The following is a 95,488-nucleotide window of genomic DNA, read 5'->3' on the forward strand; positions in this document are numbered from 1 at the left end:
CCTCAAAGTTCCCTGAAAAAAGATTGAACCCCTACAAGCCCTTTATTTACAAGGGCTTGTAGGGGTTTTCATCAGCACATTTTGTCCTGATACCATACAAAATGATATCTCCATTTAAAACACAGATATCAATGCGACAGTCAGCTTTTTTGTCTCAGAAAAGAGACAAGCTTCTCAGAGAACAGTCGACCTTCCTGAAAATCATACCGTCAATTACTCGGCATCGCTGTCGGTGTAAGCGGTCTCAACATCCTCATCGTGCGCGAAACGGGAGTTGGAGTCATCAAGAGCCTTCATGGAAAGACTGATCTTGTGATCCGCCTCGCGGAACTCGACGATAACCGCGGTAACCTCCTGACCTACAGAAAGAATGTCAGAGGGCTTGTCGACATGATCCTTGGAGATCTGAGAGACATGGAGCAGGGCGTCAATGCCGGGCGCAAGCTCAATGAAGGCTCCGAAATCAGTCATGCGGGCAACCTTGCCGGCAACAACAGTGCCGACGGCGAACTTCTCAGACGCGCCGTTCCAGGGATTCTCATCAGCGAACTTGCGGGAGAGGGCAATCTTGGTTCCGTTGATCTCCTTGATAAAGACGCGAACCTTGTCATCCACATTGAATACCTTGCGGGGATTCTCAACGCGGCCCCAGCTCATCTCAGAGATGTGCAGAAGTCCGTCGATTCCGCCCAGGTCTACAAAGGCGCCAAAATCCGTGATGTTCTTGATGGTGCCCTCAATGATGTCGCCAACCTTGAGCTTCTCCAGAAGATCCTTCTGGATCTCGCTCTTGCGCTCTACAAGAATCATCTTGCGATTGCCGATGATTCTTCTCCTGCGGGGATTAAACTCCGTGATCTTGAACTCGATTTCCTGGCCCAGATACTTGTTCAGATCGCGCTCATAGCGGTCAGATACAAGACTTGCCGGGATGAAGACTCTGGTTCCCTCGATCTCGACAGAAAGGCCTCCCTTGAGAACCTGTGTCACAGGCGCTTTGAGCACTTCCTCGTTCTCGAAGGCCGCCTCAAGCTTCTGGTTGCCCTTCTCCTGGAGCAGTCTCTTGTATGAAAGACTCACCTGACCCTCTCCGTCGTTCACCTTAGTGACAACGGCCTCCATGGTATCGCCAACCTTATGCAGGGTGGTCAGATCCAGGTTGGAATCATTGGAGTAGTCACTTCTTAAGATGACGCCATCGGACTTGTAGCCGATGTTCAGGATGATCTCGTCCGGCTTAACGGATAAAATCGTGCCTTCCACTACCTCTCCATTTCTGATTGTCTTAAGACTCTCTTCCAGCATTTGTTCAAAACTCATTTCTGACATTAGTTTGAACCTCCTTTATAATTTTTTGTGGGGTGCTGGCCCCTGCTGTTATGCCTACATTTTGAATGGATTGTAGTACCGACACATCAAGATCATCTATGGTCTGGATAAAGTACGTTTGCTTGCATTCACGGCTGCAGATCTCATACAACTTCTGTGTATTGGAACTGTTTTTGCCACCAATAACCAACATGACATCTGTCTTGCGTGCGATCTCGTAAGCGTCTCTCTGACGCTCTTCCGTCGCATTGCAGATCGTATTAACAGCGGTAATATCATATCCTTTTTGCTCAAGTATTTCAACCAATTGGCCAAATTTCTTATAGTTGAATGTAGTCTGAGAGACCACAAGCAGCTTGTCATTTTCGGACAGGGTAAATGCCTCCGCCTCTTTTTCTGTCGTAATCGCGGTATAGGGGCTTCCCGCCGGGATCCAGCCGATGATCCCCTCCACCTCCGGATGTCTCGCATTGCCGATGATAAGAATGTGATAGCCCTCCCTCGCGTATTTCTCCACCAGGCGGTGAATGCGAAGAACATTGGGGCAGGTGGCGTCCACCAGCGTAAATCCATGATCCTCCAGGTCATGATAGACCTTCGCTGTGATCCCGTGAGAGCGCAGGATTACAATGCCGGGCTCATACTCAGACAAATCATGCCCTTCCTCGATGACTGCGACCCCTCTCTTTTCAAAATCCCGGACGACAATCTCATTGTGGATGATGGGACCATAGGTGTAGATCGGCCCCTTTCCCCTGGCAATTTCCTGATCGACCATATCGACGGCCCTCTGTACACCGAAGCAAAAGCCGGCGGAAGGCGCCAAAATCACGTTTTTCATTTTATTTCCTCTTCTGCCAATTGCAGGATCCGCTCCACCACCTGATCGATGGACATTTGAGAAGAGTCGATCCGAACCGCATCCTTGGCCTGCGCTAAGGGAGAGACCTTACGGTGCATATCCCTGTCGTCTCTCTCCTCGATGTCTCTTTGAATCTGCTCCAGATCAAAGGCTTTCCCCTGGGCCTCATATTCTTTTGCCCTGCGCAAAGCGCGGGTCTTTGCCGACGCGGTCAGATAAATCTTGAGGGATGCGTGGGGCAAGACGGTCGTGCCAATATCTCTCCCATCCATGACCAGATTTTCCTGGGCCGCCAGTTCTCTCTGCAGACAGGTCAGCTGGTCTCTGACCTCTGGATAGACACTGCTGGCAGAGGCGGCATTTCCAACCTCTTCCGTGCGGATCAGGCCAGAGACATCCTCCCCATTGAGGAGAACCTCCTGTTGTCCCTCGCGATAGCGAAGGGATACATGGCAGTCTTTGACCTGCTTTGAGACAGCGTCTTCGTCACTTAAATCCACTCCTGACCGAAGCAAAAAGAGGGCAATGGCCCGGTACATGGCCCCGGTGTCGACATAGAGATAGCCGAGTTCCTTTGCCACCCGCCTGGCGATAGTAGACTTTCCTGCCCCCGCGGGGCCGTCAATTGCGATATTCATATACATGATACGCCTCTTTTCTCTTTCAAATCCAAATCAGAGCACTCCATCAAAAAAAACGCTCAAGACCCCGCCGCGGATATCCCGGCCAGATATCCTGTCGACCAGGCCACCTGCAGATTAAAGCCGCCGGTCAGAGCATCCACATCGATGAGCTCCCCGGCCAGATAGAGCCCTTTTACCAGCCTGGACTCCATGGTAGAAGGATTGATTTCTTTGACGCAAATCCCACCCTGGGTGATGATGGCCTCTGAAAATGACCGGGTTCCGGTCAGGCTCAGGGGAAAGTGTTTTAGGCAGCGCAAAATCCGCTCCCGGTCTTTTCTTGTGAGATCATGCATCTTTTTGTCCTGGTCAATCCCGGTTCTCACAATTACAAGCGGTATCAGCTTGGATGGGAGGAGTCCCCCGAAGAGATTCTTATAGGATCTGTTGATCTTATCCCTGATCTCCCTCTGCAGTCTGGCGTCAAGCTCCTGCTCGCTTACAGCGGGCTTTAAATCAATCTCCGCCCGCAGAATTCCCTCTTTTCGAAGACGTCTGCCAAGGATACTGGCCGCAGACAAAATCAGGGGGCCGGAGACCCCGAAATGGGTAAAGAGCATCTCTCCAAATGCCTCGTAAAGTTTTTTCCCCTGCTTGCCGAAAACCTTAAAGCTAACATTGCGCAGGGAGAGTCCCTGCAAGGTAAGGAGGTCAGCTTCTGCCACAGTCACAGGTACCAGACCGGGGATCGGCTCCTTTATGGAATGTCCCAGGCTCTCAGCCATCCGGTAACCGTCCCCGGTCGACCCCGTCGAGGGATAAGACAGGCCTCCGGTCGCAAGGATGACGGCATCCGCCCGCAGTTTTCGCCCGTCTTCAAGAATCAGACCTGCGACAACGCTCGTTTCTCCTGCCTCAAGCACCAGATCCCTGACCCTGCAGGAAAGCCAGATCTTGACTCCCGCTTTCCTACAGAGCCCTGCCAGGGTATTGGTCACATCCGAGGCGTGATCCGACTGCGGAAAGACCCGGTTTCCGCGCTCGACCTTGCAGGGCATTCCCCCCTGAGCAAAGAGCTCCATTACCCTCTGATTGTCAAGGCAATAGAAGGCGGAATACATAAATTTGGGATTTGTGACCAGATGCGAGAAGAATTCCTCCGGATCACAGGCGTTTGTGAAATTACACCTGCCTTTCCCGGTGATGTAGATCTTCTTGCCCAATTTCTCATTTCTCTCCAGGAGAGTGACCTTTGCCCCATGGCTTGCGGCGGCGTAAGCTGCCATAAGTCCGGCAGCGCCGCCGCCGACAACGATGATCTCAGGCATGCTTCACCTCACCCGGATAGTCCATCCCAAGGGAATCGTCCGATGGATTGAGCTCATCGATCCCATCAAATGCATACTCTCTGACAAGCTCCTCCAAAGTCTTCATCTGTCTTGCGACCGCGCTCTTCCTCTTCCTGGCCATGGCGACCAGAAGGGCGTTGATCAGGCTCATGGGAGCGACCAGGGACTGGGCTATTTCGTTGAGCTCTACCTGTGCTGTCAGATTGCAGGAGGAATAGAGGTTCATGGGGGATGTGACCCGGTCTGTCAGAGAGATCACCTTGGCGGAACGGGCATTCGCGAACTCCATCGCCTTTAAGGTCCGCATGGAATAGCGGGGAAAGCTGATCCCAAAGAGGGTGTCTTTGGATCCGATATGGATCATCTGCTCAAAAATCTCAGAGGTGTTCAGACTGGTGATGATATGGATATCGTCTCTGACCAGGCGCAGGTATGAGACCAGATACATGGCCAGGGGCGCGGACGCCCCTAGCCCCACAATATAGACATTTTTAGCTGACAGGATAATGTCGACCGCCTCATCGAAAGCATTCTGGTCCGTCTGCCGGAGAGTCTCCTCCAATTGATGGCGATCAGACTCCAGGATCTGGGCCAGGATCTGAGATTTTCCGGCTCTTTTATTCTGGCTCTTGATCTCCTGTCGCTCCATCAGGCGATTCTTGACATTGTCCTCCAAATCCCTGCGAAAGGCCGGATAACCGGAGTAGCCGAGCGACATGGCGAAGCGGACCGCTGTGGACTCAGAGACGCCGACCGCTCTTCCAAGCTGAGCCGCCGTCATAAAAACCGCCTGATCATAATAATCCGCTATATAATTGGCGATCCACTTCTGTCCCTTGCTCATCCTGCTGTAGTCGGCATTGATGCGGGCCATCAAGTCATTCTTCACTGCCATATCCGCTGCCCCTTTCCTCGCGATACACCCATTCATTATAAAAAAGAGGACCGCCCTTTGTCCAATCGCGTTAACCAAAGGGCAAGCCGAAAATTGTCTGAAGGGTAAAGCGGAACTGACCGAAAGGAAGAGCCGGGAAGACCTGCTCTGTCCTCCCGGCTCCTTCATTTTTCCCCAGGAGAAAGTCATCTCCAGCTCACTGACATCTCTTCGTCTATATTGCGCATATCCATGTACCAGACAAGAAAATGCAAAATCAGATAAACAGCAAATAAAATGAGGGCAATTATCCCAGGAAACGATGTGTCATACACTGCGTTCTTGACAATCAAAAATGCGCTCCAGCTGCAGACCAGCGCAAGGTTCCTTGCTCCGATCAGGGCCCTGCCTGCCCCCTTTCCCTTGTGATCTGATTCTCTGACCGCAGTTCCGTCATCCATCCAGTAAGCGACCATCTGGCATATGAAGATCAGAAGAGCCGCACTGATTTGAATGAAAAAAACATTCCAATCTTCCCTCAGTATACAAATACATTCCACCAGAAAGGCAAAGCCTGAGAGGAAGTAGAACACGCTCCTTAATCCTTGGCTTTTCATCCCGGCATAGAAATCATAGGCAGCCAAAAGGAGTAAGGACACCGAGAGCATTAGGATCCTCATTGGAAAATAAAATGTCAAACAAATCGCAATCATCATCCACGCCAGAAGAAACAGCGCCTCAAGGGTAATTCGCAAGTTCTTATGCTTCATCTTTCCCTCCTGTTAAGTGATTCCTGTCCCCTATCAATCATATATCCGATCTCTATACACAATATATCAGACTTCTATACGCCGCCAGACGCTTCTACTCCATTTCTCCCCTATAACAGCTGTTACTAAATATAATCTAACACGATTGCACACAGTTTGTCCACGAAGTTAAAATCCGGTTTGGAAAAAGCTGGTTTAGCCGGTTTAGACCGGTTTAGACCGGTTTATCTTCGATGGCTCTCAATCCAGGAAACAGAGAAATCTACAATATCGCGTTGCCTCATAAATCTGGAATCGGCCTTGCCCACCTTACCTGCACTTGCAAGTCCTGTTTTCTCAAAGGCACTTCCGATCTCCTCAAAATCTGCTCCGTCAACAAACAAGGTACTGTATGCCTTCCATACGCGCACCCCCTTTTCAAGGATGGCACTGTGTTCGACGCAGTTATGTTTCCCCGGATATGTTGCACGTACATCTGCCAAGTGAATCGATGTATTCTTGTCATATCCGACGCCCAGTAACAATACCTTTGCGTCAAGTTCATAGAGCTTTGCGATCGGTGAACCCTCTCCAAATATATTGGAAAGGCTATGTTCCGCCGTAATATAGGCAGCATGTTTTCCCCATGCGCACAGGGATCTTGCCGGATGATCTGTTCGGATGCTGCCTGGCCATTGTCGAAACATTTCCGCAACAGCTCCCATCGTATTGGTCGGTGCGATCTCTTTGTCATATGCCGGCCAGTTTTCTCTGATTTTATCCCAGTCTGACTCATCCGCGTCCCAATGCACACCTGTTTCGGGATCCAGGTTTTTCCATGACTGTGTCGGCATCACAATGGTGCCCTCCGATGTCACCACTTCAATGAGGGCTTCTATCACAGCCTGTGCCCCGCCGCATACATATCCAATGTTCTTTAAGGATGTATGTACAATAATAATATCCCCTCGCTTCAGACCAATTTTCCTGAGTCCCTGCACGATATCTTCTTTGCGTACCACTTTCATAATCTTTCTCTCGTCTGATTTACAAGTCAATTTCTTCAAAGCTCCTCACAGCCCTTGGGTAGGATAGGCAGGTACTTAATATAAATATCATGATACCAACCGCCAATATGGCCAGCTGCAGGGCAAAAATTCTTGACGGGTCATTCAGGCTTTCCAGATCGGGAATATGATGCAATATTTCCCCTGCCGTTATTATAATGGAGCTAATCAGGCAGAATGTAATGAAGGGCTTTCCGATCTTATACGTCGTCCTGAAAAAGCCTACCAGAAAAATACTGTTAAATATCGCGAATACGATCAATACATATCCAAGGTAGGCGGCATTTGCGTTCATCAGCTGATTTGTCACATAGGGAGCAACATCCCCTAAAAAAGTCATCCGGATCATCGTCAGCACCGCGCATAAGAAAAAGGACGCCCCCTGAATGAGCAGTACAAAGAGATATTTGGCTGTGACCACATCACGCTTTCTCACCGGCAGCATAACCGTGTATGTAATATCATCGTATTCCCGAACCTGTTGATAGGTATAAAAAATTCCAAGACAGATAAAAAAGGAGGAGACGAGAATCGGATACCCCGGAAGCATCGTCATAGCTGAAAAGGCGATGAACCAATAGCTCAAAGGGTTTGCTGACAGCTTCATTTCCTTATACAGAAGTTTTTTCATCACAAGTCCACCTTCTCTCTTTCAATATGCACCATGATATCTTCAAGACTTGGCGCTCGGCCCATTTCTTCTGCATAATGGCGAATAAAATCTTCCTTTCCCGTTGACAAAAGCAACTCTCCGTTTTTGATGTAAGTAATCGTATCCGCGCATTTCTCCAGGTCACTGGTGATGTGGGTGGAAAACAAGATCCCCACTCCTTTTTCAGCGAGTTTCTGAAAGATCTCATTGATCTCGTCTCTAGATACCGGGTCAAGTCCGCTTGTCGGTTCATCTAAAATAAGCAGCCTTGCATGATGAGAAAGGGCCAGAGTCAGGTAGAACTTTACCTTCATGCCCTCGGAGAGCTCCATCATCTTTTTATTCTCGTCGAGCTTAAATGCCGCCAGGTAATGGCGATAGGCCTCATCATCCCAGTTGTCATAGAAAACACGGGTAATGGATACGATCTCCTTTAACCTCTTTCTCTTATAGTAATTGATCCCGCCGACCGCATAGCCGATCTCCTGTTTGATCTCATCCTCATGATTCAGATATTCCTTTTCAAAAACATGAACGCTGCCCGCATCCGGATGCACAAGATTCAGAATTGATTTCAACGTCGTTGTCTTTCCGGCTCCGTTTCTGCCTATGAATCCCATAATCTCTCCCGCCTTCATACGCAAGCTGACAGGCTTTAATTCAAAGGCCGGATATCTTTTCGCGAGACCATTTACTTCCAGGATATATTCCATATGATTTATTCTCCCCCTTCAAAAGCCTCTTCCATCAGGTGTGCAAAAGCGCCCTTCGGCGGGATGGCAATCCCTCTCTTTTCATCGCCGAGAAGCAGAATGGTATCACCGGGTTCGATATGGAATACTTCCCGCGCCTGTTTCGGGATCACAATCTGACCTTTTTCCCCAACGGTAGCTGTCCATGCATATTTCCCTTTTGGTGCTTTCACGATAATCCCTCCTTTGGAATAAAAGTGTGTTATGTATGATTTGTATAACTTATTATACATTATTCTCTTATACAATGGAAGGCAAACGACACGGGCATTTCATAGGCATAAAAAAGGAACCGATTCACATAAAGAACCGGCTCCTTGATTCATGACAGTAAATCTATGCTCTGCGAATATCAATCCTGTTGGCGAAAATATTTATCTCGGAAGAATTTTCGCCAAAAGGCAAAAGCTCATACAGGATAGGCCCCGTTCTCGCTGTCTGCCAGCTTGGCGTCCATCTTGGTCTGCTGAGCCTGACGGTACTTGAAGTACTCGACAGCGACCTGGGGGAAGAGGGCATAGGACAGGGTATCCTCATCCTGCTGTTTGTAAGGAGCAACTGCCTTTTCCATTTCCGGGAGCTGGGGTTCTATCAGATCCGCCGCCCGACAGCTGATCGCCTCAGACTTACGATCGCCCAGAGCTTTCTCGACAACCTCGGGATTAAAGGATTTCTCGGTCTTTCCGTATTTACCCAGGAGCAAATCCTTGGTCTGATCCGTCACGACCTTATAGCGCTCTCCCATGAGGACATTGAAGACGGCCTGTGTTCCCACGATCTGTGAAGAGGGGGTAACCAGAGGGGGCTCACCCAGATCCTTGCGGACGCGGGGTACTTCCTCGAGAACCTCCTGCAGCTTGTCAGACTTTCCCTGCTCCTTGAGCTGACCAATCAGGTTAGAGAGCATGCCACCGGGAACCTGATACATGAGGGTCTTGATATTAACTCCCAGGACCTTGGGATCCAGGCGGCCATTATCGATGTACTTCTGGCGAATGGGAGCAAAGTACTCGGCGATCTCTGCCAGCTTGTCCAGATCCAAGCCTGTATCATAGGGAGTATCCTTGAAGGCTTCAACCATAACCTCTGTTGCAGGCTGGGAAGTTCCAAGGGCAAAGGGGGAAATGGCAGTATCGATGATATCAGCGCCTGCCTCAACCGCCTTCATCAGGGTCATGGAAGCTACGCCGGAGGTGTAGTGAGTATGAATCTCTATCGGCAGATCCGTCGCGGATTTTAAGGCGCTGACAAGCTCGGTCGCAGCCTTGGGAATCAGCAGCCCGGACATGTCCTTAATGCAGATGGAATTGGCTCCCATCTCTTCAATGCCCTTGGCCTTCTTCATCCAGTAATCTAAGGTATAGGCGTCACCCAGGGTATAGGACAGGGCTACCTGGGCGTGTCCCCCCTCCTTAACCGTCGCCTTGACCGCCGTCTCTAAATTGCGCAGGTCATTCAGGCAGTCAAAGATACGTACCACGTCGATTCCATTGGCCACAGACTTCTGTACGAAGTACTCCACAACGTCATCCGCATAGGGCTTATAACCTAAGATATTCTGTCCGCGGAAGAGCATCTGCAGAGGCGTGTTCTTGAAGCCAGCTTTGAGCTTGCGCAGACGGTCCCAGGGGTCTTCCTTCAAGAAACGCAGGCAGGCATCGAAAGTAGCTCCGCCCCAGCACTCCACTGCATTGTAGCCGATCTTGTCCATGGCCGGAACAATGGGAAGCATCTCCTCCGTCGTCATGCGGGTTGCAATCAGAGACTGGTGGGCATCACGCAGAACCGTCTCTGTAATCTTTAATTTCTTATCAGCCATGTATCTCTCCTCTCAACAAGTGATACAAGTGTTTTCCTCCCTGCATTCGCATTCCCGCTCTGCTTCGCATCGCTTCATGCTCATGCAGGGGCGTGTCGTAATTCCTTGATGATCACCGGATTGCTCCGCGCTTCGCGCTCCCGCAATCCTCCCCTGCATTCGCATTCCCGCTCTGCTCCGCATCGCTTCATGCTCATGCAGAGGCGCCTCTCAAAGTTGATGTATCGCGCTTTGGTGAGCGAGCTCCCCACGCGCAATACACCAGCTTTGCTCGGCTGTGATCATCATATCCCAAATATTGCCATGAAGACGCCGGCCGCGACAGCCGTGCCGATAACACCGGCGACATTGGGGCCCATTGCATGCATCAAAAGGAAGTTGGTCGGATCCTCTTCTGCACCCACCTTCTGGGAGACACGGGCGGCCATCGGCACAGCGGATACTCCGGCGGACCCGATCAGAGGATTGATCTTGCCGTGTGTGATATGGGACAGGATTTTTCCCAGGATCACACCTCCGAAAGTACCGAAAGCGAAGGCAATCAGACCCAGAACAACGATTTTGATCGTCGTCACATTGAGGAAGGCCTCCGCGGAAGTAGAAGCTCCTACGGAAGTTCCCAGCAGGATAACGACAATGTACATCATGGCATTGGACGCGGTCTCTGTCAGCTGACGAACCACACCGGACTCACGGAAGAGATTGCCCAGCATCAGCATCCCGACCAGGGGCGCCGTCGTGGGAAGCACAAGGCAGACAATGATCGTCACAATGATAGGAAAGAGAATCTTCTCCAGCTTGGACACCGGACGAAGCTGCGCCATATGTATGGACCGCTCCTCCTTGGTCGTGAACAACCTCATGATCGGAGGCTGAATGATGGGCACCAGGGACATATAAGAATACGCCGCCACGGCGATCGGCCCCATCAGAGCCGACTGTCCCAGCTTGCCCGCCAGGAAAATCGATGTAGGACCGTCCGCTCCTCCGATAATGGAAATGGCCGCTGCGGCCTTGTCGGAAAATCCCATAAAAATCGCCAGAAGATAGGCCAGATAGATTCCCAGCTGAGCAGCCGCCCCCATCAAAAATGAAATGGGATTGGCGATCAGAGGACCGAAGTCAGTCATTGCCCCGACGCCCATAAAGATGAGAGACGGTAAGATGGACCACTCGTCCAGCTGGTAGAAATAGTAGAGCAAACCTCCCACGCCGTTGCTGGTATCCTCCGGACTTGCGATAATATCGGGATAGATATTGACCAAGAGCATGCCGAACGCAATCGGCACCAGCAAGAGGGGCTCAAAGCCCTTCTTGATCGCAAGAAAGAGGAAGACGCAGGCCACGCCGATCATGACATAGTTTCCGGGAGTGAGACTCGCGAAAGCTGTCTGACCGAGGAGGTTTGTTATCGTCTCCAAAACATAACTCATGAATTATTTCCTCCTGGAAAGGCTCGCTTAGTTCATGGTGGCCAGAAGATCACCGGCCTCGACCTGCTGTCCCTCTGTTACTTCGATTGACGCGACGGTACCGTCCTGGGCAGCAACAACCGGGGTCTCCATCTTCATAACCTCAAGGGTTAAAACTGTATCCCCCTTCTTGACCGCGGTTCCCACAGGAACATTGAGCTTAAAGACCTTGCCTGCGGCTCCGGCCTCAATGCGAACAGATCCTGCTCCACTGCCTGCCACAGGGGCTGCAGGGGCTGCTGCGGGAGCTGCGACAGCCTGGCTGCGTGGGGCGGACGCGGATCCGGCTCCCTCTTCTACAGTGACATCATAGCTCTTGCCGTTAACGGTGATCGTATAGTTTTTCATGGTGACTTCCTCCTGATTAATATCTTCTCTTGATGGACCGAACGACGAAATCATCGGTCGAGCTTCCGGTGGACGCAGCAATCGCTGCGGAAACAATGGCGACTAGCTCAAGATCGTCGGCATCTTCTCCTTCATCCTCATCTTCCTCCAGGAACTCATCTATCAATGGTTTCTTGACAGACGCGCCGGAACCGGGAATGAATTTGAAGAGACTGATCAAAATTGAGATCAGGATCAGCATGAAAAATACCGTTCCCATGCCCATGAGGACATTGAGTCCCGCCTTGCCCATGGTCTCGCCTAACCCATAGACTTGCTCAATGTTGATGGATGTGACCTCCATGGTCTTGGCCTTCATCACATAGGTCAGCTTTAAGTCGCGCTTGCTGTACTTAAGGATCTGTGTCGCGGTCAGGGTCTTTCCCGACTTACTCAAAGTGAATTTGCCGTAGTCCTGGAAATCTCCCGCCTGGTCGCGGTTTTCGGCCCAGTTTTTAAACATCTCGGCATAGACCGCAGCATTCTCTTCCTTTGTATTCTTGCTGTAGTAGTTCTGATACTGTCTGGCTTCATCGGCGGACAGAGCCTGCAGCTGACCGGCCGTCTTTTGAATCACAGACTGAATATCCTGCTCAGAGTAGCCATTGTAGTCCGTCCTTGCGCTGCCGCAGGCAGTCAGAAGAAAAATGCTGATCAAGGTCAGAGCGAGAATTCTTACTTTCTTTCTCATAGTCTCACCTTTCTTACTTGGTCCCGTGCTTCTTGAACGTGAAATCCTCTCTCTTTCCAAGGAGCATTTCAAAACCGGCAATCAGGTATTTTCTCAAATCCTCGGGAGCGACAATCCGGTCGACAAAGCCTCGGCCTGCCGCCGCGATGACGCCTGACTGCTTCTCTGCAAATGCCCTGGCCTGCGCCGTCTGCTCTGCCTGATCGGCAGAAGCATACATGACCTGGGCAGCCAGACTGGCGTCCATAATCTCAATCTGCGCATCGGGCAGAGCGAAGGTTAAATCAGCGCCGACAGACTTGGCGTTCATAGCTAAAAATGCCGTTCCGACAGCCTTCTTAGTAATTACATTGATCTTGGGAACCGAGGCGGAGGCCAGAGCGTAAATCAGACGGGCCGCAGCCTGTCCCAGAGCCTTCTCCGCATAGAGACTCGCCTCATAAGAAGTCACGTTGGTCAAACTGAGCAGAGGAATATCAAACGCGTCGCAGAAGCGGACAAAATCAGCCGCCTTATAAGCCCCATTGACTGTCAGCTGATTGCCGTCATCCCGGTCATCGCACTTCTGCGTGTTGCCGAAGATGCCGACCGTAATTCCGCCGAGCCGGATAAAGCCTGTGGTCATCTCTTTGGCATATCCTGCCCTGGTCTCAAAAAATACATGCTGATCGGCGAGCTCCGCTGCGGCGGCCCGGGCATCGTCTCTCTTGACATCCAGCCCTTCGGCGGCGCGATTCAAATCATCAGAGGCCTCAGCAACCTCTCCCTCCTGCAGATTAGAGCCGGGAACAAGAGAGATCATAGAGCGGATCTGAGACAGAATCTCTTCTTCGCTTCCAATCCCATCCGCGTTACCTGCCTCAAACTGAAAGGCGGCGGAGGCAGTATCTAAGGTCTCCTCACTGTTGCCGGGAATTGCGTTGGCGGAGTTGATGAAGAGTCTGGCGCCCTCCTCGATAAAGGTGAAATCTGATATCGATGTCAGAATTCCCAGACCTCCGCCGCAATTGCCAAAGACCGCTGTCAGCTGAGGAATCACACCGGAAGCCGCAACTGCGCTGGCATAAATCCGTCCGACCGCGTCCAGGGCGTCTATAGATTCCTGCAGACGAATCCCGGTCGAATCGAGAAGCCCGATCACTGGCGCTCCGACCTTGACTGCCATTTCGTAGAGCTGGCAGATCTTTCTGGCATGCATCTCGCCGACGGATCCGCCCATCACCCCGGCATCCTGGCTGTAGACAAAGACCAGATTCCCGTCGACGGTTCCATGACCGATCACAACACCGTCAGACGGAGCCTTCTGCTCCTGAGAATTAAAATCCGTACTTCTTGAAGTCACAAGCGCTCCGAGTTCCACGAAGCTGTGCTCATCGAGAAGAGATTCGATTCTTCGGAACGCAGGGCTTGTTGCTACATTACTCATGCTCATTCCTCCATATATTATGATCTCTCTCACGCATTTTTATATGCTCTTTGCAGAAAAAACGCGTTCTACTGGCCCTGTCCCCCGAAAAAGGTCCAAAAGCCGACTAAATAATAGTATCTCTCTTATCTGGATAATTCAACTGAATGAATCGCTAAATAATCAGATATCCACCTCCATCTCTGCGGCCTCCTCGGAGGCCTCCTGACGGAACTCCTCGACCTGGAGAGGGCTCATGGCCGGCAGTTCATCCAGGGAAGAAACCCCGAAGGAACGCAAAAACTGCTCCGTCGTCCCAAAGAGCATGGGTCTTCCCGGAGCGTCCAGCCGTCCCAGCTCCTCAATCAGGTCATACTCCACAAGCCGACTGATGGCATGATCTGAGGATACCCCGCGAATCTTGTCCACCTCCGCCTTCGTGACCGGCTGCTTATAAGCCACAATCGAGAGGGTCTCAAGCATGACGTCCGTCAGGACCTGTTTTTGGGGCTGTCTGGCAATTTTAATCAATGACTCGTAAATATCAGTACTGGTGCACATCTGATAGGCGGACTCCAAAGAGATGATCCGCATTCCCCTGTCCTGAAGCTCATAGTCCCGCTTCATCTGCTCCAGACAGTCGGTCACCTGAGAAAGCGGAATCTGAAGAGCCTGCGCGATACGCGTTGGCTCAACGGCATCTCCCATAGTAAAGAGAATTCCCTCGACTGTCTTATAGAGTTCTTTCTTCTCCATGATTCCCTACTCCTCCGTCAGTCTGGACTCGATCTCGATCTCTCCGAAACTCTCCTCCTGGCTGACCACAATATTTCCTGCCTTCATCATTTCAAGAATGGCCAAAAAGGTCACGACAAGTTCCGTTCGGCTCTTCGCCCCCTGTAAGAGACTTCGGAAGGAGAAACGCTTTCTCGTCCGGGCGAATTTTCTCAAGTCGTCGATCCTGTCATCAACAGAGATCTCTTCCCTCTTGATATTGCCGAATTTGGCCCGGATGGGATCAATCCGCCGCTCCTGTCTGAGCAGTGCCTCCTGAAAGACCTCATAGAGCCGGTTCAAGTCGACGCCGGACTCTTCGATCAGCTGATTTGGATCTACCGGCGGCTCATAGGCCCGGACCTCTTTCGGAATCGAGGCCCTGTGGTAGAAATGCAGCCTGGCCGCCGACTGCTGATCCCTCAGCTGGTCGGCCATATATTTATAGAGCTTGTATTCCAGAAGTTGACGAACCAGGTCTGCCCTGGGGTCCTCTTCCTCCTGAGCTTCCTCTCCGTCAGACCTGGGAAGAAGCATCCGGGACTTGATATCAAGAAGAGTGGCTGCCATGACCAGAAATTCACTGGTCACATCTAAAGACTCCTCCTTCATAGCCTCCATATACTCCATATATTGTCTAGTGATTTCGACAATTGGAATATCGTAGATATCGACCTTATTCTTGTCAAGGAGATGCAGGAGCAGGTCTAAGGGCCCCTCAAATGTCTCCAGTTTCACGTTGAGTTCCATAAAATCTCCGACAGCGACACAGAAGAAAAATCACAAAAAAATCCGCTCGCAGGAAAGATCCGGCGAGCGGGGTCAGGCTTTTAAAGTCACTGAGCCAGGTCAGACGACTTCATCGAGAAGGACATGCGACCCATCTTATCCTTGCCCATGCAGACCACTTCGACGATATCGCCCAGGGTCAGTACATCCTCAACGCGGTCAATTCTCTGGTTGGCAATCCTGGAGATGTGCACCATCCCCTCCTTGCCGGGGGCGAATTCGATGAAAGCGCCGAATTCCTTGATGGAGACCACCTTTCCTGTCAGATGCTGTCCCTTCTCAAAATCCATCGTGATAATCTCTACCAGACGGACCGCCTCGTCGATTGCGGCCTGATCCATCGCCGAAACAGAAACTGCGCCGGACTCGTCAATATCGATCTTGGCTCCAGTGCGATCGATGATCTCGTTGATGGTCTTGCCTCTCTGACCGACCACATCTCCAATCTTGGACGGATCAATCTGGATCTGCACAATCTTGGGAGCGTACTTGGACAACTCGGCGCGCGGCCGGTCGATCGCCTTTGACATGCAGTTGTCCATGATAAAGAGACGGGCCTCATGGGTTCTTCGGATGGCCTCCTCAACGATGGTCCTCGTCAGACCGTGGATCTTGATATCCATCTGGATGGCCGTGATGCCGTCTTTCGTCCCGGTCACCTTGAAATCCATGTCCCCGAAGAAATCTTCCAGACCCTGAATGTCCGTGAGTAGAACATAGTCGTCATCGTCCTCCCCTGTTACCAGTCCGCAGGAAATGCCGGCAACCATCTTCTTGATGGGAACGCCCGCCGCCATCAGCGACATGCAGGAAGCGCAGGTAGAGGCCATGGAAGTAGACCCGTTAGACTCAAAGGTCTCTGAGACAGCGCGAATCGCATAAGGGAAATCCTCCACGGTGGGCAAAACCGGAAGCAGCGCTCTCTCCGCCAAAGCCCCATGGCCGATCTCCCGCCGTCCGGGTCCCCTGGAGGGCTTGGTCTCTCCCACAGAGTAAGAGGGGAAGTTATACTGGTGGATGTAGCGTTTATTTGTCACATTGGCGTCCAGTCCCTCTACCCTCTGCACCTCTGACAGGGGCGCAAGCGTGACAATATTACAGATCTGGGTCTGTCCTCTGGTGAACATGGCGGATCCGTGCACGCGGGGGATCAAGTCCACCTCCGCAGACAGAGGACGGATCTGATCCAAGGCGCGGCCGTCAGGCCGCCTGTGGTCTTTCAGGATCATCTTCCGAACCGTCTTCTTCTGGTACTGATAGACCGCGGAATCCAGGACAGCCAGGTAATCCTCACGGTCAGCGAAAGCCTCGGCCAGGCGCTCTGTCACCCTGCGGATATTCTCCTCCCGAACCTGTTTTTCATCGGAGAACACAGCCTCTTCCATCTGCTCGGGAGTCACAATCTTCTTCATTTCCTCGAACATCTGCCGGTCAATTGCCACATGTTCATAATCGTGCTTGGCCTTGCCGACCTCAGCAACCATCTGATCAATCAGGGCAATAATGGTCTGGTTGACGTCATGCGCCTTGTAGATCGCTTCAATCATCTCCTGATCAGACAGCTCATTGGCCCCGGCCTCGATCATGATGACCTTGTCCCTTGTGGATGCCACCGTCAGACGCAGGTCTCCATTGTCCCAGTCAGACTGGGAAGGATTGATCAGCAGATCCCCATTGATCATCCCCACCTGTGTCATGGCGCAGGGGCCGTCGAAGGGAATATCAGAAATCGCGGTCGCCATTGCCGTGCCGATCATAGCGACCAGTTCCGGTCTGCAGGAAGGATCCACGGAGAGCACCAAATTGTTCAGGGTGACGTCATTGCGGTAATCCTTGGGAAAGAGAGGACGCATCGGACGGTCAATCACGCGGGCGGTCAAAACAGAGTTCTCGCTGGCCTTACCCTCTCTCTTGTTAAAGCCGCCGGGAAACTTGCCGACCGAGTAGTACTTCTCCTCGAATTCGACGGACAGAGGGAAGAAGTCAATCCCCTCTCTGGGCTTTTCGCTGGCAGTCGCCGTACACAGAAGCGTCGTCTCCCCGTAGCGGATCATAACCGCCCCGTTGGCCTGCTTGGCGACCTTGCCCACTTCGATCTGAAGTTCCCTTCCGGCCAGTTCCATCCTAAATGTCTTCATACAAACCTTCTCCACTGATACAAACCCACTATAAAACATCATCTACAATCGCAACCTGCGGCTATGTGATTTTTATAAAAACAATGGAATGTGAGCCTCTCATACATTCCCTTGTCAAAAATAAAGCGGAGTGATGATCACTCCGCCTAAGAAATTCTTATTTACGCAGACCCAGGCGCTCGATTAAGGAACGATATCTCTCAATATCCTTGTCCTTGAGATAGCCCAGGAGATTGCGTCTCTTTCCGACCATCTTCAGAAGACCGCGGTTGGAATGGAAATCCTTGGGGTTCTTCTTCATGTGCTCGGTCAGCTCATTGATGCGAGCCGTCAGAACTGCAATCTGTACCTCGGGTGAACCGGTGTCGTTCGCTCCCTTGGCGTACTCGTTGATAATTGCTGTCTTTTTGTCTTTTGCGATCATTCGAATCCTCCTTATTTCAATCGATTCGCCGCTACCAAGTGCGGGTCGGAGTTTCCGCGCACTGAGTATGGCCTCAATTACTGGTAGATCATACCATACCTGCTCTTAATATAGCAAGCTGTATTTCACTCCGAAAGACTCTCCGGGTGACAGCTCGCATATCTGGCAATCTGCTCTTTATCTCTGCCGATCTGCAGCTTCAGGGCCTTTATATCCTCGAATTTCTTCTCATCTCTCACAAAGTGCAGGAAATCAATTCTGGCCTCCCTTCCATAGATATCTCCCTCAAAGTCCATCAGATAGGTCTCGATCCCAGGCGCGCGTCTGCCCTCAATCGTCGGCTTGACGCCGACATTGGTCATGCCCCAGTAAGACTTTGTCCCCATCACTACTCTGGTCACATAGACCCCATAGCGGGGCAGAAGCTTGTCCTCAGGCGGAGAGAGATTGATGGTCGGAATCCCGATCGTCCGCCCGATTTTTCTGCCGTGAACAATCTCTCCGTAACAAAAGAAATCGTAGCCCAGGAGGGCATTCGCCTCTTCGATCTGTCCCCCTGTAATCAGACGGCGGATGCGGCTGGAAGAGATATCCTCCCCGCCCTCCTTGAGCTTGGGAATAATCAGGGGGCGAAAGCCAAGCTCCGGAGCCAGTTGCTTAAGGGTCTCAACATCTCCCGCCCCGCGATAGCCAAAGTGAAAGTCCTCTCCCACGACCAGCGTTCGCATGGACAGGTCATGAACCAGCTGTCGAAGGAAGGCTTCCGGCTCCATACGCGCAACCTTTTCTTTGAATTCCCATTGGAGCAAACAGGAAATTCCGGTCCTCTCGAAGAGCATGCCTCTCTCCCTGTTATCCACGATGTTAAAGCGATCCTGATCCAGAAATCTGCGAGGGGATGTCTTAAATGTCAGGGCAACTGAGACCAGTCCTCTTGTCTCCTCCTCCCTGGTCTTATCTATCAAAAGGCGGTGTCCCCTGTGAAGGCCGTCAAACTTGCCCACACAGACAGCGCTGTCTTCCATTATCCGATCCTGCGCGGGACCATAGAGATAGATCATAGCCTCTCCTCATAGAAGAAGTTCTTCAGGCGAAGTCCCTCCTCGCATCTCACATAAATTCCAAGAAAAACCCCGTCAGACAGATAGACCCGAAAGGCCAGTCCCAGACCGGCCTTTCGCCAGTCTGACCCTGTCCGCGACTGCTTTCCCCCCTCATAAAGACAGGTTATCCCTTCTGTCTTCTCCGCGATGGGAGCCCCGTTTTTCCCCGCCTTCGTCAGTCCCTCTGGAAGCTTTAATGCCGGAAGATCCGCGAAAACAGCGTCAACCGGATAGAGAATGTCTTCCAGTCTCCCGGCGGCGACTGCTTCCTGGATCTGATCCAGCCGCAGCGCGTTCTTACTGTCAAAATCCCCTACCCGGATTCGCTCCAGGGCGGCCATAGATGCTCCGCATCCGAGGGCGTCCCCGATATCCGAGCAGAGGGTACGGATATAGGTTCCTTTGGAACAGGTCACCTCCATTATGACATGGGGTAATTCCATGGATAGAATCTGAATGTCATAGATCACGATGTGACTGGCCCTGCGTTCCAGCTCAATCCCCTGCCTGGCGTAATGATAGAGTCTCTTTCCTCCCACCTTCCTGGCTGAGTACATGGGCGGAATCTGATCCTGCGGGCCGAAAAAGGAGGCGACCTCTCTTTGAATCTCATCCTCACTGACCGAGACTGGATTTCGTTCGAGAATTTGCCCCGTCATATCCTGGCTGTCCGTTCGTATTCCCAGCTGCATATTGGCGATATAGGTCTTGGTCCAATTCGCCATGAGATTCACCGCCTTGGTCGCCCGACCGATACAGACCGGGAGAACCCCTCTGGCAGCCGGATCCAGAGTCCCGGTATGACCGATTTTTCTAATATGCAGGATCCCCCGCAATTTGGCCACCACGTCAAAGGAAGTGAAGCCGGGCTCTTTGTAGACATTGAGGATTCCGGATCTCATCTTTTCTCCATTGCAATCTATTGAACATATGCTCCGCAAATGCTTCATCCGCATTCCATGTCATGAAAAAATATCCCGCCTGCCGAAACAGGCGGGATCGACTGCATCATGACAGAAGATCTTCCACGCGATCAGCGAAGAGACGGATGGCCTCCTTCGGCTCAAGCGCCGTATTGCAGCCCGCTGCCCTGACATGTCCGCCGCCCCCGTATTCCATGGCTAAAGCTGCCACATCGATCCTGCCGTTGGACCGGAAGCTGACTTTAAAGTCATCCTCACCCACCTGATAGAGGAAGCAGGCCACCTCCACTCCCTTAGTGATGCGCAGCTGACTGACGATCTGATCCAGATCACTGGCCGCGACGCTATAGGCGTCCATCTCCTCTTTTGTGATATAGGACGCGACAAAGCTGCCGTTTGCGTAGAGTCTGGCCTTGTCCAGGGCATGACCAAGGACGCGGTTCTGCGCAAAGCTTCTGGCTGAGAAAGTGGCGTCGATGATCCCGGAGTAGTCGATTCCTGTGCTCATGAGTCTCCCGGCGATCCGCATGGTCTTCTCAGAAGTGCAGGAATACTGGAAAAGTCCGGTGTCATGGGCGATTCCCATATAGAGACATTGGGCGATCTTATCGTCCAGCATCTCCTGATCAATCAGATCAAAGATGAGCTCCGAAGTCGAACTGGCATCTGGAAAAATATAGTTGATCCGGGCAAAATCCCCCATACGGACATGGTGATCGACGCAGACGGTCTCTTTGGCAGCGTAAAAATACCTTGCGGCCGGGCCGATGCGGTCGATGGCGCCGCAGTCCAATGTGATGAAGAGATCAAATTTTCTCTCCTCACCAACCTGCCTCACCTGACTGGCCCCCGGCAAAAAGAGAAACTTGTCCGGCAGGGGATCCAGATAAACCCGGATATCCCGATCCGGATATTTTTTCGTCAGATAGTTCCAGAGACCCAGGCAAGAGCCGATGGCGTCCCCATCGGGACGAATATGGGCCGTAATCCCGATGACCCTGTGGCCTTGAATCACTTCGTCAATCTTTCTCATGATGCTTTGCGTCCTCTTCATTTACCTGATCGATCAGCTTGGACATGCGAACTCCGTAGGCGATGGAATCATCCAGGATAAAGAAGAGCTCCGGCGTATTGCGCAGGTTGACAGAGTGGGCAAGCTTGCCGCGGATAAAACCGGCGGACGACTTGAGTCCCTTGACGGTATTGATCCCCGCCTCTTTGTCTCCAAGCACGGAGACGTATACCTTGGCCGTCTTGAGATCCGGGGCCACCTCAACCAGCGTGACGCTGGTCATAAGGCTGACCCTGGGATCCTTGACGTCTTCCCGGATGATCTTGGAGAGCTCGCGCAGAACCTCTTCATTGATGCGATTGTTTTTGACACTGCGTTTTCTCATGCATCCTCCTTGGAGGCGAAGCTCCTAACGGGGAACCTCCACCATCTTGTAAGCCTCAATCTCATCGTCGACCTGAATGTCCGCAAATCCGTCAAAGACCAGACCGCACTCATAACCGGCCTTGACCTCTTTGACATCATCCTTGAAGCGCTTGAGGGACCCGAGATTCCCCTCCCAGATCATATCCTTGCCGCGATGAATCCGAACCTTGCAGCCGCGCTCCACCTGACCGTCCAGAACATAGGAACCGGCGATATTTCCGACGCCGGAGGCCTTGAAGATCTGGCGAACCTGGGCATGGCCGATCACCTGCTCCTCATAGATGGGCTCAAGCATTCCCTTCATAGCGCCCTCGACATCTTCAATGGCATTGTAGATAACGGAATAGATCTGAATGTCAACCCCCTCGTCCTCTGCCATATTCTTGGCCACGGTATCCGGGCGCACATTAAAGCCGATGATGATCGCGTTCGAGGCAGACGCCAGCACGACATCAGATTCAGAGATAGCTCCGACGCCTCCATGAATCACCTTGACGATCACTTCATCATTTGACAGCTTCTCCAGGGCGCTGGTGACAGCCTCGACAGAGCCCTGTACGTCCGCCTTGACGATCAGATCCAGTTCCTTCATGCTGCCGGCCTTAATCTGGTCAAAGACATTGCCCAGCTTGGTTCTGGCTCTCGTCTCATCCAAAAGCTTGGACTTGGACTCCTCGACAAAGGTCTGGGCATAAGAGCGGGCCTCCTTGTCGGAGTCGAGCACGTTGAAGATCTCCCCGGCATTGGGAACCTCAGAAAGTCCCAAAATTTCAACGGGAACAGATGGACCTGCCTGCTTCACCCTCTTGTGATGGTCGTCAGACATGGCCCGAATCCTTCCGAAGCTTGCGCCGGCGGCCATGTAGTCGCCGACATGCAGGGTTCCCTTCTGTACCAGGGCGGTCGCGACAACGCCGCGTCCTCTGTCCAGCTTCGCCTCAATGATGACGCCACGGGCATTGCGGTTGGGATTGGCCTTGAGCTCCAGAACATCTGCCGTCAAAAGAATCATATCGAGAAGGGTATCGATTCCCTCTCCGGTATGGGCGGATACAGGAACCATGACCGTTGAGCCACCCCAGTCCTCCGGAATCAGTTCATATTCCGAGAGCTCCTGCTTGACGCGGTCTACATTGGCCCCAACCTTATCGATCTTGTTGATGGCGACAATAATCTCCACGCCGGCAGCCTTGGCATGATTGATCGCCTCAACGGTCTGCGGCATGACGCCGTCGTCAGCGGCAACCACTAAGACAGCAATATCCGTAGAATTGGCCCCACGCATCCGCATCGCGGTAAAGGCCTCGTGTCCGGGCGTATCCAGGAAAGTGATTTTCCGATCCTTGGCCTTGACCGTATAGGCTCCGATGGCCTGCGTGATTCCTCCGGCCTCCTTGCCGCTCACATTGGATTGGCGTATTTTATCCAGAAGAGAGGTCTTACCGTGATCGACATGACCCATGACAACGACAACCGGCGGTCTGGGTACCAGGCTCTCGGGATCATCATCCTCATCGGTCAGGAGCTCCTCGATCACGTCTTCTTTTTCCTCAGGCTCGCAGATACAGTTGAATTCCTCAGCGATCTTCTCCGCCTGTTCGTAGTCCAGCTCTGTATTGATAGTGGCCATCGTCCCCTTCATAAAGAGGTTCTTGATCACCTCGGATGGGGTTACCATCATCTTCTCAGCCAGAGACTGAATGGTCAGATGTTCGGGAAGCTGAATCGTGAGCAGTTCCTCCATATTTCTCTCCGGTCCCTTGTTCTTATTTCGGTTGCGCTTGGTTGTGGTCTTCTCGAGAGAAACCATATTCTCGGCATGACGGCTCCTGTCGTCCCTTCTCTTGCGGTTCCCGTAGGCAGACCCTGATCCGTAATTCTTGCGGCCCCCGTTGCCGTTAGCGACAACCGGGCTCTGAACCATTGCGGCTGCGGAACCGCGGCCGCCCTGACCGGCATTTCCCCTGCGGGCTCCACTGTCATTGCCGCCTCGTCCGCGATTGGAGCCTCGATTATCTCCCCCTCTGCCGCGGTTATTTCCATAGCCGGACTTGGAGAGGTCAATATGGCCGAGGATCTTAATTCCGGCTCCCTTGGAGGCTGCCTTCGCGGGCTCCCTCCTGGCAGGGCGCTCGCCCGCGGCAGTCTGTTCTCTCTTTCTGGTCTCTTCCCCTTTGGCCTTCCGGTCAGCCCCCGGAGCCTGCTCTGTCCTGGACGTCTGCTCTCTGGGTGCCTGCTCTCTGGGTGCCTGCTCTCTGGGCGTCTGCTCCCTGGGTGTCTGCTCACGAAGAGTCGCGTCCTCCTGCCCGCTGATCGCTGCGGGAGTCTGCTCTTTTATCTCCTCCTGAGGCTCATTGGAGACAAGCGTTCTCTGAGAGACCAGTCCCTTGGGCCGGATGATTCCCCTTGGCGCGGTCTGACGGCGATCGTCCCGATTCCTGCGGCGATCCCCTTCTCTTCTCCTTGCCCTGCCATCGCCGCCGCCATTGCTCATGTTCTGGTGATTGACGATAAACCTGACATGTTTTTTCTTTGGCTTCTCCTGTCCGGCAGCAGTCCCATCCGCCGTCTTCTCTCTGGCCTTTTCGCCGTCGGCGGTCTCCGGCTTCTTCTCCCGGACCGGCCTATGCGCAGCAGCTTCCTGACGCACCTTCTCTGCCTCCATGTCCTTTTTGACAGGAGCTTCCTTCTTTTTCTCCGGCTTTTTTATAAAATGCCCCCGGATCCCGTCCGCCGTCTCCTGGTCGAGCCCGCTGGAGACGGTCTTTGCATCCGCGCCCATCTTCTGCGCAAGGGCAAGGACATCCTTGGATTCCGCTCCGATCTCTTTTGCTAATTCATATATTCTGGTTTTTGCCATTCCTGGTCCTCCCTTATTCAGTTGTGGACTCCGCGTCAATCTTTTGGCACAAAGCCTCCGCCATCTTCCTATCCGTCACACAGACCACGGCCCGCATCTTTTGACCGATGGCGTGCCCGATGCTGATCTTACTCCCGTAAATACGGAGATCCGTATGGTAGTAACTGCACATATCACGAAAATCCTTTTTCGTGTTCTCCGAGGCATCCTCAGCCACCACCACCAATGCGGCCCGATGTCTCTTCACATTCTTTTCTACGGAAAAAGCCCCGCTCTGTACATGTCTTCCTCTGGCACAAAGGCCAAGAAACTGGAGAACACGGTTCATGAATCACATCTCCTCGCTCAATGCCCGCAGCACACTCTCATCGACTCTCGCGCCCAGGGCCCTGTCTATGGCCTTGCTGCGGATCGCTTTGGCCAGGCAATCCGGGCTCTGACAAAGATAGGCGCCTCTTCCCTGTCCCCTGTGGTCTCGGTCAATGAAGACGGATCCCGACTTGCATCGCAGGCAAATGAGTTCCTTCTTAGATTTCATCTGCCGGCAGGCGACACACATGCGCATGGGAACATGCTTTAAGCTCATGCCTCATCATCCTCATCAAAGTCCGCGTCGTACTCCTCATCGTCTGCATCGCTTTGCTGATCATACGAATCCTCTCCCTCATAGGAAGGATCATCTTCATAGTCCTCCTCATAAGCGTCCTCGTCATAGTCGTCGTCATAGTCCTCATCGTAATCCAGCCAGCCCTCAGCCTCCTGAGCCTGTGTCTCCGACTTGATATCAATCTTATAACCGGTCAGCCGGGCTGCCAGACGGGCGTTCTGCCCCTCCTTTCCAATCGCGAGGGAGAGCTGATAGTCGGGAACAACCACCTTTGCCTCTCTGGCGTCTTCATCCGCAAGCACCGCGATCACCTTGGCTGGAGACAGGGCATTTTCAATCAACATGGCAGGGTTCTCATTCCAGTTGATAATGTCTATCTTCTCGTTGTGGAGCTCGTTGACAATCGCGTTGACACGGCTTCCGTTGACGCCCACACAGGCGCCCAGAGGATCCACATCCGGGTCATTGGACCAGACCGCCATCTTGGTCCGGCTGCCCGCTTCACGCGCAATCGCCTTGATCTCAACGATTCCGTCCTTGACCTCTGTCACTTCCTCCTCAAAGAGCCTCTTCACGAGCTCCGGGTGCGTGCGAGACACCCGAATGCGGGGACCCTTGGCCGCGTCCTTGACCTCAAGCACATAGACGCGGATCCGGTCGGACTGGTGATAATGTTCTCCCTTTACCTGCTCGCTCTCCGGAAGAAAAGCGTCGACCTTACCCAGATTGACCGAGATATTCCTTCCGATGAATCTCTGCACGACGCCGGTAACGATATCGTGTTCAATCTTGATATACTCATCCAGGAGAATTTTCCTCTCCTCCTCCAGGATCATCTGCTTCATGATGTTCTTGGCTGTAGACGCCGCGATACGGCTGAAGTCATGTGACTGCAGCTCCTCTTCCGCCGTGTCTCCCACATTCAGACTCCCGTCAATGTCGTGCGCCTCCTCTAAAGACATCTCACTCTGCGGATTGGTCACTTCATCGACAACCGTCTTTTTGACGAACACGTGGAAGTCCCCTGTCTCGCGATCTACAACCGCCCGCAGATTGGTCGCGTTGTCGGAGAACTTATAAGTCACCTTGCAGGCGGCAACAAGAGATTTTTCAATCGCTTCGAGAATATGCTCCTTGCTGATACCGCGCTCCGTCTCCAAGGCATCAAGCGCTTCCAGTAAATCTGTGTTACTCATGTTTTCCCTCCTGAGATAATTCTAAAACGACGAGAGATCAATGGCCTCTCGGATCAGCGCGATATCCTCCCTGCAGATCTTTCGGATCCCCTCTTCGCTCTCGATTGTGACGTCCGCCTTTGAGTAGTCCCGCAGCAGACCCAAAAATTCCTTTTCACCGTCGATCGCCCGGTAGCTTTTAATTTCCACCTCTTTGTCAAGATTGCGCGCGAAGTCCCGTTCTTTGCGGATGGGACGGCCCAGACCTGGAGAGGACACCTCAAAGGTATAGGTCCCGTCGACGTAATCTTCCCGATCCAGGATCTCGTTCATTTCTCTGCTGACATCGACGCAGTCATCGATGGTAATTCCACCCGGCTTGTCGATATAGGCTCGAAGATAGTACTGTCCCCCCTCCTTGACATACTCCACGTCCACAAGAGAAAAGCCATGTTTCTCCAGGATGGGAAGGAGAAAAGCCTCTGTCTTCTCTTCATAGGTCTCTTTTCGTGACATTCCGTCTCCTGTCCTGCTCTGCACAAGATGGGAGCGGGTCCTCTCGGATCCGCTCCCAACAACAACATACATATGATAGCACCTCTTGACCTGTCTTGCAAGTGCCGGGATTTCCTTTCTTTCAGCCGTCGGCCAGCGGAGCTATTTTATGTCTGCCGACCTGTTTTTTAAATTTTTGCTGAAAGCCATCCACAAATTTAAAGCAACAACAGCCAAAAGAACGATCACCAATGTAAGATATAAAAGAAATGTATACTTAAAAAAATCACCTAAAAAGCCAATAAGCGTCGCCATTGCACAAACAGCATAAAACCGAGCGATCCCTTTATAAAAAACTTTCTTATTGTATTTATCTTGTTCTTGTCGAGATAAGGCATTATAGATCGGTATAAATAGGCCTCCCTTACCTGTGTACAATAAAATACTGATTACCACCAGATAGACCAAAACACACCATTCAATAATATATCGTTCCATCATTCCCCTGATTTCTCCTAACACACATGCTAACTATTCCAATACAATTATTTTTTCGCAATCATTAAAAGGATTTTACGGACTCCATTATTTCTATTCAATACCCACTCAAAATCCGAATAATTGCCGGATAGTTCTCTGCCTCGTGGGGATAGGTGCAGTCTGTGCATACCTTGACCATGCGGCCGCGAATCTCTCTCATCTCGTAGTTCCCCGGGCAGTCATAGCTGTAGAGGGGACAATAACAGAAGAGGCAGTTGATATGCTCCATCTTATGGCAGGGGTAATACTTGCAGTCCCTGTTCTCAAAATATCGAAATGAATTCTTCACGCCATTCTCCTTATCATCAGATACTGCCCTCACCCGCATGTTGTAACCGGCAGCCTGTCTTTGATTTCTACCTCGTTTCAGTCATCATTTCTCTCCTCTGCCATCCTTCTCTTATGGTAGAGGTCAGCCGCATAGAGGAAATTGGCGGCAAACCTGGGGCAGGAAGCGTAATAGAGATGGGGAAAGCCCCACCAGTGATCCGGACCCGAAAAAGCACAGGACCAGCTCCTCCCTGAGAGCGGCTTGGTTGCCAACATGTCGGACCCGTTTTCACTTGTGTCATAGTAGTGAAACTCATGCCCGCGAATCCTCTCCATACCTGGGAAACCGCTTCCCTTCTTCCCCCGCAGTTCAACATAGCCAAAGCGGACCAGCCGGTTGGTCTTCCAGGCTCTTCCGGGCAAAAGCCCGCACATGCGATAGGATTTGCCCTCGGGATCACTCACGACCTCCTTGAGGTAGAGAAAGCCTCCGCACTCTGCAATCGAGGGCAGGCCGCCGGCAATGGCACTTCGGATATCGGCCCGCATGCTCTGATTGTCCTCCAGCTGCTTGAGATAGAGCTCCGGGTATCCTCCGCTTAAGATCAGCCCGTCAATATTCTCAGGCAGGCGCTTGTCATGCAGGGGGGAAAAGGGAACGATCTGCGCCCCCATCTCCTCGAGAACTCTCTGATTCTGCGGATAAATGAAGGAAAATGCCCGGTCCTTTGCCAGAGCAACGCGAAGGCCGAAAAATTTGCCGGCATATTCCCTGCTTTTAGGCTTTTGCCGATCCTGTCCGCCCCGGCCATCGCTGTATTTCTGCTGGTTTGGTCCGTTCCCACTGTCGCCGCGATTTTGCTTGTCCAGTTCTTCCCCGTCATCGCTGTAGCTTTGCCGGTCCCGTCCGCTCCTGTCGTTGCTACAATCCGATCTTTTCTCCCCAACATTCAGGAGAGGAGCCTGTTCTGCAATTTTTTCAATGGCTCCAAGGTCCAGGCTTTCTTTTGCCATCTCCGCCAGCTTTGTCAGCTTTAACTCAAGATCCGAAAGGCTGTCCGGAGCCATCAGACCCAGATGTCTGCTTCCGATTTCAATCTGCCGGTCTTTTGCCAGATAACCGCAGACGGGAAGCTTGAGCTCCTCCTCGATCAGGGCCTTCAATCGGGGATAAAAGGAAGGGGAGACCTGATTTAGAATACAGCCGCGGATCAGTCCCTCCCGGTCGTCATCCATAAAGCCCCGCAAAAGAGAGATCAGGCTGCGCCCAATCCCCCCGGCTCTAACCACAAGAATGATCGGCGTCTTTGTCCAGACCGCAAGCTGGTAGGAGGACGCCTCTTCGCTGACTCCACCCAGTCCGTCATAGAGGCCCATCACTCCCTCAATCAGGGCAAAATCACTCCCGGCTCTTTTGGCATCCTCTGCCAACAGATGGCAAATATCACTTTGCCCCAGAAAGTAGGGATCTAAGTTATCAGACGAAATGCCTAACATACGGCGGTGAAACATGGGGTCGATGTAGTCCGGCCCGCATTTAAAAGAAACGGGATTTCTCCCTCTCTTCTTCAGAGCCGCCAGAAGACCGCAGGTGACTGTGGTCTTGCCCGAACCGCTCATAGGAGCGGCAATCATAATTCTACTGACCATTTCACTCCTCTTTCTGCTGATCCGAAATGCACTTTCTGCTAACCCGTAAGCTATACCTCTCCCAGAACTCCACTGATGATGTAGATCCCATTTTCGGACATCATCATGTGATAGGAGGCAATATTCCTGGCCCTGGAGACCTGCACCAGGCTGATCTTCTCCCTCCTAATCGGCAGACTGACCGCCAGTCTCTGATATTCCGCCAGAGTCTCCAGTGTGATGGCATTTAAGACAAAGCGAACCGGCTTGCCACAGCGCCAGAGTTCCTCAAAAATGGCTCGAAGCGCCCCGGAAGAACCACCGATGAAAACGGCGTTTGGATCCGGCAAATCCTCCAGAGCCGCCGGAGCCCTTCCATGGATCAGCTTGATATTGTTTAAGTCAAGAGCAGCCATATTCCTGCGGATTAAATCGACAGCCTCCGTCTTCTGCTCGATCGCGTAGACTGTGAGATCTGGGCTGATATTGGCCGCCTCCATGGCGACAGATCCGCTGCCGGCGCCGATATCATAGAGAATATCTCCGGGCTTTAATCCAAGAGCAAGGACAGACAGGTGACGGATTTCTTCCCTGGTCATCGGCACCTTATCCCTGAGGAACTGGCGGTCCTCTAAAACCGGTGTCAGAGGGCGGACCACCCGCTTTCCGATGAAAAATGCAGACCAGAGACCTTCCGCGTAGCTGATGTCCGCGGCCTCCTTCAAGTCACAGAAGATCACCTTCTCACCCTTACATCCCAGCTGATAGCCAAGAATCAGATCCATTCTCTGCCTCTGTGCCAACAGAGTCCTGGCCAGGGCCGCAATCTGCCCTCCTCTGCTGAAGATGATAAAGCACTTCTCATGGCTGCTGATCTGACCGAGCGCGTCATCCTCCCTTCCGTGGAGACTGATAAAGAAAGCATCCTGCCAGACAATCCCCGCTTTTGCCGCCAGATACTGGGGAGAGGAAAGACCGCAGTGCCGAAGGATCTCCCAGTCCGCCCACTCTGACCTTTCGGACGGATTCTTAAATAAGTCATAGGGACCGGGATAAGCGGCGGCCCCGCTGAAAAATCCCAGATCTCCCGAGAAGACCACACCGGCGGAGGAGATCTCGGGATGGCGAAGCAGGTACTCCCGCACATAATCCTGGCGGTACTCTCTCTCTGTGTCCAGATCTTCAGGAAGCTGCAGACGATCTAAAAGACTTCCGGCTCCGAAGATGATCTGGCAGTCAGCGAGAGCCTCTTTCGCCTCATCCGTCAGATACCTCTGTCCTCCCGGTCCGATGGCAATCAGGTGCAGGATTTTCTTCCCATCCTCTGTAAGGCGGCCCTGCGCAGGACGGACTGTGCGCCTGATACGCTTTTCTTCCTCCCGATAATGCTCCAGTTCCATCCCGAGTCCCAGTCGGTTTGCCATCATTCGAAGAACCTGAGAAAACGAATAACCCTGTTCCGGCGGACGGGAAATCATCACCGTATTCACTCCGACAAGGGCAGCGGCCGCCAGCTTCTCCTCGACGCCTCCGACACGGCCGGAGGCCTTGGTCATCTGCCATTGAATCCGCAGATCCTCCAGAGTCGCCTGGTGCATCTTCTCAGAGACAGGGCCCTGCATGGCTATGATCTGCCGGCCGAAAAAACCCGCTTCATGACAGAGTCGAATGCTTTCCTCAGAGGGCAGGACCCTGACATAGACCCGTGACAGGTCCCTGAATCGACCGGCGATTTTGGCAAGATCTTTCGAACCGGTCGTGAGAAGAATATTCCCCTCCTGCTGATCAAGGAAGTCCGCCCCCTTCTCAATCTTCGAAAAAATCTTCACATGATCTTGATTCAGGCAAGCCTGCTCATCTCTGAGCAGGCGAAGATAATCCAACTTCAGCTTTGCGGCCGCCTCGCGAATATTGGAAGAAACCTCCTGCGCGAAAGGATGGGTGGCATCCACGACAATGGTTCTCGGCTCCTTCGTCAGGAATGTCTCCATCTCCTTTTCATCCATACGGCCCCTGTGAATTTTAGCCTTCTGAAATCCCGGAAGAATCATTTCTCCGTATTCCGTTGCGACGCAGATATCCAGAGGAACCCCGGCCCGGTCCAGAATACCGGCAAGGGTCCGTCCCTCGGTTGTGCCGGCGAAAATCACGACATGTCTCATAAGTGGTATCCTCGCTTGGTCACCAGGCGCCCGCCCAGAGTAATCGTGGCTGACGCGCCGATGAAAACCGTAGTAAACATATTTACCCTGGTCTCTCTCAGCTGACCCAGGGGAAGAATTTGCATCCTCGCTCCCTCTCTCCCGATTCGCTCGACAATACCGCAGGGTCGATCCTTCGGCATGTACTCCAGGAGAATATCACAGGCCTTTTCCAGATAATCCTCTCTCTTTTTACTGGAGGGATTGTAGAGGACAATGGAGAAGTCTGCCGCAGCCGCTGCGCGCAGCCGCTTTATGATGGTCTCCATGGGAGTCAGAATATCGCTGAGAGAAATCACGCAGTAGTCGTTTCCAAGGGGAGCGCCCAGCATGGCGGCTCCGGAGTTGGCTGCCGTCACGCCTGCTATGATCTCAAGCTCGATCTCCGGATAGTCCACGCCGACTTCATACATGAGTGAGGCCATGCCATAGACTCCGGCATCACCGGAACAGAGCATGGAGACCTGTCTTCCCCTCATGGCCTCCTCAAAGGCCATGACGCACCGTTTTCTCTCCTGCTTCATAGGAGTGGATAGTAGCCGCTTGTCCGCAAATTCCTCAGACAGCTGCTCAAGATAGACCGGATACCCGACAATGGTATCACTCTTTCGCAGGGCACGCCCGGCCTCAATGGTCATATAGACATCCTGCCCCGGCCCCATACCCACAACATAGAGCTTTTTCATTGATTCTCCCTCTCCTTATCTCAGAAACGGTTTTTCCTGTCGATCGGTCGCCCCGCTATCAATCAGTTGCTTCAGCATCGATCAATCGGCTCAGCATTGATCGGTTGCCTCAGTGTCGGTCGTTTACCTCCATGTCGATCGGTTATCTCGGCAGGATTCAGCGCATTTACAATTTCTATCCGCCTCTGACCAGGTTCTCTAGATCCGCAGCAATTTCTTACATCTGGCGACGGCAAAGGTCACCTTTTCTTTTGCCTCTCTTTGAACAAGCAGCTGTGCCGATTCCTCTTCCGAGGACAGATCCTTTGCCAGCAAGAGGGCCGCGCGCTCACAGACATTATCGCAGCCCAGTGTTTGCATGACAAAATCGGAGTGGTGAAAATCCCCTTGGACTGTCATCAGTTCCTCAGGACTTCTGGTAAAGAGCTCGATCCCCTCTCTGCGATGCAGAGCGAGCAGGGCTTTTTCCTTTGCCTTTCGATCAACCGTGGCGAGTGCATAGACCTCGCGCGGGTCGATTTCATGCTTCTGAAGAAAGGCATGATACTGCAAAGAGACCCTGTCCGTATCTACACCGGCTCGACAGCCAATCCCGACAATATAGGGTCTGGCATAGAGGATCAGACAGCCGGACTTTTTTCTCTCTCCCTCCAAACCGGCCATGGTCAGATGGTCTGCAAAGCCTCTGGCTCTGGCATAGCTGTCAAAAACCAAGAGAAAAGCCTTCTCCTCCCCATGACCCACAGCCTGCAGGAGACTTTGTATACGGTCAATTCTCACCAGCTCCCCGGGCAGAGCGCTTCCCTCCTCCCAGCCGATTTCCGACCAGACGCCGACCTTTTCGCCACGCAGGATGCTTGAGGAGACCGCTTGAATCCCCTCGCGGTTCAGAATACCCAGTCCGTTCTTTTTGGCCCATAGATCACAGGCAAAGGCCCTCGCTCCGTCGGTCGACGTCGTCAGCACGGGAGTGGCATGGATCCACCCGGCAAGCGACTTAGCGAGCGCGTTGGCTCCTCCCACATGTCCACTGAGCAAGGGGATGACGAAGCGCCCCCCGTCGTCCATGCAGATAACGGCAGGATCCAGAAATTTGTCCCTGACAAAGGGAGCGATGGCCCTGATAGCAATCCCGGCCGCCCCGATGAACACCAGGGCGTCAAAATAAGAAAAGGCATAGGCAGTCCAGTCAGACAGGCTCTCCTTTCTGCGGCGCATCCAGCGGATCTTTTTTTCTCCTGACTCCTCCCTGAAATCAGTATGGCAGGTCAGGCTCTCCTCCAGTCGTTCTCCCATGGGGGAGAAATGACAAATTCCGATCTCCACAGCTTACTCCTCTCTGCTCGCGCTCATTCCGGCACGGCGGTATTCCGTGGAAAAGTCCGGATCATAGAGCTTGCTCCTGGCATAGGTTCGATGGGCGACTGCGTCCCCCACTAAAACCAGAGCGGTCTTTGTGATCCTGTTTTTTCGCCCCGTCTCGGCCAGATCCTTTAAACTGCACAGCCAGCTCCTCTCATCCGCCCAGCTGGCCTTGTAGACCAGGGCTGTCGGCATGTCCGGCGGATACCCTCCCGCGATCAGGCGATCTGCCAGCTCATCCAGCATGGCCGCGGACAGGTAGATGGCCATGGACGCTTGATGCGCTGCCAGAGATTCCATCTTCTCCTTGTCCGGCACGGATGTCTTTCCGTCCATTCGGGTCAGGATCAGGGTCTGACTGACCTCAGGCAGGGTGTACTCAATGCCCAGGGAAGCTGCCGCCCCGAAGGCGGCAGTGACGCCGGGGGTCACATCGTAGGGAATCTTCGCCTGGTCTAAAAGATCCATCTGTTCCCGAACCGCCCCGTAGAGAGAGGGGTCTCCTGTGTGCAGGCGGACTAGATCCAGACCCTCCTCACTGGCATCCAAAAAGACGTCCATCACCGCTTCCAGAGTCATCTTGGCTGAATTATAGATTTTGCATGGCTCCTTGGCATAATTGAGCAGCTCCGGGTTGACTAAAGATCCCGCATAAATAATAATATCCGCTTTTCCAAGCAGATACATACCCCGGACTGTAATCAAGTCCGGCGCCCCGCATCCGGCTCCGACAAAATGTACCATAGTCACCTTCTTCTCTATCTACGCATGGCCCAAATACAATCAGGACCTGTCTTCCCTCTCTGTCTCCGCATGGCCCAGGATACGATCAGAATCCGTCTTCCTCCTCTATCCCCGCATGATCCTGGACGCGATCAGGATCCGCCCTTCTCTTAAGGAGGGCATCGACCCCCTTTGTCCTGGCCAGACAGCCATAGGCGTCCGCATAGGTCATAACTTCAATCTGGATTTTGCCGTCAGCCCTGCGATTGAGATGATAGGAGATCCTTTCCATCAGGTCATTCATCACAGCCGACAGCTTCCCCTCCTGCTGCAGAAGCTCACAGGCGGCCTCCGTTGTGACGCAGTTCAGAAGCTCGCGCAGGAGTTTTTCTTCCAGTCCCTGGCGAATTCCCGCGGCCGCCATCAATTCCAGGCGGCAGTCAGCCATCCTGGAATGCGTGTTCATGATGCCTCCGGCCAGCTTGACCAGCTTGCCAATGTGCCCGGTTAAAAGCAGTTTCTCAAAGCCCAGATCTACCGCCATATCAACCGACTCACCCACGTAATTGGAGATTTTAACCGAGGCGTCCAGGTCATAGCCATAGCTTGTCCTCAGAAAATCTCTCCCGTAATTGCCCGGAGTCAGACAGATGACTCTCTCCCCCAAGGCGGCATGCTGTTTCATCTCCACATAGATGGTGTCCAGCAGGGCCTTCTCGCTCATGGGCTCAACAATCCCTGTTGTTCCGAGCACAGAGAGGCCTCCCACAATCCCCAGCCGCGGATTAAAGGTCGACCGGGCGATCCGCTCTCCCTCGGGCAGAATGACCTGGGCAAAAAAGGGTCCCTGCTCATCCAAAAGGTCAGCCGCCCGGCAGATCTCCCGCGCGATCATATGTCGGGGAACCCGATTGATCGCGGCCGCTCCAACCGGCTGGTCAAGGCCCGCCCTGGTCACCCGTCCGACTCCCTTGCCCCCGTCGATATAGACCTCATGGGACAGGGCCTGTCCCTCAAGATCATGACTGGTCAAAAAGAGCTCCGGCCTCGCGAGCATCTCATCGGGAATCCTGCGGCTGACCCGGACGCCTACCGGCATATCCCTCGTGGCGTCCGGGTCATCTCCGGACTCCTTGCGGACAAAGCATGTCACTGCCCCCTTCTCCACAAGAACCTTGGTCAGCTTCGGCCGATACTCTCTGCCGGCCGGCGTCACAATGGACAGGTCTTTTAACCTGCGACCTGATAAGAGGGTGTAACAGGCGGCATAGGCACAGGCGGCCGCGCAGGAGCCGGTGGTAAAACCAGACTTCAGTCTCTCTCTCATAGACGGCTTCCCTCAATCTGATAGAGCAGGCTGTTGACGATGGCGGCGGCGACATTGCTCCCGCCCTTGCGTCCTGCGTTGACAATATAGGGAACCGGAGTCGACATGATCCGTTCCTTGGAGGCGACCACATTGACAAATCCCACAGGCACGCCGATCAAAAAGTCAGGAATCCATCTGCCGGACTTAATCATCTCATAGACGGACAGCAGAGCCGTAGGGGCATTCCCGATCGCGAGCATCACCGGCCCGGGAAGTCGGCTGGCCGCCTCCATAGAGACAGCAGCCCTGGTGACGCCGCGCTTTTTCGCCTCGGCGGCAATCCGAGGATCCGCCATATAGCAGATCGCCCTGGACTTACATCTGTCCAGAGCCCTCTTGTTAATTCCGGCCAGGACCATGTTGGTATCCGTCACGATTGTTGCCCCGGCCTTGAGGAGAGTGATTCCCCTCTCAACGGCATTTTCAGAAAAACGAAGGGTCCTGACATAATCGAAATCCGCAGAGCTGTGGATGCAGCGCATGACAGTCGCTGCCTGCACGGGATCTAAGGTCACACCTCTTTCAGACAGCTCCTGGCGGATGATCTCCATGCTCCGCGCCTCAATCTCCATGGGCCTGATATACTCGATTTCTGTAAATGCCCTGTCAGCCATCATCGTTCTCTCTTTCCTGTCTGTTTTGAAGGCGACCGCTTCTCTCGTCCCTCTACAATTCTACCAAGAAGACGAATCAATGTCTGATTTTTCTCGTGATCTAAGACAGCAACGCGGTAAAAGCCCTTCCCTAATCCCCGGTAATTACCGCAGTCGCGAATCAGGACCTTTTCTTTTCGCAGGATCTGACCAAGGCTCTGCTCCTCGGAAAAAATCCCCTCCTGTCTCCATTTCTCCTCCGTCGGGTCCGCGAAAAGGATGAAATTGCCCTCTCCCCCACAGACCCGAAAGCCGAGCCCGCCAAGGGCATTTCGAAGATAGCTGTTCTCCTCCTTCAGCAGCTGACTTGTCTCTTTTAAATAGCCGTCCAGTCGGCCGTTTTCCTCCATCCCAAAGAGCTCGTCAAGTGCGATCTGCGCCGGCAGAGAAAGATTCCACTCGGGAAGTCCCCGTCTGATTTCTGCCAGATGCTCGCTGTCCCCAAGCAGATATCCCAGACGCAGGGAGGGAATGGCGAAGGTCTTGGTAAAGGCTCCCAGAATCAGAAGCCCCCTGTGCCAGGCGAAGTACTTTTGCAAAAGAGCCGCGTAAGCCCGCCGGCTGCTCCATACCGCAGAGTCACTCTCCTTGACAGTCCCTTGACTAGACTGGATCCAGTCTTCCTGATCAGGCCCCTTACTGACATCAGGATTCTCACGGGTATTCTCCCCATGCAACTCTTTTTCGAGTTCAAGGTTGCCTTCGGTTCCGGCGTTCGGATTCTGGCGGGCATTCTCCCCATGTAACAGGAGGCTCAAGGGCATGAAGCAGAGGTCCAACATCACAGGGATCCGACAGGCGGCCGCTCTCCTTAAGATCTTCTCAAGCAATTCCTCCCTGATCCGCCCTCCGTTGGGGTTATTGGGGTTGGCAAGCAAAATCAGATCCGGCTTCTTATCCATCTGCTCCAGAAATCCCTCGTCTAAAAGGAAGTCCTCTTCCTCCTGCAGGGGATAGGATAAAAGCTCCGCCCCAACCGCCAGGGCCGCGCGGCGGTATCCATAGAAGGATGGGTCCGCCAGCAGAACCCTGCGGGGTCTTTTGACGAGAAAATAGGTCATGAGGAGCTCTGAGGCGCCGCTTCCGAGAAGAGAGCCGATTTTCTCCCCTTCTCTCTCCGCTTCTTCTTCCTCTTCTTTCCCCTCTCTCTCTGCTTCTTTCTCTTCTTCTCCATCTACTTTCGGGACAGAATCATCCGGGATATTTTGCCCTTTTCCCCTCTCATATGCCTTTCTTTCTCCTGAAAGTCTGAGAAATCCAAGCAGCCGCTTTTCTTCTTTTCTGTGGTCCAATTGGGGATAGCGATTGAGCCAGACCTCAGGCTTATCCAGAGCCCTTTTGATTTCCTCCGGCGGCCCCAGCGGATTGACATTGACGGAGAAATCCAGGGCGACAGGAGACTGATAGATATTTCCGCCGTGTAAATCCATATATCTCATATCTCCTAAATCATCATTCTCTAACTTTCGCTTAATCCCCTTGCGTTGGCGCTATTCGCTGTGCAAGCGGCCTTCTTCCCAGGAACTCAAAAACAGTTGATGCCTTCTGTCGATGTCTTCTAAAGAAAGACAACTAGCAGGAGCAGGACCATCAGCCCAAGTCCCCAGACGATCCCGGTCGTCAGGTACATAAGATGACAGGCCCTTGGAATATCCTCCGCCTCAATCTCCCTGAGAGGGTCGCCGATGGTAGACTTGTGAACCGATTTGCCGAAGTATGAGGCGTCTCCTCCCAGCTGCAGCCCAAGAGCTCCGGCCATAACAGACTCCGTCTGAGCGGAGTTGGGACTTTTGTGACAGAAGCGGTCTCGTCGAAAAATTCCAAGAGCGCGCGAGCCGACTCCTCGCCCCCGCCAGATAAAGACGGCGGCGATCATGCTTAAGGCCGAAAGACGGGAAAAGGGGAAATTGACCAGGTCATCCAGTCTGGCTGCGGCAGTACCGAAGTCACGGTAGCGGTCATTTCGATAACCAATCATGGAATCCATGGTATTGATGGCCTTGTACACGAAAGCCAGGACGGGACCTCCAAGCCAAAGGCAGCAGAGGGGAGCTATCACACCGTCCGAGCTGTTCTCCGCGACAGTCTCAACTGTCGCCCTGCAGATTCCCGCCTCGTCCAGACTGTCGGTGTCTCGTCCGACAATCATGGATACTGCCCGGCGGGCCGCCAAAATATCATGCTTTTTAAGAGCATCATACACTTTCATACTCTCTGTAGCCAGACTGCGGGCCGCAATCGCCTGCCAGCCCATAATTGACCAGAGGGCGACCCCGAAAAACCAGTGCAGATGAAAAGCCAGCGCCAGAAGTCCTCCCGTAAGAGCGGCCGTGACCAGGACGATAAGGAGGACGAGGATTCCTCCCCGCAGGCGAGCGGATCTCCCCTGCCGGATGAGCCAGTCCCTTTGCTCCGCCTGTGTCTTGCCAGAGGATTCAGATGACCTCTCCTCTTCCCGCGGATAGAGCCGCCCTTCCAGTATCTGAACCAGCTTTCCCATGCCCCGAACGGGATGCCAGAGCCAGTGGGGATCCCCTAAGAGCAGATCCATTGGTAAGACTAAAATCCAGGCAATCATTGCGTAAAGGCATAGGGTTCTCATTCTTTTTCTTCCTCGAGCCTGAGAGGGACAAGGTCTGTCAGGTGCAGGCCATGTCCAGAATCCAGCATGATAAGACAGGCGAAGCCCTCTCCATTGGCGCACTGATAGTCAAAATAGCCTCCGCCGGCATAAGCGGAAAGAATTGTCATGATCACGCCTCCGTGCACAACAGCCGCCACATTTGGAATCTCTCGCTTAGAGCTCTCATCTATGCTCTCAAGGAGGATTCCCCTCTCCCCCGGGGTCCAGGTCTCCATCTCTGTGACCACCCTGTCAAATCCCCTGAGAACCCTTTCTCGAAAGGCAGCCCGACTCTCCCCCTCGGGGAAGTCGCCTTCTCCCCCTCCATGAATCCAGGATTGATAGTCTCTGTCTGTCTTCAGTTCCTCGTAGTTGTGCCCCTCGAACCTGCCAAAATAAATCTCCCTCCAGTCCTCAATACTCTCCTTTAGCACCTCCGGATAGAGCAATCCCGCAGTCTGACGGCAGCGCATCATGGGGCTCATATAGAGCTTGAGCAATTGGGAGGGGGCGGGCAGATAGGGAGCATGCCGCAGGGCCTTCACAGCCAGCATGCCCTCCATGGACAGGTCTTCATCGCTGGCCGAGCCAATGTAACGCCCCTGGGCATTGCCCTTGGTCGCGCCATGGCGAATGAAGAAAATCCGTCCCAGACAGGACCATTTGCGTGCATCCTCAATCTTCCAACGGACCATTGCGCTCTCCATCCTTTAAGACCTGACCCAGGCCGGCCGTCACCATCTCCACATGTCCTGCCCGCGCAGCCATCCTGACCTGCAGGCGACCAAGCATCTCCCGGTAAATGCGCTCTCCCGGATCCAGGGGGACAATGCCGTTTCCCGCGATATCTGAGATCACGACCAATTTGCCGCAGGTCCGATCGGCCTGTCGGATTACTTCCAGGCATTCATCCAGGAAAAGATCCTCCCACTTCTCCTGCTCGCGATAAGAAAGCTTGGACAAATGCTCTGGCAGGCGGTTTTTAAGCATTTCCCTGACAAAAGAGTGAAAGTGGTTCCAGATTCTTAAGGCATCCGTCTGCTCGAAGACGCATGCCAAATCATCGCCCCGGCAAGGCAGATGGGATCCCTCCACAATTTCCGTCCTGGCGGCCGGATATTTTCCCAGGACATATTGCATTTTCCCCTGGGCGTAGCCCCCGAGATATAAGTCCAGACTCATCTGTCACTCCTAACCAACTCTTATCAAAAGACCGCCGCTTTCCGCGGAATCTCACAGCAGAGAACTAAAAAATATCCCAGCAGACGAGGTCTGACCAAAATCCCACAGGAACAAAGACCTGGCCGAAATTTCACCAAAACAGACTGACCAGGCCGGCTGAAAGAGCCATTGTGACCTCGCTGTAAGACACAAACCAGCCTGCCAGATCCCCGTTGATTCCGCCAAACTCCCGCCCGGACTTCCAATGGTAGTAGAGAAAGCTTGCGCCGCCTGCGATCAGGACAAAGAGGCCCGGGACCCCTCCCAGGATCAGAATCCATAGACTGGCCAGGATCAGCTGCAGGATGAGAAGAAGAAGCGCCTTCTTCCGATCGGCCGCCTCTGCGAAAGAGGCTACCGTCCCGCCGCCGGACATGGGCGAAAAGGTCAGCACAGATAGAGCGCTTAGAATCCGACTCAGCCAGAAAATGCCTGCCACGGCCCCAGGAAGAGCTTTCTTGCCGCCCGGATCGAGGATTACCGGGGTGGAAAATTGTCCTGTCTTATCGAAAGACTCCAGAAGGATACAGACAGCCGCCAGGGCAAAAAGCAGGAGGCAGACGAAAGAGATCACCGCGAAGGCTCCCGTATGGGGATCCTTTAGGATCCGAATCTTTTCCTCTCTCTCTCGATAGGAATGAAGGGCGTCGGAAGTATCCATAAAACCGTCCAGGTGGATCGCCCCGGAGATCAGGATCGGCAAGAGAAGCAGAAGCAATGCCAGGGGAAGCCTGGGAAGAGACAAGCGATGCGCCAAAGTCAGCAAGAGCATCTCTCCCAGACCGATCACCAGACCGACCAGGGGAAAGAAAGCCATGACAAAGCGCATGTCTCTCTCCTCCCAGTCAAACTGGGGAACCGGAATTTTTGAGTACATGGAAAAGGCAATCGCCAGCGAACGAAGCATCCCTTATCTCTCCTTCAGCAGCACAGGCAGACCCGCAAAAACTTCTGTGACCCGGTCCGAAGCCCGCCCTAAGCGCCGGTTGATCAGACCTAATTGCGCAATGTAATCCTGCGTGACCTCATCATAGCAGATTCCGTCCTCGTGGACATTGTTGCTGACAATAAGCAGATCTTTGCAGATCTCTCTCAGGCTTAAGATCCCCTCGCAAAATCTGTCCGGATCATAGGCCATGGCATGGCGATCAAAGATCTGATTGGCCAGGAGGTTGGAGACGCAGTCCAGGAGAATGACTCCCTTTACAGAAAAGGTCTGCAGATGAAGCGCCTTTCCTCTTTTCAGGCGGTCTCCCGCCTCTGCCTCTCCCTTGACAGGATCTGATATCAGGCCGGTTAAGAGGCACTCTCTGACCCTGTCACAATCCAGGTTATAGGGAATTTCCAAGCTGACAAAGCCCATTCCCCTCCTGCGCCTGACATGACGATCAATTCTGGCAAGGGTCTCCGGATCATTCCCTTTCATGGTCGCCAGATAGAGCAGGAGCTGATTCGCCGCAAGCCTCAGAGCCTCCTTCTCCGCGTATTCGGATTTGCCGCTGGCGCTTCCGCCCAGGATCAGATGCATCATAAGCTCTCCCTCTGGTAGGCATCCATACCGAGCTTTTCAAAGGTCTTTGTGGAGGTGTAGACCAAAGCGGCTGTCTGCAGCAACTGCAGCGCCAGAAGGGCTCCCGTTCCCTCCCCAAGGGCCAGATCGGCGTGGATGATCGGATTCAGCTTCAGGACCCGCATGGCATGGGACATGCCCGGTTCTCTTCCCAGATGAGAGGCCAGGCAGACCTCTCTTGCTCCGGGACAGAGACGGTCTGCAATCAGAGCCGCGACAGAGCTGATCAGTCCGTCCAAAAGCACCGGAGTCCGGGTCTGGTTGGCTCCAAGAATCAGGCCGACCAGGGCGGCAATATCAAAACCGCCGACCTGACAGAGAATGGCCAGAGGATCCGGATTCTCCCGGCGACATGAAGAATAGAAAATTTCTCTGGCCCGGTCGATGACCTCTCTTTTTTTGGCCAGTCTCCGGTCCGACAAACCTGCCCCCCGCCCAGCCACAGCCTCCGCCGGCAGGTCAAGAAGGGCAGAGAGGCAGGCCGCGGAAGTCGTCGTGTTTCCGATCCCCATCTCTCCGGTCAAAAGCAGTCCAACTCCATCCTCCTTCGCCCGCGCAGACTCCTCAATCCCGACAGAAATCGCGGCAAGCGCCTCTTCCTCCGTCATCGCGCCCCGATGAATCTCAATGCTTCCGTCAGAGCAAAAACCGGACGGGGATATCTCTTTCTCCGTCATCGCTCCCCGGCTGATTTCAGCGATATTTTGCGCGAAAAGACCTCTCTCTTCTTCCGTCCTGCCGGAAGACCAGCTCTGCGCAAAGTTTCTGCTTCCCCGGGCGACCTTGGCGCAGATCACAGAGGGGTCTCTGGCGTCACAGGCCATCCCAACGTCTACAACCCTCAGCTGACAGTCGCAGCGAGCGGCAAAGATGGCGGACGGAGATTCCCCGCAGGCAATGGAGTCGGCGACTAAGGCGGTGACCTCCTGTCCGGTCTGGCTCACCCCCTCCGCAACAATCCCATTGTCGGCGCACATGACAAGAAGTCGGGGCGCTTCCAGAAGATGATCCGCATTTCCCAGAATACCGGCCATGCGAATCAGATCCTCCTGCAGAGTTCCAAGACCATCCAAAGGCATGGCCACCTTATCCCAGCGGTCTCTTGCCTGACACATTGCCCTTTGGTCAGGCACAAGCGCCTTGATTTTTCTAATTTTCTCCCTACTGATCATCATCTCTTCCCTGACCTTAAAGTATACCCAGAGGGCATCCTTCTAAGCACCGATATTTAGGCTACGCTTAAAATAGATATTTCCCCTTATCGTCTCAATTGGATATTTCCTCTTATCGCCTCAAATGGATATTTCCCCTTAACATTTCAAATGGATATTTCCCCCTATCAGCTCAAAAGAACGGATTTCTGCCTTGTCCCATGAACCATAACTTACCTGCTCCATCCCATAAACTGCAGCCTATAAATTTAAGATTTTCTCAATTTGTCTCATATCCATGTGGTCTTGCAGACAGTCAGCCAGGAGGTCATATTGCTTCCCGGCAAAGTCCGCCGCTTCTCTTGGCTCATATCGCTGACTGAGTCCCTTTTTCTCCGCGATGGCATTTAAAAGGGCTTCCGCGTTTCCGGTCCTGTCAAAAATCCCATGGACATAGGTCCCCAGCACTGATCCCAGAACCATTCCCTCCGTCCTTAAATCATCCTTCATTAGATCATCCTTTTCAGTAGATCCATGAATTGACCCTTGTAAAGAAGTGCTTTGGACCTGATCCAAACAGACCCAGTCCTCCCGGTCTTTTCTTCTGTCCTTAGGAGGGAAGTCCACAAGATTCGTCTTTCCCATGTGAATCTCGTAGCCATTTAAGGGCCTTCCACGTAAGCAGGACCAAAAGCCCGGCAGATCGTCAGAAAAATGTCCTTCGACCTGAGTCAGCTCCTTGTTTCTTTCGAGCAGAGTCTCATGGGGAAGCAGACCTAAGCCCTTACAGCTTCCTCCGCCTTCCAGGCCCTGCGGATCTGATACTCTCTGGCCCAGCATCTGATAGCCTCCACAGATGCCCGCCACAAGGCCTCCCCTCTCCGCGAATTTCCGGATTTCCTCCGCCAGACCGACCTCTTTCATCCATTCCAGGTCTGCCGTCGTGTTCTTGCTTCCCGGAAGAATGACCAGGTCTGCCCTGCACAATCGATCCACTGACCTGATATAGCGAAGAGATACCCCCTCTCGCCCCTCAAAAACGGTAAAGTCAGAGAAATTTGACATATGAGGCAGGCGAATCACGGCAATATCAATTGCGTCTGACTGCCCATCCCGCAGCCTGTTCGAGAGCGAATCCTCCTCGTCAATGATCAGATCCATATGAGGTATGACGCCCAGCACCGGAATCCCGACTTTCTCCTCCAACATCGCGATCCCCGGATCCAGGAGGCTCTGATCACCCCGAAACTTATTGATCACAAAGCCGCAGATGCGCCTTCGCTCCTCACGCGGAAGCAGGGCCCAGGTTCCATAGAGCTGGGCGAAGACTCCGCCCGGATTAATATCTCCAACCAAAAGAACCGGAGCGTCGATCATCCGGGCCAGCCCCATGTTGACGATGTCCTCTGCCTTGAGATTGATCTCAGCCGGAGAACCTGCCCCCTCGACGAAAATAATATCATGTCCGGCAGCCAGCCGCCGGTAAGCGTCCATGATCCGCGGAACCAGGGTCTTCTTATATTGGAAGTAGTCTCTGGCCCTCATATTGGCGAGGGGTTTGCCTGAGACAATGACCTGGCTTCCCACATCGCTGGTCGGCTTTAAGAGAATGGGATTCATGTCAACAGAGGGCTCAATTCCACAGGCCTGCGCCTGCATGGCCTGGGCCCGTCCTATCTCCAGGCCCTCCCTCGTCACAAAGGAATTGAGGGCCATATTCTGTGACTTAAAGGGAGCGACCCGATAGCCCCGGCGGGCAAAAAGGCGGCAGAGACCGGCCACCAGAAGACTTTTTCCGACATTTGACATCGTGCCCTGAACCATAAGAACTCTGGCCATGCTCACCTCCCGTCTTCTACCATGATTCTGCCTGTCACTTTCTCTGCTATTGTAGCTTAATCCGAACCATCCATCGAATCAAACAGCCGCCTGTCATTTTACACACCTCAATGGTAGCTTTTGCAAAGACTGCCTGACATCATCCATCGAAGCTTGAGACCCGCAGAGGAAAAGAAAAAAGCACCGGCAGAGCCGATACTTCTTCTGGGTTGGGCTGTTCATTGATTGAACAAACAGTTCCTAGCGGAATCGAACCGCTGTTTTCGCCGTGAGAGGGCGACGTCTTAACCGCTTGACCAAGGAACCCTATGAATTGCAGGTGTTCATGACACCAGCAGTTCCTAGCGGAATCGAACCGCTGTTTTCGCCGTGAGAGGGCGACGTCTTAACCGCTTGACCAAGGAACCGGATTCATTGTTGTCACAAGAGAGACAACAATGAAATGATACATGAGCTGCGCGCTCAATGCAAGTCTTTTTGTTTGAAAACTTATCAATCTTCGTAGCCGTTCGGATTGGACTTCTGCCAGTTCCATGAATCAGCGCACATCTCCCTGATTCCGTACCTGGCCTCCCAGCCCAGCTCTCTTTTGGCCTTTTCCGCAGAGGAGTAGCAGGTGGCAATATCACCGGCACGGCGAGGCTTGATCGAGTAGGGAATATGAATCCCGGTGGCCTCTTCGAAATTGTGGACAATATCGAGAACCGAGTAGCCAATGCCTGTACCCAGGTTATAGATGGACAGGCCGCTCTTCTCCTCCAGCTTCTTAATCGCCGCTACATGTCCGCTTGCCAGATCGCAGACATGGATATAATCCCTCACTCCGGTACCGTCAGGCGTATCGTAGTCATTTCCAAAGACACCCAGCTCCTTGAGCTTGCCGACAGCAACCTGGGTGATATAGGGCATAAGGTTATTGGGAATGCCGTTGGGATTCTCTCCGATACGGCCGGACTTGTGAGCCCCGATGGGGTTGAAATAGCGGAGCAGAACCACATTCCATTCCGGGTCCGCCGTGTGCAGGTCGGTCAGAATCTGTTCCAGCATCCACTTGGTCCAGCCATAGGGATTGGTGCATGTTCCCTTTGGGCAGTCCTCTGTAATGGGAATCTGTGCCGGATTTCCGTAGACCGTTGCCGACGAGGAGAAAATGATGCTCTTGCAGCCGTGCTGGCGCATGACGTCAAAGAGAACCAGGGAACCGGAAATATTATTCTCATAGTACTCCCAGGGCTTGGCGACAGACTCACCGACTGCTTTTAAGCCGGCGAAATGGATAACCGAGTCAATCTTCTGCTCCTCAAAGAGCTTGTTTAAGCAGTCGCGATCTCTGATATCCCCTTTGTAAAAGGTGACCTTCTTGCCTGACAACTCCTCGATCCGGTCCACAACCTTTGGGCTGGCGTTGACCAGATTATCTAAGATCACAACCTCATAACCGTTCTCCAAAAGCTCCACACAGGTATGACTTCCGATATAGCCGGCACCACCGGTAACTAAAATTGCCATGTTTATCCTCCTCATTGTCTGCAGAACAACATTCCGACACCGCCGCCTTTTTGCCTTTGAACCGATAAGCAGAGAAGAGGCAAATGCCTTCCGTCTCGGAAACTGCGCTTATTTTATCACAATACAGCCAGACAATCGAATATCAACGCCTCGCACCTGTAAATTAGAATTTTGATAACATGTAATACGCAAGAATTTATAGATGAAATCATTCACGAAAGAGCTTGATTTCATAAACAAAAAGAGAGATAGCCTGATCAGGATATCTCTCAAAAAACATAGAAAACAGGTTAAAAATACCTTACTTAATCTCAGCCTTTGCGGTCTCAACCAAAGAGGCAAAGCCCTCCGCGTCATTAACTGCCATCTCGGCCAGCATCTTGCGGTTCAGGTCGATGCCGGCGCTCTTGAGGCCGAACATGAACTTACTGTAGGACAGACCGTTGAGACGCGCTGCCGCGTTGATACGGGCAATCCAGATACGACGGAACTGGCCCTTGCGCTGACGGCGGCCTGCGTATGCAGAAGCCAGCGCGCGCATCACGGACTGCTTAGCCACGCGATACTGCTTGGAACGCGCTCCTCTGTAGCCCTTAGCCAGCTTTAATACTCGATTGTGCTTCTTCTTAGCGTTATATGCGCCCTTAATTCTTGCCATCTTAATATCCTCCTGAGAATCTCAATTACATGTAAGGTAAAATCTTCTTCAAGCTCTTAACGTTGCTTGCGTCGGTGATTGCGGACTGACGAAGATTTCTCTTACGCTTGGTGGTCTTCTTGGTCAGGATATGGCTCTTGAAAGCCTTGTTTCTCTTAAGCTTGCCGCTGCCGGTAGCTGTAAAGCGCTTGGCCGCTGCTCTCTTTGTCTTCATCTTTGGCATTATCTTGTCCTCCTGTTAATTCTTCTTGACTGCCAGCACCAGACTCATGCTTCTGCCTTCCATCTTAGGTGCCTTATCCACTGATGCGATATCCTCCAGACTCTCGGCGAACTCCTCGAGAATGTGTCTGCTCGCAGAGACATGTGCCATCTCGCGGCCCCTGAAGCGCAGGGTGATCTTCACCTTGTTCCCCTTCTCGAGGAACTTGCGCGCAGCCTTGGTCTTGGTCATGAGATCGTTGGAGTCGATATTCGGTGACATGCGAATCTCCTTGAGCTCAATCTGCTTCTGCTTGCGCTTGGCCTCCTTGGCCTTGCGGGCCATCTCGTAGCGGTACTTGCCGTAGTCGATGATCTTGCAGACAGGCGGTTTCGCCTGAGGGGCTACCTTGACCAGGTCAAGCTTTGCCTCGTCGGCGAGCTTCTGCGCCTCGCGGGCAGACATGATACCAAGCTGCTCTCCGTGAACTCCGATCAGACGAACCTCGCGGTCTCTGATCTGTCCATTGATCTGTAATTCGTTGCTAATGGTTACACCTCCGGGAACATACCCAAATATTGCATGAAAAAAGTGGACAGGCAGACTATCCACTTACAAGTCACAAAGATAAAAATCCTGTGAATATGCAACCGCAAGACGCCTGAAGCGGCGCTCGGGTGAGAGCGGATAACTCTGCTTTGATTTCACAACATGTAAATGATACCACTGAAACATCTGATCCGTCAAGTTCCCGTGGAATCTTTCGCTCGGGGACACCGCGGAATCTTTCGCCCGGGAGCCAGCAGAAGCTCATGTCAGAAAGCCTTCTCAAAATTTACACTGCAAAGACTTCTCTTTTATCTCCAGAAAAAAGATGGAATACAAGCGCAGTGTGAGGGAGAGACAGATTGAAAGAGCCAAAAGCTTGTCACTCGTAATGATTTGAAGGAGATTAAAAAAGCTTCAAGGGAAACTGGCAATTTACTTCTCTCCAACTGTCAAAGCAGGGATCATAACTCTAATTTATCCCTTTCTGATTCCATTCAAATAAAGTATCCAACCAATCAAAAACGGTATTATGGGCAAGTCTCAAATTGTTGACTTGACAATGGGCGTCCGCACCACTTTCCTCCTCAAATATTTGAAGTCTAGTTTGCGGATTTTTAGACTTAAGCGCTTTATAAATTGCCCTGGTTTGGTGTTGTAATTCGGCGCTTTCACCTTCTCCCATGATAAATAGGCAAGGGCACAGAATTTTTTGATAGTCTACAACCTTTGCACGGCTAAACACCTCATCAATAGCGCTCTTAAAATCAGAGGTGCCAAACTGCCAAGCATATTTTTTAAGGTTTAAATTTGCAGATTCGTTCAAATTTCCTGCTAACTTTAAAATGGCATTCATTAACCAACTGGGAGTTTTTAGGCTTGATCCAAATTCTTTTCTGAAGAGTTCTGCAACATCGTAAATGGGTGTACTCGCAATCCATGCATGAATTCTTGGATCTTCTTCGGCAGCTTGTGCGGTAAAATATCCCCCGCCGCTGACACCATAAATAGCTAGATCATTCAGCTCGGGATTTCTGCCTTCCAACCAGTCTATGCACAGTGAAATTGGAATAGCGGCATTCACATCAAAGGTTAACCCTCTACCAGGGTTAGTCCCTTGACCAGGAAGATCAACCATTAAAACATTGTAACTTCGCATCCATCCAGGATAGCCGGCAAAGTAAAATAAATCTTCGCGATAAGTATCCCCGCCACCAACCATAATCAAGGTTGGACAATTATTACCGCTGTGAAGATAATACCCTGGTAAATAGGAATCTTGATAAGTAATCGTTAGTTTTTCGACTGGAGCTCCTAGTGAATGAATTGCGTCAGAAAACGCCCTCTCCATTTGATGAACGGTAGACAGATATTTGTCAGAAAATGGATTGATAAACTGAATTGCTGAACGAAGTGAATAGGTCTGTGCTAGATAATACTGTGCTTTAGTTTGCTCACTCATATCCGAATTGCTTACTTTTTGCTCAAGATAGTTCCCATGCGATAAAAAAACATTTTTCCAGTCATCGGGCTTTGATGATTTTCCCAACTTTTGGGCAAGATAATAAAGTTCTCCGTGAGAAAAGCCAAAAACTTCGCCAATGCCTAACAACCAATTAAAGAAAAAATCTGTATCACCATTCTTGAAAAAAATTCGAGTGGATTGCCTTTTTAAAATAACCTCATTTTCCTTCATCACTCGCCTCCTGTTTTCTGGGGTTTTATATTTTGTTTGTCGTACTATACCATATCGACGGGACTATAACGGTTTGATCAATGCAAGCTTCTTTTCCCTCCTAGAAGGTCCCCAGGATAAACATCTCCTCCGTCTCCTCCTTGAGACCCTGCAGGCAGTTCATAACAGCTTCTTCTCTCAGATTCCCCTCGAAATCGATGAAAAAAGTGTACTCCCATTTCTTTCCGCGCAGGGGTCGGGACTCGATCCGGGTCATGGACAGACCATTAAAGATAAAATGCGAGAGAACCCGGTAGAGAGAGCCGGATTCATTGGGCAGGGAGAAGGCGATGCTGACATTTTTGGCGCCGGACGTATATTCCCGTTTGGGAGAGGCCACAATAAAGCGGGTCTCATTGCCCTTGATATCCTGAATGGCCTGATCTAAGACGGCCAGTCCATAGATCTGAGCATTGATGCTGCCTGCGATGGCTGCCTGCGACGGATCTTTGTCCTCCATCACCTTCTTCGCCGCCATGGCGGTGTTCTTGAGGGAATAGGCCTCAAAATCCGGATGAATATTGCGCAGGTAGCCCTCGCACTGGGCCAGAGCCTGGGGATGAGAGTAGACCCGCCTGATATCTGAAATCTTTGCTTCCGGCAGGCCTAAAAGCGCATGATCAATTCGGATGATCTGCTCTCCAACGATGACCGCCTGGTACTCCATCATCAGATCATAATTTTCAGTGACAATCCCCGCCGTGGAATTCTCCACCGGAAGAACTGCGTAATCCGCCTCTCCATTGGAGATCGCCTCCATCGCGTCTCTCCAGGTCTCTACCGGTTCCATTGAGGCACAGCCCTCGCGAAAGAAGGCCTTGCAGGCCGCCTGCGAATATGCACCCCGCACCCCCTGGTAGACTACCCTGGCACTGGGAAAGTCATAGTCTTCAATTTCGTAGAAGCCCAGATCTTCCGACATGCCATGCTCTGCCAGAAGGCGGTACTGCTTTTTGCGAGAGACCGACATGATCTGTTCAAAGAGCTCTCGAACCCCCTGCCGCAGGAAGGCGTCATCCGTCATAGCTTCCAGCCGGGTCAGCTTCTCTTCTTCTCTTCTCTTGTCCAACACCGGACGATGATTGGCTATCTTGTACTCTGCCACATCCCCGGAAATCGCCAGACGCTCCTCATAGAGCTCTGCGATTCTGGCGTCAATCTCATCAATTCTTCTGCGCAACTCTGCTAAATCCTTCATTCCATCCATCCTTATTCTATCAATTCTCATTTCCCGCCTGCCCGGCGAAGGGAAAATGCTCTCTGCCAAACCGGCATTATTCTGTCACAAGCCGATCCTGCCACCGGCAGATCACGCCTGAAAGGATGGCGCAAATTTCCCTGACCATCCAAGAGTCCCTAGGCAAAGTCAAAAATGGAGAGCTGGTTGCTCTTTGGCATATCCCCGGTCAGCCCCAGTTCATTTAACTTATCGACAATGGTCTGGGAGAGCTTGCCGCGCTCCTTGAGATCATCCATGGAGAGAAATTTCCCCTGGGCGGCCGCAATCGCCAGCGTCTCAGCCGCCTTATCTCCCATGCCGTCGATGGAGGCAAAGGGCGGGAGCAGCTTTCCATCAACAATTTTAAAATAGCGGGCGTCCGACTGATAGAGGTCCAGAGGCAGAAACTCATAGCCTCTGACATACATCTCCTGCACAATGCGCATATCCCGGTAGGTGTCCTGTTCCTTGTTAGACAGCTGATCCCTGCGCTTGTCGTACTCCGCCAGTATGGTCTCCAGATAATTCCTCCCCCGGCACATGATCTCGTAGGAGAAGGCAGTCGCCCGGATGGAGAAGAAGGCGGCGTAGTAGGCCAGAGGGTAGTAGACCTTGCAGTAAGCCACGCGCCAGGCCATCATGACATAGGCGGCCGCGTGGGCCTTGGGAAACATGTACTTGATCTTCTCACAGGAGCCGATGTACCAGTCAGGCACCCCGTGCTCCTTCATATCCGCCGTCCATTTCGCCCAGTCGTCAGCCACTTTCCCCTTGGCCACCAGGCCCTTTCTGACCCGCTCCATGATGGTAAAGCTCTCCTCAGAGTCCATTCCCTGATTGATCAGGTAGACCATAATATCGTCCCGGCAGCAGATCGCTGTGGAAATGCTAGCAATTCCCTGCTGGATCAGATCCTTGGCGTTGCCAAGCCATACATCCGTTCCGTGGGACAGACCGGAGATACGGATCAGATCCGAGAACTCCTTTGGCTTAGCGTCCCTGAGCATCCCCATGGCGAAGTCTGTTCCGAATTCCGGGATTCCAAGCGTCCCCATAGAGGTCCCACCCCAAAGCTGATCCCCCTCCGGGATCCCGAGGCTGTCCGTTCCCATGAAGAGTCCCATAACCGCCTTGTCATCCAGGGGAATATCCGTGGCGTGCAGGCCAGTCAGATCCTCCAGCTTGCGGATCATGGTGGGATCATCATGCCCCAGAATATCCAGCTTGAGCAGGTTCCCGTCGATCTTATGATAATCAAAATGGGTCGTGATGATATCGGATGTCATATCGTCCGCCGGATGCTGTACCGGTGTAAAGGAGTTGATCTCCTCTCCCACAGGCAATACGACAATGCCGCCGGGATGCTGTCCCGTGGTGCGGCGAATCCCCACACAGCCCTGAACAATACGGTCGATTTCACAGCTCCGCTTATGGATCCCCCGCTCCTCATAGTAGTTCTTAATATATCCGTAGGCCGTCTTGTCCGCCAGCGTTCCGATGGTTCCGGCCTTGAAGGTCTGGCCCTCGCCGAAAATGACCTCTGTGTACTTGTGGGCCTTGGCCTGATATTCTCCGGAGAAATTGAGGTCGATATCCGGCTCCTTATTGCCCTTAAAGCCCAGGAAAGTCTCAAAGGGAATGTCAAAGCCCAGCTTCATCAGATCAGCCCCGCAGCAAGGGCATTTGCGGTCAGGCATATCGCAGCCGGACCGGCCGGCAAAGGCCTTGACCTGGTCTGAATCGAAGTCGACGAACTTGCAGTCCGGGCAGAGATAGTGAGCCTGCAGAGAGTTCACCTCTGTGATCCCGGCCAGATAAGCGGCAAAGGAGGACCCGACAGAGCCCCTCGACCCCACCAGATAGCCGTCCTCATTGGACTTCCAGACCAGCTTCTGGGCGATGATGTACATGACCGCGTATCCGTTGCCGATAATGGAATTGAGTTCGCGTTCCATGCGCTCCTCGACGATGGCCGGAAGCTTTTTGCCATAGAGCTCATGCGCACGGTTATGACAGATGGTCCGTAGCATCTGGTCTGAATTGGCAATCACCGGCGGGCACTTGTCCGGGCGGGTCGGATGAATCCGCTCACACATGTCCGCAATCCGGTTGGTGTTGGTGATAACCACCTCCCTCGCCTTGTCCATCCCCAGGTAAGAGAACTCCTCGAGCATCTCCTCCGTCGTATGTAAAAAGAGAGGAGGCTGATGATCCGCGTCCTTAAAGCCCTTTCCGACCTGAATGATCCGCCGGTAGATCTCGTCCTCCGGATTTAAGAAATGCACGTCGCCGGTGGCGCAGACCGGCTTATGGAAGTCCTCTCCCAGCCGGACAATCCGACGGTTAAAATCTCTTAAATCCTCTTCGGTCTGAATATTGTCGTTATCCGCCTCTAAAAGGAAGCGGTTGTTCCCAATCGGCTGGATTTCCAGGTAATCATAAAAAGAGATAATCCTGGAGATTTCCTGCGGCGGTCTGCCTCCCTCCAGAGCCTGAAAGAGCTCCCCTGCCTCACAGGCGGAACCGATAATCAGCCCCTCCCGGTACTGCTCGACCAGGCTCTTGGGGATCTTGGCCTGTCGCTGGAAAAAGCGCAGGTGGGACAGGGATGTCAGCTTGTAGAGGTTGATACGGCCAATATCATTCCTGGCGATCAGGATACAGTGGCTGGCATGCATCTTCCGGATGACTTCATCAGACATCCTGGCATTTGCATTGATATCAGACAGTTCGTTCATCCCCCTGTCTCTAAACATCTGGATGAATTTCTCGAAGATATGGGCGGTCGCCTCGGCGTCGTCCACAGCCCGATGGTGATGGCCCGGATCAATCTTCAAGGCCTTGGCCAGGGTGTTTAATTTCTGATTGTGCAAAGAGGGCATGAGATACCGCCCCATAGCAACCGTGTCCATATAGGTCGCGGGCGCCTCAAGATGAAGACGCAGACAGTTCTGGCGGATAAATCCCATATCAAAATCCGCGTTGTGGGCGACCATAATCGCCCCCTGAGAAAAGGCAAGAAAGTCCGGCAAGACCTCCTCGATCCCCGCCGATCCGATCACCATATCGTCGCGTATGGAGGTCAGCTCCGTGATCCGGAAGGGAATGGGGCAGCCCGGGTTGACAAAGCTTGAGAAGCGATCAGTGATCCTCCCACCTTCCATCCGCACAGCACCGATTTCGATGATTCGGTCCTTCTCGGCGGAGAAGCCTGTCGTCTCAATATCAAAGACCACGAAGGAATCGTCCAGACTCTGCCCCGGCAGCCCGTCTGTGACCACCGTCTTGGTATCGTCGACCAGATAGGCCTCCATCCCGTAGATGACCTTAAAATCCGGATCCTTGCCAATTTCGTGATCGGCATCCGGGAACGCCTGAACTACTCCGTGATCCGTGATCGCCAGGGCCTTGTGCCCGAAATGTCTGGCCTGCCTGACGATGTCCTCCACCGCAGAGACTCCGTCCATATCGCTCATCTTGGTGTGGCAGTGGAGTTCGACACGCTTTGTGGCAGCGTTGTCCGCGCGGATCGTCTGAAAGGATGGAATCGTCATGATTCCCTTGACATAGCCCATGGTCAGATCATGATCGAATGTATCTAAAGAGGGCGTTCCCTTGATTTTAACGAAGGCTCCCTTGTGCAGTCCCTTTTCCAGCTCCTCCATATAGGCGTTTGCCACAAAGAGCTTGGTCACGATGCTATCCGTGAAATCCGTCAGGGCGAAGCTGACAAGGGTCCGCTCGTTTCTGATCTCTCTGGTCTCACAGGAGATGATCTGACCTCGAATACAGACCTCCCCAACGGCTCCCTGGATCTCACTGATCGGCGTAACCTCATCGTCGAAATCACGTCCATAGATCAGGTCTGCGCGCGAGGAGTACTTGAGGGGCCTGGGGCCTCTGAAGGAGGCGCTTCCTCTCTCCCCCTGCTTCCATGAGGGCTTGCCTCTGTCGGCAGATGAACCGCCGGCGGCATAGTAGACGGACGTTCGTCCTCCTTCCTGCCTTTTTCCCGTCTCTCCCTGTCTCTTTGCGAAATCCGGACTCTGTCCCTTATCTCCCCCCGTCTGCTTTTGCAGATGAGGCCGATGCCCCAGGCCCAGATCCTCACTGGGCAGGCCCTGGGCCGCTTCTGCCGCCGCCTCTTTCTCCCGCATCTGCTTCTGACGCTCGACAATCTCTGTCACCCGGTTGGCGATCACCGCGTCCGTATCCGCCCGATACCTGCTCCTCTTTGCCTGCTTATAGGCAATGTCAATGAGCAGAGTCTGCCCGCATCTCTGACAGAAAATCTTGTCTAAAATATTATGGATCTCCTCTTCTCTTCCCCGGGCTAAAACCGTATCCTCTAAGGTCAGCTCCAGGTGATCATCGCGGTCAAAGGTGAAATCAGCCTTTTTGATGATTCCATAGAGGATGGAACTGTGGTGCTCGATTTCCTCATAGATACTGTCCCGATAGGACGCGAAGAGATTTTTGGCGTTGTAGGCCTCAGACAGGTAAAAGCGCTCAATGATGCGGACGTCGACCTGCTGCTCTTTAAAATACTGGCTGGCAATCGCCTTCTCCAGCTTCCAGATCCTGCGCTTGGGAATCAGATCCTGAAAGGACAGATAAATGCGCATGACGTCATGCTGTCGGTTTGTCGTCACCCGTTCAATCTGCGCGTTTTCCAGGAGCCCCGTCAGTCCGGCGCTCAATTTCAGATTGGAAAAAAGCTCCTGAAAAGCCTTAGCCATTGTCTGCCTCTTATCTCAACCTTGTTCCCAGTGCTCGAGCTCGTCCCGCAGAGCATCCAGGAGTTCTTCCTCCGCTACCTTGCGAATGATCTGCCCATGCCGCATGAGCAGACCCTCTCCATTGCCGCCGGCCACGCCCAGGTCCGCTTCCCTGGCCTCTCCGGGCCCATTGACCGCACAGCCCATGACAGCGACCTTGATTTCCAGGGGGTACTGCGCCACCAGGGCCTCTACCTCATTCGCCAGAGAAATCAGGTCGATCTGGGTTCTGCCGCAGGTGGGGCAGGATACCACCTCAATCCCCCCACGGCGAAGACCGAGGGTCCGCAGAATCATCTTAGCTGACGAGATTTCCTCTATGGGATCTCCCGTCAGAGAAACGCGGATCGTATCGCCAATGCCCTGTCCTAAAATCAAGCCCAGTCCCAGGGCCGACTTGATATTGCCGCTGGTGATTGTTCCCGCCTCTGTAATCCCCACGTGCAGAGGGTGATCCGTTCTGTCTCTGATCTTCTCATGGGCGGCGACACAGGTCATGACATCGGAAGACTTAATGGAGATGACCAGATTGTCATATCCCATGTCCTCAATGATTGCCGCCTTGTCGAGTGCGGATTCCACCAGTCCGTCCGCCGTCACCCCACCATACTTGACTAAAAGATCCCTCTCCAGAGAGCCGGAATTGACGCCCACGCGGATGGGGATTCCCCGCTCCCTCGCACAGTCGACCACTGCTCTGATCCGATCCTTGCCCCCGATATTTCCCGGGTTGATCCGGATCTTGTCCGCCCCATGCTCCATGGCCGCAATCGCCATCTTATAGTCGAAGTGAATATCCGCAACCAAAGGAATGTGGATGCGCCGTCTGATCTGTTTCAGAGCCTGAGCCGCCTCCTGATTGGGTACCGTACAGCGGATAATCTCACAGCCCGCTGCTTCCAGGGCTAAAATCTGAGCCACCGTGGCTTCCACATCCTGTGTCCTGGTATTGGTCATGGACTGAATCAGTATGGGATAATCGCCGCCGATGACCCGATCTCCAATCTTTACTTCACGCGTTTTCATCCGATTGTACTTCATCTTCGATTTACCCCATCTCACACAAGGTCTCAGACGCCCCCGCCGGCCGGCGGGTGTCCTAAGCGAATATCTTGAACAGATCGCTGAATACCACTAAAATCATCAGGCCCATCAGAAGAACGAAGCCTGCCATATTGACATAGCCCTCCAGCTTCTGTGGAGCCGGCTTGCGCCGAATCATCTCGATCAGGAAGAAGACCAGCCTTCCTCCGTCCAGAGCCGGAAAGGGGAGCAGGTTCATAACTCCCAGATTCGCCGTCAGAAGGATGGCGATCGAGAGCATATTGACAAAGATATAAAAGGCCCCGTCTCTTGCCGACTGCTGATAGGTATCTCCGATGGTCTTAACGATCCCCACCGGGCCGGAGATCTGGCGCAGGCTGACCTGACCTGTCACCAAAAGCTGCAGGCTCTTGGCCGTATTGTAGATCTGGTAGCGGATCTCATGAAAGGAATAGCCCGCAATCTGCCCCGCAGACAGCTTCTCATAGTCACTTGGCCCCTGGATCCCGATCAGATAGCGCTTGCTCTCTTCATCGTATCTGGGGATGAGCGTTGTCTGATGGTTCTGTCCCTCTCTGGTATAAGTCACCGAAATCGCTTCTTTTCCGTGAAAGAAGACATATGCGGAAATCTCCTGATAGAAATAAACCCGGTGGCCTCCGAGCGCGGTGATCTCATCTCCCGCCTCCAGGCCGGCCTCCTGGGCCGGATAGTCCTCCATGACCCCGCCGATTTTCGGCTTCATCACTCCAATGGCTGCCAGCAAAATGGCTGAGAGAATGAAGGCCAGAAGAAAGTTAAACATAGGCCCCATGAGGACGATGAGAAAGCGCTGCCAGACCGGCTTATTGCCAAATGCCCGTTCGTTGTCGCTCTCCTGGTCCTCCCCCTCCATCACACAGGCGCCGCCGAAGGGAATCAGCCGCCAGGCATAGAGGGTCTCACCTTTCGTAAAGCCGATGATCTTGGGGCCGAAGCCCAGGCAGAATTCATTGACCTTGACTCCGCAGGCGCGGGCGGTTAGAAAGTGCCCCAGTTCATGAAAGATAATAATAAAACTGAAGATTAAAATCGCAATAACAATATTCATATACTCACTTATCCATAATGCCGTCAATGTAATCGCAGCTCGCCTGCTCCGCCATCAGAATCTCCTCCAGGCCGGGATCCGCCACAAAGTCAATTCCTTCCATGGTCCGGGCGATCAGTTCATAGATGTCCAGAAAGCGGATCTTCCCCGCCAAAAAGAGGGAGACTGCCCGCTCGTTGGCCGCATTGAAGACGGTGGGAAGATTCCCGCCCCGCCGCATGGCTTCGCAGGCCAGGGGCAATCCCAAAAAAGTCTCCGTATCCGGCCTTTCAAAGGTCAGGGCTCCTGTCGAAAACAGATCCAGTTCATTTCCCCGCATCCGGTGGCGGCGAGGGTAATAGAGGGCGTACTGGATCGGAAGCTTCATGTCCGGAAGGCCCATCTGTCCGATGACTGCCCCATCCTCATACTCCACGGCGGAATGAAGTATGGACTGGGGGTGAACGAGAACCTGAATCCGATCCGCCTCAAGGCCAAAGAGCCAGCCGGCTTCCATGACCTCCAGCCCCTTATTGACCAAACTGGCGGAATCTATGGTGATTTTTTTGCCCATAGACCAGTTTGGATGCTTTAAAGCATCCTGGACGCCGACCTTCTCCAGATCCGCCCGCTTTTTCCCCCGAAAGGGTCCACCGGAACAGGTCAGAAGAATCTTCCTGACTCGATTCATTTCATTCCCCCGCAGACTCTGGAAAATGGCCGAGTGCTCAGAATCCACCGGGAGAATAGAACAGCCTCTCTCCCTGGCCAGAGGCATAATGATGTGCCCGGCGCAGACCAGGGTCTCCTTATTGGCCAGGGCGATGTCCTTGCCGGCCCGAATCGCTTCTATGGTGGGACGAATCCCGATCATCCCGACCACTGCGGTCAGCAAAATCTGCGCGGACTCCTCTGTCGCGACAGCGCAGAGCCCCTCCACGCCGGAGTGGATTTCCGGGAGTCTTCCCGCATCCGGATCGGATGTGAGCAGGTTTTCGAGCTTTTTCGCATCCTCCCCCTTTTCGACGGAAACGAGCTTCGGATGAAAGCTTCTGACCTGCTGCGCCAATCGCTCGATATTGCGGCCGCAGGACAGGGCGGTCACCTCGAAATCCTCTGCGTGATCAGCGATCACTTCCAGCGCCTGGGTTCCGATGGATCCGGTAGAACCCAGAATTGCAACTTTTTTCATTATACTCTCCTCCGGAGCATCTGTTACGCATCAGGCGGATCTAATCCACCCGGCATATGTCTTTCCCCATTCTCAGCCAGGCGCCCGCTCTGTTATTTCTCAGGGATGAAACTCTGCAAGCCGTCTTAATGCGTGGGACTTGACCTCCCGCACGTGAAATGTAACCTTTAGCGTGAGATTCAGCCTCCCGTGCGTGAAATACAAACTTCAGCGCGTGAGATTCGACAGCAGATAAAAGACAATCGGCGCCGTAATAATCACCGAATCAAAGCGGTCCAAAATTCCGCCATGTCCCGGGATCAGCCTCCCATAATCTTTGATTTCATAATTGCGCTTGATAGCGGAGGCCGCCAGGTCGCCCACCATGGAGATCAAGGCGCCCACAGCCGCGGTCATGGACAGGAGGAGGATCCCCCTTGTGTCTACCGAGAGAGCCTGCCGAAGGACACTGGCGTAAATCCCTGTCAGCAGGGCGGATCCGATGACGCCCCCGACCGCGCCCTCAACAGACTTCTTCGGACTCAAAACAGGCGCCATCTTGTGCTTTCCAATCAGAACCCCGACCGCGTAAGCGCAGGTGTCACAGCCCCAGGAGCAGAGAAAAATCAGCCAGACCAGATAGCTTCCCCTGCCCGCAATGGACCGGGTCTGATAAATAAAGGAAAGACAAAAGGCCACATAAAAGAGGCCGAAGAAGATTTTCATGATCTGACCGGCCTTATACTTTGGATAGGAGAAGACATAGACCGACAGAAGAAGAATCAGATAGATCATGGCGATCATCATTGTCTCCCTGAGCCAGCCGAAATAGAGATTTCCATAATAGAAAACGCAGACCAGATAGGACAGGTTGGCGGGCAGACTTTTCTCAAGATCAAAAACCCGATAGAGCTCATACATGCCGATGATACTGACAGCGCAGGTAGAAAGAACCAGAATCGGCCCGCCCGCAATAACAAGGATCAGGGCAAGCAAAAGCAATACAATTCCACTTACTAATCTGGTACGAAACATAATCCCTCGCTTCTCGCCTCTGATTCAGGCAGAACCAACTCCCCTGAACTCATATCTTACCATACCGGCGCTCTCTGTGCTCATAGGCGGCAATCGCCTCCAGGAATTCTTCTCTGCGAAAATCCGGCCAGGGCACAGGAGTAAAATAAAATTCCGCATAGGCGAGCTGCCAGAGCAGATAGTTCGACAGTCTCTGCTCTCCGCTGGTGCGGATCAGCAAATCCGGATCCGGCAGATCCGCCGTGTCCAGATAAGAGGACAGTCGTCCCTCGGTAATTTCAGACGCGTCCGCCCCCTTCTCTGTGAGATCAATGTACATTTCTCTCATGGCCCGGACAATTTCATCCCTGCCCCCGTAATTCACCGCAATCGTCAGGTTCAGTCCGGTATAGACGGAGGTCTCTCTCTCCACCCTTCTGATCAGCTCCTGCAGCGGGGGCTCCAGGCGACTGATATCTCCAATGACTCTCAAGCGCATATTATCCCGCCTGGCTGTCTTCAAACAGGTGTTTAAATAGGTTGTCAGAAGCTTCATCAGGGCGCTGACCTCATCATCCGGCCTGCTCCAGTTCTCCGTCGAGAACGCGTAAAGGGTCAGATATCTGACGCCTGTCTCATAGGCAATTCTTGAGATCCTCTCCACGTTCTTGGCTCCAACGGTGTGCCCGTAAGTCCTGGGCATTCCCTTGCTTTTGGCCCATCGACCGTTGCCATCCAGAATAATTGCCACGTGCTCCGGTACTGCCATATCCTCTCTCCACTAAAATCAATCGATTGTGATGCGCGTGCGCCAAAGGCGCTTCTCCTGAAAAAGTCTCAAACAGGAAAGACCAACCGCCGGATCGCGTCTGCGTCTTTTCTGCGCGAACGATCCGTAGCGGTTGGCCCTGTTCTCATGACAATAAAATCCCGCGATCAGAGGGTCATCAATTCCTGGGTCTTCTTGTCAATCTCCTGGTCGAGGATTTTGACATAGCGATCCGTCAGCTTCTGCGCCTGATCCTCCAGATCAGCGATCGCGTCCTCCGACATGTCTTCCGACTTCTTTAATTTCTTAAATTCATCCATGGCGTCCCTGCGGATGTTACGGATTGCGACCTTGGCATTCTCCCCCTTCTTCTTGACGTCCTTGACCAGCTCCTTGCGCCGGTCCTCTGTCAACTCCGGGAATACTAGGCGAATGGTCTTTCCGTCATTGGTTGGATGAATGCCGACATCCGACATATTGATGGCCTTTTCAATCTCCTTGAGCAGGGAGCTCTCCCAGGGCTGAATCTGGATCATGCGGGCCTCCGGAACAGAGACATTGGCCACCTGCTGCAGGGGGGTAGGCGCCCCGTAGTACTCAACCTCAATCTTGTCAAGAATATGAGGGTTGGCGCGTCCGGCGCGAATAGAAACATAGTCTGCCAGAAGAGCGTTGACGCTCTTTTTCATCTTCTCCTCAAAGGGATTTAAACGACTATCCATAATACTCTCCTTCATTGAAATCTGTAACCTGTCAATCAACGGTGACAATCGTCCCGTGAAAATTCCCGGAAGCCGCAGCCACGATGCTCCCCTCTTCCTTCAGAGCGAAGATATAAAGAGGCATCTTTTGCTGCTGGCACATCAAAGAGGCGGACAGGTCGATAACCTGCAGCTTCTTCGCAAGCACCTGCTCCAGACTGATCGTATCATAGCGCCTGGCGTCAGGATGGATCGCCGGATCACTGTCGTAGACCCCATCGATATTCTTGGCCAGAAGGATCCCGTCCGCGTCAATCTCAACAGCGCGAAGAACCGCCCCTGTGTCCGTGGAAAAATAGGGATGTCCTGTTCCTCCGGCGAAGAAGACAACCTTCTTATGCCGGAAGGCCGTATTGACACGGTCCTTGGAGAAGAGCTCCGTGAAGCTTCCTACAGAAAAGGGAGTCATGATCGTCGTCGCAAGCCCTACATTGCGGAAGGCCTCGGAGACATAAATGCAGTTCATCACAGTTGCCAGCATACCGATCTGATCGGCCCTGGTCCGATCCATATTGGCCTTACCGGCTCCGCGCCAGAAATTCCCTCCGCCGATCACGACCCCGACCTCCAGTCCGGAGTCGACCAGCTGTCTGACCTGATCCGCGACCATCCCGCAGGTCGTCTCATCAAAGCCCTTGCCCTTATCTCCTGCCAGGGCCTCACCACTTAACTTCAGAAGCACTCGTTTCATTGATTCTTCCCCTCTGCCTTTGTCTCAGATATCGGAATCATTCTACCATAACTGGTATTTGCTGAAAACAAAAAGGAAGTCGCCCACCGGCAATATCGCCCCCTGAAACAAAAAGAGGAAGTCGCCCACCGGCAACTCCCTCTTGAAGTAATTTCTACGGATTCCTTATTTGGCTGCGGCAGCTACCTCAGCAGCGAAGTCCTCTTCCTTCTTTTCAAGACCCTCACCGGTCTCATAGCGAACAAAGCTGACAACGTCAACTGCGGCTCCCACCTGCTTGGAAACCTGCTCAAGATACTTGGCGACAGACTGCTTGCCATCCTCCGCCTTGACGTAGACCTGGTCTACCAGGCAGATTTCCTTGAGCTCCTTGTTGATCCGACCCCGGATCATGCCTTCCTTCACCTTGTCAGGCTTAGCGGCCTCCTTGGGATCATTTTCAATCTGGGCCTTGAGGATCTCCGTCTCATGGGCAATGAAATCGCCGGGAACCTCTGAGTCGCGGACATATCTGGGGTTCAGAGCCGCAATCTGCATTGCCACATTGTGCAGTGCCTCTTTGACCTCATCGTTGACAAGCTCCGCCTTAGCGTTGACAACAACACTGATACGGCCATTGCCATGGACATAGGAAACGACCAGATCGTCTGAAGTCACCTTCTCAAAACGGCGGATTTTCAGATTCTCACCGATGACGGCAATCTGGTTCACCAATTCCTCAGAGACCGTCTTGGACGAATCCTTAAACCACTTCTCGGCCAAAAAAGAATCCAGGTCGCGGGCGTCGGAAGAAGCAGCCTGCTCAGCCACATCCTCCACATAAGCGCGGAACTTCTCATTGTTGGCGACAAAGTCCGTCTCAGAATTCACCTCAACAATTGAGGCCGTCTTGTCGTCCTTCTGGAAAACAAGAGAGAGGCCCTCTGCCGCAATGCGGCTCGCCTTCTTCTCCGCCTTGGCAGCTCCCGTCTCGCGCAGGAACTCAACAGCGGCATCCATATCGCCGTTGGTCTCGGTCAGGGCCTTCTTGCACTCCATCATGCCAGCTCCGGTAGCATCGCGAAGCTCCTTAACCATCTTTGCAGAAATAGCCATGAATATCCTCCATTCAAACATTCAAATATGATTAGCGTCTGATAACAAGCATCTGATCCTTGCGACCTGGGTTTACTCCTCAGTATCTTCCTCGTCCTCGGCCTTGGGCTCAGCCTCGGCAGTCACAGTTCCCTGCTTGGCCTCAATGACAGCGTCAGCTATGGTAGAGGTGATCAGACGAATGGCGCGGATCGCGTCATCGTTGCCGGGGATGACATAGTCGAGCTCATCGGGATCGGCATTGGAATCGGCAATACCGATCAGAGTAATGCCGAGAGACTCGGCCTCCTTGACACAGATTCTCTCCTTCTTGGGGTCAACGACGAAGATCGCGTCTGGAATACGGTCCATATTCTTGATACCGCCGAGATTCTTCTCGAGCTTCTCGAGCTCCTTCTCAAGACCGGCGACCTCCTTCTTGGGAAGAAGATCAAAGGTTCCGTTCTCTCTCATCCTCTCGATTTCCTTCAGGCGCGCAATACGTGTCTTGACGGTGGAGAAGTTGGTGAGCATTCCGCCCAGCCATCTCTGGTCAACATAGAACATGCCGCAGCGGGTTGCCTCCTCGGCGATAGCGTCCTGCGCCTGCTTCTTGGTCCCGACAAAGAGAATGGTTCCTCCCTGAGAGACGATATCATATACCGCGTTATAGGCATTATCGATCATCGGCACTGTCTGCTGCAGGTCGATGATATGGATCTGATTGCGCTCCGTAAAGATATAGGGAGCCATCTTGGGGTTCCATCTTCTGGTCTGGTGACCAAAGTGGACTCCTGCCTCTAACAGCTGCTTCATAGATACAACACTCATTTTCTTACCTCCATGGTTAAACTTCCACACGATTCATCCCTGAAAATCACCATAGATCTCAGCATTCGCCTACCCATCTGACGGCACCATTTTTCAAGTCCTCGCATGTGTTGTATAAACTAACTTTCAAATTTTAGCACAATAAAAAACGAGACGTCAAGGCACCCCTTCCGTCTCACCACACGGGCCAGCCTCTCGTCTCACCGCATACCCACAGACCATAATTCTGTCTGTCTCACATCCGGCTCACAGCAATCACAGGCCTGCAAAACTCATTCGTTTCGCACCCCGTTCTACCACGTTTACAGGCCTGCAAATCCTGTTGATTTCACACCGTTTACAGATCTGTGATCCTGTCTCAGCCTCTTAGCTTACAAACAATCCGTCCCGACTCCTCTGCAATCAGCGAATCGTGATCTTGTCATTCTGTTCCTTGATTTTATCCAGTGCCTCAAAGACATAGTCATTGACAACCTTGATATAGGTCCCCTTCATGCCGGAGGATCTTGACTCAATGACTCCTGCAGACTCGAATTTGCGAAGCGCGTTGACGATCACTGATCTTGTGATCCCGACCCGGTCCGCAATTCGGGACGCAACTAAGATCCCCTCGTCCCCTTCCAGTTCGTTGAAAATATGAATGATTGCCTCCAATTCAGAGAAGGACAGGGTATTGATAGCGGATTTGACCACTTGCTCCTTGCGCGCCTCCGCCGCATTCTCCTCTGTGACAGCCCGCATCATTTCGAGGCCGACAACGCTTCCGGCATACTCTGACAGGATAATGTCATCGATTCCATAGCTCTTGTGGTAGCGATAGACCACCATGGTTCCAAGGCGCTCTCCCGCGATATCAATCGGCGTGACAATCGCAGTGCAGTCTGGAATCGTGTCTCCGGTAATTCCAAGAGTCTCCAGATTCACATTCTCTTTGGTAGAGAGGATTCCCAGGAGACGCTCATTCAGGATCGGCTCAATAAAGGTACCGATCTCCTTACTCAAGTCATCCGTCAGTTCTTCCCCTCCGGATCCATAGCGTACTCCAAGAATCTTTCCCTTTCGGCTGATAACAAGCGCGGTAGATTCCAGGATATCTGTCAGGACAAGGCAAATATCATTAAAAGTCACCTTGGATGATGAGTTATTGTGGAGCAGTCTGCCGATTTTCCTGGTTTTATCCAGCAATTCTACACTCATGATATACCCTCCTTTTTTGCTGAACGACCCTACTTGTTTCTTGACAATATTTTAACATCATTTTTTGACAATTCAACCAAAAGGTCGTTTTTTCTTTGAATGTTTTTGGGGTTATCCAAAGAATATTCGAAAGGTAACCTGAGACCTTTGAAATTCTTTCAGTTCCTTATGATCCTTCTTCATCTTTGGGCTTGGAAAAACCACAGGCAGGGTCTGAGCAGACGATCTTATTGCCCTTGATCACCATGTATTTGCCGCAGCGGGGACAGGCCTCCTTGACCGGACGATTCCAGGACATGAATTCGCAGTCCGGATTATTCTCGCAGCCATAGTAAACCCTTCCCTTGCGTGTCCGCTTCAGCACGACATCCCTGCCGCAGAGAGGACAGGAAACTCCGATCTTCTCCAGATAGGGCCTGGTATTTTTGCACTCGGGAAATCCGGGACAGGCCAGGAATTTACCGTGCGGTCCGTATTTAACTACCATATGCCGCCCGCAGTTCTCGCAGATGACGTCGGTGACCTCCTCCTTGATCTCTACCTTCTCCAGCTCCTTCTCGGCCTTTTTGACAGAGGCGTCCAGGTCCGGATAGAAATTCCTGACCAGAGACTTCCAGGCGACCTTCCCCTCTTCTACCCCGTCTAAAAGTCCCTCCATATTTGCCGTGAAATTCTGATCAACAATGCTTGGGAATGACTCCTTCATAATGTCATTCACGACCTGCCCAAGCTCCGTCACATAGATGCTGCGCCCCTCCTTGGTAATATAGCGGCGCTTGAGCAAAGTTGAGACAATCGGTGAATAGGTCGATGGGCGGCCGATACCAAGCTCCTCCAGCGTGTGCACCAAAGAAGCCTCTGTGAAGTGGGCCGGCGGCTGTGTAAAATGCTGTTTCTCCTCAAAGCTCTGAAAGTTCAGCCTGCTGTCCTGGTCGATCTTACTCAGATTCTGCTTGTCCACCTGGTCCTTATCATCCTCGCTCAGATAGATGAGGGTATACCCGTCAAAGACCGGACGACTGGCTGACGCTGAGAAGACTGTGTCTTTCGCGGCGATCTTTACACTGGTCGTCTCATAAACGGCATTCGCCATCTGAGAGGCCATAAAGCGCTTCCAGATCAACTGATAGAGCCGAAATTGATCTCTGGAAAGAGAGTCCTTGATCTGACTCGGCATCCTGGTCAGGTCCGCGGGACGGATCGCCTCGTGAGCATCCTGGACCGACTCCGACTTTTTGCCTGCCTGATAGCGCTTGCAGTACTCCTGCCCATAGCTGCTCTGGATAAAAGAGGCGGCCGCAGCCTGGGCCTCATCCGCCACGCGGGTGGAGTCTGTGCGCAGATATGTGATCAGACCAACCGTGCCGCTCCCCTTGATATCGACACCTTCATAGAGCTGCTGGGCAATACGCATGGTCTTCTGAATAGCGAAATTCAGTGACTTGGATGCCTCCTGCTGCAGAGTGGATGTCGTAAAGGGCAGGGGACTCTTTTTCTCTCGCTTGCTTCTTGTGACAGACTCAATGACAAAATCCGCTCCCTTTAGAGAAGAGGTGATCTCTTGCAGCTGATCCTTTGATTTGATTTCTCTCTTGCCCTTGCTGTCGCCATAGTAATGGGCCTCAAGGGGCTTGGTCAGTCCCCTGACCTTGAGGAAGAGATCCAGCGTGTAATATTCCCTGGGAATGAAGGCCTCGATCTCCTCCTCGCGATCACAGATAATCCGAAGAGCCGCCGACTGAACGCGACCGGCTGACAGACCCCGCTTAACCTTAGCCCAGAGCAGGGGACTGATGCGGTATCCAACCATACGATCCAGAACACGGCGGGCCTGCTGCGCGTCGACCAGATTCATATCTATCTCACGCGGGTGCTTGATCGCCTCCTTGACCGCGTTCTTGGTAATCTCATTGAAGGTAATTCTCTGAACAGGCTTGGCCGGATCCACATTGAGCGCCGCAAGCAGGTGCCAGGAAATGGCTTCCCCCTCCCGGTCAGGGTCTGTCGCCAGATAGATCTTATCGGCCTTCCTGGCTTCCTTGCGCAGGCTTGCCAGCAATTGTCCCTTTCCCCGAATCGTAATATATTTGGGTTCAAAATCATGATCGACATCGATTCCCAGAGAAGACTTGGGCAGATCTCTGACATGTCCCTGTGATGCCATCACCTCGTAATTTTTTCCCAAAAACTTCTTGATTGTCTTGACCTTGGTGGGGGACTCCACAATAACCAGATTCTTTGCCATGACCAGAGTATTCCTTCTATATAAAATAAACAACAGGATCCAAAAGCGGCTGCAATGCGGCAATCATACAACAGCAAATTTGTATTTTCAAGCCGGTGTTCTCACCACGAGATCCTTCCCATGTTGTCATTGCGAGGTTATCATGGGTTCGCATTGCAAAGTTATTTGATGTTCTCATTTCTGAGTCATCCTGTTCTCTTATCACGACATCATCATGTGTTCGCGAAAATACTCTCAACGCAATTTCAGGAACTGGTTGTGCGAAGAATCGACAGCGATTCCCAGATCACACAGCTCCGTTAAAACCCGTACTGCCTGCAGATAGTCCAGTTCGCTCCTTTTCACCAGCTGGTCCAGATCCATCGGATAAAGGTCAAGGCACTGGTAGAGCTTCTCCTGCTCCCTCGTAAGAGGCGGAAGTCTGCGAAGATCTTCTCTGGGCTGAAAATGTCCCATTCCCGCAATCAGTTCCAGGTCGTCGATCAGCTGATCATAGTCTGTGATGGGCTGGGCCGCGCCCTGGTGCAAAAGTTCATTGCAGCCGGCAGACATGGGATCGGTAATTCGCCCCGGAAGAGTATAGACGTCTTTTCCCTGCTCCAGAGCAAAATCCGCGGTGATCAGAGATCCGCTTCTTCTCCTCGCCTCGATGACAAGGACCACAGACGCCAGCCCGGATATAATCCGGTTTCGGGCCGGAAAATGCCGGGACAAGGGGGCCGTCTGCGGCGGATACTCGCTGAAGAGGCATCCCGTCTCCACAATGCGGTCATAGAGGATCCAGTTCTCTTTGGGATAAACAATATCAGCTCCGCAGCCCAAAACCGCGATTGTCTGACCACCCGTGTCCAGGCAGGATGTCTGGGCAATTCCGTCAATGCCCCTGGCCATGCCGGAGACAATCTGATAGTGATAATCAGTCAGTATGGCAGACAGGTCTTCTGCCACCCTCTTTCCGTACGCAGACGGCGTTCTGGAACCTACGACCGCGGCCAGCCTGGAGGATCCGCCGCTCACCCCGGAGGGGATTCTTCCCCGGAAGAAGAGGCCGAACGGGGCGTCGTAAAGCATCCGCAGATTTGCCGGATACCCCTCCATATCCAGTGTGACCAGCCCCATATCCGCTCCTAAAAACCGCTCGTACTCCTCCCTCAGATCCCAGGACTCCCTCTGGAATATGAGGGCATCCACTTCCCTCTGCCGAAGGAATCCCAGCTTGTCCAGTTCCTCTTTCCTGGCCCGGTAAACAGCTGAGGGACTCTTATAACAATCCAGGAGCTGCCTCTTGGACCGATTCCCCAGTCCAGCCCCGCTCAGGCAGGTCATCCAGTAGCGGTATGGCCCTTCGGCTTCCGCATTTTCCCTGTATTCCAACACTTGCTTTCTCCTCACAAATCCCTGTATCGACTCGCCGGCATAAATCCCTGCACGAATTCATCGACATGAATTCCCACGTAAATTCGCCGCCTCAGACATTCTTCCAATAGTTTCGATCCAGACCATGATAGATTCTGGCCTCCTGCAGGTGTTCCCTATGAATCCTTTCGCTCGCGGCCATGTCCGCAATCGTCCTCGCGACGCGAAGCAGACGCCCGTATCCTCTTGCCGTCAATCCCAGCCTTTCATAGCAGAGCCGAAGATAATTCTCCTCTTCTGTTCCCAAAGCGCAGTATTTTTTGAGTTCAGAGGCAGGAATCTGACTATTGCAGACAATCCCGCTGCCCGCAAAACGCTTCTTTTGTATCTGTCTGGTTTGAAGGACCCTGTCTAAAATACTTGCCGAACTCTCCGCCGCCTCCTCCCTGATCAAGTCGTCAAAGGAGACCGGAGAAGCATTTGCGCAGAGATCAATGCGATCTAAGAGGGGCTGAGAGATTTTCCCAAGATAGTCTCTCACCTGCGAAGGTCTGCAATGGCATCTCTTCTTGTCGGGGAAATAACCACAGGGACAAGGATTCATAGCGGCAACCAGCATAAAATCCGCCGGGTATTCCACATCCGCCTGCTGCCGTACGATACGCACGCGCCCCTCCTCCATGGGCTGCCGCAGGGTCTCAATCGTCGCCCGGTCGAATTCCGGCAGCTCATCCAAAAAGAGGACCCCTCCATTGGCTAAAGAGATCTCTCCGGGCTTGGGGATCAGTCCTCCTCCGATTAAGCCTGCCGGAGAAATCGTGTGATGCGGCGCGCGAAAGGGTCTTCGTTTCATCAATTGTCCCCCGTCTGTCAGAAGCCCGCAGACGGAGTAAACCTTAGAGAGTTCCAGCTCCTCTTCCCTGGTCATGGGCGGTAAAATACCGGGGATGGACCTGGCCACCATTGTCTTGCCTGCCCCCGGCGGCCCGATCATGAGCAGATTATGTCCGCCGCTGACCGCGATTTCACATGCCCTGCGAAGGCTCTTCTGCCCGCGGATATTCTTAAAATCATAGATTTCAGCCTCGGCAGGATGATTGCTCTGCCTTGCGCGAGAAGTGAATTCCCCTGTTTTTTCTCTCTCCCGTCTCAGCTCACACTTGCCGCCCAGATACCGGATGACATCCTCCAGATGATCGACCGAAAGCAAGCGCAGACCGTCGATCAGGGCTGCCTCACGCAGATTGGCCCTGGGGATGACAGCAGAGGTCAGACCGGCTCTCTTGGCCTCCATCATAATCGGCAGAACCCCGCTGACAGGATTGATCTTCCCGTCAAGCCCCAGTTCTCCCACAGTAATGATATCCGCCAGCCGCTCCTGGCCGATCACTCCGATCGCCGCCAAAATAGCAATCGCGACCGGCAAATCAAAACCGGTCCCGGATTTGCGAATGGAGGCCGGCGAAATATTGACCGTGATCCTCTTGATGGGCAGCTGAAAGCCGGTATTGCGCAGGGATGTTCTGACCCGCTCCCTGGCTTCTTTGACTTCCGCGGAGAGAAAACCCACCATTTCAAAGAGGGGCATTCCGTCAGAGACATCTGCTTCCACCAGCACCAGCTGAGAATCAATCCCCCGTATAATTGCAGTATTTACTTGACTGTACATAAGCGCTCCTAGCCGGAGTCAGACCTGCCCCTTAGGGCAGAGCGAAAAAATCTCTGATCTTATGTCAGATCAGTACAGATCAGCGAAAGGTCATGCCATGAAATTATGGCGAATATCTGTTAGGATAAGCGGGATGAGACGAATACTGACTTACGAAAATGAACTTAACTATGACAGCATTTACGACTGGCTGCGGGAAAAAATGCGTTTTCCCCGGTCCATTGTCGCTGCCCTTCGGTCCGGCGAGCAGGACTATCGGGTCAACGGGAAGAAACCGGTCCTCTGGCAGCCCCTCCCCGCCGGCTCCAGAATTCAGATCATCCTGGAGGATAGGAAATCATCCGCCTTCGCTCCGGTAAATCTGCCGCTGAATATTATATACGAGGACGAGGACATCCTTTTGATCGACAAGCCGGCCGGCATGCCATCTCATCCCTCGATGAACCATCAGAAGGACACCCTGGCCAATGCCGTTTTATATTATTACCAAAAACAGGGAATCCCCTTTGTCTTTCGCATCGCAAACCGGCTTGATATGGACACATCCGGTCTGGTCGCTGTCTCCAAAAACAGTTTGGCGGCGGCGCGCGTCAGGCAGATGATTGACAAAAGGCAGATCCACAGAGAATATCTCTGTATTGTAGAGGGGTCTTTCTCTGCAGATTCCTCTCTGACAAAGAGGGACTTTGTTAAGATGCGATATGACGCCGACGGGCAAATGATCGGCGGACGAATTTGGGCTCCCATCTCGCGCAAAGAGGGTTCCGTCTTAGAGCGAAGAGTAAACGCCAGCGATGGCCAGACTGCCCTGACAGACTTTGAAATCATACAGGAGGGAGCAAAATATTCTCTGCTGCGGGTATGGCTTGGAACAGGACGCACGCACCAGATCCGAGTTCATATGAATTATCTCGGCCACCCCCTCCCCGCCGACTACCTCTATCATCCGGTCTATCAGGATATCTCCCGTCAGCCCCTGCACTCCGCGAAACTGCGCTTTCCCCATCCCGTCAGTGGCCGGCAGATGTGCTTTGAGAGCAGGCTGCCGGCTGATATGCGGCATTTGCTGGATAACTTCCACAGCTGACAGGTTTCCTTTTCCCAGACGGCTGTCCCTCAATAAATATCTAAATTTCACGAATCACAGATCAATCCGGCAGCATCTCCTCTGTCATTTCAAGGAGCTTCCCCTCTTTTAGGTCGTAGTTGGGCAGACTCGGATAGGCGTCAAAATCCCTGCGGTTTGCCAGAATCACCCGGCGAATATAGGAATAGGTTTTGGCCTCTCCCCGCCTGGCTAAAAAGAAAAGCATAAACTCCAGGAGGGCCTGGGTCTGCGGATGAATGGTCAGATGATCTCTTCCCCGCAGGTAGTAGTTCCAGGCGGAATCATCCTGATACCGGTCTCTCTGATAGTTTTTCGAGGCTGCCACCCGATCGACAAAAGACTCCACCACGTAATTGACAGGCATCTTCATTCCGACCATACCCGGGCCGGAATGCTCGTCGACAGCATAGTCAATCCAGTACTCAAAGTGATGCTTATTCCTTCCCTTGTGATGGAGCCAGGACAGAGAATATCCCCGATCCCTGCGCTCCCCGTCATTGGGACTGTGAGAGCCGGTGTAATATTTGGCTCCGACCAGAAATTCCGTGGGGGAGTATTTGGATAAATCGTGGAATAACCCCTGCCGGTAGAGTCCAAGCGCAAAGCACCCCCGCATGACCAGCATTTTGTGATGGTGAATGGTCCGAAGATGTCCCAGCCAATTCCACATTCTATCCTCCTCATTGAAATCCTTCGAGGGAATTATACGAGAAATCCTATCTTATGTCATTTGTCATTGCATTTGATGGTTGCTGTCATGGCTGTCAGTCATGCGGCGTTTCCAATACTAACCGCCCTGAGACATTGAAATACCGGTTTCCTTCCCCTATAATCTGAGACAATCTACGAAAGCAAACCTGCAAGAACAGTGAAGCTGAAGTGAATCAATAGGCGCTGTGAAACTGAAACAAATTCACAGGAGTCATAAAGGAGAAGACCATGTCTGATGAGAATATAAACACTCCCTGTCCGAAAGATGAGGACGATGATGTCATGGTGACCATAGAGTTAGAAGATCAGGATCTGGACTGTGAAATTCTAACTATTTTTACGCTTAACAGCCAGGACTACATTGTTCTCATGCCTGTCGACGAGCACGGAGACCCCATCGACGACAGCATGGTCTACATCTACCGATACCTGGAAGACGCAGATGGCAATCCTTCCATCGATAACATTCAGACGGATGAGGAGTACGATCGAGTCAATCGCTACTTCACACAGTTAGCAGACCGGGACTATCCCTCATCCTGATCTTTTTCCTGTATCTCTGCCAGAAAACGGGAAGGAGCGAGCTTTTGATTGCCCATTTCAAGACAGGAGTAGAGATATACCTCTCTCTTTGCCCTGGTGAGCGCGACATAAAACATCCGCCGCTCCTCCTCCAGGGCCTCCCTTCCTCTGGCTCGTGAAGAGGGCGTAATCCCCTCGTTGACATCCATGATGTGAACCTGGTCAAACTCAAGCCCCTTGGATCCGTGGAAGGTAAAAAGTCCCACCGGCGGCGCCCGGTTATCGCTCTGCGCCAAAATCTCATTTTCCCCCATCCCTCTTTTCCTCTGGTCATACTGATCTGCCCCTCCTGCTTCAGGCAGCAGACGTTCTTCTTCGAGTGTTTTTATATAACTCTTAAGAGCCTCTTTGCCCCTGCCCCGGATCCCCCTGGCCAGGCCCATAAGAATCCCAAGCAGCATTTCAATCTCATCCCATTCGCTCCTCTTGTCCCTGTAGGATTCCTCTAAAAATGCCCGGTATCCGACCTTCCCAAAAAGATATGTCAGGGCGGCGTATGGGGAAGAGGATGCGAGAAAAGCCATATCCCTCTCCAGTTCCAGAAATTGCTTTGCCTGCCCGGGATGCTCTTTCAATCGCCTCCCCAGTTCCCCCCACTCAAAGGTCTCTTCTTCAATACAGGATCTTGGCAGCTGACGACAGGGTCTGTTTAAAATCCGAAGAAGATCCTCCCTCCTCCTGTGTCCCAGCGCAAGGCTGCAGTAGGAAATGATATCCTGTGTCAACCAGTGCCCGGCGACTTTGCGCTCCTTTCGACGCATATAAAAGGGAATCCCCTCCTGCCGCAGGACCCGTATCAGCTCAGTGGACTGGGCCCTGGTTCGAAACAAAACCGCGGTCTCTCCCCTGCGCTTTCGCAGAAGGCCTCCAATCCGCTCCGCCTCCTCCCTTGGATTTCTAAGACGCCTTACCACAATCCTTCCCATCTCCTTTCGGTCTGGCCGAATGCTCTTGGCATAGCGCATCTTGTTGTGACCAATCAGCCGCTTTGCCGCCTTGACAATAGACCGGGTCGAACGATAATTGGTCTGTAAATGCAAAATAACCGCATTCGGATAGGTCGATCGGATGTCCAAAAGAAGTCCGGGCCTTGCGCCGCGAAAGCCATAGATTGACTGGTCATCATCGCCCACCAGAAAGAGGTTTCCCCATCCCTCCGCAAGAATCTGTACCAGAGAAAACTGCAGAGCATCCATATCCTGGGCCTCATCGACAAGAATCATCCGAAAGCGATGGGACCACCTGTCGCGAATCGCCGGATTCTCCTCCAGGAGTATCCTGGCCTCAGATAGCATGTCCCCATAGTCTAGAACCTTATCCCGCCTTTTCATCGACCGATAAATTCGGGCGAATTGCTCCGTCAGATCAGATTCCTTTTCTGTCTCATTCACACTCCTCTCCAGGTCTTGCGTGCCAGTGATTAGATCCGTCTCTCTTTGCGACAGACCATCCAGTCTCTTTAAAAGATCCTCTATCTTCCGCCGGTCCGCCCGGATCCCCATTTGATCAAGGGTCTCCATTGCCAGAAGGAAGCGCTTCTCCTCACTCAACAGACTGTCAGCTGAATAACCCCGCTCTTCCCTAAGGATTCGAAAGAACACAGAGTGAAAGGTCCCGAAGACAACGGGGATCCCCTCTGTTCCCAGCACTGACAGGAAGCGATTCTGCATTTCCATGGCAGCCTCCCTGGTGAATGTGATCACAAGGATTTGCTCTGCCGGGATCTTCCTCTTCTCAATCAGTCTCGCGACCCGACGGATGATAACGCCGGTCTTTCCGGAACCCGGCCCGGCGATCGTCAGGCAGACTCCCTCAAAAAAGGAAACCGCCTCCTCCTGTTTTATATCGAGCAAGAAAATCACCTCCATAGACCGGATATAGAATGCGCGCAAGAGTACAAAAAAGTACCGAAAAGGGCGAATCAGCACATACACCTTCTGAAAAGAGCTATTTCCCGTGGATGAAAAAAGTCTCAAATACACACGAAAAACATATTCAAATCAGTAAAAAATCCCTTCTAAAAAAGCTGCAAAACGAAAAAAGAAAGAGCATAGAGCATATAGAAACAAAAAGCAAAGAAGAGAAAGTATCGAAATGCGAAAATGGAAACAGAAAAACACAAGGCATCCGAAAATGAAAAAGGCTTAGCCCTTTGGGAAGGACTAAACCTATTTATAACATCTTATGTATCGACTTGCAAGAGCCCGCATTTCATTGCCTATTGTTGCCAGTGCATCCCATTACCCACCGCTGCTGAAGGCACTTGCATGTTTCCCTCTGAGCTCACTTGCCCATTGCTGTTGGACTCTCTTTATCTCCTCTGCAAAAGCATGATGAATGTAAGACTCAGCTCAGCTTCTCAATAGCCGCCCGGATACGGGCGATCGTCTCTTCCTTTCCAAGGATCGACATGAGCTCCGTCGCTCCTCCGGGAGTCATCTGCTTGCCTGAGACCGCCGTTCGAAGAGGCCAGAAAACATAACCGTTCTTGTATCCGTGCTCTTTGGCAAATGCCTTACAGGCCTCAAAAAGTCCCTCATTACTGTAATCCTCCTGGGCCTCTAAAAGAGGGAGGATCTCCTCCAGAGTCCTGCGGGAGTTCTCCGGCGTGGTCTTCATCTTCTTGTGCTGGTACATATCCGCGTCATAGTCCGGAACGGCGTCAAAGAAATCCACATGTTCCCTGATGTCCGGGAAGATCTCGATGCGGGACTGAACCATAGACGCAATCGCCCGCAGATCATACTCTCCCCTGACATATTCCCGCAGGTAGGGCAGAGCCATCTCATAAAATGTATCAAAGGGCAGGGCCTTGATATACTCTCCATTCATCCACTTGAGCTTTTCAATATCAAAAACCGCGGGAGACTTGGACAGACGGTGATAGTCAAAGGCCAAAACCAGCTCCTTTAAGGAGAAAATCTCTCGATTCTCCTCCGGACTCCATCCCAGAAGAGCCACGTAATTGACAATGGCATCTGAGAGGAACCCCTGCGCTATCAGATCTTCATAGGAGGAATGGCCGCTTCTCTTAGACAGCTTCTGATGATCCGTATTGGTAATCAGAGGGCAGTGAATATAGGTGGGAACCTCCCAGCCAAAGGCCTCATAAAGGCGGTTATACTTGGGAGCGGAGGACAAATACTCATTGCCTCTGACCACATGGGTAATCCCCATCAGATGGTCATCGACCACATTGGCGAAATTGTAGGTGGGATACCCGTCCGACTTGATCAGGATCATATCATCCAATTCCGCATTATCCACAGAGATATGGCCGTAGATCTCATCATCAAAGGAAGTCTGTCCCTCTCTCGGATTATTCTGGCGAATGACATAGGGAATGCCGGCATCCAGCTTGGCCTGTACCTCTTTGGGAGTCAGATGCAGACAGTGCTTGTCATAAATGGCGATCTCTTTATCTCCCACCTTGACTTTGAGATTGGCCAGGCGCTCCGGCGTACAGAAACAATAATAGGCCTCTCCCCGATCGATCAGTTTTTTGGCATACTTTAAGTAGATGCCCTGCGCCTGACGTTCGGACTGGACATAAGGGCCGACTCCGCCATCCTTATCGGGGCCCTCGTCATGAATCAGGCCTGTTTTGGCTAAGGTCCGATAGATGATATCTACCGCCCCATCCACGTAGCGCTCCTGGTCGGTGTCCTCAATGCGGAGAATAAAGTCTCCGCCTGCATGCTTGGCCACAAGATAGGCATATAGCGCCGTTCTCAAATTTCCAACATGCATACGCCCCGTGGGACTGGGGGCGAATCTCGTTCTGATCTTACTCATTTTTCATCTCCGATCCGCAACGCAATCACAGGGCCGACTGCCTGCAATTGCAATACAGCATATTAGTCTAGTAAGCCCGATCTGTCTTGTCAATCCGCCTGTGACAAATCCTATAGATCTGCCTGTAACAAGTCCTGCAGATCAGCTGTGACAAGTTCTCTAGATCGCTCCCTTTGCGTACTTGTCTTCCAGACGATAGAGCTCCCGGGACACCTCATCTTGTCCGGCTTCCTTCATGCGGTTTAATTCCACCCCGTAGCTGATCAGGTCTGTGCTCTTGGCTAGGTCACGAATTCCAGACGCGATGCTCTCCAGGGTCTCCTCCGCGACATGGTAGCGTTGGCTCTGTATCTCCACCATAGCTAAGTCTCCCCGCAGATAATAGCTGGAAAACATGGCTCGCAAAGAGGCCTGTCGGGCATTTCTCTGAAAGGCCTTCTCGAAGCATTCTCCCGCTTCCTTGTAAAAGAAGAGTCTACTGTAAGCTGTTCCCATATTGTGATAGAGATCCCCGATAATTCTCGGATTGGTCGTAGCTTCTGAAATCTCTGACAGCAGGCTTCGGTACATAAGAATCGCCTCCTGATATCGCCCCAGGGCGGCCATACGGTCACAGGCCATTTTTCGCCGCTCCCCCATCCCCTTGCCGGACAGGGCAGCGATTGTTCCGCTGATCTCCTGGACCTCCTGTCTTGACAGATATCCTATGTCAAGAAGCAGGGTTCCCACAAAAATGTGCAGGGCAGCCTTGTCGCGGATCAGCCTGCGCAGTCTCTGCGCCAGCTCGTGCATTCCCACCTGTGTGTCGATCCACTGACAGAGCTCCAGACTCATAAAGGTCTCATCCAGTGTCTGTATGTGCGTGGCCAGATAGAAACTCAGTTCCTCAGGGCTGAAGACGCGAATCCCCTCCTGGGTCTGATAGGGCGAATCAGCCAGAGGAGAAGAACACAGAATACATTCACTCATCTTTCCCCTCCCTCCTTGTACAAAGCGATCTGATAGGTCCAGACCTGTCCGCTGGAGGGATAGAAGTCTCCAAAGCCAAGGTCAAAGACCTTCACTTCAATTTCCTCACCTCCCCTTGATTTGGCCTGAACGCGAAGACGGCTGGTTCTTGGTGGACGCCTGGGCAAATCAGACAGCTCAATCACATGCAAATATGCCTTTTTTTGCCGGGGTTCCTGGATCCACAGCTCAAGCTCCGCCTGTTTGTCCAGGATAACCTCACAGGTCCCCTTTGCCTCATACCGATTCTCCCCTGCCGCAAGCAGGGTACGAAATTCCTTCTTTCCATGGTTTAAGACCTGCAGGCCGACGTTAACCTTCAGATCATTGGAAGAAAGATAGGCAAAGGGCCAGGCTTCATCAGACATCCGAACGCGGCCGCAATAGCACGCCCCCTTGGTGTACAGATTTTTCCCGATAAAGACCCTGCGTCCTCTGCAGAGTCGGTTTAAAGAGAGCTTCATCCAGTCTCCCTCAAAGCCGCTCCCGATCAGGTATACCGAAGAAATACGATCCCCCTTAAAATTTTGATCGATGATCTGATCGAAGCAGAGATCCAGATTCTCCGTATCGACGGACAGATTCTTCTCCTCAATGGTCACCATCTGGGGCTGGGTCTTCTGATCCCGGTGCAGACGCCAGAATCGCATGACATTGTCCTGATAGGAAAAGAGAGCGACATCGCCCACAAAAATCTGGGCCTGCTGGTGAAAGACAAAATAGTAAAAGCTCTCCTTTCGATCAATCACCCGGATCAATTCTCTGGAATAATGCATGGCGTCCGCCAGCCTGCCAATCAATCTGACCCTCTTTGCGTCCACGCGGTCCAGGACAAAGACCATCTGTCCCAGGGCCATTTGCCCCGCGAGCTGGGGCGCCAGTGCCATAAGGTGGTTGAGAAAATGCAGAAGAAGGTCGAAGGGATGGTAGGGTTTGCCCTCCAGATAGACCTCTTCTTCGGCAAGCGCTCTGGAAAACAACTGGTCTGCCAGGTCAGCCTCCAAAAGCCTGGCCGCCCTGACGGCATCCTCGCCATAGAGCCAGCTCTCCTCCCCCCTGCGACGGCCAATGCAGGTTGGAATCTGATAGAGACCGCTCCCAAGGACCGGACTCATGGTCTGCGGCTCCTTGTGCATGGAATCCAGGTAGGAAAACATGGTATAAGAATCGTCCAGGTCAATCCCGTAATAGATTCGATTATCTCTCATTGACTCCCCCCTAGAGCAAGGAAAACAGCTTGGATGTAATATTTTCCTGCATGCGATAGTCCATCATCTCCTCGATTCCCTGCTCCAGATTGCCCTGGCCAAGCAGGTCTTCCATGCGGTTCAGCCGGTTGTATGCCGCCTCCTCTTCGATTTTGGCCTCAAGCTGACAGCTGATCTTACCGCTGACCGCCGGATCCTTCCCGCGCAAATCATCCCAAATCAGATAATCGACGGTCTGCCCTCGAAAGAGAACCATCTGCTTGACATAAAGGCCGCAGTAGATCTCCGGCATCAGTTCCTCCCGATATCCTCCCTCCGGCATGGAGTAGCGGATTCGTATCGTCTGCTGGGGATCTGACTGATACTCAATCATAGCCTTGTCATAGAGCTGATACTTCATGAGCAGGCTGTGGTCAACCTTCTGCATGAAGGAGAAGCGGATCCTCTGAGAGAGCGCCTGGCCGATCAGCCGATCCAAAAGAGCGAACTCCGCATTGGTCAGCTTCTTAGAATAGCAGAGCCGTTTCATCAAGGCCAGCATACAGGACTGGGATGGAGATCTTCTCCTGGCATATTCATCATAGATGTAGAAAAAAATATGCTCAGGAATCCCATGGTCTTTTTGATCCACATCCAGCAGGTAGCGGTGGGCAAAGAAGTTCTGATAAGCCTCCATGATCTTAGTGTTCGGCCGCTGCCCTCTGTAGTAATCAAAGACCTCAGACAGGCCCTTTGGAATGTCCTCCGTATAGAGAGATTGCACCAGAATGCGCTCCGCCAGGGCAAAACGATCCAGCTTTGCCTCACCGGCCAGTTCCCAGAGGATCATCATGCGGTCAGTCGTGCCGACAAAGCCCTCCAGCATAAAGGCGATCAGTCTTTCTTCCCACTGGGCAGAGGATACTCCCTCCCCAACACAGTCCAGCAAAAATCCGCAGAGACTCAGACCAAAATCCCGGCTGTCACTAGCGTCCTCTCCCAGGCAGACCGCGCTGACCAATCCCGCGAGATCTTCCGGAGCCAGACCGGGTACCGTAAAGTCCTGCAGGGCCAGATAGACCTTGTGATACTGCCCGCTGTGAATCCAGGAGGTCAATACATATTTTCGCATGTCCCGGTTCATTCCCGTCAGATCAGTCACCTTGCGGAAATGTTCCTCGATCACACTCTCCTGCCCTGCGGCGAGCAGACACTCGCTCATCGCTGGATAGTAGGGAGCCAGGTAATCCTCACGAAGCTTATAGGAGGACAGCATGGCAAGCATCTGTGGACGGTTCAGAGGCATCCGCGGGTTCAGAGAGAGCCCATGAAGCAGATAGGGAATGCTGTCCGGCGCCAGGGGAGCCAGCCTGTCATAGAAGCGGTCGATATCCAAAAGCGGCTCGACGCCAAGCAGCTTCTCTCCCTCTGTAATCGCGCCGTTCTCATCCTCTAATACCAAAAGCCGATCCCCTCCGTAAAGGGGCAGGTAAGCCGCGTGATCTGCCACAGAGGCGATCACCGGCTCCGTAAGCGCCTGGTGATAGACGAGCACCCGTCTGGAGCCCTCCGCCGTACAGAGGATCTTATGAATGAAGAGCAATGGAGCCATGGCTCTGGCGATCGTTTCCGACGGGGTAATGCGATCCAGATAATCATTGTAGATGATGGCTATGTTATCGTCGATTCGTCCCTCGATCATCATCCGCTCCGCAAAGCGGTCTAAAGAATTGCGATAGGCTTCATAGGTCTTTGGATCCCGCTTCTGGAAGGAGACAATGTTCGCGTAGAGAAGGGCCTGCTTCTCCTGCGGCAGTCTGTTATTAATGAGAAAATACCGGGCCAGCAGAGGCGGAATGGGACGAATGGCATCCTGGGGCATAGACATCATGTATGCCTCATAGAGCCCCGGGACATTGACCCCCTCATCGACCGCTCTCTCATACCAGCTTTGTGCCCTGGCGGATCGATTGGGCTCCAGAAGCAGATAGGCAATCAGAGCAGACAGATTCTCCCGGCTCGGATAGGCCCAGACCGCCCCCATAAAGATACGGGTCCAGGCCGCCGAGCAGGTCTTGGATGTCGCTAGAATCTTGACCAGGCGGTCTACCAGAGCTGCTGTGAAAGCCCTGCGGCTTCTGACCCAGGATAAGAGGCCAAAAGCGAAATCATCCGCCTCGGTCAGCAGATAAGGCTCCTCTCTTAATAAATCATATGCCTCCAGATAGAGCAAAGGAGAACGAACGCGGGCGGCTTCTTCAGAAATCTCCGCATATTTCTCCGCCGCCTCCTTCTCTTCTGTCCGCAGAAGACAGCAGAAGAGGTCCGCCCGATCCCTGTGCCTCCGAAAAATAACGTCGATCTGGCGGATCAGTTCTCTTCGATTCTGGCGATCCTCAGATAGATTACAGTAGAGATAGAGGAGTAAACCCCATTCCGGGCTGTTTTTATCCGCAATTTTCCCCTTCAGTCCCCCGATCAGATCAAGCGCCTCCTCTGTCTGACCGTTTTCAATCAGAGCCATCGTCTGCAGAAGCTGCCAGAAAACATCCCGATCTGAATCCAGCCGGCGCAGGTCCTCCAGATCCCGCAGCCAGCGGTGGCACCACTCCGGCCTGCTCATTCGACCCAGGCGGTAGGACTCATAGTCGCGCATCACCCTTACGATCAGCGTTCGTAAGCTCTGACGGATCCCCGGAATCGCAGATGGGAAGTCCCTGCGCGTCGCCTGGATCGACAGCTGATGCACCAGACCATTGGTCTGCATCTGAATGACAGCGTAATTCACACCCGCGCGAAGCTTCTTTGCGTCCAGCAAATAGGGGACATCCGCCGTCTGCCCCAGGAAGTCCTCAGAGCTGATCCTCTTTTTCTCCAGGCTGATAAAGTCCCCCCGGCAAGTCAGCTGAATCTCGCCATGCCCCCAGCCTCTCTTGAGAAGATGAATATGATCCTCCTGGTCTTCCCGCAGCCAGGCGTACTTTCGGGTCTCGTCCGGCAGACCGAACACAAGAGCTTCCTTGAGTCCGGCATCCACCAGAAAATGCTCCAGATTCACCCCCGAGAGCGCCCCCCTTCGATAGGCCCGATAGAGGAGCCGAAGCCTCTGATCCTGTCTTATAATCCAGTGGGCGAAGGCGTCCGAATAGAAAAGATTAAGGGCCTCCTGCCAGTGATCCCGGGCTAAAAGAGCAAATTGGCGAATCTCTTTGATCTGGCCGATGGAGGACATCAGCTTCGCCTCTGTATATGTGATCTCATAGGGAATCTCTAACGTGACCTGGTTCGCCACTATCGTCATATGCCCACGCAGGCAGTCCCCCGCCAGAGCCTTCGGCAAGTGAACCTCATAGGCGATCACATTTTGCAGTCCCTCAAATTGCGGCGTTGTGCAGACGACATAGGGATTGGAAGAGTAGACCATTCCCCGAAGAGGAATCTCATTTAAGGAGATGACCGTAAAAGAGCCGCTGATATGACTTGCCTCAGCGGCCTCAACTGCAATCCGGTCAGGTTTCACCAGAACCTGAGGACTGGGGGTATCAAATTCATCATTGGCCAAACGCCAGATCCTCTTACGCACCTGATCTATTCCTATTCTCGTCGCTTGAACGCTGCATTTTCATCAGCTAGAATTATAGCCAAAGAAGGGGCCTGCCGCAAGGCAATGCCCTCCTGCCACAGGCAGCCTGCGCTCGCCCGAACAAGAGCAGTGCTCGCCCGACAGAGGAGGCAACGCCTGCCCGGACGAAGGAGTCGATACTCACTCGGACAAAGGAGTCAGATCATGGAACAAATTCAGCACAAGGATCATTTTCACGGAAGCGATCTGGAAAAAATTGAGCAGATCTATGGGATCCGAAAAGAGGAAATCATCTCCTTCTCCGCCAATGTCAACCCTCTGGGGATTTCTCCCAGACTGCGCCGGGGTCTGGCAGAACATGTCGACGCCATTGCTTCCTACCCCGATCGGGAATACACATCTCTTCGCCGCTGCATCAGTCAATATGTTGGATGTGATATGGAACAGGTCGTCGTTGGCAACGGATCAACAGAACTGATCTCACTCTTCATCGACTTTATTCATCCCAAAAGAGCCCTGATCCTTGGTCCTACCTATTCTGAATACGAGCGATCTGTCAGCCTGAGCGGGGGCAGCAGCCACTACTACCCTCTCCACGCGAAAGAGGACTTTATTCTTCACACGGAGGATCTCTGTGCCAAATTGGCCGAGGGCTATCAGCTGCTCATCCTCTGCAATCCCAACAATCCGACTTCTACCCTGATTCCCCGCCAGCAGATGCGAAGGATCCTGGACACCTGTAAGATGCTCGGAACCTACGTCCTTGTAGATGAGACCTATATCGAATTCACCTCTGATGTCACCGCGTCATCCTCTGTACCTCTGGCCAGAGACTACAATAATCTGATCATTCTTCGGGGAACATCGAAATTCTTCGCTGCCCCCGGCCTGCGACTGGGTTATGCCGTCCTGGGCAACCCCGACATGATTTCCACCATCCGGCGGGTCAAAAACCCCTGGATGATCAACGCGCTCGCGGACGTAGCCGGTCAGCTGATGTTTGCCGACGAAGACTATAAAGAAAAGACCCGGCATCTCATTCTCTCTGAGCGAAAGCGCCTCTACCAGCTCTTTTTGACCTCCGGCCGCTTCAGGCCCTACGCCCCACAGGCCAACTTTATGCTCCTTGGCATCAAAGATCCCACCTTAAACGCGGCTGATCTCTTTGACCGCTGCATTCGCCAGAAAATGATGATCCGGGACTGCTCTACCTTTCCCTTCCTCTCCGATCGCTACATCCGCTTCTGCTTTATGAAGCCGGAGGACAACGACCGACTGACAGCCCTGCTCTTATCCTGACTGTGGACAATCCCTGCTCAAGACAGGGAAACGATCAGTCGAAAGACCTGCTCCGCCGTCGCGGCAAGATTCTCGCGGGCATTTCCCGCGTCCATGGCCTGGTCCAGGGTACAGACCCTGCGCAGAATCGGGAAAAAAGCATCGATCCCATGCTCGTTGCACACGTTGGCGTCATCGGTCACGCATCCGCTGAAGGCGATCACACTCTTTCCGTACTTCTTGGCAATATGAGCCACCCCGATCGGGGCTTTTCCCATGACGGTCTGCCCGTCCAGCCGTCCCTCTCCTGTGACGACAAAATCGGCATCCTTGACGTAAGACTCCAATTTCGTCTCTTCCAGAACAATCTTAACTCCGGATTCCAAGACGGCATTGGTGTAGGACAAAAAGGCAAAGCCCAGGCCTCCGGCGGCTCCTGTCCCCGGAATCATCCTGTCGGCTCTCTTATACTTCTCACAGGTCAGGGCAGCGTAATGGGCCATCCAATGATCCATCTCAGTCACCATGGCAGGCGTCGCCCCCTTCTGTGGTCCAAAGACCGCGCTGCAGCCCTCCTCCCCGCAGAGAGGGTTCGTCACGTCGCAGGCCACCCTGAAATGACATTGGGCCAGCTCCGGCAGAACTTTCTGATCACAGATACGGTCTATGGCGGCAAGCCCTTTGGCTCCATGGGGAATCTGTCTCCCCTCCTGATCTAAAAACTGGTAGCCAAGAGCCTGCAGCATACCGACGCCCCCGTCGTTCGTCGCGCTGCCCCCGATTCCCACGATGAAATTGCGGCAGCCCTTCTGAATGGCATCGGCAATCATTTCGCCCACGCCATAGGTCGTCGTATGCAGGGGGTTCCTCTTCTCCCGGGGAACCAGGGTAATGCCGGCAGCAGCGGACATCTCGATGATAGCCGTTTTGCTGTCATCAATGATGCCATAGACTGCCTCAACAGGTTCTCCCAGAGGCCCTGTGACAAGAATCCTCTCGATTCTTCCATTCATTCCGAGCGCCAGCGCTTCAACGGTTCCCTCGCCTCCATCCGCCAGGGGGCGAACCAGAACCTCCGCATTCCGACAGGCTCTGCCGATTCCATCCGCGACGGCATTTCCCGCCTCCAGAGATGACAGACTCCCCTTCAGCGAATCGATCGCTACAAGCACTTTCATGTTTTCCATCCCCCTTTATCTATCCTTGCCCTGATTTCTCACAGTATCTTTTGCTCCAAAAACAACCTGATCTCTCAAGGTGCCTTTCATTCCAAAATCGCTCTGGTCTCTCAAGGCGCCTTCAATTCCAAAAATACCCTGCTTTCTCAAAGTGCCTTTATCTCTCAAAGGCAAAGTAAACCAGGATGGCATCGTCCGCCTTGTGCATGTAGACGCCGCTGTCCTCCCCCTTTTTCCTTCCCAGAGGAGCAATATCATAGCGGCCATACTCATGCCCCTCCTTCTGCTTCTTCTGGTGCAGGGCGGCATCGCCAAAGTCCCGGTTCTCGAAGCAGCGAACCGCCTGAATCAGGCTCTGCTCGCAGGACTCGCCCAGGAAAATCTGACGAATCCCCCTGGAGAGATAGACAGACTCTCCGTTGATATTGCCGTACTCATTCATCCCGGCTCCCCTGCCCCTCAGGGACTCTCTCAACTCTGAAAAATCACTCATCTTCCTCTCCTCTCTTCATGGGCGGTTATGTCCCATTTCTCTTGCTGTCCTTATTCTACCCCATTTGCAGACCAAGTACATTCCGCGTTTTTCCGGCTGCCTAATCACCTGGCCCAAGTCACTCCCCTGACTCGATGCTAGTCAAATCCCAACCTGTGCTCTCATGACCGCGTCGGGAAGATGACAGGCAAATCTTTGATCCCTCTCTGACAGGCAGGTCTTTAATTTACCTCATTTCTCTTTTTCCCTTGGACGAACCAGAACAGAAACCATCTCATGCTCATCTCCCTCCACAGAGATAATATTTACGGGAGACAGGCGGGAGTAGATCCCAGCCAACCTGCCCCCGTAGAGATAGAGGCCTGTCATATTGGCGAAGGAGTGTATATAGGGGCTCTTCTGTCCCAGCGCCTGTTCCTGGTATTCATTCCCCTCGTATGAGGTCTTGGAGTAATCCGCGTTGAGCGTCCGGTAGGGCTCAATATACTCCTGGATGATATAGCCCTGTCCGCAGCAGGCGTCCAGCGTCTTCTCCCAGTCCTCCTGCTTCATATTTCCGCTGTAGAAAATCCCCTCGGCCCCATAGGAATCCTCAGGCTTGATGATCCATTCCTTAAACCGCCGGCGGATATCATCACGGTTCGCGTGGATCGGACCCAGGATCGCCGTGAAGGGAACGTGGCGCATAATAAAGAGATTCTCCTCCGCCGTCAGAAAAGACATGGTCTCTTCCTGGTGCAGGATCCGAAAGAGAATCTTGTCGTGGACAATCTGAGTGGCAAAGTCTCCCACAAGAGTCACCTTTTTGTCTCTGACCGCAGATATAAAATCCCCGATCGCCTCCCTGTGATCCATGATGTCTGACGTCACCGCCCTGCGATAAATGGCGTCCACCCGCATGCCGTCCCCTGTATAGAGCTTTTCTCCGTCATAAGACAAGTCCCGGATTTCCGCGATCCGCGCCTGGCAGCCGGCTCTGCGGAAGGCCTGGACAAAGCGGTCAAACTCATTCAGGTTAATGGCATTTTCCAGAAAATCAACAATGGCAACATTAGGCAGGCTGGCCGGATCATACCCCTCACTCGAAATCACATCCTCCGGCTGACCGAAGATATTCTCTTGAATCGACTTCTCCCGGGTCACATCGCGAAGACGGATGTTCAGCCGCGGATCCTGACGACAGATTGCAAGGAAAGTTCTGACCCAGGAATCAAAGAGTTCAAATTCCTCGATCTCATATGTATCTTTCAGATTCCGACAGATTTTACTTCGGGCAAACAGCTGCCCCATAACCCGGTTCTCATTCATCGCAGAGGCTCCGTCCGCGTTGAATTCACAGAAGGCGAAGTCTCCGCTCTTTTCATTCCAGAAAATATCCAGTCGGCAAAGGGGGAGAAGGCAGTCGTATCCCGGCAGATTCAAAATCAGCTCCTCCAATTCCTCAGAGAAGCCAAAAAGAACCCTGTATTCAGGGCATTCAATATACCGGCGCATCACCTTGACTAAAATCTGCCACATGGTCTCTCCCGCGGATCGGACAATGGCAAGCCCATCCTCTGTAAAGGCCTTGGGCAGATAGAGCATCTTGACCGGCTGACCATGGTAGGACAGCTCCGAATTCTCAATTGCCTCATTCTCTTCTCTCCCGGAGGCATCATGAGCCTCGGGATCGGAATAATAGGCTTCCAACAGTTCTCTCTGCAATGTGTATTTCATGCCGTCCCCCTGAAATTCTCCTGCGCCGTCACACTTATGCTAAGACAAGTGCCCGGGCAATTGCAAGGTTTCCGGCTTTTCTCACCGGGGCAGAAGGAATCCGAAAATCAAATAGGTCACAAAGGCCAGACTGCTGGCGATCACAACATAGGGAAACTGTGTCAGGGCGTGATCCATATTCTCAATGCCGGAGACCTGGGAGGATAAGAGGGTGGCGTCAGCGTAAAAACAGGCATGGCTGCCAAAGGCGCCGCCGGAAATAATGGCCGCCATAGCTAAGATGACATTAGCCCCGACTGCCGCCCCCATGGGCATGATCACCGGGATAGAGACTGCGGACATCCCCCAGTTGGAACCGGTTGTGAATGTGAGAACCGCCACTAAAAAGAAGGCAAGCGCCGGGAAGACCTGGGGTATCAGCCCGGGCGCAATAATTTGCAGCAGGTAATCCGTCAGTCCAAGACCAGCCAGTCCCTTCTGCAGGGTAAAAGCCACGAGAAGCATGGCAAGGACCGGAAGCATATCCGCGAAGCCCCGCGTGCAGACCGCGGTGAAATCCGCCACAGATAAAATTCGTCTGGGAATATAGAGGACAAAACAGATGCCGATGCAGGCAATCACCGCGAGAAACACATCCCCCGTCACAGTCGATATGATAATCAGGGCAAGGACCGGAAGTAAAAAGTCAAAGACATTGCCCTTGTCCTCCTCCTCCACATCTAAAATATTATATTTGGCGGAATCCCGCCCATAGGTCACTCCCGTTCGGCCGGTTCTGGCGTATGCTCTCCTCATCGGCCCAAGATTGGGAATCCAGCCCATACAGAGCAAAAAGACCAAGATGACCGCAAAAATCGGATAGAAGAGAAAGGGGATGGTATGTATATAGGCCTTCATGGGTTCCATCTTAAGGGTCTGAACCCAGGGCTCTTTGGCGAAGAGGCCTGAGAAGAAGATCGCCCAGGTCGAGAAGGGCAGAAGAACACAGATCGGCGCCCCCGTGGAATCGAGAACATAAGCCAGCATTTCCCTGGGAATCTTGTGTCTGTCATAGAGCTTCTTCATACAAATGCCCACAGTCATGACATTGAGATAGTCGTCCACAAAGATGAGCGTTCCCAGGAGGAAGGAAGCCAGCTTGGTCCGCCGGGAATTTGAGCAGTAGCGCTCCGCGATCCTCTCAAAACCGCGGCTGCCCCCGGAGGCCTCCAAAAGAGCAATTATACAGCCAAAGAAACCACAGAGGAGAAAGATCCAAACATTGTCACTGAGGCTCTTTTGTATGGCACTGATCCACTCTGTCAGAAAATTGCCCCGGTAAAGAGCGATAAAAGACATGAGAGAACCCAGAGTTAAGACTTCAAGACTTCGCTTGGTCTTAAAGGCCAGGACAATCATCAGAACTACGATCAGAAGGGAAAGCATGCCATTGGACATCTTGACTCACTCCATGCGGAAAAAACCGGATGCTTATCTGCGCCCAGACCCTGGATACGCATCCATTTCAAAAGTATGATCACACAGATTTCAGGAAAAGCTCTGTCATCTCTCAAGCGCAGACCGGCCTTGTCGCCTGTTTCAGCCATTCCAGATCTTCCCCCTTCAGGAAGGGAGAGATCTTCTCCCATACCATTTTGTGGTAGCGATTGAGCTTATCGATATCGGAAGCGTCCATCTGTTCCGGCTTCAAGCCCTCCAGATCAATCGGCACATAGGTCAATGGCTCAAAGCAGAGAAATCTTCCGTATTCATTGACGCAGTCTTCCACGCAGAGGGTAATCGACTCGGTGCGAATCCCGTACTGCCCCTCGATATACATTCCCGGCTCGTCTGAGGTGATCATCCCCGGGACAAAAGAGGTCCGGTCTTCAGGGATTCGATCTCTCCAGCGGATCACCTGCGGTCCCTCATGGACATTTAAAATATAGCCGATCCCGTGCCCGGTACCGTGGTTGAAATTCTTATGCCTCTCCCAGAGGGGTTCCCTTGCAATCGCGTCAAGCACCATACCGGAGCAGCCCTCCATAAAGCGGGCAAAAAGAAGACGGAGATTAGAGACGGCAACCGTGGTGAAATCCTCTCTCATCGAATCGGTCAATTCCCCCAGGCAGATGGTTCTGGTCACGTCGGTCGTGCCGCCTAAGTACTGTCCCCCTGAATCCACCAGAAGAAAACCTCTGCCCTCTATCCTGGCGCAGTCGTCTTTTGTCGGCGCGTAGTGGGCCATAGCGGCATTGGCGTTATAAGCGCAGATCGTCTCAAAGGAGAGATCCAGATAGCCGGGCAGTTCAGCACGCAGGCCCTCCAGATAGCGAGCTGCTGACAGCTCCGTCAAGCACCCCTCTCTCGCGTGTTTCTTTACATAGGCGATAAACCTGCAGACAGCCACAGAGTCCTGCAGATAGACCTCTCTGATATGAGAGATCTCCACAGAATTCTTGACGGCCTTCATCATCTCTGTCGGGTTGGCGGCCAGAATCAGGTTTTCAGCTCCCAGACAGGAGGCCGCCAGTGAGACCATAGCGTCAGAGGAGGATCTGGGATCCAGCATGAGTTTGATCGGCTTCTGATCGCCGGTCATCGCTGAGTCCGGATCTTTTGCTGCCGAATCCGCCAGCCGCCCGGAAAGGATCTCAAAGGTCTCATTGTAATCCTCCAGGGTGATCTCCTGCTCTCTGGCATAGGTACGCAGTTCCTCTGTGATCTCACTCTTCTGGAGAAACAAAAAGGCCCCGCGGTCTGTCAGCCAAAAATAAGAAAGAGCCACCGGATTACAGGCAATATCTGCTCCTCTGATATTGAGCAGCCACATGATATCATCCAGCTTGGAGAGAATCAGCTGGTCGGCCCCCTTAGCGGCCATAGCTGCCCTGACCCCGGATAGCTTGTCCGCATAGGACTCGCCTGTCAGGTCCTCTTTTAAGACAATGACCGGATGCGAGGCTCTATTCGGGCGATCTGTCCAGAGTCTGTCCTGGGGCGCAAAACGATTGTTTAATTCACATCCATGTTTCTCTGCCAGATTGTGGTATTGTAACCCCTCCGCGTAAGAAAAGGTTCGCCCGTCATATGCCAGGCAATCTCCCTCCTTCAAGCTGGCGTCCAGATAGTCGCACAGACTTGGAACGCCGGTCTGGCCCGATTTCATGAGAACATATTCGCTATTCTCAAGTTCTTGGGCCGCGGAGATAAAATAGCGGCCGTCTGTCCAGAGAAGGGCTTTTGTCTGACTGATCAGAATGCGAACGTTATCTGAGCTGCAGCCGGACAGCCAGAGGCTGGTCTTGTCGTAGTCTCCCACATACTCGGAGGCATGCTCGTCCGAAGAAGAAATCAGATAATAACTGACTCCCTCCTCTCTCATGCAGGCTCTAACCCGGCTTAAAACTTCTGCGATCAAGTCGTCACACTTTCTCTTGTCTCATCTGCGGTTCTCTTATCCTAACAGATCATAACAGTCAGGCCGGGCGGATTCCAGTCGTTTTTCTCTCCGACCTGTCCTCTTCCAGCTACTCCGCCTCAATCTCCTTGATAATGAACTCGTTGCCCTGAACAAGCCAGGTCTGATCCGAACCGCAGCTGGGACAGATCTTCCCATGCTCCACTGTCCCGTAGTCCTGCCCGCAGCCATTGCAATGGGAGACAGCCGGAATGGTCTCAATGTTCATCCCGGCTCCGCGCAGAAGGTCCCGCTTGTCAGCCGCCCAGCGCCAGCAGTCCAAAAGATAGTCCGGAATGACGGTCGACACTTCTCCCAGCTGCAGGGTGACAGCGCTGATTTTCTCGACCTGATTCTCCTCAGCGACCTGGGTCAGCTGATCTACAATGTGAAATACGACCCCGAGCTCGTGCATTTATTTCTTCTTTCCAAACTTGATATGGATGGCCTGCTTGGCGGCATAGGGCAGAATATATTTCATCTTGTCCTCCGCCACATGCATTTCAGAGCATTCCGGCCGGTCACGGTGAATTGTAATCGCGTCGAACTCGCACTTGGTCGTACAGATGCCGCAGCCGACACAGCGATTCGGATCGACAATGCTGGCTCCACAGGAGAGACAGCGGGCGGTCTCCGCCCTGACCTGGTCCTCCGTAAAGGTCAGCTTTGACTCACGGAAGGATTTCTTCCAGTCCCTGCCTTCGGGATCTCTCCCCTCTTGATAGTGAACCTCCTGACGTCCCGCGTGATCATAGTCATCGATGCGAATGTCGTCCTTGTCCAGCATGTTGAACTCCCAGCGGTTCCTCCCGATGGTGAGTGTAGAGTGGGGCTGAACAAAGCGGTGCAGAGAGGTCGCCGCCTTCTTTCCGGCAGCAATGGCGTCAATCGCGAAGCTTGGGCCTGTATAGACATCACCTCCGACGAAAATATCGGGTTGTGCCGTCTGATAGGTGACCGGGTCAGCCACTGCCCCCTGTCCTCTTCCCAGCTCTACCTTGGATCCCGCCAGCAGATCTCCCCAGAGAATGGACTGGCCTACGGATAAGAAGAGATGGCGGCAGGAGACTGTCATGGTGTCGTCTTCATCGTACTCGGGCGCGAAGCGATGCTGGTCATCGAAGACCCGGATACAGCGCTTGAATACGACCCCGCTGACCCGACCGTCCTCTGTCAGAATTTCCTTGGGTCCCCAGCCGGGATTGATTTGAATATCTTCCTCCTCGGCCTCTTTGATCTCCTCCGAGGAGGCGGGCATGATCTCTCTGGACTCCAGACAAAACATGGAGATTTTGGCCTCCCCGCAGCGGCCGGCAGACCTGGCCACATCAATGGCCACATTTCCTCCGCCGATGACGACGACATCTCCTCGGATGTCAAATGCCTTCTTCTCTCCGACCTCTCTTAAGAAATCGACCGCGGTCATCACTCCCTCGGCGTCCTCGTGGTCAAGACCGAGTCCTCTGCCCCCCTGACAGCCGATCGCCAGGTAAAATCCCCGGTAACCCTGTGCCCTGAGCTCATCCAGACTGATGTCCTTACCTACCTCCACCCCATACTGAATCTCGACTCCCATGGCCTTGATAATCTCAACCTCGGCCAGGATGACATCCTTCTCCAGCTTGTAGGACGGGATCCCATAGGTCAGCATCCCGCCGGGCATGGCATTCTTCTCAAATATGGTCGGCGCGTACCCCATCTGCGCCAGATAAAAGGCACAGGAGAGTCCGGCAGGGCCTGCGCCCACAATGGCGATTTTTTCGTCAAAATGGCCCTTTGTCGCGGGAACAACCTTCTTTGGGATATAACGGGTCTCTTCCTTCAGGTCCAGATCGGCCAGGAATTTCTTGACCTCATCAATTGCGACCGGATCATCGACCCTTCCTCTGGTACACTCGCTCTCGCACCTGCGGTTACAGATTCTTCCGCAAATGGCAGGCAAGGGGTTGTTCTTCTTGATGAGAGCCAGAGCCTCCTGATAGCGCCCCTGCGCCGCCATCTTCAGATAGCCCTGGACGGCGATATGAGCTGGGCAGGCAGTCTTGCAGGGAGCGGTGCCGGACTCATGGCTGTTCACCCGGTTGTCATCCCTGTAGTTTTCATTCCACATCTCCTTTCCCCACTTATGCTCAGAGGGAAGGACCTGTCTCGGATAGCTGACCTCTGTTCCATCCGCCCTGCAGAGCTTCTGTCCCAGCTTCAGGGCCCCTGCCGGACAGTACTCGACGCAGCGTCCGCAGGCCACACATTTCTCCTTGTCTACATGGGCCACGTAGGCGGACCTTGACATATTGGGCGTATTAAAGAGCTGGGAAGTTCTAAGAGCGTAGCAGACATTGACATTGCAGTTGCAGATCGCAAAGATCTTATCCTCTCCGTCAATATTGGTAATCTGATGGACGAAGCCGTTATCCTCTCCCTTCTGGAAAATCTCTAAGGCCTCCTCTTTCGTGATATAGCGGCCGCCCTTATTGGTCTCCACCACATAGTCCGCCATATCCCCTACCGCGATACACCAGTCCGCCGGATCGTCGGCACAGCCCTCATCATAGGTCTTTCTGGACATGCGGCAGGAGCAGGGAGAAGCGGCATACTTTCCCTCGTACTTGTCCAGCCAGTGGCTGATATGCTCAATGGAGACGGAATGATCCTCCATTGCGATCGCCTTCTCGACGGGAATGACGTGCATGCCGATACCGGCTCCTCCCGGGGGAACCATAGGGGTCACCTTCTCCAGCGGCAAAAAGGTCATCCGCTCAAAGAAGCGGCCTAACTCCGGGTGTTCTTCCAGAAGGTCGGCATTCATGTTGGTGAACTCTCCGACTCCGGGCACAAACATAGGCACCTGCCAGCGCTTCTCATGTCCGGGGTTCTTGCCATCCAGGTTCTCCCAGTGATATTCCAGAAGCCCCGTGTAGGACATATGAGACAGACAATCCTCCAGGGTCTTGTCGTCCAGTCCGCTCAGTCGCTTGATCTCCGCAAAAGTTCTCGGCTTGCGGAGTCCCATCTCCAGGGCGATCTTGGCCTCCTGGTCTGTAGCAATCGCGGCTAAAGCCCAGTACTCTGGATCTTCTTTTGTGATTTTGGTCAGTCCAAGGTGCTGCGGCACGCGATCTGTAATCATCTTGGCCAGCCTGACAATCGGCTCTCTGATCGGTCCGTCATCCCTGATGTAGTCCGGTCGGTTCAACGACATATAAAACCCCTTTCATAAGAAAAGGATCCGCAGGCTCGCGTATGCTTCAGACAAGCCCGCAGATCTTTTCTGTAACTCAATTGACGCTTCAAAACTTCATAAGTGAAAATTCTCTCGTCAGTCCTCTCCCATCAATGACCTCAAAGAGCAAGCTCACGGGCAAGTCACTCCGCTCTCGCCATAGCCTCATCGAAGTCCCTTGTTCCCTTCCAGATCTCTCCCCGATAGGGATTGATTCCGCTTCTCTTAGACCTCTTGATGATAGCCAAAAGCAATGCCAGATTCACCAGGATGGATAAGACAGCGACCATTCCGCCGACCTGGGGTGCAGCCGTAGCCGGGTGAACATCGGTCCTCATGAAACCGTCCGCGTAGAGCACGGGAAGAACCGAGAAGACAGAGGCATCCTGGAAGGTCGGGAATACCTGGGCGAACATACACCAGGTCGCCAGGGTATTGGCCCGATTCTGAATCCAGCCGCCCTTGTTCCAGAAGATAGCGGCAACCGTGGGCGCCAGAAGAAGGGCGAAGCCGCAGTACCAGGAGTGCGTGGGCAGGTTCAGATAGGTATACTCAAAATTCCAGATGTCATAGGCCAAAATATAGGCCCAGGTCATATCGGGCCAGAGCATATCGTCCTTCTTCTTGGAAGAATAGATTCCCCACCAGCCGGTCATACAGAAGATATTGATCAGGCCGGCAATTCCGTTAGCCCAGTTCCACCAGCCGCCATAGAGCCAGACTCCCTCAGAGGACAGCCACCATCTGCTCCCTGTCTCGGCTAAAGCCATGGAACCGCGAATGGCGGACTCAAAGTCACTTCCCACAGCAATCAGAATATTGATGGCTACAATCAGAAAAGGAAATGCCTTAAACCACTGGGTCTTTCCGATTCCCTTCTTGTACTTGAGAAGCATAAAGCCGATACAGCCGGCAGAAGCGGCATAGAGCTTGGCATAGTGGAACCAGGAATTCATATGGATATAGGTCGGGTTATTCAGCGCCCACTCGGCTTTCTGCGCGGCTCCGACATAGATGGCAATAAAGTATATCGACAGACCGGCCAAAAGTCCGACAAAAATCCCATAGCCGCCGATTTTAGATCTGCGCTCAATTTCGTTGAAGAGAATGAGTCCTCCGAAGACCAGAATCCAGCCCAGGACCTGATAGAGGGACAAATCACCGTAAACCTGAAAAAACATTTTCACTACCCCTTTCGCTGTAAAGCAATCCGAAGTCCGCCTTATAGGGCAGACTCTTATCTTATTGCCGCAAACTTTTACATAAAATCAATTATATTAAAAAATGCAAATTTCAAAAGGATTTCCCGGAGATTTTATGTAAAAGAGGAAATCAAAATAAATATGATGCACAATCGTTTCTTGAAATCGGCCAAATTAGCGGCTTTCTTTGGTATTAGCTCCTGCTAACAGTTTTCATGTAAAAAAATCGGGGATGAATTTGTCTATTTTGCACAAATGCTAAAAGACCTGCAAAAAGGCTGACCGCCCCTGCCTGCTCCGCTCATGGGAACAGGCAGGTATGGCAAGTCAGCCTTCAGCGATTTTATGCTTTTGTTTGTATCCGATGATCTGTGCCATCAGCCGATCTTTGTTATCAACTGAATCCGCATAATCAGCCGGATCTGCGCAATTACCTGTCAGCCTTCCTCTTTCTGGCGAATGCAAACAGTCCGATTGCAAGCGCGCCGACTGCGAGGCTCGCGTAGATGGGAAGCTGAGTCTGGTCGCCCGTCTTGGGCGCAATCTTGGTATCCTTTACAGGAGCCACAGGCTTGTTTGGCTTGGGCTCAGGCTTGGGTGCGGGGGCAGCCTTATACTTGAGGGTGAAGCTGATATCCTTGCTGGTCGGATTGATCGCATCCGCGCCTGAGGGCAGCTGCTCTGCCTCCCAGTTAAAGCTGAAGCGGATGGTCTTCCCGCTCAGGGGATTGGTCTCATGATTCCGCGAACCGTGTAATTGGTGTCGGCCTTGGCCTGGCCGTTGAAGACCGTGCCTTCATGCTCATGCAGGGGCGTGTCGTAATTCCTTGATGATCACCGGATTGCTCCGCGCTTC

85 protein-coding genes and 2 tRNA genes are annotated in these 95,488 nt (G+C 52.8%); 4 read left to right on the forward strand and 83 right to left on the reverse strand.

Annotated features, from left to right (window positions below; translation table 11 throughout):
- Window positions 1–213: 213 nt before the first annotated feature.
- The 67 genes from rpsA to HMPREF1508_RS02290 all read right to left on the reverse strand — a co-directional run bounded on the left by rpsA (window position 214) and on the right by HMPREF1508_RS02290 (window position 70,132).
- Complete coding sequence (gene rpsA, locus HMPREF1508_RS01960) at window positions 214–1,329, reverse strand: 30S ribosomal protein S1 (protein WP_044958960.1); 1,116 nt, start codon at window positions 1,327–1,329, stop codon at window positions 214–216.
- Entirely contained in the window at window positions 1,310–2,170 is an 861-nt protein-coding gene (gene ispH / locus HMPREF1508_RS01965) for a 4-hydroxy-3-methylbut-2-enyl diphosphate reductase (RefSeq protein ID WP_006906246.1), read from the reverse strand. Before ispH ends, rpsA begins: the two co-directional genes overlap by 20 nt.
- Window positions 2,167–2,835: a (d)CMP kinase gene (gene cmk, locus HMPREF1508_RS01970; protein ID WP_044958962.1), complete on the reverse strand. Its 669-nt coding sequence runs from the start codon at window positions 2,833–2,835 to the stop codon at window positions 2,167–2,169. The genes ispH and cmk overlap by 4 nt, the downstream gene beginning before the upstream one ends.
- A 56-nt stretch (window positions 2,836–2,891) precedes the next feature.
- Window positions 2,892–4,142, reverse strand: coding sequence for an NAD(P)/FAD-dependent oxidoreductase (locus tag HMPREF1508_RS01975; protein WP_044958964.1), 1,251 nt, complete (start codon window positions 4,140–4,142; stop codon window positions 2,892–2,894).
- Window positions 4,135–5,058, reverse strand: coding sequence for a MurR/RpiR family transcriptional regulator (locus HMPREF1508_RS01980; RefSeq protein WP_044959090.1), 924 nt, complete (start codon window positions 5,056–5,058; stop codon window positions 4,135–4,137). The genes HMPREF1508_RS01975 and HMPREF1508_RS01980 overlap by 8 nt, the downstream gene beginning before the upstream one ends.
- Window positions 5,059–5,243: 185 nt before the next feature.
- A complete protein-coding gene (locus HMPREF1508_RS01985; RefSeq protein WP_044958967.1) occupies window positions 5,244–5,807 on the reverse strand; it encodes a hypothetical protein in 564 nt (187 codons plus the stop codon).
- A gap of 224 nt (window positions 5,808–6,031) precedes the next feature.
- The gene (locus tag HMPREF1508_RS01990; protein ID WP_242834480.1) at window positions 6,032–6,853 is read right to left on the reverse strand and encodes an aminoglycoside N(3)-acetyltransferase; all 822 of its coding nucleotides are present in this window, start codon (window positions 6,851–6,853) and stop codon (window positions 6,032–6,034) included.
- Window positions 6,834–7,484 carry an ABC-2 transporter permease gene (locus HMPREF1508_RS01995; protein ID WP_044958971.1) on the reverse strand — a complete coding sequence of 217 codons (651 nt, stop codon included), beginning with the start codon at window positions 7,482–7,484 and terminating at the stop codon, window positions 6,834–6,836. Before HMPREF1508_RS01995 ends, HMPREF1508_RS01990 begins: the two co-directional genes overlap by 20 nt.
- Window positions 7,484–8,218, reverse strand: coding sequence for an ABC transporter ATP-binding protein (locus HMPREF1508_RS02000; protein ID WP_044958972.1), 735 nt, complete (start codon window positions 8,216–8,218; stop codon window positions 7,484–7,486). The genes HMPREF1508_RS01995 and HMPREF1508_RS02000 overlap by 1 nt, the downstream gene beginning before the upstream one ends.
- Before the next feature lie 5 nt (window positions 8,219–8,223).
- Window positions 8,224–8,430 carry an AbrB/MazE/SpoVT family DNA-binding domain-containing protein gene (locus HMPREF1508_RS02005; RefSeq protein WP_044959092.1) on the reverse strand — a complete coding sequence of 69 codons (207 nt, stop codon included), beginning with the start codon at window positions 8,428–8,430 and terminating at the stop codon, window positions 8,224–8,226.
- 236 nt (window positions 8,431–8,666) lie between these two features.
- On the reverse strand, window positions 8,667–10,076 hold the full coding sequence (locus tag HMPREF1508_RS02010) for an oxaloacetate decarboxylase subunit alpha (RefSeq protein ID WP_044958974.1): 1,410 nt from the start codon (window positions 10,074–10,076) through the stop codon (window positions 8,667–8,669).
- 284 nt (window positions 10,077–10,360) lie between these two features.
- Window positions 10,361–11,509, reverse strand: a complete 1,149-nt coding sequence (locus HMPREF1508_RS02015; RefSeq protein ID WP_006906254.1) for a sodium ion-translocating decarboxylase subunit beta — start codon at window positions 11,507–11,509, stop codon at window positions 10,361–10,363.
- A 27-nt stretch (window positions 11,510–11,536) separates the two neighbouring features.
- Window positions 11,537–11,896 (reverse strand): biotin/lipoyl-containing protein, encoded by a 360-nt coding sequence (locus HMPREF1508_RS02020; RefSeq protein WP_044958975.1) that lies wholly within the window; start codon window positions 11,894–11,896, stop codon window positions 11,537–11,539.
- Between the two features lie 16 nt (window positions 11,897–11,912).
- Window positions 11,913–12,626: an OadG family transporter subunit gene (locus tag HMPREF1508_RS02025; protein WP_006906256.1), complete on the reverse strand. Its 714-nt coding sequence runs from the start codon at window positions 12,624–12,626 to the stop codon at window positions 11,913–11,915.
- Window positions 12,627–12,639: 13 nt separating this feature from the next.
- Complete coding sequence (locus HMPREF1508_RS02030; protein WP_044958976.1) at window positions 12,640–14,052, reverse strand: carboxyl transferase domain-containing protein; 1,413 nt, start codon at window positions 14,050–14,052, stop codon at window positions 12,640–12,642.
- Window positions 14,053–14,214: 162 nt separating this feature from the next.
- Entirely contained in the window at window positions 14,215–14,787 is a 573-nt protein-coding gene (scpB, locus tag HMPREF1508_RS02035) for an SMC-Scp complex subunit ScpB (RefSeq protein WP_044958977.1), read from the reverse strand.
- A 6-nt stretch (window positions 14,788–14,793) separates the two neighbouring features.
- Window positions 14,794–15,555 (reverse strand): segregation and condensation protein A, encoded by a 762-nt coding sequence (locus HMPREF1508_RS02040; protein WP_044958978.1) that lies wholly within the window; start codon window positions 15,553–15,555, stop codon window positions 14,794–14,796.
- Window positions 15,556–15,641: 86 nt separating this feature from the next.
- Entirely contained in the window at window positions 15,642–17,732 is a 2,091-nt protein-coding gene (locus HMPREF1508_RS02045) for a polyribonucleotide nucleotidyltransferase (protein WP_044958979.1), read from the reverse strand.
- Window positions 17,733–17,889: 157 nt separating this feature from the next.
- Window positions 17,890–18,156: a 30S ribosomal protein S15 gene (rpsO, locus tag HMPREF1508_RS02050; RefSeq protein WP_006906262.1), complete on the reverse strand. Its 267-nt coding sequence runs from the start codon at window positions 18,154–18,156 to the stop codon at window positions 17,890–17,892.
- A gap of 125 nt (window positions 18,157–18,281) precedes the next feature.
- Entirely contained in the window at window positions 18,282–19,217 is a 936-nt protein-coding gene (locus tag HMPREF1508_RS02055) for a bifunctional riboflavin kinase/FAD synthetase (RefSeq protein ID WP_044958982.1), read from the reverse strand.
- The gene (gene truB / locus HMPREF1508_RS02060; RefSeq protein ID WP_044958984.1) at window positions 19,214–20,161 is read right to left on the reverse strand and encodes a tRNA pseudouridine(55) synthase TruB; all 948 of its coding nucleotides are present in this window, start codon (window positions 20,159–20,161) and stop codon (window positions 19,214–19,216) included. The genes HMPREF1508_RS02055 and truB overlap by 4 nt, the downstream gene beginning before the upstream one ends.
- 106 nt (window positions 20,162–20,267) lie before the next feature.
- On the reverse strand, window positions 20,268–21,215 hold the full coding sequence (locus HMPREF1508_RS02065; protein WP_044958986.1) for a DHH family phosphoesterase: 948 nt from the start codon (window positions 21,213–21,215) through the stop codon (window positions 20,268–20,270).
- Window positions 21,202–21,579, reverse strand: coding sequence for a 30S ribosome-binding factor RbfA (gene rbfA / locus HMPREF1508_RS02070; RefSeq protein WP_006906267.1), 378 nt, complete (start codon window positions 21,577–21,579; stop codon window positions 21,202–21,204). The genes HMPREF1508_RS02065 and rbfA overlap by 14 nt, the downstream gene beginning before the upstream one ends.
- Before the next feature lie 24 nt (window positions 21,580–21,603).
- Window positions 21,604–24,480: a translation initiation factor IF-2 gene (gene infB / locus HMPREF1508_RS09860; protein WP_044958988.1), complete on the reverse strand. Its 2,877-nt coding sequence runs from the start codon at window positions 24,478–24,480 to the stop codon at window positions 21,604–21,606.
- A 13-nt stretch (window positions 24,481–24,493) separates the two neighbouring features.
- A complete protein-coding gene (locus tag HMPREF1508_RS02080) occupies window positions 24,494–24,808 on the reverse strand; it encodes a L7Ae/L30e/S12e/Gadd45 family ribosomal protein (RefSeq protein ID WP_006906269.1) in 315 nt (104 codons plus the stop codon).
- 3 nt (window positions 24,809–24,811) lie between these two features.
- A complete protein-coding gene (gene rnpM / locus HMPREF1508_RS02085) occupies window positions 24,812–25,066 on the reverse strand; it encodes an RNase P modulator RnpM (RefSeq protein WP_044958989.1) in 255 nt (84 codons plus the stop codon).
- Entirely contained in the window at window positions 25,063–26,283 is a 1,221-nt protein-coding gene (nusA, locus tag HMPREF1508_RS02090; protein ID WP_006906271.1) for a transcription termination factor NusA, read from the reverse strand. Before nusA ends, rnpM begins: the two co-directional genes overlap by 4 nt.
- A gap of 21 nt (window positions 26,284–26,304) precedes the next feature.
- Complete coding sequence (gene rimP, locus HMPREF1508_RS02095) at window positions 26,305–26,778, reverse strand: ribosome maturation factor RimP (RefSeq protein WP_044959094.1); 474 nt, start codon at window positions 26,776–26,778, stop codon at window positions 26,305–26,307.
- A 141-nt stretch (window positions 26,779–26,919) separates the two neighbouring features.
- Window positions 26,920–27,279 (reverse strand): DUF3784 domain-containing protein, encoded by a 360-nt coding sequence (locus tag HMPREF1508_RS02100; protein ID WP_198015543.1) that lies wholly within the window; start codon window positions 27,277–27,279, stop codon window positions 26,920–26,922.
- 73 nt (window positions 27,280–27,352) lie between these two features.
- Complete coding sequence (locus tag HMPREF1508_RS02105; RefSeq protein ID WP_044958994.1) at window positions 27,353–27,586, reverse strand: cysteine-rich small domain-containing protein; 234 nt, start codon at window positions 27,584–27,586, stop codon at window positions 27,353–27,355.
- Window positions 27,587–27,663: 77 nt separating this feature from the next.
- Entirely contained in the window at window positions 27,664–29,217 is a 1,554-nt protein-coding gene (locus HMPREF1508_RS02110; protein ID WP_044958996.1) for a cobyrinate a,c-diamide synthase, read from the reverse strand.
- 50 nt (window positions 29,218–29,267) lie between these two features.
- A complete protein-coding gene (gene cobK / locus HMPREF1508_RS02115) occupies window positions 29,268–31,358 on the reverse strand; it encodes a precorrin-6A reductase (protein ID WP_044958998.1) in 2,091 nt (696 codons plus the stop codon).
- Window positions 31,355–32,083 carry a precorrin-3B C(17)-methyltransferase gene (gene cobJ / locus HMPREF1508_RS02120; protein WP_044958999.1) on the reverse strand — a complete coding sequence of 243 codons (729 nt, stop codon included), beginning with the start codon at window positions 32,081–32,083 and terminating at the stop codon, window positions 31,355–31,357. Before cobJ ends, cobK begins: the two co-directional genes overlap by 4 nt.
- A 198-nt stretch (window positions 32,084–32,281) precedes the next feature.
- Window positions 32,282–33,409: a cobalt-precorrin 5A hydrolase gene (locus HMPREF1508_RS02125; RefSeq protein ID WP_049906841.1), complete on the reverse strand. Its 1,128-nt coding sequence runs from the start codon at window positions 33,407–33,409 to the stop codon at window positions 32,282–32,284.
- A gap of 3 nt (window positions 33,410–33,412) precedes the next feature.
- Entirely contained in the window at window positions 33,413–34,189 is a 777-nt protein-coding gene (cobM, locus tag HMPREF1508_RS02130) for a precorrin-4 C(11)-methyltransferase (protein ID WP_044959001.1), read from the reverse strand.
- An 85-nt stretch (window positions 34,190–34,274) separates the two neighbouring features.
- The gene (cbiD, locus tag HMPREF1508_RS02135) at window positions 34,275–35,495 is read right to left on the reverse strand and encodes a cobalt-precorrin-5B (C(1))-methyltransferase CbiD (RefSeq protein WP_049906843.1); all 1,221 of its coding nucleotides are present in this window, start codon (window positions 35,493–35,495) and stop codon (window positions 34,275–34,277) included.
- Window positions 35,492–36,154 carry a precorrin-8X methylmutase gene (locus HMPREF1508_RS02140; protein ID WP_044959004.1) on the reverse strand — a complete coding sequence of 221 codons (663 nt, stop codon included), beginning with the start codon at window positions 36,152–36,154 and terminating at the stop codon, window positions 35,492–35,494. The genes cbiD and HMPREF1508_RS02140 overlap by 4 nt, the downstream gene beginning before the upstream one ends.
- A complete protein-coding gene (locus tag HMPREF1508_RS09585; RefSeq protein WP_049906844.1) occupies window positions 36,151–37,620 on the reverse strand; it encodes a pyridoxal phosphate-dependent aminotransferase in 1,470 nt (489 codons plus the stop codon). Before HMPREF1508_RS09585 ends, HMPREF1508_RS02140 begins: the two co-directional genes overlap by 4 nt.
- A gap of 128 nt (window positions 37,621–37,748) precedes the next feature.
- Window positions 37,749–38,768, reverse strand: coding sequence for an adenosylcobinamide-phosphate synthase CbiB (gene cbiB, locus HMPREF1508_RS02150; protein WP_044959007.1), 1,020 nt, complete (start codon window positions 38,766–38,768; stop codon window positions 37,749–37,751).
- Between the two features lie 20 nt (window positions 38,769–38,788).
- Entirely contained in the window at window positions 38,789–39,508 is a 720-nt protein-coding gene (locus HMPREF1508_RS02155; RefSeq protein ID WP_044959008.1) for a histidine phosphatase family protein, read from the reverse strand.
- Complete coding sequence (locus HMPREF1508_RS09590; protein ID WP_049906847.1) at window positions 39,489–39,995, reverse strand: bifunctional adenosylcobinamide kinase/adenosylcobinamide-phosphate guanylyltransferase; 507 nt, start codon at window positions 39,993–39,995, stop codon at window positions 39,489–39,491. The genes HMPREF1508_RS02155 and HMPREF1508_RS09590 overlap by 20 nt, the downstream gene beginning before the upstream one ends.
- A 130-nt stretch (window positions 39,996–40,125) precedes the next feature.
- Window positions 40,126–40,941 carry an adenosylcobinamide-GDP ribazoletransferase gene (locus tag HMPREF1508_RS02165; RefSeq protein ID WP_044959010.1) on the reverse strand — a complete coding sequence of 272 codons (816 nt, stop codon included), beginning with the start codon at window positions 40,939–40,941 and terminating at the stop codon, window positions 40,126–40,128.
- Between the two features lie 3 nt (window positions 40,942–40,944).
- Window positions 40,945–41,565, reverse strand: coding sequence for a bifunctional adenosylcobinamide kinase/adenosylcobinamide-phosphate guanylyltransferase (locus HMPREF1508_RS02170; RefSeq protein WP_044959012.1), 621 nt, complete (start codon window positions 41,563–41,565; stop codon window positions 40,945–40,947).
- Window positions 41,562–42,779, reverse strand: coding sequence for a nicotinate-nucleotide--dimethylbenzimidazole phosphoribosyltransferase (locus HMPREF1508_RS02175; RefSeq protein ID WP_044959014.1), 1,218 nt, complete (start codon window positions 42,777–42,779; stop codon window positions 41,562–41,564). Before HMPREF1508_RS02175 ends, HMPREF1508_RS02170 begins: the two co-directional genes overlap by 4 nt.
- A 237-nt stretch (window positions 42,780–43,016) precedes the next feature.
- A complete protein-coding gene (locus HMPREF1508_RS02180; protein WP_044959017.1) occupies window positions 43,017–44,594 on the reverse strand; it encodes a cobyric acid synthase in 1,578 nt (525 codons plus the stop codon).
- Between the two features lie 234 nt (window positions 44,595–44,828).
- Window positions 44,829–44,900: transfer RNA gene (locus tag HMPREF1508_RS02185), tRNA-Glu, on the reverse strand.
- 29 nt (window positions 44,901–44,929) lie between these two features.
- A tRNA-Glu gene (locus tag HMPREF1508_RS02190) sits at window positions 44,930–45,001 on the reverse strand.
- Window positions 45,002–45,086: 85 nt separating this feature from the next.
- Window positions 45,087–46,103, reverse strand: coding sequence for a UDP-glucose 4-epimerase GalE (gene galE, locus HMPREF1508_RS02195; RefSeq protein ID WP_044959019.1), 1,017 nt, complete (start codon window positions 46,101–46,103; stop codon window positions 45,087–45,089).
- 301 nt (window positions 46,104–46,404) lie between these two features.
- Window positions 46,405–46,761, reverse strand: a complete 357-nt coding sequence (rplT, locus tag HMPREF1508_RS02200; RefSeq protein WP_006906292.1) for a 50S ribosomal protein L20 — start codon at window positions 46,759–46,761, stop codon at window positions 46,405–46,407.
- A 25-nt stretch (window positions 46,762–46,786) separates the two neighbouring features.
- Window positions 46,787–46,984, reverse strand: coding sequence for a 50S ribosomal protein L35 (gene rpmI, locus HMPREF1508_RS02205; RefSeq protein WP_006906293.1), 198 nt, complete (start codon window positions 46,982–46,984; stop codon window positions 46,787–46,789).
- 15 nt (window positions 46,985–46,999) lie between these two features.
- Window positions 47,000–47,542 (reverse strand): translation initiation factor IF-3, encoded by a 543-nt coding sequence (infC, locus tag HMPREF1508_RS02210; protein ID WP_408640212.1) that lies wholly within the window; start codon window positions 47,540–47,542, stop codon window positions 47,000–47,002.
- A 439-nt stretch (window positions 47,543–47,981) separates the two neighbouring features.
- Window positions 47,982–49,205 carry an alpha/beta hydrolase family protein gene (locus tag HMPREF1508_RS02215; RefSeq protein ID WP_044959021.1) on the reverse strand — a complete coding sequence of 408 codons (1,224 nt, stop codon included), beginning with the start codon at window positions 49,203–49,205 and terminating at the stop codon, window positions 47,982–47,984.
- 100 nt (window positions 49,206–49,305) lie between these two features.
- The gene (gene pheA, locus HMPREF1508_RS02220) at window positions 49,306–50,442 is read right to left on the reverse strand and encodes a prephenate dehydratase (RefSeq protein ID WP_044959107.1); all 1,137 of its coding nucleotides are present in this window, start codon (window positions 50,440–50,442) and stop codon (window positions 49,306–49,308) included.
- A 158-nt stretch (window positions 50,443–50,600) separates the two neighbouring features.
- Window positions 50,601–55,202 (reverse strand): PolC-type DNA polymerase III, encoded by a 4,602-nt coding sequence (locus HMPREF1508_RS02225; RefSeq protein WP_044959023.1) that lies wholly within the window; start codon window positions 55,200–55,202, stop codon window positions 50,601–50,603.
- Between the two features lie 15 nt (window positions 55,203–55,217).
- A complete protein-coding gene (gene ispG / locus HMPREF1508_RS02230) occupies window positions 55,218–56,282 on the reverse strand; it encodes a flavodoxin-dependent (E)-4-hydroxy-3-methylbut-2-enyl-diphosphate synthase (protein WP_084640201.1) in 1,065 nt (354 codons plus the stop codon).
- Between the two features lie 58 nt (window positions 56,283–56,340).
- Window positions 56,341–57,375: a M50 family metallopeptidase gene (locus tag HMPREF1508_RS02235; RefSeq protein ID WP_044959026.1), complete on the reverse strand. Its 1,035-nt coding sequence runs from the start codon at window positions 57,373–57,375 to the stop codon at window positions 56,341–56,343.
- Window positions 57,376–57,379: 4 nt separating this feature from the next.
- Window positions 57,380–58,546 (reverse strand): 1-deoxy-D-xylulose-5-phosphate reductoisomerase, encoded by a 1,167-nt coding sequence (locus tag HMPREF1508_RS02240; protein ID WP_044959028.1) that lies wholly within the window; start codon window positions 58,544–58,546, stop codon window positions 57,380–57,382.
- Between the two features lie 207 nt (window positions 58,547–58,753).
- Window positions 58,754–59,560 carry a phosphatidate cytidylyltransferase gene (locus HMPREF1508_RS02245; RefSeq protein ID WP_044959029.1) on the reverse strand — a complete coding sequence of 269 codons (807 nt, stop codon included), beginning with the start codon at window positions 59,558–59,560 and terminating at the stop codon, window positions 58,754–58,756.
- A gap of 49 nt (window positions 59,561–59,609) precedes the next feature.
- Window positions 59,610–60,308: an isoprenyl transferase gene (locus HMPREF1508_RS02250; protein ID WP_044959031.1), complete on the reverse strand. Its 699-nt coding sequence runs from the start codon at window positions 60,306–60,308 to the stop codon at window positions 59,610–59,612.
- A 167-nt stretch (window positions 60,309–60,475) separates the two neighbouring features.
- Window positions 60,476–61,030 (reverse strand): ribosome recycling factor, encoded by a 555-nt coding sequence (gene frr, locus HMPREF1508_RS02255; protein WP_044959033.1) that lies wholly within the window; start codon window positions 61,028–61,030, stop codon window positions 60,476–60,478.
- A gap of 31 nt (window positions 61,031–61,061) precedes the next feature.
- Window positions 61,062–61,760 (reverse strand): UMP kinase, encoded by a 699-nt coding sequence (gene pyrH / locus HMPREF1508_RS02260; RefSeq protein WP_006906305.1) that lies wholly within the window; start codon window positions 61,758–61,760, stop codon window positions 61,062–61,064.
- Window positions 61,761–61,925: 165 nt separating this feature from the next.
- The gene (gene tsf / locus HMPREF1508_RS02265; protein WP_044959034.1) at window positions 61,926–62,855 is read right to left on the reverse strand and encodes a translation elongation factor Ts; all 930 of its coding nucleotides are present in this window, start codon (window positions 62,853–62,855) and stop codon (window positions 61,926–61,928) included.
- 72 nt (window positions 62,856–62,927) lie between these two features.
- The gene (gene rpsB / locus HMPREF1508_RS02270) at window positions 62,928–63,665 is read right to left on the reverse strand and encodes a 30S ribosomal protein S2 (RefSeq protein WP_044959035.1); all 738 of its coding nucleotides are present in this window, start codon (window positions 63,663–63,665) and stop codon (window positions 62,928–62,930) included.
- Window positions 63,666–64,067: 402 nt separating this feature from the next.
- Window positions 64,068–64,862 (reverse strand): GTP-sensing pleiotropic transcriptional regulator CodY, encoded by a 795-nt coding sequence (codY, locus tag HMPREF1508_RS02275; protein WP_044959038.1) that lies wholly within the window; start codon window positions 64,860–64,862, stop codon window positions 64,068–64,070.
- Between the two features lie 166 nt (window positions 64,863–65,028).
- A complete protein-coding gene (gene topA / locus HMPREF1508_RS02280; protein ID WP_044959040.1) occupies window positions 65,029–67,107 on the reverse strand; it encodes a type I DNA topoisomerase in 2,079 nt (692 codons plus the stop codon).
- Window positions 67,108–67,341: 234 nt separating this feature from the next.
- Entirely contained in the window at window positions 67,342–68,484 is a 1,143-nt protein-coding gene (gene dprA, locus HMPREF1508_RS02285) for a DNA-processing protein DprA (RefSeq protein WP_049906849.1), read from the reverse strand.
- A gap of 91 nt (window positions 68,485–68,575) precedes the next feature.
- On the reverse strand, window positions 68,576–70,132 hold the full coding sequence (locus HMPREF1508_RS02290) for a YifB family Mg chelatase-like AAA ATPase (RefSeq protein WP_044959042.1): 1,557 nt from the start codon (window positions 70,130–70,132) through the stop codon (window positions 68,576–68,578).
- 133 nt (window positions 70,133–70,265) lie between these two features.
- On the opposite strand from HMPREF1508_RS02290, the gene HMPREF1508_RS02295 reads away from it, so the two are divergent.
- Entirely contained in the window at window positions 70,266–71,219 is a 954-nt protein-coding gene (locus HMPREF1508_RS02295; protein ID WP_044959047.1) for an RluA family pseudouridine synthase, read from the forward strand.
- Between the two features lie 61 nt (window positions 71,220–71,280).
- Here the strand turns inward: HMPREF1508_RS02295 and HMPREF1508_RS02300 are convergent, their stop codons facing one another.
- Complete coding sequence (locus HMPREF1508_RS02300; protein WP_044959050.1) at window positions 71,281–71,910, reverse strand: DUF5662 family protein; 630 nt, start codon at window positions 71,908–71,910, stop codon at window positions 71,281–71,283.
- A 269-nt stretch (window positions 71,911–72,179) separates the two neighbouring features.
- Between HMPREF1508_RS02300 and HMPREF1508_RS02305 the strand changes: the two genes are divergently transcribed.
- Window positions 72,180–72,494 (forward strand): DUF1292 domain-containing protein, encoded by a 315-nt coding sequence (locus tag HMPREF1508_RS02305; RefSeq protein ID WP_044959052.1) that lies wholly within the window; start codon window positions 72,180–72,182, stop codon window positions 72,492–72,494.
- Here the strand turns inward: HMPREF1508_RS02305 and HMPREF1508_RS02310 are convergent.
- On the reverse strand, window positions 72,479–74,386 hold the full coding sequence (locus HMPREF1508_RS02310; protein WP_198015544.1) for an ATP-dependent helicase: 1,908 nt from the start codon (window positions 74,384–74,386) through the stop codon (window positions 72,479–72,481). The two genes, HMPREF1508_RS02305 and HMPREF1508_RS02310, sit on opposite strands and share 16 nt — an antisense overlap.
- Before the next feature lie 29 nt (window positions 74,387–74,415).
- Here HMPREF1508_RS02310 and HMPREF1508_RS10120 point away from each other — a divergent pair, with 29 nt between their 5' ends.
- Window positions 74,416–74,670, forward strand: a complete 255-nt coding sequence (locus HMPREF1508_RS10120; RefSeq protein WP_156923155.1) for a hypothetical protein — start codon at window positions 74,416–74,418, stop codon at window positions 74,668–74,670.
- A gap of 209 nt (window positions 74,671–74,879) precedes the next feature.
- On the opposite strand, the gene gltX is transcribed toward HMPREF1508_RS10120, so the two are convergent.
- From gltX to HMPREF1508_RS02330, 4 genes are all read right to left on the reverse strand, one after another.
- Window positions 74,880–76,328, reverse strand: a complete 1,449-nt coding sequence (gltX, locus tag HMPREF1508_RS02315; protein ID WP_044959060.1) for a glutamate--tRNA ligase — start codon at window positions 76,326–76,328, stop codon at window positions 74,880–74,882.
- A 159-nt stretch (window positions 76,329–76,487) separates the two neighbouring features.
- Window positions 76,488–77,297, reverse strand: a complete 810-nt coding sequence (locus HMPREF1508_RS02320; protein ID WP_044959062.1) for a DUF2225 domain-containing protein — start codon at window positions 77,295–77,297, stop codon at window positions 76,488–76,490.
- Window positions 77,294–78,544: a DUF5716 family protein gene (locus HMPREF1508_RS02325; protein WP_044959064.1), complete on the reverse strand. Its 1,251-nt coding sequence runs from the start codon at window positions 78,542–78,544 to the stop codon at window positions 77,294–77,296. Before HMPREF1508_RS02325 ends, HMPREF1508_RS02320 begins: the two co-directional genes overlap by 4 nt.
- A 10-nt stretch (window positions 78,545–78,554) precedes the next feature.
- Entirely contained in the window at window positions 78,555–82,106 is a 3,552-nt protein-coding gene (locus tag HMPREF1508_RS02330; protein WP_278244573.1) for a DUF5717 family protein, read from the reverse strand.
- 204 nt (window positions 82,107–82,310) lie between these two features.
- Between HMPREF1508_RS02330 and cobD the strand changes: the two genes are divergently transcribed.
- On the forward strand, window positions 82,311–83,405 hold the full coding sequence (gene cobD / locus HMPREF1508_RS02335; RefSeq protein WP_044959069.1) for a threonine-phosphate decarboxylase CobD: 1,095 nt from the start codon (window positions 82,311–82,313) through the stop codon (window positions 83,403–83,405).
- A 17-nt stretch (window positions 83,406–83,422) separates the two neighbouring features.
- Here the strand turns inward: cobD and HMPREF1508_RS02340 are convergent, their stop codons facing one another.
- The 10 genes from HMPREF1508_RS02340 to HMPREF1508_RS10855 form a co-directional block, all read right to left on the reverse strand.
- Window positions 83,423–84,562, reverse strand: coding sequence for a glycerate kinase family protein (locus tag HMPREF1508_RS02340; RefSeq protein ID WP_044959071.1), 1,140 nt, complete (start codon window positions 84,560–84,562; stop codon window positions 83,423–83,425).
- A gap of 15 nt (window positions 84,563–84,577) precedes the next feature.
- Window positions 84,578–84,712, reverse strand: a complete 135-nt coding sequence (locus HMPREF1508_RS10620; protein WP_278244574.1) for a hypothetical protein — start codon at window positions 84,710–84,712, stop codon at window positions 84,578–84,580.
- A 7-nt stretch (window positions 84,713–84,719) separates the two neighbouring features.
- Window positions 84,720–85,055, reverse strand: a complete 336-nt coding sequence (locus HMPREF1508_RS02345) for a hypothetical protein (protein WP_044959074.1) — start codon at window positions 85,053–85,055, stop codon at window positions 84,720–84,722.
- A 231-nt stretch (window positions 85,056–85,286) separates the two neighbouring features.
- Entirely contained in the window at window positions 85,287–86,771 is a 1,485-nt protein-coding gene (locus tag HMPREF1508_RS02350; protein WP_049906851.1) for a hypothetical protein, read from the reverse strand.
- Window positions 86,772–86,852: 81 nt separating this feature from the next.
- Entirely contained in the window at window positions 86,853–88,208 is a 1,356-nt protein-coding gene (locus HMPREF1508_RS02355) for a Na+/H+ antiporter NhaC family protein (protein WP_044959076.1), read from the reverse strand.
- 112 nt (window positions 88,209–88,320) lie between these two features.
- On the reverse strand, window positions 88,321–90,171 hold the full coding sequence (locus tag HMPREF1508_RS02360; RefSeq protein ID WP_242834481.1) for an aminopeptidase P family protein: 1,851 nt from the start codon (window positions 90,169–90,171) through the stop codon (window positions 88,321–88,323).
- 109 nt (window positions 90,172–90,280) lie between these two features.
- Entirely contained in the window at window positions 90,281–90,625 is a 345-nt protein-coding gene (locus HMPREF1508_RS02365) for a hydrogenase maturation nickel metallochaperone HypA (protein ID WP_044959080.1), read from the reverse strand.
- The gene (locus HMPREF1508_RS02370; RefSeq protein ID WP_044959082.1) at window positions 90,626–93,409 is read right to left on the reverse strand and encodes an FAD-dependent oxidoreductase; all 2,784 of its coding nucleotides are present in this window, start codon (window positions 93,407–93,409) and stop codon (window positions 90,626–90,628) included.
- A 164-nt stretch (window positions 93,410–93,573) separates the two neighbouring features.
- The gene (locus HMPREF1508_RS02375) at window positions 93,574–94,611 is read right to left on the reverse strand and encodes a DUF5692 family protein (RefSeq protein WP_044959084.1); all 1,038 of its coding nucleotides are present in this window, start codon (window positions 94,609–94,611) and stop codon (window positions 93,574–93,576) included.
- A gap of 451 nt (window positions 94,612–95,062) precedes the next feature.
- On the reverse strand, window positions 95,063–95,200 hold the full coding sequence (locus HMPREF1508_RS10855) for an LPXTG cell wall anchor domain-containing protein (RefSeq protein WP_198015545.1): 138 nt from the start codon (window positions 95,198–95,200) through the stop codon (window positions 95,063–95,065).
- Between the last annotated feature and the right edge of the window lie 288 nt (window positions 95,201–95,488).

The organism is Shuttleworthella sp. MSX8B (assembly GCF_000524295.1).
GTDB lineage: Bacteria > Bacillota > Clostridia > Lachnospirales > Lachnospiraceae > Shuttleworthia > Shuttleworthia satelles.

Bases quoted from the DNA above. Each gene is read 5' to 3' on its own strand.
- rpsA (WP_044958960.1), bottom strand. From the start codon at position 1,329: ATGTCAGAAATGAGTTTTGAACAAATGCTGGAAGAGAGTCTTAAGACA.
- ispH (WP_006906246.1), bottom strand. From the start codon at position 2,170: ATGAAAAACGTGATTTTGGCGCCTTCCGCCGGCTTTTGCTTCGGTGTA.
- cmk (WP_044958962.1), bottom strand. From the start codon at position 2,835: ATGTATATGAATATCGCAATTGACGGCCCCGCGGGGGCAGGAAAGTCT.
- HMPREF1508_RS01975 (WP_044958964.1), bottom strand. From the start codon at position 4,142: ATGCCTGAGATCATCGTTGTCGGCGGCGGCGCTGCCGGACTTATGGCA.
- HMPREF1508_RS01980 (WP_044959090.1), bottom strand. From the start codon at position 5,058: ATGGCAGTGAAGAATGACTTGATGGCCCGCATCAATGCCGACTACAGC.
- HMPREF1508_RS01985 (WP_044958967.1), bottom strand. From the start codon at position 5,807: ATGAAGCATAAGAACTTGCGAATTACCCTTGAGGCGCTGTTTCTTCTG.
- HMPREF1508_RS01995 (WP_044958971.1), bottom strand. From the start codon at position 7,484: ATGAAAAAACTTCTGTATAAGGAAATGAAGCTGTCAGCAAACCCTTTG.
- HMPREF1508_RS02000 (WP_044958972.1), bottom strand. From the start codon at position 8,218: ATGGAATATATCCTGGAAGTAAATGGTCTCGCGAAAAGATATCCGGCC.
- HMPREF1508_RS02010 (WP_044958974.1), bottom strand. From the start codon at position 10,076: ATGGCTGATAAGAAATTAAAGATTACAGAGACGGTTCTGCGTGATGCC.
- HMPREF1508_RS02015 (WP_006906254.1), bottom strand. From the start codon at position 11,509: ATGAGTTATGTTTTGGAGACGATAACAAACCTCCTCGGTCAGACAGCT.
- HMPREF1508_RS02020 (WP_044958975.1), bottom strand. From the start codon at position 11,896: ATGAAAAACTATACGATCACCGTTAACGGCAAGAGCTATGATGTCACT.
- HMPREF1508_RS02025 (WP_006906256.1), bottom strand. From the start codon at position 12,626: ATGAGAAAGAAAGTAAGAATTCTCGCTCTGACCTTGATCAGCATTTTT.
- HMPREF1508_RS02030 (WP_044958976.1), bottom strand. From the start codon at position 14,052: ATGAGTAATGTAGCAACAAGCCCTGCGTTCCGAAGAATCGAATCTCTT.
- scpB (WP_044958977.1), bottom strand. From the start codon at position 14,787: ATGGAGAAGAAAGAACTCTATAAGACAGTCGAGGGAATTCTCTTTACT.
- HMPREF1508_RS02040 (WP_044958978.1), bottom strand. From the start codon at position 15,555: ATGGAACTCAACGTGAAACTGGAGACATTTGAGGGGCCCTTAGACCTG.
- HMPREF1508_RS02045 (WP_044958979.1), bottom strand. From the start codon at position 17,732: ATGAAGACATTTAGGATGGAACTGGCCGGAAGGGAACTTCAGATCGAA.
- rpsO (WP_006906262.1), bottom strand. From the start codon at position 18,156: ATGATCGCAAAAGACAAAAAGACAGCAATTATCAACGAGTACGCCAAG.
- HMPREF1508_RS02055 (WP_044958982.1), bottom strand. From the start codon at position 19,217: ATGATCTATCTCTATGGTCCCGCGCAGGATCGGATAATGGAAGACAGC.
- truB (WP_044958984.1), bottom strand. From the start codon at position 20,161: ATGAGATCCGGAATCCTCAATGTCTACAAAGAGCCCGGCTTCACTTCC.
- HMPREF1508_RS02065 (WP_044958986.1), bottom strand. From the start codon at position 21,215: ATGAGAAAGATTGACGAAGTGATTCAAGGCCACAGGGTCATCGGGATT.
- rbfA (WP_006906267.1), bottom strand. From the start codon at position 21,579: ATGAGAAAACGCAGTGTCAAAAACAATCGCATCAATGAAGAGGTTCTG.
- infB (WP_044958988.1), bottom strand. From the start codon at position 24,480: ATGGCAAAAACCAGAATATATGAATTAGCAAAAGAGATCGGAGCGGAA.
- HMPREF1508_RS02080 (WP_006906269.1), bottom strand. From the start codon at position 24,808: ATGAACCGTGTTCTCCAGTTTCTTGGCCTTTGTGCCAGAGGAAGACAT.
- rnpM (WP_044958989.1), bottom strand. From the start codon at position 25,066: ATGAGCTTAAAGCATGTTCCCATGCGCATGTGTGTCGCCTGCCGGCAG.
- nusA (WP_006906271.1), bottom strand. From the start codon at position 26,283: ATGAGTAACACAGATTTACTGGAAGCGCTTGATGCCTTGGAGACGGAG.
- rimP (WP_044959094.1), bottom strand. From the start codon at position 26,778: ATGTCACGAAAAGAGACCTATGAAGAGAAGACAGAGGCTTTTCTCCTT.
- HMPREF1508_RS02110 (WP_044958996.1), bottom strand. From the start codon at position 29,217: ATGGTCAGTAGAATTATGATTGCCGCTCCTATGAGCGGTTCGGGCAAG.
- cobK (WP_044958998.1), bottom strand. From the start codon at position 31,358: ATGAGACATGTCGTGATTTTCGCCGGCACAACCGAGGGACGGACCCTT.
- cobJ (WP_044958999.1), bottom strand. From the start codon at position 32,083: ATGAAAAAGCTCTATGTTGTGGGTATGGGGCCGGGGCAGGATGTCTAT.
- cobM (WP_044959001.1), bottom strand. From the start codon at position 34,189: ATGGTACATTTTGTCGGAGCCGGATGCGGGGCGCCGGACTTGATTACA.
- cbiD (WP_049906843.1), bottom strand. From the start codon at position 35,495: ATGAGAGAGAGACTGAAGTCTGGTTTTACCACCGGCTCCTGCGCGGCC.
- HMPREF1508_RS02140 (WP_044959004.1), bottom strand. From the start codon at position 36,154: ATGATGGCTGACAGGGCATTTACAGAAATCGAGTATATCAGGCCCATG.
- HMPREF1508_RS09585 (WP_049906844.1), bottom strand. From the start codon at position 37,620: ATGGATTTACACGGCGGAAATATCTATCAGTCTCCTGTCGCCCTGGAT.
- cbiB (WP_044959007.1), bottom strand. From the start codon at position 38,768: ATGATTGCCTGGATTTTAGTCTTACCAATGGATCTGCTCTTAGGGGAT.
- HMPREF1508_RS02155 (WP_044959008.1), bottom strand. From the start codon at position 39,508: ATGGTCCGTTGGAAGATTGAGGATGCACGCAAATGGTCCTGTCTGGGA.
- HMPREF1508_RS09590 (WP_049906847.1), bottom strand. From the start codon at position 39,995: ATGAGTCTGGACTTATATCTCGGGGGCTACGCCCAGGGGAAAATGCAA.
- HMPREF1508_RS02165 (WP_044959010.1), bottom strand. From the start codon at position 40,941: ATGCTTCGTTCGCTGGCGATTGCCTTTTCCATGTACTCAAAAATTCCG.
- HMPREF1508_RS02170 (WP_044959012.1), bottom strand. From the start codon at position 41,565: ATGATGCATCTGATCCTGGGCGGAAGCGCCAGCGGCAAATCCGAATAC.
- HMPREF1508_RS02175 (WP_044959014.1), bottom strand. From the start codon at position 42,779: ATGATGATCAGTAGGGAGAAAATTAGAAAAATCAAGGCGCTTGTGCCT.
- HMPREF1508_RS02180 (WP_044959017.1), bottom strand. From the start codon at position 44,594: ATGGCCAGAGTTCTTATGGTTCAGGGCACGATGTCAAATGTCGGAAAA.
- galE (WP_044959019.1), bottom strand. From the start codon at position 46,103: ATGGCAATTTTAGTTACCGGTGGTGCCGGCTATATCGGAAGTCATACC.
- rplT (WP_006906292.1), bottom strand. From the start codon at position 46,761: ATGGCAAGAATTAAGGGCGCATATAACGCTAAGAAGAAGCACAATCGA.
- rpmI (WP_006906293.1), bottom strand. From the start codon at position 46,984: ATGCCAAAGATGAAGACAAAGAGAGCAGCGGCCAAGCGCTTTACAGCT.
- HMPREF1508_RS02215 (WP_044959021.1), bottom strand. From the start codon at position 49,205: ATGAAGGAAAATGAGGTTATTTTAAAAAGGCAATCCACTCGAATTTTT.
- pheA (WP_044959107.1), bottom strand. From the start codon at position 50,442: ATGAAGGATTTAGCAGAGTTGCGCAGAAGAATTGATGAGATTGACGCC.
- HMPREF1508_RS02225 (WP_044959023.1), bottom strand. From the start codon at position 55,202: ATGGCTAAGGCTTTTCAGGAGCTTTTTTCCAATCTGAAATTGAGCGCC.
- ispG (WP_084640201.1), bottom strand. From the start codon at position 56,282: ATGAAGTACAATCGGATGAAAACGCGTGAAGTAAAGATTGGAGATCGG.
- HMPREF1508_RS02235 (WP_044959026.1), bottom strand. From the start codon at position 57,375: ATGAATATTGTTATTGCGATTTTAATCTTCAGTTTTATTATTATCTTT.
- HMPREF1508_RS02240 (WP_044959028.1), bottom strand. From the start codon at position 58,546: ATGAAAAAAGTTGCAATTCTGGGTTCTACCGGATCCATCGGAACCCAG.
- HMPREF1508_RS02245 (WP_044959029.1), bottom strand. From the start codon at position 59,560: ATGTTTCGTACCAGATTAGTAAGTGGAATTGTATTGCTTTTGCTTGCC.
- HMPREF1508_RS02250 (WP_044959031.1), bottom strand. From the start codon at position 60,308: ATGGCAGTACCGGAGCACGTGGCAATTATTCTGGATGGCAACGGTCGA.
- frr (WP_044959033.1), bottom strand. From the start codon at position 61,030: ATGGATAGTCGTTTAAATCCCTTTGAGGAGAAGATGAAAAAGAGCGTC.
- pyrH (WP_006906305.1), bottom strand. From the start codon at position 61,760: ATGAAACGAGTGCTTCTGAAGTTAAGTGGTGAGGCCCTGGCAGGAGAT.
- tsf (WP_044959034.1), bottom strand. From the start codon at position 62,855: ATGGCTATTTCTGCAAAGATGGTTAAGGAGCTTCGCGATGCTACCGGA.
- rpsB (WP_044959035.1), bottom strand. From the start codon at position 63,665: ATGAGTGTTGTATCTATGAAGCAGCTGTTAGAGGCAGGAGTCCACTTT.
- codY (WP_044959038.1), bottom strand. From the start codon at position 64,862: ATGAGTGTAGAATTGCTGGATAAAACCAGGAAAATCGGCAGACTGCTC.
- topA (WP_044959040.1), bottom strand. From the start codon at position 67,107: ATGGCAAAGAATCTGGTTATTGTGGAGTCCCCCACCAAGGTCAAGACA.
- HMPREF1508_RS02290 (WP_044959042.1), bottom strand. From the start codon at position 70,132: ATGTACAGTCAAGTAAATACTGCAATTATACGGGGGATTGATTCTCAG.
- HMPREF1508_RS02295 (WP_044959047.1), top strand. From the start codon at position 70,266: ATGAGACGAATACTGACTTACGAAAATGAACTTAACTATGACAGCATT.
- HMPREF1508_RS02300 (WP_044959050.1), bottom strand. From the start codon at position 71,910: ATGTGGAATTGGCTGGGACATCTTCGGACCATTCACCATCACAAAATG.
- HMPREF1508_RS02305 (WP_044959052.1), top strand. From the start codon at position 72,180: ATGTCTGATGAGAATATAAACACTCCCTGTCCGAAAGATGAGGACGAT.
- HMPREF1508_RS10120 (WP_156923155.1), top strand. From the start codon at position 74,416: ATGCGCGCAAGAGTACAAAAAAGTACCGAAAAGGGCGAATCAGCACAT.
- gltX (WP_044959060.1), bottom strand. From the start codon at position 76,328: ATGAGTAAGATCAGAACGAGATTCGCCCCCAGTCCCACGGGGCGTATG.
- HMPREF1508_RS02320 (WP_044959062.1), bottom strand. From the start codon at position 77,297: ATGAGTGAATGTATTCTGTGTTCTTCTCCTCTGGCTGATTCGCCCTAT.
- HMPREF1508_RS02325 (WP_044959064.1), bottom strand. From the start codon at position 78,544: ATGAGAGATAATCGAATCTATTACGGGATTGACCTGGACGATTCTTAT.
- cobD (WP_044959069.1), top strand. From the start codon at position 82,311: ATGGAACAAATTCAGCACAAGGATCATTTTCACGGAAGCGATCTGGAA.
- HMPREF1508_RS02340 (WP_044959071.1), bottom strand. From the start codon at position 84,562: ATGAAAGTGCTTGTAGCGATCGATTCGCTGAAGGGGAGTCTGTCATCT.
- HMPREF1508_RS02345 (WP_044959074.1), bottom strand. From the start codon at position 85,055: ATGAGTGATTTTTCAGAGTTGAGAGAGTCCCTGAGGGGCAGGGGAGCC.
- HMPREF1508_RS02350 (WP_049906851.1), bottom strand. From the start codon at position 86,771: ATGAAATACACATTGCAGAGAGAACTGTTGGAAGCCTATTATTCCGAT.
- HMPREF1508_RS02355 (WP_044959076.1), bottom strand. From the start codon at position 88,208: ATGTCCAATGGCATGCTTTCCCTTCTGATCGTAGTTCTGATGATTGTC.
- HMPREF1508_RS02365 (WP_044959080.1), bottom strand. From the start codon at position 90,625: ATGCACGAGCTCGGGGTCGTATTTCACATTGTAGATCAGCTGACCCAG.
- HMPREF1508_RS02370 (WP_044959082.1), bottom strand. From the start codon at position 93,409: ATGTCGTTGAACCGACCGGACTACATCAGGGATGACGGACCGATCAGA.
- HMPREF1508_RS02375 (WP_044959084.1), bottom strand. From the start codon at position 94,611: ATGTTTTTTCAGGTTTACGGTGATTTGTCCCTCTATCAGGTCCTGGGC.